Source organism: Stenotrophomonas sp. 116085_Sma (assembly GCF_056479585.1).
In genome coordinates, this window is the sequence record NZ_CM151057.1 from 455,001 (window position 1) to 567,822 (window position 112,822).

General features: G+C 64.8%; 103 protein-coding genes, 3 rRNA genes and 1 pseudogene (2 of these 107 only partly in view). 55 read left to right on the plus strand and 52 right to left on the minus strand.

Features of this window, described 5'->3' with window-relative positions:
• The 3 genes from ACZK0Z_RS02045 to rrf (ACZK0Z_RS02055) form a co-directional block, all read left to right on the plus strand.
• Positions 1-901: ribosomal RNA gene (locus ACZK0Z_RS02045) — 23S ribosomal RNA — on the plus strand; it begins 1,979 nt to the left of the window's first position.
• A gap of 125 nt (positions 902-1,026) precedes the next feature.
• Positions 1,027-1,141: ribosomal RNA gene (rrf, locus tag ACZK0Z_RS02050) — 5S ribosomal RNA — on the plus strand.
• 133 nt (positions 1,142-1,274) lie between these two features.
• Positions 1,275-1,389 (plus strand): 5S ribosomal RNA (gene rrf / locus ACZK0Z_RS02055).
• Between the two features lie 315 nt (positions 1,390-1,704).
• Here rrf (ACZK0Z_RS02055) and ACZK0Z_RS02060 read toward each other — a convergent pair.
• Positions 1,705-3,420, minus strand: coding sequence for a M28 family metallopeptidase (locus tag ACZK0Z_RS02060; RefSeq protein WP_049426975.1), 1,716 nt, complete (start codon positions 3,418-3,420; stop codon positions 1,705-1,707).
• An 86-nt stretch (positions 3,421-3,506) separates the two neighbouring features.
• Entirely contained in the window at positions 3,507-4,169 is a 663-nt protein-coding gene (locus ACZK0Z_RS02065) for a DUF4097 family beta strand repeat-containing protein (RefSeq protein ID WP_049426973.1), read from the minus strand.
• A 95-nt stretch (positions 4,170-4,264) separates the two neighbouring features.
• Between ACZK0Z_RS02065 and ACZK0Z_RS02070 the strand changes: the two genes are divergently transcribed.
• Positions 4,265-5,566: a murein hydrolase activator EnvC family protein gene (locus ACZK0Z_RS02070; protein WP_049426970.1), complete on the plus strand. Its 1,302-nt coding sequence runs from the start codon at positions 4,265-4,267 to the stop codon at positions 5,564-5,566.
• Between the two features lie 108 nt (positions 5,567-5,674).
• Positions 5,675-7,117 (plus strand): S41 family peptidase, encoded by a 1,443-nt coding sequence (locus ACZK0Z_RS02075; protein WP_049426968.1) that lies wholly within the window; start codon positions 5,675-5,677, stop codon positions 7,115-7,117.
• An 84-nt stretch (positions 7,118-7,201) separates the two neighbouring features.
• Here ACZK0Z_RS02075 and ACZK0Z_RS02080 read toward each other — a convergent pair whose 3' ends face one another.
• The gene (locus ACZK0Z_RS02080; RefSeq protein ID WP_005407784.1) at positions 7,202-7,894 is read right to left on the minus strand and encodes a rhomboid family intramembrane serine protease; all 693 of its coding nucleotides are present in this window, start codon (positions 7,892-7,894) and stop codon (positions 7,202-7,204) included.
• 227 nt (positions 7,895-8,121) lie between these two features.
• On the opposite strand from ACZK0Z_RS02080, the gene ACZK0Z_RS02085 reads away from it, so the two are divergent.
• Together ACZK0Z_RS02085 and pnuC are read left to right on the plus strand one after the other, a co-directional pair.
• Positions 8,122-9,549, plus strand: coding sequence for an outer membrane protein transport protein (locus ACZK0Z_RS02085; RefSeq protein ID WP_459018425.1), 1,428 nt, complete (start codon positions 8,122-8,124; stop codon positions 9,547-9,549).
• 142 nt (positions 9,550-9,691) lie between these two features.
• The gene (pnuC, locus tag ACZK0Z_RS02090; protein ID WP_049426965.1) at positions 9,692-10,264 is read left to right on the plus strand and encodes a nicotinamide riboside transporter PnuC; all 573 of its coding nucleotides are present in this window, start codon (positions 9,692-9,694) and stop codon (positions 10,262-10,264) included.
• Positions 10,265-10,383: 119 nt separating this feature from the next.
• Here the strand turns inward: pnuC and putA are convergent, their stop codons facing one another.
• The gene (putA, locus tag ACZK0Z_RS02095; RefSeq protein ID WP_197633244.1) at positions 10,384-13,602 is read right to left on the minus strand and encodes a bifunctional proline dehydrogenase/L-glutamate gamma-semialdehyde dehydrogenase PutA; all 3,219 of its coding nucleotides are present in this window, start codon (positions 13,600-13,602) and stop codon (positions 10,384-10,386) included.
• A gap of 274 nt (positions 13,603-13,876) precedes the next feature.
• Between putA and ACZK0Z_RS02100 the strand changes: the two genes are divergently transcribed.
• The 6 genes from ACZK0Z_RS02100 (at position 13,877) to ACZK0Z_RS02125 (ending at position 18,694) form a co-directional block, all read left to right on the plus strand.
• Positions 13,877-14,353 (plus strand): DUF2244 domain-containing protein, encoded by a 477-nt coding sequence (locus ACZK0Z_RS02100; protein ID WP_014035721.1) that lies wholly within the window; start codon positions 13,877-13,879, stop codon positions 14,351-14,353.
• 11 nt (positions 14,354-14,364) lie between these two features.
• A complete protein-coding gene (coxB, locus tag ACZK0Z_RS02105; RefSeq protein ID WP_049426964.1) occupies positions 14,365-15,321 on the plus strand; it encodes a cytochrome c oxidase subunit II in 957 nt (318 codons plus the stop codon).
• A gap of 62 nt (positions 15,322-15,383) precedes the next feature.
• Entirely contained in the window at positions 15,384-16,991 is a 1,608-nt protein-coding gene (gene ctaD / locus ACZK0Z_RS02110) for a cytochrome c oxidase subunit I (protein WP_005407790.1), read from the plus strand.
• An 8-nt stretch (positions 16,992-16,999) separates the two neighbouring features.
• Entirely contained in the window at positions 17,000-17,218 is a 219-nt protein-coding gene (locus ACZK0Z_RS02115; RefSeq protein WP_197620466.1) for a hypothetical protein, read from the plus strand.
• Entirely contained in the window at positions 17,215-17,805 is a 591-nt protein-coding gene (locus ACZK0Z_RS02120) for a cytochrome c oxidase assembly protein (RefSeq protein ID WP_019336368.1), read from the plus strand. Before ACZK0Z_RS02115 ends, ACZK0Z_RS02120 begins: the two co-directional genes overlap by 4 nt.
• Before the next feature lie 13 nt (positions 17,806-17,818).
• Positions 17,819-18,694 carry a cytochrome c oxidase subunit 3 gene (locus ACZK0Z_RS02125; protein ID WP_049426961.1) on the plus strand — a complete coding sequence of 292 codons (876 nt, stop codon included), beginning with the start codon at positions 17,819-17,821 and terminating at the stop codon, positions 18,692-18,694.
• Positions 18,695-18,714: 20 nt separating this feature from the next.
• On the opposite strand, the gene ACZK0Z_RS02130 is transcribed toward ACZK0Z_RS02125, so the two are convergent.
• Positions 18,715-18,933, minus strand: coding sequence for a twin transmembrane helix small protein (locus ACZK0Z_RS02130; protein ID WP_005412025.1), 219 nt, complete (start codon positions 18,931-18,933; stop codon positions 18,715-18,717).
• A 57-nt stretch (positions 18,934-18,990) separates the two neighbouring features.
• Here ACZK0Z_RS02130 and ACZK0Z_RS02135 point away from each other — a divergent pair, with 57 nt between their 5' ends.
• The 5 genes from ACZK0Z_RS02135 to ACZK0Z_RS02155 all read left to right on the plus strand — a co-directional run bounded on the left by ACZK0Z_RS02135 (position 18,991) and on the right by ACZK0Z_RS02155 (position 23,346).
• Positions 18,991-19,728, plus strand: coding sequence for an SURF1 family protein (locus tag ACZK0Z_RS02135; RefSeq protein ID WP_049426958.1), 738 nt, complete (start codon positions 18,991-18,993; stop codon positions 19,726-19,728).
• A gap of 13 nt (positions 19,729-19,741) precedes the next feature.
• Complete coding sequence (locus ACZK0Z_RS02140; protein ID WP_033833636.1) at positions 19,742-20,311, plus strand: hypothetical protein; 570 nt, start codon at positions 19,742-19,744, stop codon at positions 20,309-20,311.
• 10 nt (positions 20,312-20,321) lie between these two features.
• Positions 20,322-21,485 (plus strand): COX15/CtaA family protein, encoded by a 1,164-nt coding sequence (locus ACZK0Z_RS02145; RefSeq protein ID WP_197633243.1) that lies wholly within the window; start codon positions 20,322-20,324, stop codon positions 21,483-21,485.
• A 4-nt stretch (positions 21,486-21,489) separates the two neighbouring features.
• A complete protein-coding gene (cyoE, locus tag ACZK0Z_RS02150) occupies positions 21,490-22,383 on the plus strand; it encodes a heme o synthase (protein ID WP_005407798.1) in 894 nt (297 codons plus the stop codon).
• Positions 22,384-22,524: 141 nt separating this feature from the next.
• Complete coding sequence (locus ACZK0Z_RS02155) at positions 22,525-23,346, plus strand: calcium-binding protein (protein ID WP_197633242.1); 822 nt, start codon at positions 22,525-22,527, stop codon at positions 23,344-23,346.
• Positions 23,347-23,452: 106 nt separating this feature from the next.
• Here the strand turns inward: ACZK0Z_RS02155 and ACZK0Z_RS02160 are convergent, their stop codons facing one another.
• The 6 genes from ACZK0Z_RS02160 to rpsU all read right to left on the minus strand — a co-directional run bounded on the left by ACZK0Z_RS02160 (position 23,453) and on the right by rpsU (position 28,628).
• Complete coding sequence (locus ACZK0Z_RS02160; RefSeq protein ID WP_197620458.1) at positions 23,453-24,424, minus strand: bile acid:sodium symporter family protein; 972 nt, start codon at positions 24,422-24,424, stop codon at positions 23,453-23,455.
• Between the two features lie 28 nt (positions 24,425-24,452).
• Positions 24,453-24,953 carry a protein tyrosine phosphatase family protein gene (locus tag ACZK0Z_RS02165; RefSeq protein ID WP_197633241.1) on the minus strand — a complete coding sequence of 167 codons (501 nt, stop codon included), beginning with the start codon at positions 24,951-24,953 and terminating at the stop codon, positions 24,453-24,455.
• 29 nt (positions 24,954-24,982) lie between these two features.
• On the minus strand, positions 24,983-26,725 hold the full coding sequence (gene dnaG / locus ACZK0Z_RS02170; RefSeq protein WP_197633240.1) for a DNA primase: 1,743 nt from the start codon (positions 26,723-26,725) through the stop codon (positions 24,983-24,985).
• 62 nt (positions 26,726-26,787) lie between these two features.
• Positions 26,788-27,732, minus strand: a complete 945-nt coding sequence (locus tag ACZK0Z_RS02175; RefSeq protein ID WP_197620454.1) for a YihY/virulence factor BrkB family protein — start codon at positions 27,730-27,732, stop codon at positions 26,788-26,790.
• A gap of 103 nt (positions 27,733-27,835) precedes the next feature.
• Positions 27,836-28,279, minus strand: a complete 444-nt coding sequence (locus tag ACZK0Z_RS02180) for a GatB/YqeY domain-containing protein (protein ID WP_049426948.1) — start codon at positions 28,277-28,279, stop codon at positions 27,836-27,838.
• A gap of 133 nt (positions 28,280-28,412) precedes the next feature.
• Entirely contained in the window at positions 28,413-28,628 is a 216-nt protein-coding gene (gene rpsU, locus ACZK0Z_RS02185) for a 30S ribosomal protein S21 (RefSeq protein ID WP_002808376.1), read from the minus strand.
• A gap of 166 nt (positions 28,629-28,794) precedes the next feature.
• On the opposite strand from rpsU, the gene tsaD reads away from it, so the two are divergent.
• Entirely contained in the window at positions 28,795-29,820 is a 1,026-nt protein-coding gene (gene tsaD, locus ACZK0Z_RS02190; RefSeq protein ID WP_049426946.1) for a tRNA (adenosine(37)-N6)-threonylcarbamoyltransferase complex transferase subunit TsaD, read from the plus strand.
• Between the two features lie 33 nt (positions 29,821-29,853).
• Here tsaD and ACZK0Z_RS02195 read toward each other — a convergent pair whose 3' ends face one another.
• Positions 29,854-30,513 carry a hypothetical protein gene (locus tag ACZK0Z_RS02195; protein WP_197633239.1) on the minus strand — a complete coding sequence of 220 codons (660 nt, stop codon included), beginning with the start codon at positions 30,511-30,513 and terminating at the stop codon, positions 29,854-29,856.
• Between the two features lie 365 nt (positions 30,514-30,878).
• Between ACZK0Z_RS02195 and folB the strand changes: the two genes are divergently transcribed.
• From folB to ACZK0Z_RS02215, 4 genes are all read left to right on the plus strand, one after another.
• Complete coding sequence (folB, locus tag ACZK0Z_RS02200) at positions 30,879-31,232, plus strand: dihydroneopterin aldolase (protein ID WP_049426942.1); 354 nt, start codon at positions 30,879-30,881, stop codon at positions 31,230-31,232.
• A 71-nt stretch (positions 31,233-31,303) separates the two neighbouring features.
• Positions 31,304-32,575: a mechanosensitive ion channel family protein gene (locus tag ACZK0Z_RS02205; RefSeq protein ID WP_049426941.1), complete on the plus strand. Its 1,272-nt coding sequence runs from the start codon at positions 31,304-31,306 to the stop codon at positions 32,573-32,575.
• A 128-nt stretch (positions 32,576-32,703) separates the two neighbouring features.
• Positions 32,704-34,878 (plus strand): glycoside hydrolase family 3 N-terminal domain-containing protein, encoded by a 2,175-nt coding sequence (locus ACZK0Z_RS02210; RefSeq protein WP_049426939.1) that lies wholly within the window; start codon positions 32,704-32,706, stop codon positions 34,876-34,878.
• Positions 34,879-34,991: 113 nt separating this feature from the next.
• Positions 34,992-35,537, plus strand: a complete 546-nt coding sequence (locus ACZK0Z_RS02215) for a hypothetical protein (protein ID WP_197633238.1) — start codon at positions 34,992-34,994, stop codon at positions 35,535-35,537.
• A 46-nt stretch (positions 35,538-35,583) separates the two neighbouring features.
• On the opposite strand, the gene ACZK0Z_RS02220 is transcribed toward ACZK0Z_RS02215, so the two are convergent.
• A complete protein-coding gene (locus ACZK0Z_RS02220) occupies positions 35,584-36,753 on the minus strand; it encodes a PQQ-dependent sugar dehydrogenase (RefSeq protein WP_197633237.1) in 1,170 nt (389 codons plus the stop codon).
• 168 nt (positions 36,754-36,921) lie between these two features.
• Here ACZK0Z_RS02220 and yiaA point away from each other — a divergent pair, with 168 nt between their 5' ends.
• Positions 36,922-37,377, plus strand: coding sequence for an inner membrane protein YiaA (gene yiaA, locus ACZK0Z_RS02225; RefSeq protein WP_049426932.1), 456 nt, complete (start codon positions 36,922-36,924; stop codon positions 37,375-37,377).
• 107 nt (positions 37,378-37,484) lie between these two features.
• Here the strand turns inward: yiaA and ACZK0Z_RS02230 are convergent, their stop codons facing one another.
• The 6 genes from ACZK0Z_RS02230 to ACZK0Z_RS02255 form a co-directional block, all read right to left on the minus strand.
• On the minus strand, positions 37,485-37,808 hold the full coding sequence (locus ACZK0Z_RS02230; RefSeq protein WP_197633236.1) for a hypothetical protein: 324 nt from the start codon (positions 37,806-37,808) through the stop codon (positions 37,485-37,487).
• Between the two features lie 110 nt (positions 37,809-37,918).
• Positions 37,919-39,220: an APC family permease gene (locus ACZK0Z_RS02235; protein WP_197633235.1), complete on the minus strand. Its 1,302-nt coding sequence runs from the start codon at positions 39,218-39,220 to the stop codon at positions 37,919-37,921.
• Positions 39,217-39,978, minus strand: coding sequence for a L,D-transpeptidase family protein (locus ACZK0Z_RS02240; protein WP_197633234.1), 762 nt, complete (start codon positions 39,976-39,978; stop codon positions 39,217-39,219). The genes ACZK0Z_RS02235 and ACZK0Z_RS02240 overlap by 4 nt, the downstream gene beginning before the upstream one ends.
• A 15-nt stretch (positions 39,979-39,993) precedes the next feature.
• Positions 39,994-40,842, minus strand: coding sequence for a MurR/RpiR family transcriptional regulator (locus ACZK0Z_RS02245; protein ID WP_049426924.1), 849 nt, complete (start codon positions 40,840-40,842; stop codon positions 39,994-39,996).
• Between the two features lie 520 nt (positions 40,843-41,362).
• On the minus strand, positions 41,363-42,457 hold the full coding sequence (locus ACZK0Z_RS02250) for a dipeptide epimerase (RefSeq protein ID WP_049432862.1): 1,095 nt from the start codon (positions 42,455-42,457) through the stop codon (positions 41,363-41,365).
• On the minus strand, positions 42,454-43,893 hold the full coding sequence (locus ACZK0Z_RS02255; protein ID WP_197633233.1) for an SH3 domain-containing protein: 1,440 nt from the start codon (positions 43,891-43,893) through the stop codon (positions 42,454-42,456). The genes ACZK0Z_RS02250 and ACZK0Z_RS02255 overlap by 4 nt, the downstream gene beginning before the upstream one ends.
• Before the next feature lie 132 nt (positions 43,894-44,025).
• Between ACZK0Z_RS02255 and ACZK0Z_RS02260 the strand changes: the two genes are divergently transcribed.
• The 10 genes from ACZK0Z_RS02260 to hglS all read left to right on the plus strand — a co-directional run bounded on the left by ACZK0Z_RS02260 (position 44,026) and on the right by hglS (position 56,751).
• Positions 44,026-45,498, plus strand: coding sequence for a transglutaminase domain-containing protein (locus tag ACZK0Z_RS02260; RefSeq protein ID WP_197633232.1), 1,473 nt, complete (start codon positions 44,026-44,028; stop codon positions 45,496-45,498).
• Between the two features lie 51 nt (positions 45,499-45,549).
• Positions 45,550-48,573: a TonB-dependent receptor domain-containing protein gene (locus ACZK0Z_RS02265; protein ID WP_197633231.1), complete on the plus strand. Its 3,024-nt coding sequence runs from the start codon at positions 45,550-45,552 to the stop codon at positions 48,571-48,573.
• 55 nt (positions 48,574-48,628) lie between these two features.
• A complete protein-coding gene (locus ACZK0Z_RS02270) occupies positions 48,629-50,182 on the plus strand; it encodes a serine hydrolase (RefSeq protein ID WP_197633230.1) in 1,554 nt (517 codons plus the stop codon).
• On the plus strand, positions 50,115-50,828 hold the full coding sequence (locus tag ACZK0Z_RS02275; protein WP_197633229.1) for a M15 family metallopeptidase: 714 nt from the start codon (positions 50,115-50,117) through the stop codon (positions 50,826-50,828). Before ACZK0Z_RS02270 ends, ACZK0Z_RS02275 begins: the two co-directional genes overlap by 68 nt.
• 431 nt (positions 50,829-51,259) lie before the next feature.
• Positions 51,260-52,611, plus strand: a protein-coding gene (locus ACZK0Z_RS02280; protein ID WP_197633811.1) for an IS3 family transposase whose coding sequence is annotated in 2 segments (ribosomal slippage) — positions 51,260-51,707 and positions 51,707-52,611 — 1,353 coding nt in all. Because the reading frame shifts where the segments join, the coding sequence is not laid out codon by codon here.
• 194 nt (positions 52,612-52,805) lie between these two features.
• Positions 52,806-53,177 carry a hypothetical protein gene (locus ACZK0Z_RS02285; RefSeq protein ID WP_049432879.1) on the plus strand — a complete coding sequence of 124 codons (372 nt, stop codon included), beginning with the start codon at positions 52,806-52,808 and terminating at the stop codon, positions 53,175-53,177.
• Positions 53,178-53,409: 232 nt separating this feature from the next.
• Positions 53,410-53,826 (plus strand): EF-hand domain-containing protein, encoded by a 417-nt coding sequence (locus ACZK0Z_RS02290; protein WP_106549734.1) that lies wholly within the window; start codon positions 53,410-53,412, stop codon positions 53,824-53,826.
• Positions 53,827-53,910: 84 nt separating this feature from the next.
• On the plus strand, positions 53,911-54,663 hold the full coding sequence (locus tag ACZK0Z_RS02295) for an HAD family hydrolase (RefSeq protein WP_111113189.1): 753 nt from the start codon (positions 53,911-53,913) through the stop codon (positions 54,661-54,663).
• A 31-nt stretch (positions 54,664-54,694) separates the two neighbouring features.
• Positions 54,695-55,183 (plus strand): hypothetical protein, encoded by a 489-nt coding sequence (locus tag ACZK0Z_RS02300; RefSeq protein ID WP_197633703.1) that lies wholly within the window; start codon positions 54,695-54,697, stop codon positions 55,181-55,183.
• 206 nt (positions 55,184-55,389) lie between these two features.
• The gene (gene hglS / locus ACZK0Z_RS02305; protein ID WP_049432890.1) at positions 55,390-56,751 is read left to right on the plus strand and encodes a 2-oxoadipate dioxygenase/decarboxylase HglS; all 1,362 of its coding nucleotides are present in this window, start codon (positions 55,390-55,392) and stop codon (positions 56,749-56,751) included.
• 133 nt (positions 56,752-56,884) lie between these two features.
• Here hglS and ACZK0Z_RS02310 read toward each other — a convergent pair whose 3' ends face one another.
• Complete coding sequence (locus ACZK0Z_RS02310) at positions 56,885-58,399, minus strand: acetyl-CoA hydrolase/transferase family protein (protein ID WP_019662193.1); 1,515 nt, start codon at positions 58,397-58,399, stop codon at positions 56,885-56,887.
• Between the two features lie 387 nt (positions 58,400-58,786).
• On the opposite strand from ACZK0Z_RS02310, the gene glnE reads away from it, so the two are divergent.
• Positions 58,787-61,582, plus strand: a complete 2,796-nt coding sequence (gene glnE, locus ACZK0Z_RS02315) for a bifunctional [glutamate--ammonia ligase]-adenylyl-L-tyrosine phosphorylase/[glutamate--ammonia-ligase] adenylyltransferase (RefSeq protein ID WP_197633702.1) — start codon at positions 58,787-58,789, stop codon at positions 61,580-61,582.
• A 122-nt stretch (positions 61,583-61,704) separates the two neighbouring features.
• On the opposite strand, the gene ACZK0Z_RS02320 is transcribed toward glnE, so the two are convergent.
• The 6 genes from ACZK0Z_RS02320 to ACZK0Z_RS02345 form a co-directional block, all read right to left on the minus strand.
• Positions 61,705-62,265, minus strand: coding sequence for a queuosine precursor transporter (locus ACZK0Z_RS02320; RefSeq protein ID WP_049480270.1), 561 nt, complete (start codon positions 62,263-62,265; stop codon positions 61,705-61,707).
• A gap of 75 nt (positions 62,266-62,340) precedes the next feature.
• A complete protein-coding gene (locus ACZK0Z_RS02325; protein ID WP_049432897.1) occupies positions 62,341-62,853 on the minus strand; it encodes a hypothetical protein in 513 nt (170 codons plus the stop codon).
• 32 nt (positions 62,854-62,885) lie between these two features.
• Positions 62,886-63,380: a hypothetical protein gene (locus ACZK0Z_RS02330; RefSeq protein WP_049432914.1), complete on the minus strand. Its 495-nt coding sequence runs from the start codon at positions 63,378-63,380 to the stop codon at positions 62,886-62,888.
• 19 nt (positions 63,381-63,399) lie between these two features.
• A complete protein-coding gene (locus tag ACZK0Z_RS02335; RefSeq protein WP_100443752.1) occupies positions 63,400-64,251 on the minus strand; it encodes a DUF2145 domain-containing protein in 852 nt (283 codons plus the stop codon).
• 48 nt (positions 64,252-64,299) lie between these two features.
• The gene (locus ACZK0Z_RS02340) at positions 64,300-64,530 is read right to left on the minus strand and encodes a hypothetical protein (protein WP_197620028.1); all 231 of its coding nucleotides are present in this window, start codon (positions 64,528-64,530) and stop codon (positions 64,300-64,302) included.
• A 269-nt stretch (positions 64,531-64,799) separates the two neighbouring features.
• On the minus strand, positions 64,800-65,762 hold the full coding sequence (locus ACZK0Z_RS02345; protein WP_049432901.1) for a mitochondrial fission ELM1 family protein: 963 nt from the start codon (positions 65,760-65,762) through the stop codon (positions 64,800-64,802).
• Between the two features lie 126 nt (positions 65,763-65,888).
• On the opposite strand from ACZK0Z_RS02345, the gene ACZK0Z_RS02350 reads away from it, so the two are divergent.
• Positions 65,889-66,479 (plus strand): malonic semialdehyde reductase, encoded by a 591-nt coding sequence (locus ACZK0Z_RS02350; protein ID WP_049432905.1) that lies wholly within the window; start codon positions 65,889-65,891, stop codon positions 66,477-66,479.
• Positions 66,480-66,565: 86 nt separating this feature from the next.
• A complete protein-coding gene (locus tag ACZK0Z_RS02355) occupies positions 66,566-67,273 on the plus strand; it encodes a YceI family protein (RefSeq protein WP_005407837.1) in 708 nt (235 codons plus the stop codon).
• Positions 67,274-67,554: 281 nt separating this feature from the next.
• Here the strand turns inward: ACZK0Z_RS02355 and ACZK0Z_RS02360 are convergent, their stop codons facing one another.
• On the minus strand, positions 67,555-67,956 hold the full coding sequence (locus ACZK0Z_RS02360) for a hypothetical protein (RefSeq protein ID WP_197633701.1): 402 nt from the start codon (positions 67,954-67,956) through the stop codon (positions 67,555-67,557).
• A gap of 210 nt (positions 67,957-68,166) precedes the next feature.
• Between ACZK0Z_RS02360 and ACZK0Z_RS02365 the strand changes: the two genes are divergently transcribed.
• Positions 68,167-68,988 (plus strand): hypothetical protein, encoded by an 822-nt coding sequence (locus tag ACZK0Z_RS02365; RefSeq protein WP_197633700.1) that lies wholly within the window; start codon positions 68,167-68,169, stop codon positions 68,986-68,988.
• A 390-nt stretch (positions 68,989-69,378) separates the two neighbouring features.
• Here ACZK0Z_RS02365 and ACZK0Z_RS02370 read toward each other — a convergent pair whose 3' ends face one another.
• Positions 69,379-70,176 carry a siderophore-interacting protein gene (locus ACZK0Z_RS02370; protein WP_049428600.1) on the minus strand — a complete coding sequence of 266 codons (798 nt, stop codon included), beginning with the start codon at positions 70,174-70,176 and terminating at the stop codon, positions 69,379-69,381.
• 60 nt (positions 70,177-70,236) lie between these two features.
• Complete coding sequence (locus ACZK0Z_RS02375; protein WP_049428602.1) at positions 70,237-70,797, minus strand: PadR family transcriptional regulator; 561 nt, start codon at positions 70,795-70,797, stop codon at positions 70,237-70,239.
• Between the two features lie 545 nt (positions 70,798-71,342).
• Here ACZK0Z_RS02375 and aceE point away from each other — a divergent pair.
• Positions 71,343-74,030, plus strand: coding sequence for a pyruvate dehydrogenase (acetyl-transferring), homodimeric type (gene aceE, locus ACZK0Z_RS02380; RefSeq protein WP_159359708.1), 2,688 nt, complete (start codon positions 71,343-71,345; stop codon positions 74,028-74,030).
• Positions 74,031-75,053: 1,023 nt separating this feature from the next.
• On the opposite strand, the gene ACZK0Z_RS02385 is transcribed toward aceE, so the two are convergent.
• From ACZK0Z_RS02385 to dcm, 8 genes are all read right to left on the minus strand, one after another.
• Positions 75,054-76,685: an AAA family ATPase gene (locus tag ACZK0Z_RS02385; RefSeq protein WP_197633194.1), complete on the minus strand. Its 1,632-nt coding sequence runs from the start codon at positions 76,683-76,685 to the stop codon at positions 75,054-75,056.
• A 211-nt stretch (positions 76,686-76,896) separates the two neighbouring features.
• Positions 76,897-78,999, minus strand: a complete 2,103-nt coding sequence (locus tag ACZK0Z_RS02390; RefSeq protein WP_197633193.1) for an AIPR family protein — start codon at positions 78,997-78,999, stop codon at positions 76,897-76,899.
• A complete protein-coding gene (locus tag ACZK0Z_RS02395) occupies positions 78,992-79,966 on the minus strand; it encodes a PD-(D/E)XK motif protein (protein WP_197633192.1) in 975 nt (324 codons plus the stop codon). The genes ACZK0Z_RS02390 and ACZK0Z_RS02395 overlap by 8 nt, the downstream gene beginning before the upstream one ends.
• Positions 79,959-82,661, minus strand: a complete 2,703-nt coding sequence (locus tag ACZK0Z_RS02400; protein WP_197633191.1) for a Z1 domain-containing protein — start codon at positions 82,659-82,661, stop codon at positions 79,959-79,961. The genes ACZK0Z_RS02395 and ACZK0Z_RS02400 overlap by 8 nt, the downstream gene beginning before the upstream one ends.
• Complete coding sequence (locus ACZK0Z_RS02405; RefSeq protein ID WP_106550519.1) at positions 82,654-84,111, minus strand: ATP-binding protein; 1,458 nt, start codon at positions 84,109-84,111, stop codon at positions 82,654-82,656. The genes ACZK0Z_RS02400 and ACZK0Z_RS02405 overlap by 8 nt, the downstream gene beginning before the upstream one ends.
• Positions 84,112-84,168: 57 nt before the next feature.
• Positions 84,169-85,413, minus strand: a complete 1,245-nt coding sequence (locus tag ACZK0Z_RS02410; protein ID WP_197633190.1) for a type II restriction endonuclease — start codon at positions 85,411-85,413, stop codon at positions 84,169-84,171.
• 22 nt (positions 85,414-85,435) lie between these two features.
• Positions 85,436-85,867, minus strand: coding sequence for a DNA mismatch endonuclease Vsr (locus ACZK0Z_RS02415; RefSeq protein ID WP_197633189.1), 432 nt, complete (start codon positions 85,865-85,867; stop codon positions 85,436-85,438).
• A gap of 2 nt (positions 85,868-85,869) precedes the next feature.
• Complete coding sequence (dcm, locus tag ACZK0Z_RS02420) at positions 85,870-87,120, minus strand: DNA (cytosine-5-)-methyltransferase (protein WP_197633188.1); 1,251 nt, start codon at positions 87,118-87,120, stop codon at positions 85,870-85,872.
• 404 nt (positions 87,121-87,524) lie between these two features.
• Between dcm and ACZK0Z_RS02425 the strand changes: the two genes are divergently transcribed.
• Positions 87,525-88,028 (plus strand): hypothetical protein, encoded by a 504-nt coding sequence (locus tag ACZK0Z_RS02425; protein ID WP_197633187.1) that lies wholly within the window; start codon positions 87,525-87,527, stop codon positions 88,026-88,028.
• Positions 88,029-88,182: 154 nt separating this feature from the next.
• On the opposite strand, the gene ACZK0Z_RS02430 is transcribed toward ACZK0Z_RS02425, so the two are convergent.
• The 4 genes from ACZK0Z_RS02430 to ACZK0Z_RS02445 all read right to left on the minus strand — a co-directional run bounded on the left by ACZK0Z_RS02430 (position 88,183) and on the right by ACZK0Z_RS02445 (position 90,162).
• A complete protein-coding gene (locus ACZK0Z_RS02430) occupies positions 88,183-88,536 on the minus strand; it encodes a hypothetical protein (protein WP_197633186.1) in 354 nt (117 codons plus the stop codon).
• Between the two features lie 100 nt (positions 88,537-88,636).
• Positions 88,637-89,005, minus strand: coding sequence for a hypothetical protein (locus ACZK0Z_RS02435; protein ID WP_336339881.1), 369 nt, complete (start codon positions 89,003-89,005; stop codon positions 88,637-88,639).
• A 457-nt stretch (positions 89,006-89,462) separates the two neighbouring features.
• Positions 89,463-89,888: a TonB family protein gene (locus ACZK0Z_RS02440; protein ID WP_197633184.1), complete on the minus strand. Its 426-nt coding sequence runs from the start codon at positions 89,886-89,888 to the stop codon at positions 89,463-89,465.
• A 91-nt stretch (positions 89,889-89,979) separates the two neighbouring features.
• Entirely contained in the window at positions 89,980-90,162 is a 183-nt protein-coding gene (locus tag ACZK0Z_RS02445) for a hypothetical protein (protein ID WP_197633195.1), read from the minus strand.
• Between the two features lie 167 nt (positions 90,163-90,329).
• On the opposite strand from ACZK0Z_RS02445, the gene ACZK0Z_RS02450 reads away from it, so the two are divergent.
• On the plus strand, positions 90,330-90,968 hold the full coding sequence (locus ACZK0Z_RS02450) for a DUF1629 domain-containing protein (RefSeq protein WP_197633183.1): 639 nt from the start codon (positions 90,330-90,332) through the stop codon (positions 90,966-90,968).
• Between the two features lie 37 nt (positions 90,969-91,005).
• A complete protein-coding gene (locus ACZK0Z_RS02455) occupies positions 91,006-94,350 on the plus strand; it encodes an XVIPCD domain-containing protein (RefSeq protein WP_336339882.1) in 3,345 nt (1,114 codons plus the stop codon).
• An 87-nt stretch (positions 94,351-94,437) separates the two neighbouring features.
• On the opposite strand, the gene ACZK0Z_RS02460 is transcribed toward ACZK0Z_RS02455, so the two are convergent.
• Positions 94,438-94,935: a hypothetical protein gene (locus ACZK0Z_RS02460; RefSeq protein WP_111111252.1), complete on the minus strand. Its 498-nt coding sequence runs from the start codon at positions 94,933-94,935 to the stop codon at positions 94,438-94,440.
• Between the two features lie 427 nt (positions 94,936-95,362).
• On the opposite strand from ACZK0Z_RS02460, the gene ACZK0Z_RS02465 reads away from it, so the two are divergent.
• The 4 genes from ACZK0Z_RS02465 to ACZK0Z_RS02480 all read left to right on the plus strand — a co-directional run bounded on the left by ACZK0Z_RS02465 (position 95,363) and on the right by ACZK0Z_RS02480 (position 99,353).
• The gene (locus ACZK0Z_RS02465; RefSeq protein WP_197633182.1) at positions 95,363-96,289 is read left to right on the plus strand and encodes an XVIPCD domain-containing protein; all 927 of its coding nucleotides are present in this window, start codon (positions 95,363-95,365) and stop codon (positions 96,287-96,289) included.
• A 165-nt stretch (positions 96,290-96,454) separates the two neighbouring features.
• Positions 96,455-97,600: a YncE family protein gene (locus ACZK0Z_RS02470; protein WP_197633181.1), complete on the plus strand. Its 1,146-nt coding sequence runs from the start codon at positions 96,455-96,457 to the stop codon at positions 97,598-97,600.
• Between the two features lie 163 nt (positions 97,601-97,763).
• Complete coding sequence (locus ACZK0Z_RS02475) at positions 97,764-98,399, plus strand: hypothetical protein (RefSeq protein WP_197633180.1); 636 nt, start codon at positions 97,764-97,766, stop codon at positions 98,397-98,399.
• Between the two features lie 9 nt (positions 98,400-98,408).
• Positions 98,409-99,353, plus strand: coding sequence for an XVIPCD domain-containing protein (locus tag ACZK0Z_RS02480; RefSeq protein ID WP_197633179.1), 945 nt, complete (start codon positions 98,409-98,411; stop codon positions 99,351-99,353).
• 27 nt (positions 99,354-99,380) lie between these two features.
• On the opposite strand, the pseudogene ACZK0Z_RS02485 reads toward ACZK0Z_RS02480, so the two are convergent.
• Positions 99,381-99,455 (minus strand): annotated as a pseudogene (locus tag ACZK0Z_RS02485) (XVIPCD domain-containing protein); the annotation flags it as partial.
• A gap of 108 nt (positions 99,456-99,563) precedes the next feature.
• Here ACZK0Z_RS02485 and ACZK0Z_RS02490 point away from each other — a divergent pair.
• Positions 99,564-100,139 (plus strand): hypothetical protein, encoded by a 576-nt coding sequence (locus ACZK0Z_RS02490; protein ID WP_197633178.1) that lies wholly within the window; start codon positions 99,564-99,566, stop codon positions 100,137-100,139.
• 37 nt (positions 100,140-100,176) lie between these two features.
• Positions 100,177-101,247, plus strand: coding sequence for an XVIPCD domain-containing protein (locus tag ACZK0Z_RS02495; protein ID WP_197633177.1), 1,071 nt, complete (start codon positions 100,177-100,179; stop codon positions 101,245-101,247).
• A 62-nt stretch (positions 101,248-101,309) separates the two neighbouring features.
• Here ACZK0Z_RS02495 and ACZK0Z_RS02500 read toward each other — a convergent pair whose 3' ends face one another.
• A complete protein-coding gene (locus tag ACZK0Z_RS02500; protein WP_049428654.1) occupies positions 101,310-101,726 on the minus strand; it encodes an XVIPCD domain-containing protein in 417 nt (138 codons plus the stop codon).
• Between the two features lie 76 nt (positions 101,727-101,802).
• Positions 101,803-102,282, minus strand: a complete 480-nt coding sequence (locus tag ACZK0Z_RS02505; protein WP_197633176.1) for a DUF4440 domain-containing protein — start codon at positions 102,280-102,282, stop codon at positions 101,803-101,805.
• Between the two features lie 221 nt (positions 102,283-102,503).
• Between ACZK0Z_RS02505 and ACZK0Z_RS02510 the strand changes: the two genes are divergently transcribed.
• Both ACZK0Z_RS02510 and ACZK0Z_RS02515 read left to right on the plus strand, forming a co-directional pair.
• Entirely contained in the window at positions 102,504-103,316 is an 813-nt protein-coding gene (locus tag ACZK0Z_RS02510; RefSeq protein WP_197633175.1) for an alpha/beta fold hydrolase, read from the plus strand.
• Between the two features lie 9 nt (positions 103,317-103,325).
• Positions 103,326-103,499, plus strand: coding sequence for a hypothetical protein (locus tag ACZK0Z_RS02515; RefSeq protein ID WP_180848820.1), 174 nt, complete (start codon positions 103,326-103,328; stop codon positions 103,497-103,499).
• Between the two features lie 85 nt (positions 103,500-103,584).
• Here ACZK0Z_RS02515 and ACZK0Z_RS02520 read toward each other — a convergent pair whose 3' ends face one another.
• Positions 103,585-104,265 (minus strand): hypothetical protein, encoded by a 681-nt coding sequence (locus tag ACZK0Z_RS02520; protein ID WP_197633174.1) that lies wholly within the window; start codon positions 104,263-104,265, stop codon positions 103,585-103,587.
• Positions 104,266-104,398: 133 nt separating this feature from the next.
• Between ACZK0Z_RS02520 and ACZK0Z_RS02525 the strand changes: the two genes are divergently transcribed.
• Both ACZK0Z_RS02525 and ACZK0Z_RS02530 read left to right on the plus strand, forming a co-directional pair.
• Complete coding sequence (locus ACZK0Z_RS02525) at positions 104,399-105,058, plus strand: hypothetical protein (RefSeq protein WP_197633173.1); 660 nt, start codon at positions 104,399-104,401, stop codon at positions 105,056-105,058.
• Between the two features lie 70 nt (positions 105,059-105,128).
• Positions 105,129-106,097: a polysaccharide deacetylase family protein gene (locus tag ACZK0Z_RS02530; protein WP_197633172.1), complete on the plus strand. Its 969-nt coding sequence runs from the start codon at positions 105,129-105,131 to the stop codon at positions 106,095-106,097.
• Between the two features lie 3 nt (positions 106,098-106,100).
• Here ACZK0Z_RS02530 and ACZK0Z_RS02535 read toward each other — a convergent pair whose 3' ends face one another.
• From ACZK0Z_RS02535 to ACZK0Z_RS02545, 3 genes are all read right to left on the minus strand, one after another.
• Complete coding sequence (locus ACZK0Z_RS02535; protein WP_414489348.1) at positions 106,101-106,985, minus strand: class I SAM-dependent methyltransferase; 885 nt, start codon at positions 106,983-106,985, stop codon at positions 106,101-106,103.
• 89 nt (positions 106,986-107,074) lie between these two features.
• Entirely contained in the window at positions 107,075-107,398 is a 324-nt protein-coding gene (locus ACZK0Z_RS02540) for a hypothetical protein (RefSeq protein WP_197633170.1), read from the minus strand.
• A gap of 69 nt (positions 107,399-107,467) precedes the next feature.
• Complete coding sequence (locus ACZK0Z_RS02545; protein WP_049428668.1) at positions 107,468-107,884, minus strand: hypothetical protein; 417 nt, start codon at positions 107,882-107,884, stop codon at positions 107,468-107,470.
• Positions 107,885-107,974: 90 nt separating this feature from the next.
• Here ACZK0Z_RS02545 and ACZK0Z_RS02550 point away from each other — a divergent pair, with 90 nt between their 5' ends.
• Positions 107,975-108,259 (plus strand): hypothetical protein, encoded by a 285-nt coding sequence (locus ACZK0Z_RS02550; RefSeq protein ID WP_197633169.1) that lies wholly within the window; start codon positions 107,975-107,977, stop codon positions 108,257-108,259.
• 123 nt (positions 108,260-108,382) lie between these two features.
• Here ACZK0Z_RS02550 and dmeF read toward each other — a convergent pair whose 3' ends face one another.
• Positions 108,383-109,348, minus strand: coding sequence for a CDF family Co(II)/Ni(II) efflux transporter DmeF (dmeF, locus tag ACZK0Z_RS02555; RefSeq protein ID WP_197620052.1), 966 nt, complete (start codon positions 109,346-109,348; stop codon positions 108,383-108,385).
• A gap of 49 nt (positions 109,349-109,397) precedes the next feature.
• Between dmeF and ACZK0Z_RS02560 the strand changes: the two genes are divergently transcribed.
• Positions 109,398-109,682 (plus strand): metal-sensing transcriptional repressor, encoded by a 285-nt coding sequence (locus tag ACZK0Z_RS02560; RefSeq protein WP_021204443.1) that lies wholly within the window; start codon positions 109,398-109,400, stop codon positions 109,680-109,682.
• A gap of 94 nt (positions 109,683-109,776) precedes the next feature.
• On the opposite strand, the gene ACZK0Z_RS02565 is transcribed toward ACZK0Z_RS02560, so the two are convergent.
• The gene (locus tag ACZK0Z_RS02565; protein WP_197633168.1) at positions 109,777-110,151 is read right to left on the minus strand and encodes a MerC family mercury resistance protein; all 375 of its coding nucleotides are present in this window, start codon (positions 110,149-110,151) and stop codon (positions 109,777-109,779) included.
• Between the two features lie 69 nt (positions 110,152-110,220).
• Between ACZK0Z_RS02565 and ACZK0Z_RS02570 the strand changes: the two genes are divergently transcribed.
• Positions 110,221-111,546 (plus strand): GTP-binding protein, encoded by a 1,326-nt coding sequence (locus ACZK0Z_RS02570; protein ID WP_197633167.1) that lies wholly within the window; start codon positions 110,221-110,223, stop codon positions 111,544-111,546.
• A gap of 130 nt (positions 111,547-111,676) precedes the next feature.
• Here ACZK0Z_RS02570 and ACZK0Z_RS02575 read toward each other — a convergent pair whose 3' ends face one another.
• Positions 111,677-112,822, minus strand: the 3' portion of a protein-coding gene (locus ACZK0Z_RS02575) for an ATP-binding cassette domain-containing protein (RefSeq protein WP_197633166.1). 462 nt of this gene lie beyond the right edge of the window; the window shows 1,146 of its 1,608 coding nt (coding positions 463-1,608); its start codon lies off the right edge, out of view — the gene reads right to left on this strand; its stop codon occupies positions 111,677-111,679.

Below are 112,822 nucleotides of genomic sequence, written 5' to 3' on the forward strand. Positions count from 1 at the left end.
GAGACTCAGTGAAATTGAAATCGCTGTGAAGATGCAGCGTTCCCGTGGCAAGACGGAAAGACCCCGTGAACCTTTACTATAGCTTTACACTGAACGTTGAGTTCGTCTGTGTAGGATAGGTGGGAGGCTATGAAACTGTGGCGCTAGCTGCAGTGGAGCCATCCTTGAAATACCACCCTGTCGTGCTTGACGTTCTAACCTGGGCCCATTATCTGGGTCGGGGACCGTGTATGGTGGGTAGTTTGACTGGGGCGGTCTCCTCCTAAAGAGTAACGGAGGAGCTCGAAGGTACGCTCAGCGCGGTCGGACATCGCGCACTGTGTGCAAAGGCATAAGCGTGCTTGACTGCAAGATCGACGGATCAAGCAGGTAGGAAACTAGGACTTAGTGATCCGGTGGTTCTGTATGGAAGGGCCATCGCTCAACGGATAAAAGGTACTCCGGGGATAACAGGCTGATACCGCCCAAGAGTTCATATCGACGGCGGTGTTTGGCACCTCGATGTCGGCTCATCACATCCTGGGGCTGTAGTCGGTCCCAAGGGTATGGCTGTTCGCCATTTAAAGTGGTACGCGAGCTGGGTTCAGAACGTCGTGAGACAGTTCGGTCCCTATCTGCCATGGGCGTTGGAGATTTGAGAGGGGCTGCTCCTAGTACGAGAGGACCGGAGTGGACGAACCTCTGGTGTTCCGGTTGTCACGCCAGTGGCATTGCCGGGTAGCTATGTTCGGAAGCGATAACCGCTGAAAGCATCTAAGCGGGAAGCGCGCCTCAAGATGAGATCTCCCGGGGCACAAGCCCCCTGAAGGAACCATGTAGACTACGTGGTTGATAGGTCAGGTGTGTAAGTACAGCAATGTATTGAGCTAACTGATACTAATGATCCGTGCGGCTTGACCATATAACCTCAAGTTGCCTTGGCTTTACGACAGCGTCGTAAGAGCATCCAAGTGCACGCTACGTCACAAGAACTATGCGAGGCTGGCGCCTTGTCCCACGGGACGAGTGCGACGCTCCAAAAGCCTCCCTGGTGAAATTAGCGCTGTGGAACCACCCGATCCCATCCCGAACTCGGAAGTGAAACGCAGCTGCGCCGATGGTAGTGTGGCTCAAGCCATGCGAGAGTAGGTCATCGCCAGGGTTTACACCCAAAACCCCGCTGCTCACGCAGCGGGGTTTTTCTTATTAAGTGAAGGCACTGCATTTTCCGGGTGGCTTCCGCCCCAAGGGCAAGATCGCGAAGCTGGCGCTGCAAGCGCTGCTGCAACCGTCTCCCTGGTGAAATTAGCGCTGTGGAACCACCCGATCCCATCCCGAACTCGGAAGTGAAACGCAGCTGCGCCGATGGTAGTGTGGCTCAAGCCATGCGAGAGTAGGTCATCGCCAGGGTTTACACCCAAAACCCCGCTGCCGCCGCAGCGGGGTTTTTCTTTGTGCGCGGGAAACGCCGGTAGTGCCGGCCGCTGGCCGGCAAGCCGATGGCGGCACATCGCCCGGTAGATCCACGCCATGCGTGGATACCCTGCGCGAGGAAGCATGGCGCCAACCAAGGTTGGCCGCTACCAATCGATGCCGGCCAGCGGCCGGCACTACCGGTAGATCCACACCCGCCGTGGATGAGCCGCCGACAGCACGCAAAAAAAAGCGGCGCCCCGTGGGGCGCCGCTTGAACCTCAACGATGTTCAGTCGAGCAGGGCTCGCCCTTACTTGGCCGAAGCCTTGTCCTTCATCATCGCGTCGCGGGCCGCCTTGAACGGGTTGCCTGCATACCAGTTCGGCCAACGATCACCACCGGCCAGCTCCTTGCCGACGCCGTACATCAACTGCAGGTCTTCGACCGTACCGTCCAGCTTCCAGGTGGACGCATCGAACTCGTCCTTCGGGCCGTGGTAACGGTTGGCACCATAGTCGGCCGCGGCCTTGCGGCCGGCGTCCACGCCGCCCTCGCGCAGGTCCTCGCCACCATCGGCGTACAGTGCCGGCACGCCGGCCTTGGCGAAGTTGAAATGGTCCGAACGGAAGTAGAAGCCGCTCTGCACCGAAGTCTCACCGTGCAGGGTACGGCCCTGGGCCGCAGCCAGCGGCTTGAGGATGTCTTCCAGTTCCGAGCTGCCGAAGCCAGTGACGGTCACGTCCTTGGCACGGCCGGCCACCGACATCGCATCAATGTTGATCACACCGGCGATCTTGTCCAGCGGGAAGGTCGGGTGGGAGACGTAGTACTTCGAACCCAGCAGGCCGGACTCTTCCAGGGTCACTGCCAGGAACACCACCGAACGTTCCGGCTTCGGATCCTGGTGGGCCATTGCTTCGGCCACCTCAAGGATGCCCGCCACGCCGGTCGCGTTGTCGACCGCACCGTTGTAGATGTTGTCGCCGGTTTCACCCTCGTGCTTGCCCAGGTGGTCCCAGTGCGCCATGTACAGCACGGCCTCGTCGGCACGCTTGCTGCCCGGCAGCACGCCCACCACGTTGCGCGACTGCTTCTGCGCGATCTGGCTCTTCAGGTCGACCGCGGCGGTGGCCTTCAGCGGCACCGGCTTGAAGCCGCGCTTGCTCGCATCCTTGTAAGCCTGCGCCAGGTCCAGGCCGGCACCGGCAAACAGCGCCTTGGCGGCGTCGGCACTCAGCCAGCCCTGTACCGGAATACGGGCTTCCGGGTCATCCTTGGCCGGCAGGTCGTACTGCGGTCCGGCCCAGGAGTTCTTCACCACATCCCAGCCGTAGGACGCGCCGGCGGTGTCGTGCACGATCAGCGCGGCAGCGGCGCCCTTGCGGGCGGCTTCCTCGAACTTGTACGTCCAGCGGCCGTAGTAGGTCATGCGCTTGCCGTCGAACAGCTTCGCGTCGTTGACGTGGAAGCCCGGATCGTTGACGAACATCACGACCGTCTTGCCCTTCCAGTCCTGGCCGGCATAGTCGTTCCACTTCTGTTCCGGCGCATCGACGCCGTAGCCGACGAACACCAGATCGCTGGCATCAACCTTCACCTCGGCCTGGCCGGTACGGGTGCCGACCACCATGTCGGTGCCGAACTTCAGCTCGGTGGTCTTGCCACCCTGGGTGATCTTCAGCACAGTCGATGCGTCGGCCGTGGTTTCGGTCATCGGCACGTCCTGGAACCAGCTGTCGCCGTTGCCCGGCTGCAGACCGATGCGCTGCATCTGGTCGCGGATGTAGTTGACCGTCAGTTCCTCGCCCTTGCTGCCCGGGGCGCGGCCTTCGAATTCATCCGACGCCAGCGTCTTGACCATCTCGGCGAAGTCGCCGGCGTTGATCTCCGGGGAGAACTGGTGAGCGGCCGGCTTCGGGGCAGCGGCAGCGGTATCGGCGGCCGGCGCGGTGGCCGGCGTGGTTTCGCCTTTGCAGGCACTGAGCGCGGCCGCGGCGGCCAGGCACAGGAGGAGTTTGCGGGGCATCGTCGATTCCTGGAGAACAAAGGGCGGCCGCACGTCGCGTACGGCCGGTGTCAGCGAGTATCACCGAACCGGGCGGTCCGGTGCGCTCAGTCCGCCGGAGCGGTTTCGGTGTCGAACGGGATCGGCTCGGCGCCGGTAACCGGCCCGATACGGGCAGTGCGATGCACGTACAGCACCACCTCGCGTTCGAACTGGAGGGGGCCGCTGACAACGGCATTCGGGCCGACGATCACACGCGGCTTGCGGCTGGCGGTGAGCGAGACGCTGAAGTTCGGCTTGCGCACGTGCACACCGCCGTTGACCTGGGAACCGATGCCGACGGTGATGTCACCGTTGACGGTCTCCACATCCTTGCCGACGCGGCTTTCGACCAGGCCGATGCCACCGTTCACGGTCTCGACACCGCCTTCGATCTGGCTGCCGCGATCGGTGAAGATGCTGCCGTTGACGGTGCTGACGCTGCCGTGTGCGATCACCTCGCGGCCCAGGCGTACGCCGCCGTTGACCGTTTCAATCTTGCCGGTACGTGCACGGTCGGCAACCTTGACCCCGCCGTTGACGGTGTCGATGCTGCCGGTCTCGACGCCTTCGCCGACGCGGATGCCGCCGTTGACGGTATCCAGCTTGCCGTAGCGTTGGCCGGCGTCGGCGCTGATGCTGCCGTTGACCTTGCTGATGTTCTCCTGCGCACAGACCGGCCCGGTGGCCAGTAGTACGCCCAACAGCAGCGGAATGGAAAGAGTTTTCATGGCGACCTCGATGGATGTGCGGCTGGCAGGCCGCGTGCGGAGATGTCACCATTCCCCGGTACCCCCTGCAACTGCCTGAAGTCACTGGAAAGCCCTTGCGCGACAACGTCTTCCCATCACGCCGACATCACATCGCCGCTGCCCGCGGCGGGCGCTGGCTGCTGCTGGGGCTGGCGTTGGCGCTGGCCCTGCCGCTGCCCAGCGGTGCGCAGACCACCCGCGAGACCGAGCGCAAGCTGCAGAAACTGCGTACCGAACTGAAGGGCGTGGCGCAGGAGCGACGGCAGATCGAGGGCCAGCGCGGCCAGGCCTCGCAACAACTGCGCGAGGCCGACGAGAAGGTAGCCCGCACCGGCCGTGCCCTTGCGCAGACGGAAGCCGCGCTGCGCGAGCAGGGCCGCGCCCTGGCCGAAGCCGAACAGCGCCGCAACACCCTGCAGACCAACCTGGCCCAGCAGCACCGCGAACTGGCCGGGCTGTTGCGCGCGGCGTATCAGCTGGGCAACCACGCACCGCTGAAGCTGCTGCTGTCGCAGGACACGGTGGCCGATGCCAACCGTGCCCTGGCCTACCACCGCTACCTGCAGCGCGAGCGCGCACAGCGCATCACCACGCTGACCGCCGACCTGAAGGAACTGGAAGCGGTGCAGGCGCAGATCGCCGAGCGCAAGCAGAAGCTGCAGGGGGCGCAGCAGGACCAGAAGCAGCAGGCAGCCGCCCTGGAAGCCGATCGCCGCGATCGCGCAAAGACGGTGGCCTCGCTGGACGAACGCTTCAAGGACCAGCGCGAGAAGGAACAGGCGCTGGGCCAGGATGCCAAGGCACTGGAAACGCTGCTGGCGAACCTGCGTGCCGCCGCGGCCCGGGCCGAAGCCGAGCGCCGCGCCGCCGCGCGTCGAGCAGCCGCTGAAAAGGCTGCTGCCGAGCGTGCCGCACGCCAGGCCGCCGCGCAGGGCCGTCCGCCACCGCCGCCCACCAAGGTCCCGCCTGCCGTGGCCTCTGCGCCGGCGCCGAAGGTCGGTGGCCTGGGCTGGCCGTTGTCGGGCAACCTGCTGGCCCGCTACGGCGGAAAGCTGCCCGACGGCCGCACCAGCAGCGGTGTGCTGATCGGCGCGCCCGCCGGCAGCACCGTCACTGCCGTGGCCGACGGCACCGTGGTGTTTTCCGACTGGATGACCGGCTACGGCATGATCCTGATTGTCGATCACGGCAACGGCTACATGAGCCTGTACGCACACAACGACACCCTGCTGAAGGATGCCGGCGCGCGGGTCAGCCGTGGCGATGCGGTGGCCAAGGTCGGCAATTCCGGCGGCCAGGGCGTCACCGCGCTGTACTTCGAGCTGCGCCGTGGCGGGCAGCCGGTGAACCCCGACAGCTGGCTGCAGCGGCGCTGAATCCAGCGCCTCCGCGTGCAGGGCGGATTCAACGGGAATTTAGCTGTGCTTCGCGCATAATCGACGCATGTGCCTTGGGCACGATGCCAACGTCGACAGGAGTGATCCATGCGCGCAGCCCGTACCGCCACCCTCTTGCTGGCCCTGTTGCCGGCGCTGTCCTGGGCGCAGCAGACCGCGCCCGCCCCCAGCCAGGAAACCAGCGGGCAGGCAGCGAACAGCGAGGAGGCGGTGACCTCGAAGGTGCCGCTGGAGGACATCCGCCGCTTCGTGGCCGTGTACAACGCGGTGCGTGCCGCCTATGTCGACCCGGTCGATGACAAGAAGCTGATGCAGTCGGCCGTGCGTGGCCTGCTGCTCGACCTTGATCCGCACAGCACCTACTTCAACAAGGAAGACGCGCAGGCCTTCGACGAACAGGCCAACGGCGCCTACGAGGGCATCGGCGTGGAGCTGCAGCAGCAGCCGGACAACGCCAGCATGAAGGTGATTTCGCCGATCGACGACACGCCGGCGGCCAAGGCCGGCATCCTCGCCGGCGACCTGATCATTGCCATCGACGGCAAGCCGATCAGCGCGATCGATGCCAGCGAACCGCTGCGTGGCCCGGCCGGCAGCAAGGTGGTGCTGACCATCGTGCGCGACGGCAAGCCGAAGCCGTTCGATGTCAGCCTCACCCGCCAGACCATCCGCGTGACCAGCGTGCGCAGCCGTCTGCTGGAGCCGGGCTATGGCTACATCCGCCTCAGCACCTTCCAGGCCGATACCGGTTCGGACTTCCAGAAGCACGTGCAGCAGCTGCAGAAGCAGTCCGGTGGCCAGCTCAAGGGCCTGGTGCTGGACCTGCGCAGCAACCCGGGTGGCCTGCTGACGGCCGCCGTGCAGGTGGCCGACGATCTGCTCGACAAGGGCAACATCGTCAGTACCCGTGGCCGCATCAGCATCAGCGATGCCCGATTCGACGCGACCCCGGGCGACCTGCTGAAGGGCGCACCGGTGGTGGTACTGGCCGATGCCGGCTCGGCCAGTGCCTCGGAAGTGCTGGCCGGCGCGCTGCGCGACAACAAGCGCGCACGCGTGGTCGGCAGCCGCACCTTCGGCAAGGGCTCGGTGCAGACCGTGCTGCCGCTGGACAACGGGGATTCGGTGAAGCTGACCACGGCGCGCTATTACACGCCCAGCGGCAAGTCGATCCAGGCCACCGGCATCGTGCCGGACGTTGAGTTGAAACCCGCCCCGACGCCGGCCGACGATGCGCTGCCGGCCAGCCTGAGCGATTACAGCGAAGCGACCCTCCCGGGCCACCTGCGCGGCGACGACGAAGGCACCGAGGGCTACCACGCCGGCGCGGTGCTGCCGGGCGACGGCCCGATCAACGATGCGCTGGCCGAACTGAAGAATCCCGGTTCGGTAGCTGCACGGTTGAAGGCCGAAGCGGCCAAGGCAGATGCGGCCAAGGCCGCGAAGGCCGCTGCGGCGAAGCCGGAAACGAAGGCCGAGCCAAAGCCGGAAGCAAAGCCCGCACCGGCCCCGGCGCCGGCCAAGCCCTGACGGTAGCGCCGGGCCATGCCCGGCGCCGGCCCAAGGGCGGAAGAAGAAAACAAATGCCGGGCAGCGGCCGGCACTACCGGGCGGTCAGAACCCGTGCCGCTTGCGCAGCCGGCGCGCGATCGCAGCGCGCACGTACACGCCATACACCAGGCCAAACACGAAGCCGCCGATGTGGGCCCACCAGGCCACCATGCCGAAGCTCGGGCCGATATGGGCGAACACCACCTGCAGCGCGGCCCACACGCCGATCAGCAGGTAGGCCGGGGCACGCACGAACTCCAGGAACAGGCCAAGCGGGATCACCACGCCCAGCCGCGCACCCGGGAACAGGGCCAGGTAGGCGCCGATCAGCGCCGACACCGCGCCGCTGGCGCCGATGATGATCTGGTCCGGGCTGCCCATGGTGTAGATCGCCACCAGGTTCGATACCGCGCCGCCGACCAGGAACAGCAGCAGCAGCCGCCACGGGCCCAGCACCCGCTCGGCCGGCAGGCCGAAGATCAGCAGGAACACCAGATTGCCCAGCAGGTGCGACCAGTCCGCGTGCAGGAACAGGGCGGTGAACAGGCGAAGCACGCTGCCGTCCTGCAGCGTCGCCCACCAGTCGAGCGGGTGGGTCAGGCCGGTGGACAGGGCGCCCCAGTCCAGCCAGAGGCTGCCGCGGGCATCGTCCGGGCGCGAGATCGACCACAGGAACGCCAGCCACAGTGCCGCAAACAGCACGGGTGTGGCCCAGCGCAGGGCCGCCTTCTTGCGCGACGGGAGGGAGACGAACATGGCACTAGCCTAGCGTGCGGGCGCTTGCGACGGGGATTGTCCTGTTCAGCTTTTGAGACGAAAAAACCGCCTGCGCCGTTATTGTTTCATTAACGGCTCTGGGTAATACTCGCATACGGCGTCGTATGTCGGGAGGGGAATCCGGCGCGCTTCGACGGGCCTCCGGGCCTGCCGGGCGCAGGCGCACTCAGAGCACCATCACCGCTTACCGGAGAGAGAGAACTACGATGCAAACCGCTTCCACCATTGCCCGACTGACCCTGCTGGCCGTCGGCGTTGCCGGTGCGCTGGCCGCCGCCGATGCCAATGCTGCCGCCTTCCAGCTGAAGGAAAACAGCGCCAAGGGCCTGGGCCGCGCGTTCGCCGGCTCCACCTCGACCGAAGGTGACGCCTCGGTCATCGCCACCAACCCGGCCTCCATGCGCCTGCTCGACGGCACCCTGGTCCAGGGCGACGTCAGCGCCATCAGCTTCGGCGCCAAGTTCCGCGGCCAGGGCCAGTACGGCAACGGCGCGCCGATTTCCGGTGGCAACGGCGGCGACGCCGGCATGATCGCCCCGGTTCCGGCCGCCTACTTCCACCTGCCGTTCGGCGAGAAGGAGAACATGCACTTCGGCGCCTCGCTGACCGTGCCGTTCGGCTTCAAGACCGAATACGACCGTGACTGGGTCGGCCGCTACAACGGCGTCAAGACCGAGCTGCAGGCGATCGACCTGGGCGTGGCGTTCTCCTACGACGTCAACCCGTACCTGTCGTTCGGTGCGTCGGTGTTCGCCGAGCGCCTGAACGTCGACCTGACCAGCGCCGTCGATACCGGCACCGCGATCAACGCCAGCGCCCAGCAGAAGGCAGCCGCTGCCGTGCTGGCCGCCGGTGGTACCCCGGCTCAGGCCCTGGCCGCCTCGAGGCAGGCCGCTGCGGCCTTGGCCCAGCAGGGCTTCGCCCCGGGCACCGCCGATGGCTTCCTGCGCATCAAGGGCGATGAAGTGTCGGTCGGCTACACCCTGGGCATGACGGTCACCCCGGTGGAAGGCACCAACATCGCCTTCAGCTACCGCTCGAAGGTCGAGCACAAGATCACCGACGGCAAGGCCGACTTCACCATCCCGCAGAACGCTGCCGCCTTCCTGGCCGCGGCCGCCCCGGGTACCTTCATCGACAGCAACGGCCGCGCCACCATCACCCTGCCGGCCAGCGCCACCGTGGGCTTCACCCACCGCGTGAACGACCAGTGGCAGATCATGGCCGAAGTCACGCGCACGGCGTGGAGCAAGTTCGACCAGCTCACCGTCGACTATGATTCCAACCAGCCGGACAGCGTGCTGCCGTTCCACTACCGCGACACCACCTTCGCGTCGATCGGTACTGATTTCCGCGTGAACGACAAGCTGACCCTGCGTGGCGGCCTGGCCTATGACCAGACCCCGACCACCGACGCCCACCGCGACGTGCGCGTGCCGGACACCACCCGTAAGTGGCTGTCGCTGGGCCTGACCTACGCCGCTTCGGACAAGATGGAATACAGCGTGGGCTACACCCACCTGTTCACCAAGGATCCGAACATCACCTCGACCTCGGTCACCGGCAACACCGTGACCGGCAAGTACAAGGTCAGCGGCGACGTGCTGGCAGCTTCGATGCAGTACAAGTTCTGATGCAGGCCCTGGCCTGAAGCAGCACACGGAAGGCCCCGCGTAAGCGGGGCTTTCTTTTTGGTGGGTTTCGGGCCATCCACGCATGGCGAGGATCTTCTGGGCAGAGCAGCCATCCACGTCGTGGATCCACGACAATGGCGCCATGAACCTGTCCGACCCGAACTTCCAGTTGGAGCTGGCTGCCAACATCGCCGTCGCCGGCTCGATCCTGCTGGCGGGCCGCAACAACGTGCACACCTGGTGGCTGGGCATCGTAGGCTGCGCACTGTTCGCCGCGGTGTTCGAGCGTTCGCACCTGTATGCGGACATGGTGCTGCAGTTCTTCTTCATCGCCATCAGCGTGCTGGGCTGGTGGCAGTGGCTGCGTGGTGACCATGGTGCACCTCTGCCGATTACTTCATTGCGGCCGCGCGCCTGGGCCTGGCTGGCGCCGCTGGCGGTAGTGGCCACCTTCGGCTACGGCTGGATGCTGACCCGCCTGACCAGCGCCTACGCGCCGTACATCGATTCGGCGGTGCTGGTACTGAGCGTGATCGCGCAGATCCTGATGATGCGCCGCAAGCTGGAATCGTGGTGGGTGTGGCTGCTGGTGAACACCGTGGCGGTGCCGCTGTACTACAGCCGAGGCCTGCACCTGACCTCTATCCTTTACATCGGTTTCTGGATAAACGCGCTGGTCGCCCTGCGCCACTGGCGCAAGCTGATGCGGGTGTAGAGCCGAGCCCATGCTCGGCTACGCCAGGAAAGCCGAGCATGGGTTCGGCTGTACAGGACGAAAAACCACAAAAAACCCCGCTTTCGCGGGGTTTTTCGTTTACCGCATCAACCGGGCGATCAGTCGCCCAGGGTCAGCAGCGAGGCGTTGCCGCCGGCGGCAGTGGTGTTCACCGTCACCGTCTTTTCGGTGGCGAAGCGCAGCAGGTAGTGCGGGCCACCGGCCTTCGGACCGGTGCCGGACAGGCCCTGGCCGCCGAACGGCTGCACGCCGACCACCGCACCGATCTGGTTGCGGTTGACGTAGACGTTGCCGACGTGGACGCCGTTGCTGATGCGGTCGACGGTCTCGTCGATGCGCGAATGCACGCCCAGGGTCAGGCCGTAGCCGGTGGCGTTGATCTGGTCGATCACTGCATCGAGCTGGTCACCCTTCCAGCGGATCACGTGCAGGACCGGCCCGAAGATTTCCTTGTGCAGCTGGCCCAGGTCCTTCAGTTCATACGCACGCGGTGCGAAGAAGGTGCCATTGGCGGCTTCGGCGGACAGCTCGGCGGCAGCGATCAGGCGCGCTTCGCGGTCCATGCGTTCGGCGTGGTCCTGCAGGATCTTCAGTGCATCGGCGTCGATCACCGGGCCGACGTCGGTGGACAGCAGGCCGGGGTTGCCGACCTTCAGCTCCTTCATCGCACCGGCCAGCATGGTCATCACCTTGTCGGCGATGTCGTCCTGCACGAACAGCACGCGCGCGGCCGAGCAGCGCTGGCCGGCCGAGGTGAAGGCCGAACCGATGGCGTCCTTGACCAGCTGCTCCGGCAGCGCCGAGGAGTCGGCGATGAAGGCATTCTGGCCGCCGGTCTCGGCGATCAGCACGCCAATGGCGGCATCACGTGCGGCCATCGCGCGGTTGATCGCACGGGCGGTGTCGGTGGAACCGGTGAAGGCCACGCCAGCGACGCGCGGATCGGCGGTGAGCGCGGCACCGACGGTGGCGCCGTCGCCGGGCAGGAACTGCACCACCTCGGCCGGCACGCCGGCGTCGTGCAGCAGCTTCACCGCGTAGTAGCCGATCAGGTTGGTCTGCTCGGCGGGCTTGGCGATGACGCTGTTGCCGGCGGCGAGTGCAGCGGCCACCTGGCCCAGGAAGATCGCCAGCGGGAAGTTCCACGGGCTGATGCAGACGAACACGCCGCGGCCGTGCAGCTGCAGCTCGTTGGATTCACCGGTCGGGCTCGGCAGCTTTTCGGCGTGGCTGAACTGCTCGCGCGCCTGCTTGGCGTAGTAGCGCAGGAAGTCCACCGCTTCGCGCACTTCGGCGATGCTGTCGGGCAGGCTCTTGCCGGCTTCCTTCACGCACAGCGCCATGAACTCCGGCATGCGCGCTTCCAGCTGGTCGGCGGCGTGCTCGAGGATGGCGGCGCGGCTGGCGGCCGGGGTGCGGTTCCAGGCCGGCTGCGCGGCCACGGCATTGGCCAGGGCCTTCTGCACGGTGGCGGCGTCGGCGGCCAGCCACTGGCCGACCACTTCGCGGGTGTCGGCCGGGTTGGTCACCGGCAGCGCAGCGCCGGCCGGGTTGGCACCGGGCACCAGCGGGGCGGCCTGCCAAGGCTTCACAGCCGCGTTGATCTGCTCGGCCAGGGCGCGCAGTTCGTTGTCGTTGGCGAGGTTGGCGCCCATGGAGTTCTTCCTGTCGTGGTTCTGGCTGCGCAGCAGGTCAACCGGCAGCGGGATCTTGGGATGCGGAATCGAAGCGAACGAGGACACCATCTCGACCGGATCGCGGATCAGGTCGGCGATCGGCACGCGCTCGTCGGTGATGCGGTTGACGAAGCTGGAGTTGGCGCCGTTTTCCAGCAGGCGACGCACCAGGTACGGCAGCAGGTCTTCATGCGAACCGACCGGCGCATACACGCGGCAGGGCAGGCCCAGGCGGTCGGCCGGCACCACTTCGGCGTACAGGTCGTCACCCATGCCGTGCAGCTTCTGGTGCTCGTACACGCCGCCGTTGGCGATGCTGCGCACCGCGGCAATGGTGTGCGCGTTGTGCGTGGCGAACATCGGGTAGATCGCATCGGCATGCGTGAACAGGCGCTTGGCGCAGGCCAGGTAGGAGACGTCGGTGTTCTGCTTGCGGGTGAACACCGGGTAGCCCGGATAGCCTTCGATCTGCGCGCGCTTGATCTCGGCATCCCAGTAGGCGCCCTTGACCAGGCGCACCTGCAGGCGGCGACCGGCGCGGCGCGCCATGTCGGCCAGGTGGTCGATCGTGTACGGGGTGCGCTTCTGGTAGGCCTGCACGACCACGCCGAAGCCATCCCAGCCGGCCAGCGAGGCGTCGGAGAACACCTGCTCGATGATGTCCAGCGACAGTTCCAGGCGGTCGGATTCTTCGGCGTCGACGGTGCAGCCGATGCCGTAGCTCTTGGCCAGCTGTGCCAGTTCCAGCACGCCCGGCACCAGGTCCTTCAGCACGCGCTCGCGCTTGGCGTGCTCGTAGCGCGGGTACAGCGCCGACAGCTTGATCGAGATGCCCGGGGCATTGTTGACGTCGCCGTCCGGACGGCCGCCGCGTGCCTTGTGATCGCCGCCGATCGCGTGGATCGCACGACGGTAGTCTTCCAGGTAGCGCAGCGCGTCCTTCATGGTCAGCGCGCCTTCGCCGAGCATGTCGAACGAGTAGCGGTAGCTGGCGTTGTCGCCCTTGTGCGAGCGCGACAGCGCTTCGCTGATGGTGCGGCCCATGACGAACTGGTGGCCCATGATCTTCATGGCCTGGCGCACGGCCAGGCGCACCACCGGCTCACCGACGCGGCCGACCAGGCGCTTGAACGCGCTGGGAGCATCGGCGCGGGTGGCGTCGTTCATCTGCACCAGCTTGCCGGTCAGCATCAGGCCCCAGGTGGAGGCGTTGACCAGCACCGAGTCGCTGCCGCCCAGGTGCTTTTCCCAGTCGGCATCGGCCAGCTTGTCGCGGATCAGCTTGTCGGCGGTGTCCTGGTCCGGAATGCGCAGCAGCGCCTCGGCCACGCACATCAGCAGCACGCCTTCCTCGCTGCCCAGGTCGTACTGGCGCATGAAGGCTTCGATGGCGCCCTGGTCCTTGGCACGCACGCGCACGCGGCCGACCAGGTCGGCGGCCAGCGCCTGCACCCTGGCCTGCTCTTCGGCCGGCAGGCGGGCCTGCGCCAGCAGCTCGCGCACATGGCTGGCCTCGTCCTTCAACCAGGCATCGGTGATGGCCTGGCGGAACGGGTTGGGGGGCGCCGGCAGTTCCGGCGACAGCAGCGCGCCGGGACGCGGGGCGTCGCTGGCGGCAGGGGAGGAGGAAGGTGCGTTCATGCCGGTCCGGCCAATGGAAAACTTGGCGATTTTAAACATTTTTGCGGCCTTCGGAAGTGCCGCGCAGACACCTTCATGAAGGGCTGATAGCCCCTAACGGTGGTGGATTCGGCGTGTTCATAAATCCTGCCAATATTTGTGCCGAATTCGTCATTCGCGCCGCCGACCTCATGCTGTGTTGCAGCATCTGAAAAAGTGTGAATGCACCCTTGCTACCGGCGAGAGGGCGGGGCTACCATCGAGACGTTTCCCGCGGCAGGAACGCGGTTGCGACATGATCGAGGTGCTTCCAGCTCCGGATGGGTCAGGTACGCAGCTGCGGCTGCGTCCCCCACGGGCGCTCGATGCCCGGCAGTTCGTCCTGTTGTTCACCGTGTTGTCGGGTGCGATGTGGCTGGTGTCCGCCTTCGGGTGGTTGGCCGGCAATGCGTTCGCCCCCCTGTTCGCGCTGCTGTACAGCCTGGTGCTGGCGGCGGCGCTGCGTGCCTTGTGGCGCAGTGGTGAACGGCAGGAGGAGATCCGGGTAGTACCGGCGTACGTGGAGGTCATCCCCGTACCCGGTGGATCGCCGGTGTTCCGGGCCCACCCCCACTGGGTGCGCCTGCTCACCGACGATGAGAGGGTCCGGCTGGCATCCAGCGGCCGGCAGGTGGAGGTGGGGAGTTTCCTCGCGCCGGCCGAACGTCAGACGCTCGCAGAGACACTTGAAAGCTTGCTCGCCGCCAGCGATGGCGGCAACCGACGACGCTAAGGGTCTAGGCAATGAAGCAAAGCAGCAGGTGGGGCACGAAGTGCGTGAACGCGGTTGCCGCAGTGCTGGCGACCGGGGGACTGATGCCGGCGTTGGCTTGGGCCCAGGCGGCCGATCCCAAGCCGTGGCAGCTGAACATGGGCAAGGGGGTGACCCAGACCTCGCGCCTGGCCTGGGAATCGAACAACCTGTCGTTGATCATCTGCACGGTGATCGGCGTCATCGTGTTCGGGGCGATGGCCTACGCCATCTTCAAGTTCCGCAAATCCAAGGGCGCGGTCGCGGCCACCTTCAGCCACAACACCAAGGCCGAGATCATCTGGACGGTGATCCCGGTGATCATCCTGATCGTGATGGCATGGCCGGCCACGGCCAACCTGATCAAGATGTACGACACCCGCGATGCCGAGATGACGGTGAAGGTCACCGGCTACCAGTGGATGTGGAAGTACGAATACCTCGGCGAGAACGTCACCTTCACCAGCCGCCTGGACCGCGAGTCCGACCGGGTGCGGCAGAGCGGCGTCGTGCCGACCCGCGAGAGCCATCCGCACTACCTGCTGGATGTCGACAACCGTCTGGTGCTGCCGGTCGATACCAAGGTGCGCTTCGTCATCACCTCCGACGACGTGATCCACGCCTGGTGGGTGCCGGCGCTGGGCTGGAAGCAGGACGCCATCCCCGGTTTCATCAACGAGGCCTGGACCAGCATCGAGCAGCCCGGCGTGTACCGCGGGCAGTGCGCCGAGCTGTGCGGCAAGGACCACGGCTTCATGCCGATCGTGGTCGAGGCGGTGTCCAAGGAAGACTTCAAGCAGTGGCTGGCGCAGCGCAAGCCTGCACCGCCGGCCGAGCCCGCTTCCCCTGCGGCACCTGCAGAACCGGCTGCACCTGCGAGCGAAGCACCGGCAGCACCTGCCGCTGCCGAAGCCGGCAGCGCACCTGCCACCGCAGCCAGCGGCGCGTGATGTAAAGCCCGCGGCCGCCTGCTGCGGCCGTGGTGACAACCGATTCTGAGAGGTGTTTTGCAATGGCGCACTCGGCAGTTGGGCACGACGATCACCATCACCACCAGAGCTTCTTCGAGCGTTGGTTCTTCTCGACCAACCACAAGGACATCGGCACGCTGTACCTGGGTTTCAGCTTCATCATGTTCATCATCGGTGCGGCGATGAGCGTGGTGATCCGCGCCGAGCTGGCGCAGCCGGGCCTGCAGTTCGTCAAGCCCGAGTTCTTCAACCAGATGACCACCGTGCATGCGCTGGTGATGATCTTCGGCGGTGTGATGCCGGCCTTCGTCGGCCTGGCCAACTGGATGATCCCGCTGCAGATCGGCGCGCCGGACATGGCGCTGCCGCGCATGAACAACTGGTCGTTCTGGCTGCTGCCGGTGGCCTTCAGCCTGCTGCTGCTGACCCTGTTCCTGCCCGGTGGTGCACCGGCCGGTGGCTGGACCCTGTACCCGCCGCTGTCGCTGCAGGGTGGCTACAACGTCGCCTTCAGCGTGTTCGCCATCCATGTGGCCGGCATCAGTTCGATCATGGGCGCGATCAACATCATCGCCACCGTGCTCAACATGCGCGCGCCGGGCATCGACCTGCTGAAGATGCCGATCTTCTGCTGGGCCTGGCTGATCACCGCGTTCCTGCTGATCGCGGTGATGCCGGTGCTGGCCGGCGCGGTGACCATGCTGCTGACCGACAAGTTCTTCGGCACCAGCTTCTTCAACGCCGCCGGTGGCGGTGACCCGGTGATGTACCAGCACATCTTCTGGTTCTTCGGGCATCCCGAGGTCTACATCATGATCCTGCCCGCGTTCGGCGTGGTCAGCGAGATCATCCCGACCTTCAGCCGCAAGCCGCTGTTCGGCTACCAGGCGATGGTGTATGCCACCGCCGCGATCGCGTTCCTGTCGTTCATCGTCTGGGCCCACCACATGTTCACCGTGGGCATGCCGCTGGGTGGTGAGATCTACTTCATGTTCGCCACCATGCTGATCTCGATCCCCACCGGCGTGAAGGTGTTCAACTGGGTCAGCACGATGTGGCGCGGTTCGCTCACGTTCGAAGCGCCGATGCTGTGGTCGGTGGCCTTCGTCATCCTGTTCACCATCGGTGGCTTCTCCGGCCTGATGCTGGCCATCGTCGCCGCCGACTTCCAGTACCACGACACCTACTTCGTGGTGGCCCACTTCCACTACGTGCTGGTGACCGGCGCAGTGTTCGCGCTGATCGCGGCGGTGTACTACTGGTGGCCGAAGTGGACCGGGCGCATGTACAGCGAGAAGTGGGCCAAGGTGCACTTCTGGTGGTCGATCGTGTTCGTCAACCTGCTGTTCTTCCCGCAGCACTTCCTCGGCCTGGCCGGCATGCCGCGCCGCATTCCCGATTACAGCGTGGCGTTTGCCGACTGGAACCTGATCAGCTCGATCGGTGCGTTCGGCATGTTCGTCACGCCGTTCATGATGGCCGCGATCCTGCTGTCGTCGCTGCGCAACGGCGAGAAGGCCGAAGCGCGGAGCTGGGAAGGCGCGCGTGGCCTGGAGTGGACGTTGCCGTCGCCGGCACCGGCACACACCTTCACCACGCCGCCGACCATCCGCCCAGGGGACCTGGCGCATGACGACATCACGCATTGAGGTGGGGCATGCATAACGAGAGCCCGCTGCAGACCTGTAGAGCCGAGCCATGCTCGGCTGACGTGGAGCAGCCGAGCATGGCCCGGCTCCACAACAGCCCGGGCGACGCCCCGGAAAACGACATCGAACTGCAACGCCAGCGCGCCAGGCGCACCGCAGCCTGGGTCGGCGCCATCGCCGTGCTGGTCTACGTCGGCTTCATCCTCAGTGGGGTGATCGGCCGATGAGCGACGCACCGGCCACCGCGACCTCACGCAGTGCCGGGCTGCCGCGCCTGATCGGCGTGGCGGTGGCGGTGTTCCTGCTGACGTTCTCGCTGGTGCCGCTGTATCGCATCGCCTGCGAGAAGGTGTTCGGCGTGCGCCTGGAGCGCGGCCCCGGCAGCGAAGCCAGTGCGGGTGCGGCGTCCGGCAAGCGCACCGTACGGGTGGAATTCGATGGCGGCGTCAACTCGCGCCTGCCGTGGTCGTTCCATCCCGAACAGCTGACCATGGACGTGGTGCCCGGTGAACTCAACGAGGCCCTGTACTTCGCCCGCAACGACAGCCAGCAGGCCGTGGTCGGCAGTGCGGTGCCTTCGGTGGCACCGGCGCGCGCGTCGGGTTTCTTCAGCAAGACCGAATGTTTCTGTTTCACCGCGCAGACGCTGCAGGCCGGCGAGAAGCGCGACATGCCGGTGCGCTTCATCGTCGATCCGGACCTGCCGCCGGAGATCAGGACGATCACCTTGTCCTACACCTTCTACCGCAACGACGCGTTGTCCGATCGGCTGGCTCCGGCCGCCACCTCGGAAGGCGCGCACGCCGCACCCTGACCCGGATACCGACATGGCCCAGACACCGACCGACGCCAACGTGTACTTCGTCCCGGCCCAGAGCAAATGGCCGTTCGTGGGTTCCATCGCGATGATGGTGACCATGGTGGGCGTGGCCAGCTGGCTCAACGATGCCAGCTGGGGACGCTGGACGTTCTACCTCGGCATCGCGATGCTGGTGCTGACCCTGTTCTGGTGGTTCAGTGACGTGGTGCGCGAATCGCAGGCCGGCAACTACAACCATCAGGTCGATGGCTCGTTCCGGATGGGGATGATCTGGTTCATCTTCTCCGAGGTGATGTTCTTCGGCGCCTTCTTCGGCGCGCTGTTCTACACCCGCAACCTGGGCCTGTCGTGGCTCAGCGGCGAAGGCCGCGGGGTGATGACCAACGAACTGCTCTGGCAGGGCTATTCCGCCGGTTGGCCGACCAACGGCCCGGCGGCGATCGGTGGCGCCTTCCAGACCATCCCGGCCTGGGGCCTGCCGCTGATCAACACGCTGATCCTGCTCACCTCCGGCGTGACCCTGACCATCGCCCATCACGCGCTGAAGGCGGGCAACCGCCGCCAGCTGCTGATCTGGCTGGGCCTGACCGTGGTGCTCGGCCTCGGCTTCCTCACCCTGCAGGCGGAGGAGTACATCCACGCCTACAAGGAACTGAACCTGACGCTCGGCTCGGGCATCTACGGTTCGACGTTCTTCATGCTGACCGGCTTCCACGGCGCGCATGTGCTGCTGGGCACGATCATGCTGATCGTGATGTGGCTGCGTTCGGCCAAGGGACACTTCACCCGCGACAACCATTTCGGCTTCGAAGCCGCCGCGTGGTACTGGCACTTCGTCGACGTGGTGTGGCTGATGCTGTTCCTGTTCGTCTACGTGCTTTGACCGCGCACGCATCGGTGGCCTCAGCCGCCGATGCCGTGCGGTTTGATCCAGCCCATGTAGATGCTCACGATCACCAGCAGGATCAACGCCACCGACACCGCGATGCGACGTGTCAGTGCGTTGACCGTGCGCTTGGTCTGGCCGCGGTCGACCAGCAGGTAATACAGGCCGGCGCCCAGATTCCAGACGATGACGATCAGAAACGCGATTACCAGCAGGGTCTTCAGCGAATCACTCATGCGCGGCTCGAGGGCAGGGTGGATGTGCCTATCTGACCGCGTTTGCGCGGACTTGTCATGATGCGCCAGCACACGCGCGTGCTCGGATGGCTGCTGGCGGTGCTGGCAATGGCCGGTTTCACCGCATTGGGGTTGTGGCAGCTGCAGCGCATGCATGCCAAACAGGCAATGTTGGATGCACAAGGTCCAGCCACAGCGCAGGTACTGTCGCTGGCACAGGCGCTCGCCGCACCCGGCGCGTTGCATGGCGTGGCCGATCACGGTCGCTTCCTTCCCGGCGTGGTGCTGCTGGACAACCAGACCCGGCACGGCCGCGCGGGCGTGAAGATCTACCGCCCATTCCGCAGCGACGAGGGCAGCGTGCTGCTGGTTGATCTGGGATGGCGCGCGCTGCCGCCGGATCGCGCCCTGCCGGAGCTGCCCGCACCGCCTTCGCCGGTGGCCGTGCGTGGCCTGCTGGCACCGCCGCCGTCGGCCGGATTGGCACTCGGTCCCGCATTCTCCGCCACGGGGGAAGCGGGCCGCTGGCTGGCCAGCCGGTTGCCGGCCGAAGGCCTGGCCCGCGCGCTGGGGGTGCAGTCACTTCCCGATCGTGTACTGCGCCTGGACCCTTCACTGCCCTTCGGTGACGAGCGCGATCTGGACCTGCTGCCGAACACGCTGCCACCGCAGCGCCACCTGGGCTACGCCGTGCAGTGGTTCGGGCTGGCCCTGACCGTGCTGGTGGTGGCGCTGGTGCTGGAATGGCGCAGGAGGCGCGCCGTGGCCCGACCGGCATCCCGTACCCAACCATGAGAAAATGCCCCGCATGAACACTGCTACGTCCCCGCAGGCGCGCGGCTCAGGCCGCCGGACCCTGGTGCTGCTGTTTGCCGTGTTCTTCGGCGCGATGGCGCTGGCCGCCGTGCTGCGCTTCTCCGGTTGGCAGCCGACCGGGCACCGTAATGCCGGCCAGTTGCTGAAGCCGCCGGTGGATCTACGCCAGCAGGCTCCGACGCTGGCCAACGGCCAGCCCTATCCGTGGAACCCCGAGGCCCGGACCTGGCGCCTGCTGGTGGCGCCGGCCGGTGCCTGCGACGCACAGTGCGTCACTTTGTCGCAGGGACTGGGCAAGGTGTGGCAGCTGTTCGGCCATAACGCCGATAATGTCGAGATCCTGTGGCTGGGTACGCCACCGGCGTCGATCGCCTCGCTGCCCGCGCTGCGGCCGCTGGCTCCGTCGCCAGCCCTGCGCGCGGCATTGCCGGGCGTTGATGATCCGGCGGGACTGCCGGTCTACGTGATCGATCCGAACGGCTTCGTGATCATGCGCCATGCCCCCGGCAGTGACCTGGGGGGCCTGCGCAAGGACATGGCCACGTTGCTGAAACTGAAGTGAGTCCCGTTTGATGAGCCTTTCCGCGCGTCCGGCGCTGCACCGCAATTTCCACCGCCTGGCGTGGTTCGCCATGATCATGACCGCGAGCACGATCATGTTCGGCGCCTTCGTGCGCCTGTCCGATGCCGGCCTGAGCTGCCCGGACTGGCCGACCTGCTATGGCCAGGCCACCTGGCCGCAGCACGTGGAAGAAACCATCGGCCACCCGGCGGCGGAAATCCGCCCGCTGGAAACGCACAAGGCCTGGCGTGAGCAGGTGCACCGCTTCCTGGCCGGCGCGCTGGGCATCGAGATCCTGACCCTGGCGCTGCTGGCCACGCGCAAGCGGCGATTCGGAAGCACGGCGGTGGTGACCGCCTGCGTGCTGGTGGCCGCCGGCATACCGCTGTACATGATGGGCTGGCATGGCACCGCCAGTGCATTGGCCCTGATCGGCGAGGCGATCCTGCTGATCGCCGCGCTGCGCTGGAGCAACATCGACCTGGCGCGTGCTGCCCTGCTGACCCTGGCGGTGGTGATCTTCCAGGCCCTGCTGGGCATGTGGACGGTGACCCTGCTACTCAAGCCCATCGTGGTGATGGGCCACCTGCTGGGCGGCATGCTGATGTTCGCGCTGCTGGTGTGGATGGCCTGGCGCGCCACGCACATGCCGATCACCCTGGCCGAAGCTCCGAAGCTGAAGTGGGTGCTGCGCATCGGCGTTGCGGTGCTGGTCACCCAGATCGCACTGGGCGGCTGGGTCAGCGCCAACTACGCTGCGCTGGCCTGCGGCGGTGGCAGCGCCTCGCTGGACAATTTCCCGCGCTGCGCCAACCAATGGTGGCCGCAGCACAACTTCGTCGAAGGCTTCACCCTGTGGCGCGGCATCGGCGTGGACTACGAAGGGGGCGTGCTGGATGGTGCCTCGCGTATCGCCATCCAGATGGCGCATCGCCTGTTCGCGGTGGTGGTGGCCGTCTACCTGCTGTGGCTGGGCGTGCGCCTGTTCCGCCTGCCGAGCATGCGTGGCTGGGCCAGTGCGCTGATCGTGCTGCTGGTGCTGCAGGTCACCCTCGGCATCCTCAATGTGAAGCTGGCGCTGCCGCTGGAAGTGGCGGTGGCCCACAACGGCGTGGCCGTTGCCCTGTTGTTCGTGCTGGTCAGCCTGCTGGCCCGCCTGCGTGCCCCGGACTGATTCCATGTTTTCCAATTACCGCCAGTACTGGGACCTGACCAAGCCCAAGGTCGTCGCCCTGATCGTCTTCACTGCCCTGGTCGGCATGGTCCTGGCCATTCCGGGCGTGCCCAGCTGGGAGCAGGTGCGCGCCGGCGTGCTCGGTTTCCTCGGCATCTGGCTGGCGGCCTCGGCCGCCGCCGCCATCAACCAATTGCTGGATGCGCACATCGATGCACAGATGGCGCGCACCTCGTGGCGTCCGCTGGTGGTGGGCAAGGTCAAGCCGTGGCAGGTGCTGGTGTTCGCCGGCGTGCTGATCGTGTTGTCGATGACCATCCTGGTGCTGTGGGTGAACCTGATCACCGCGGTGCTGACCTTCGCCTCGCTGATCGGCTATGCGGTGATCTACACCGTGTACCTGAAGCGCGCGACCTCGCAGAACATCGTCATCGGCGGCCTGGCCGGCGCGATGCCGCCGATGCTGGGCTGGGCCGCAGTGACCGGCATGCAGGGCTCGTCGGACTGGGCGTACTCGTCGCTGCTGGTGCTGATCATCTTCATCTGGACCCCGCCGCACTTCTGGGCGCTGGCGATCTTCCGCCGCGAGGACTACGCCAAGGCGGAAATTCCGATGCTGCCGGTGACCCACGGCGTGGTGCACACCCGCAAGCAGATCATGGTGTATTCGGTGGTGCTCGCACTGGTCTGCCTGCTGCCGTACTTGGTGGGCATGAGCGGCGCGTTCTACCTGGGCGGCGCGATCGTGCTCAACGCCGTGTTCCTCTGGTACGCCTGGCGCATGCTGAACCCGCCGGACGAACTGTTCTCGATGAAGATGTTCTACTACTCCATCGTGTACCTGATGGCGCTGTTCGCCTTCCTGCTGGTGGACCACTGGATCCTGCCCTGGTTGTAAAGCGCCACCTGTAGAGCCGAGCCCATGCTCGGCTGAGGGCTGGTTGGAAGAGCAGCCGAGCGTGGGCTCGGCTCTACACTTGATCTCTTCCAGCGGCGTCGCCATTGCTGTTCCTGACCCCAAGGAAAGGAGCGAGCAGGGATGCATTCGATTTTCCGCTGGACCAGCGCGCTGCTGCTGGCGCTCGGCATGGCCCTCAATGTGCATGCCGACGACACCGCCGCGCAGATCCGCCAACACGCCGGTGAGCACCGCCTGTTGATACTGGGCGAATTCCACGGTACCCGCGAGACACCGCTGCTGGTTCGGGAACTGATGGAGGCCTACGCAGCCGATGGCACTCCGGTGCGGTTGGCATTGGAGCTGCCGACTGACGAGAACGCCGCGCTGGCGACGTATCTGGTGTCTTCCGGCACGGCCAAGGCGCGCGCTGCATTGCGTGGCACGCCGTACTGGAGCGTCCGCAGCCGCATGCATGACGGCCGTCGCAGCAAGGACATGCTCGACCTGATCGAAGCGGCGCGCGCGCTGCGTACCCGGGGGCGCGACGTGCAGGTATTCGGTTTTGATCGCGTGCTACCTGCCGAAACGGCGGGTAGTGGGGCACGCGACCGGGCGATGGCCGAAGAGGTCCGCGTGCGCGCACAGGCATTGCCGAACAACGCACGGCTGCTGGTGCTGACCGGCAACGTACATGGCATGCGTACGCAGCCGAAGATGATTGCGTACCCCCCGATGACGGCATTGCTGAACGATCTGGAGCTCTACAACGTGCGTATCGAGGCGCGTGGCGGGGAGGGTTGGGGCTGTGCCGCCCCTGGACGTTGCGAAGTGCGCCAGCTGCCGGGTCATGCCGGGACATCGCCCAGGGTGGATACCGGTGCTGACCGCAGCTACGACCTGAGGGTATGGCTGCCGCGATTCAGCGTGGCGCGGCTGCTGGACAGCGATTCGGTCTGGTGATCATCCACGCGTGGCGTGGATCCAACTGCGCCGTTCAACCGCCAGCCGAGCGTGGGCTCGGCTCTACAGTAGATCCACACCGTGCGTGGATGTTCTCCACGTCGTGTCAGGACTTGCGCTTGGCGTAGCGCTGCGCGATCACACCGCAGACGATCAGCTGGATCTGGTGGTAGATCATCACCGGCAGCACGATGGCACCGAGGCTGCCACCAGCAAACAGCACCTTGGCGATCGGTACGCCCGTGGCCAGGCTCTTCTTCGAGCCGCAGAACACGATGGCGATCTCGTCCTCGCGGTTGAAGCGCAGGCGGCGGGCGATGAAGGTGATCAGCGGCATGGCGATACCCAGCAGCACCGCGGCCACCACTGCCACGGCCAGCAACGAGAGCAGCGGCGTCTTGCTCCACAGGCCTTCGGTCACTGCCTCGCCGAACGCCGAATACACCACCAGCAGGATGGTGGCCTGGTCGGTGTAGCGCAGCAGTGCGCGCTGCCGCTCCACCCAGCCGGCAATCCATGGCCGCAGCAGGTGGCCGGCCACGAACGGCACCAGCAGCTGCAGCATGATGCCGCCGATCGCATGCAGCGGGTCGTGCACGCCGCCGGAGGTACCGGCCAGTGCGGTCAGAAGCAGCGGGGTCAGGAACACACCGAGGATGCTCGACAACGAAGCACTGCACACCGCTGCCGGTACGTTGCCGCGCGCCATCGAGGTGAACGCGATGGACGACTGCACGGTGGACGGCAGGGTGCACAGGAACAGCACGCCCAGGTACAGCTCCGGGGTCAGCAGCCAGCCCGACAGTGGCTTGAACATCAGCCCCAGCAGCGGGAACAGGATGAAGGTGCAGGCGAGGATGGTCAGGTGCAGCCGCCAGTGCAGCATGCCGCCGATGATCGACTCGCGCGGCAGGCGTGCGCCATGCAGGAAGAACAACGCCGCGATGGCGACCGTGGTGACATCGTCGAGGACGATGGCGGCGGCGCCCTTCATCGGCAGCAGGGAAGCCAGGCCGACGGTGCACAGCAGGGCGAGGGTGAAGTTGTCCGGTCGCAGGCGCGACCACCAGCGGGTCATGGTGGGCAGAGTCCTTTGTGCGGAGGGTTCAGGGCGAGGTGACCGGTGTGGCCAGGCGCTGGCGGGTGGCGGCTTCCAGCGACTTCAGCCCAGCGCGCTGGCCCAGCTGAAGGGCCTGTTCCGGGCTGGCATGTTCGTAGCGTGCATTGACCAGGCCGAGCACGGCACCGGCGCGGTTGCCGGAGGCGCAGTGCAGCAGCACCGGCCCCTGGCTCTGCTGCAGGGCCTGGTGCACGGCGCGCACATTGGGCGCATCCAGCCCCTCGGCACCGGCCACCGGAATGCGCACATAGCGCAGGCCCAGCGATTCGGCCACGTGCGCTTCATCGAAACCGCGGTCCTCGTCGGGCTGGCGCAGGTCGATCACGGTGCGTACGCCTTGTGCGGCCAGTTCGCGCAGTTGTGCGGCACTGGGCTGGCCGCCGGCATACAGGCCGGGCCGGACTTCATTGAGCGGGGTATCCGCAGCCAGGGCCGCCAGCGGCAGGCAGAGCGACAACAACAGCAGGCAGGTCAGGCGCAGCAGCATGGTCCTCTCCGTGAAAGCGTTCTGCCCCTCTACAGGCGCAGCCCGGCGCGGGCCTTCAACAGCTCGCGCAGTTCGTATTTGTCAGTATCGTCCAGACCCTGCTGGCGCTGCTTTGCCAACAACTCCTCCAGACGTTGCACCAGCAGCTGTTTCTCCAGCTGGGCCACGGCGTCGTGCAGTTCCTGGGTCCAGCTGGCCTCGGTGCCGGGCAGCGTCTGTGCGGCCAGTGTATGCAGCGAGGCCTGTTCCTCGCGGCCGTCGAAGTGTTCCAGCAGGGCGCCGGTGCTGATGTCCGGGCGCTGTTCGACCAGCCCCAGCAGCTCCAGCAGCAGCTCCACGCCGGGCAGGCGCAGGCCCTGGAAGTGATGCTTGCCGCCCAGGGTCAGGGCCAGTGACGGTTGTTGCAGCAGCACGGCGATCGCGCCGCGCACCAGGCTGCGCTTGGCCACTGGCTGGATCGTGCGCGAGGGCTGGCGTTGTGGCTGTGGTGCGCGCGTGGCGGCAGCGTTGCCACCTCCCAGACCGGTCAGCTGCCCCAGCTGCTGCTTCATCAGATCGCCGAAGGCGCCGTCGGGAATCTGCGCCAGCATCGGCTTTGCCCGTTCGGCCAGGCGGGCCTTGCCGTCCAGCGTACCCAGGTTGATCTCGCGGGTCAGTTCGTCGAAGAAGAACTGCGACAGCGGCGTGGCCTGCTTCAGGCGTTCGTTGAAGGCCTCGGCGCCTTCCTTGCGCACGATGGTGTCCGGGTCCTCGCCATCGGGCAGGAACAGGAAGAAGGCCTGGCGGCCATCCTTCATGCGCGGCAGCACCGACTCCAGCGCCTTCCAGCCGGCACGGCGGCCGGCGGCGTCGCCGTCGAAGCAGAAGAACACGTCCGGCGCGTTGCGGAACAACAGCTCGGCATGGTCCGGCGTGGTCGCCGTGCCCAGCGTCGCCACCGCCTGGGTGACGCCGAACTGGAACAGCGAGACCACGTCCATGTAGCCCTCGACCACGATCAGCCGCTCGATCTTCTGGTTGGCCTGGCGCACCTGCCACAGGCCGTACAGTTCGCGGCCCTTGTGGAACAGCGCGGTCTCGGGCGAGTTGAGGTACTTGGGGCCGTCGTCCTTCTCGAACACGCGGCCGCCGAAGGCGATCACGCGGCCACGGCGGTCGAAGATCGGGAACATCACCCGGTCGCGGAACTTGTCGTAGACGTGGCCGCGATCGTTCTTGGAGAACAGGCCGGCGCGGTCGAGCAGCTTCATGCGCCGCTCGTCCTTGCCCAGCGCATCGCGCAGCCCGCTGTAGCCATCGGGCGCATAGCCGATCTGGAAGCGTGCGCGGTTCTCTTCGTCCACGCCGCGGCCGTCGAGGTAGCTGCGCGCCTTCTCGCTGCCTTCCAGGTTCTTCTGGAAGAACTTGGCAGCGGCGTCCAGAGCGGAGTAGAGCTCGCGGCTGTCGTCCTGCTGCTGCGGGCTGCGCGGGTTCTCGCTGCGCGGCACTTCCATGCCGGCGCGCTTGGCCAGTTCATCCACCGCGTCGAGGAACTCGAGGCGGTCGTAGTTCATCAGGAAGCTGATCGCGGTGCCGTGCGCGCCACAACCGAAGCAGTGATAGAACTGCTTGGTGGGCGAGACCGTGAACGAGGCCGAGCGTTCGTCATGGAACGGGCAGCGCGCTGCGTACTCCTTGCCCTGGCGCTTCAACGGCACGCGGCTGCCCACCACCTCGACAATGTCGGTGCGGGCGAGCAGGTCGTCGATGAAAGCGTCGGGGATACGGGCCATGGGCAACAGGGCAGGGCGCGGCCGCCAGGGCGCGCAGCAGGGGGCGGCGGATTCCCCCTAGTTTACTCGCTGGTGACCTCCGGGCCTGCCTGTTCCGCATCGACCCCGGCCTTGGCCAGCTGCGCCCGCGCATGCAGGCGTTCGTCGATCACCGCGGTCATCAACGCACCGACGAAGAACACGGCGGTGGCGTAGTAGATCCACACCAGCGCGATCACCAGCGCGCCCATCGAGCCGTAGGCGCTGCCCGGGGCCACGGTGGCGATGTAGACGCCGATGCCGTAGCGGCCCAGGGTGAACAGCACCGAGGTGATGGCACCGCCGATGAAGGCCTGGCGCCAGGCCACGCGGCGGTCCGGCAGGTAGTGGTAGAGGAAGGCGAAGGCCAGCGTGTACAGCAGCAGCGAGGTCAGGTAGCCGATCGCCGGTAGCACCGAGGGCAGCTGTGCGAACACCACTTGCAGCGCAGTGGTGGCAGTCATCGACAGGATCAGCAGGAAGCCCAGTGCCAGCACCACGCCGAAGGAGAACACGCGTTTGCGCAGCCAGGCCTTGATGCCTTCCAGACGCTGGCCGCTGGTGTGGAAGATCCGGTTCAGCGCGTTCTGCAGCTGGGCGAACACGGCGGTGGCACCCACGAACAGCAGCAGCGTGCTCCACAGCCCGGCCAGCGAACCCACGCTGGGCTGGCTGTTGGCGTTGTGCAGCACGGTGTCGGCGACGCTGGCCACGCTGCTGCCGGCCACTGAACCGATCTGGCTGATCAACGTCTGTTGTGCTGGCGGGTACAGCGAGGCAGTCAGCCACAGCAGCAGCACCAGCAGCGGTGCCATCGACAGCAGGGCGTAGAAGGAGACCGAGGCGGCCTGGGTCAGCACGTCGATTTCGACGAAGCGCTTGGCGACCGCCATCGGGAAGCTGTCCTGCAGGCGGTCAGCATAGTGGCGAAGCCGTGCGGGGATGCCGTGGGGACGCGTGTCGGTGGGGGCGTTGGATTGCTCGACCATGGGGGTGTTGTAACAGCCGGCGGTCGAAGGAGCGGTGAAGCGGGTGCATCAATGGGGTCAGAGCCCTTCCGCGATGCGAAAGGGATCCGACCCCGGCAATGGCTTACGCCAGCAGCTGCTTGACCAGCTTGGACACCAGGCCCATGTCCGCCTGGCCGGCGAGCTTGGGCTTCAGCGCACCCATCAGCTTGCCCATGTCAGCCGGGCCGGAAGCACCGGTCTCGGCGATGGCGGCCTGGATGGCGGCCACGATCTCGGCTTCGCCCATCTTGGCCGGCAGGTAGGCTTCGATGACCACGATCTCGGCGCGCTCGATCTCGGCCAGGTCTTCACGGTTGGCGGCTTCGAACTGGCTGACCGAGTCCTTGCGCTGCTTGACCATCTTGTCGAGCACGGCGATCACGGCGGTATCGTCCAGCTCGATGCGCTCGTCCACTTCGCGCTGCTTGATGGCGGCGTTGATCAGGCGGATCACGCCCAGCTTGTGCTTCTCGCCCGCCTTCATGGCGGCCTTCATGTCGTCGGTGAGCTGCTGCTTCATGCTCATGAGGAACCTCGTGGTGGTAGGTGGGGCGGGGCGGATGCCCGAACCCGGAAACGCAAAAAGCCGGCGACGCTCGCGCGTGCCGGCTTCGGCTCCATCGCGACAGGCAAGCCCGCCGCAATGAAGATGCGTCCGATCAGTACAGGCGCTGACGCTTGGTGACGTCGCGCGACGAGCGGCGCAGCTGACGCTTCACAGCAGCGGCGGCCTTGCGCTTGCGCTCCTGGGTCGGCTTTTCGTAGAACTCGCGCTTGCGGGTTTCGGCCAGCACACCGGCCTTTTCGCAAGTGCGCTTGAAGCGGCGAAGAGCAAACTCGAAGGGCTCGTTCTCGCGGACTTTGACGCTGGGCATGGAATCTCCGGGACACAGTAGAACCGGGTCACGCCCGGCGAGCCGCACATTATAGCGGCGAATAGACAAACTGCAAGCGGGCAACCCTGAATACGGGCCGGAAGTTCGAAAGCAGTGAGATCTGCACATCCCCCGAGGGGGCGGCAGGGGCGTCATAATAGCAGGCATGCGAGTCCTTGGCATCGAATCTTCCTGTGATGAGACCGGCGTGGCGGTGTATGACACCGACCTGGCCGGCAGCGCGGCCCTGCGCGCCCATGCGGTCTACAGCCAGATCGCCCTGCACGCCGAGTACGGCGGTGTGGTGCCCGAGCTGGCCAGCCGCGACCATGTCCGCAAGCTGCTGCCGCTGGTGCGGCAGACCCTGGCCGAGGCCGGGCTGGGCGTGGGCGACATCGACGGCGTGGCCTATACCGCGGGCCCCGGCCTGGTCGGCGCCCTGCTGGTGGGTGCGGGCGTGGCGCGCTCGCTGGCCTGGGCGCTGGAGGTGCCGGCGGTGGGCGTCCACCATATGGAAGGCCATCTGCTGGCCCCGCTGATGGAAGACGATCCGCCGGAAGCGCCGTTCGTGGCGCTGCTGGTGTCCGGCGGCCATACCCAGCTGGTGGCCGTGGATGCCATCGGCCAGTACCGCCTGCTGGGCGAGACCCTGGACGATGCGGCCGGCGAGGCCTTCGACAAGACCGCCAAGCTGATGGGCCTGCCGTACCCGGGCGGCCCCCAGCTGGCCAGGCTGGCCGAGCAGGGGACGCCGGGCGCGTACCGCTTCGCGCGGCCGATGACCGACCGCCCTGGGCTGGATTTCAGCTTCTCCGGCCTGAAGACCCAGGTCCTGATGGCCTGGCGCGACAGCGACCAGAGCGAGCAGACCCGCGCCGACATCGCCCGTGGCTTTGAAGATGCCGTGGTCGAGACCCTGTCGATCAAGTGTGAGCGCGCGCTGGAAGCGGCCGGCACCAACGTGATCGTGGTGGCCGGCGGCGTGGGCGCGAACAAGCGCCTGCGCGCCCGTCTGCAGCAGATGGCCGAGCGCCTGGGTGGCCGCGCCTGCTTCCCGCGGCCGGCACTGTGCACCGACAACGGCGCGATGATCGCCTTCGCCGGCGCCCTGCGCCTGCAGGCCGGCCAGCACAGCCCGCCGAAGGTGGACGTGACCCCGCGCTGGGACATGGCGACCCTGCCAGCGGTGTGAACCAGCGGCGCCGGGCCACGCCCGGCGGACGTATTACCGACGCCCTGCCAACGGCGACGCGGCCAGCACGGTCGTCGCCCGCTCATGGCGCTGCAGCCAGCCCAGGGTGTGCGGGCAGCGGGCGTGGATCAGCCGCCCGATCGCGGCCAGATCGGCGCCGATGTCGCGCTCGAGGATGGGCTCGTGATGGGCGATGCGGTTGCGCAGGTGGCGGATGCGGCCAATATCCGCGTGGATGGCTTTCCGGATGACACTGGGGTGGGCGCAAGGCGCATGGCGCAGGACTCCGCTGAGTGCCGGTATCCACAGCGTGGAATCGAAGCGACATGTGAACAGCTGCTGCCAGAACACCATGGGCAGGTTGGCGACCATTTCAGGTGTATCGCTTACGCGACTGGCAAGTTGTTCCAGTGCCGTGCGTGGAGAAGTACTGGACGAAGTTGGCAGCCTGCGTCTAAAGGCATCATTCCAGGGCCAACGTGGACCGTGCTGCCGAACAAGAACCATTGCCGCGGCGTTGCGGGTGACCACCTCGCACAGATGGACCGGCATCATCAGCGCACCGCACATCCGCATGTTCCAGAGATACAGGGAATCAGCAGTGACGTCAGGGCTGCAGGTCGATGCGATTCTCTCGTAAGTCGACAGGCGCTCCGCTGACAGCGCGCGCCGCAGTGCATCGTATGAAGCCATCGTGATGTGCGGTGGTGAAGAATGTATCGATGTTGGCCAGTCAGGCGGGCAACAACCATAAGGGAACGTCGTTGTCCGTGCGGCTGATTTCCTGCGTTTCGCCTCGGGCGAATACCTGACCTGCCCTGTCGGAATTGGCCTTGACCGGCGATCTGGTCCTTGCCTACTCTGCGTGCCTGCGCCACCGGGACTCGCGGCTGTTCAACAGCTCCCCCCGGGGACAAACGGTAGTACCAAAGGGCCCTGCTAGCGGGGCCCTTTGTTTTTTTCCGGGCCCGCCCCGTGCCGGCCACCCGTCGCCCGTTCCGGGCAGGGTCACTGCCGTGCCGTTACCATGGTCGCCTGTATTGGCGCTGGTAACCGCAATGGACAAGGTTTTCATCGAGGGGCTGACGATCGATGCCCTGATCGGCATCTACGATTGGGAGCGACGGATCCGCCAGGACCTGGTGTTCGACCTGGAAATGGGCTTCGACAACCGTCGCCCCGCGGCCACCGACGACATCGCCCACACCCTGAACTACAAGGCGGTGAGCAAGCGCCTGGAGCAGTTCGTGCGCGAGTCGGAGTTCGGCCTGGTCGAGACACTGGCCGAGCGCTGCGCGCAGATCGTGCTGACCGAATTCGACGTGAAGTGGCTGCGCCTGAAGCTGAGCAAGCCCGGTGCGGTGCGCGGCGCGCGCGCGGTGGGCGTGATCATCGAGCGTACGCGGGAATGACCCGGTAACCCCGGTAGTGCCGGCCGCTGGCTGGCAACCTTGGCAACAACGGAACAGACAGGAGACAACTGATGGTGGATGCGGTGGTGGCGGTACAGTGGCTGGAAAAGCTGCAGAACACACTGGAACCCTATCCCGGCGCCTACCTGGCGTTGATGATCTCGGCGCTGCTGATCGCCGCCGGCCTGGCCAACTGGGTGACCAAGCGCATCCTGCTGCGCGGGCTGCGACGCCTGCTCAGCCGCCTGCCGGGCGCTGACACCGGCCGTGGCAGCCACCTGATGCGGGTGATCTCGCGTCTGTCCAATGTGGTGCCCAGCCAGGTGATCGCCTCGGGCATCCGCATCGTGCCGGACCTGCCGCCAGGGCTGGTGGGCTTCATCATCGGCGCCTGCCAGGCGTGGGCGATCCTGACCGTGGTGCTGGCCATCTCGCATGCGCTGGATGCGGCCAACGACCTGTACGAACGTCGCCCCGAGGCACGCAACAAGCCGATCAAGGGCTATCTGCAGGTCGCCAAGATCGTCATCTTCGTGATCGCCGGCCTGTCGATCGTTGCCACCCTGGCCGGCGTCGACCTGCGCTATCTTGTCACCGGCCTTGGCGCGGCCACCGCAGTACTGATGCTGATCTTCCAGGACACCATCCTGTCGCTGGTGGCCAGCGTGCAGATCAGCGGCGATGGCCGCGTGCGCATCGGCGACTGGATCGAGATGCCCAGCCAGAACGCCGATGGCGATGTCATCGACATCGCGCTGCACACCGTCACCGTGCAGAACTTCGACAAGACCATCACCACCATCCCGACCAAGAAGCTTGTGACCGAGTCGTTCAAGAACTGGCGCGGCATGCAGGAAGCCGGTGGCCGCCGCATCAAGCGCGCGCTGTACCTGGACCAGCACAGCGTCGGCTTCCTGGATGAGGGCGACCTGGCCTTCCTCGGCCAGTTCGCGCTGCTGCGCGACTACCTGCGCGAGAAGGAACAGGAGCTGGGGCAGTGGAACGGGCGCCTGCGCGAGCAGGGCGTGGCCGAGGTCAACAGCCGCCGGGTGACCAACCTGGGCACCTTCCGTGCCTACGTCGAGCGCTACCTGCGCAGCCACCCGGGCATCCATACCGACATGACCCTGCTGGTGCGGCAGCTGCAGCCGACCACCGAGGGCCTGCCGCTGGAGCTGTACTGCTTCACCCGCAGCACCGCCTGGGGCGAGTACGAGGCGGTGCAGTCGGACATCTTCGACCACCTGCTGGCGATCCTGCCGGCCTTCGGCCTGCGCGTGTTCCAGGCCTCCAGCGACGCCATGTTGATGGCCGGGCAGCGCCAGCTGGCCGGCTCGGAGTAAGCTGCGATGCCTCCAGCCGGACCGTACGGATCCGGCTGGAGCCTGAAACTGAATGACGAAACCTCTCGCCAAATGGCTCGGGATCGCTAGAATGCCGGGCTTGTAAACGTTTTCATCAAGGACTGCTGGTGGCCTCCGATCGCATCGAATCCCTCATTGCCCAGATGACCGTCGAGGAAAAGGTCGGCCAGCTGGGTGTCTTCGCGGACATGGTCCGCCCGTTCGCCCCGGACGTGAACCCGGAAGCCAACGTGCGCAATGCCGACCAGGTGCTGCAGCAGGTGCGCGAGGGCAAGGTCGGCTCGCTGTTCAATGGTGTCGGCGCCGAGCTGGGCCGCCGCATCCAGCAGGTCGCCACCGAGGAAAGCCGCCTGGGCATCCCGGTGATCCTGGCCGCCGACGTCATCCACGGCATGCGCACCGTGTTCCCGATTCCGCTGGGCGAGGCCGCCAGCTTCGAGCCGGACCTGGCCGAGCGCACTGCGCGTGCCACTGCCATCGAGGCCACCGCCGCCGGCCTGCACTGGACCTACGCACCGGCCGTGGATATCGCCCGCGACCAGCGCTGGGGCCGTGGCGCCGAAGGTGCCGGTGAGGACGTGGTGCTGGGCTGTGCGTTCGCCGCCGCCCGCGTGCGCGGCTTCCAGGGCAGCGACCTGCGCGCGGCCGATTCGCTGCTGGCCACGCCCAAGCATTTCGCCGCCTATGGCGCGGTGATGGCCGGCATGGAATACAACATGGTGGACATCTCGCCGCAGACCCTGCGCGACGTGCACCTGCCGCCGTTCAAGGCCGCCTTCGACGCCGGCGCGATCACCGTGATGTCTTCGTTCAACGACATCAACGGCGTGCCGGCCAGCGCCAATGCCGAACTGCTGACCGACATCCTGCGCGGTGAGTGGAAGTTCCCGGGCGTGGTGATCTCCGACTACACCGCCGACATGGAACTGGTCGCCCACGGCTATGCCGCCGACGACCGCGATGCCACCGCCAAGGCGTTCACCGCCGGCCTCGACCTGAGCATGCAGAGCGGCTTCTACGCCGAGCACCTGCCGGGCCTGGTCGAGAGCGGCGAGGTGCCGATGGCGGTGCTGGATGAAGGCGTCCGCCGCATCCTGTGGCTGAAGGAAACCATCGGCCTGTTCGACGACCCGTACCGTTCGCTGGACCCGGCGCGCGAAGCCGATACCTCGCACATCGCCGCGCATGACGACCTGTCGCGTGATGCCGCGCGCCGCTCGATCGTGCTGCTGAACAACCGCGACAACGTGCTCCCGCTGCAGAAGACCGGGCAGAAGATCGCACTGATCGGCCCGTTCGTGCAGGACCGCGAGAACATCGAAGGCTGCTGGACGCTGTTCGGTGACAAGCAGCGCTATGTGGACCTGGAAACCGGCGTGCGCGCCGCCATCGGCGATGCCTCGCTGCTGGAGATCGTGCCCGGCTGTGATCTGGAAACCGCGATTCCGGGCGGCACCGAAGCGGCCGTTGCCGCCGCGCTGCGTGCCGACGTGGTGGTGCTGGCACTGGGCGAACCGCAGCGTTACAGCGGCGAAGCGCAGTCGCGCGTGGAGATCACTCTGCCGCCGGCACAGCAGGCGCTGGCCGAAGCGGTGGCGATGACCGGCAAACCGCTGGTGGTGCTGCTGCGCAATGGCCGCGCGCTGGCGCTGCAGGGCGCGGTGCGCAACGCGCATGCCGTGGCGGTCACCTGGTACCTGGGCACGCAGACCGGCCATGCCGTGGCCGATGTGCTGTTCGGTGATTACAGCCCGTCCGCGCGCCTGCCGGTCAGCTTCCCGCAGGTGTCCGGCCAGCAGCCGTATTTCTACAACCATCCGCGTACCGGCCGCCCGGAACTGCCGACCATGTCGGAGTTCAAGGCGCGCTGGCGCGAGATCCCGAACGAACCGCTGTACCCGTTCGGCCATGGCATCGGCTACACCACCTTCGCTTACGGCGTGCCGCAGCTGAGCACGGCACAGCTCGGCTGGGACGACACCCTGACCATCACCACCGTGCTGACCAATACCGGCCGCGTGGCCGGCGAGGAAGTGGTGCAGTTGTACATCCACGACCGCGTGGCCAGCCGCGTGCGCCCGGTGCGCGAACTGAAGGACTTCCGCAAGGTGGCACTGCAGCCGGGCGAGTCGGCCGAAGTGGTGTTCACCCTGACCCGTGAACAGCTGGCGTTCACCGGCCGCGACGGTGTGCTGCGCGCGGAACCGGGTCAGTTTGACCTGTGGGTCTGCGCCTCGTCGGCGGCCGGCGAAGCCGTGCAGTTCGAGCTGCTGAAGGGTTGATCGCGGAATGGCAGCGCCGGGCCATGCCCGGCGTTGCTGCGCTCACATTGCACGAACACGCCGGGCGTGCCCCGGCGCTACCATCGGGCTCCCTGTTTCGATGGAGTGCGCGCATGCGCTGGATGGCTTGTCTGATTCCCGCCCTGTTGCTGGCGGCCTGTTCGCAGCCGGCGGCACCACCGGCCGAGCCCGCCGCGGATGCACCGCCGCCGATGGAGGCCAGCGCCCCGGCAACGCCTGCGGCATCCACCGCTGAGCCCGCCGCCGCTGCACCGGCCGCACCCGAAGCGGATGCGCCCGCGGAAGACGCACGCGCACGCATCGAAACGCTGCTTGGTGATGCGGCGCAGTACGAAAAGGTGTTCAACGCGTTCAGGACCGCCGTGGTCGGTGGTGATCGTGCTGCCGTGGTGGAGGAAGTGCGCTTCCCGCTGAACATCGCGGATGGAAAGAAGATCACCGGCCCGGGCGAGTTCCAGCGCAACTACGAGAAGATCATCACACCGGCGGTGGTCAAGGCGGTGTCCGAACAGGACTTCGGCAAGGTCTTCGTCAACCAGCAGGGCGTGATGATCGGCGATGGACAGGTGTGGTTGAACGGGCAGTGCCTGGACCAGGCCTGCAAGAAGACCGAGGTGAAGGTCATCACCATCCAGTAAACGGAAGCGGCCCCGCATGCGGGGCCGTTCCGGGAAAATGTGCCGATCAGGCCTTCGGCGTCAGCTTCAACAGGCGTGCCTTGCTGCCGTCTTCCAGCAGCCACAATGCGCCATCCGGGCCCTGTTCCACTTCGCGGATGCGCTCGCCCATGTTGAAGCGTTCGGTCTCGCGCGCGCTGTCGCCGTCGAACGCTACGCGTACCAGCGAGGTCGACGACAGCCCACCGATGAAGCCGCTGCCCTTCCACTGTGGGAACAGGCTGCCGCTGTAGATCACGAAGCCGGCCGGCGAGATCACCGGCGTCCAGGTCACCTTGGGTGCAGCGAATTCCGGGCGGGTGTCGTGGTCGGGAATCGGGCGCCCGTCGTAGTGGTCGCCGTTGGAGACGATCGGGTAGCCGTAGTTGGCGCCGCGCACGATCAGGTTCAGTTCGTCGCCGCCAGCCGGGCCCATTTCATGCGCCCACAGCTTGCCGTTGGCGTCGAAGGCCATGCCGAGGATGTTGCGGTGGCCCAGCGACCAGATCTGCGCGGCCACCCCGCCATGGGAGGCGAACGGGTTGTCGGCGGGCAGGCTGCCATCGTCGTTGAGGCGGACGATCTTGCCGAGGTTGCTGCCCATGTCCTGCGCCGGGTCGAACTTCTGCCGCTCGCTGGAGCTGATCCACAGCTTGCCGTCCGGGCCGAAGGCGAGGCGGTGGCCGTAGTGGCCTTCACCGCTGACCTTGGGGCTCTGCCGCCAGATCACCTTCAGGTCCTTCAGTTGGCCACCACCGCTGGCGTCCAGCGCCAGCGTGGCGCGAGCCACGGCCGCACCGCGGGTGTCCAGCGTGCCTTCCTCGGCGTAACTGACGTAAACGACATGATTCCGGGCGAAATCGGGGTGCAGGATGATGTCGCCAAAGCCACCTTGGCCACCGTAGGCGACCTTCGGAACGCCGCTGATCTCATGCTTCCGGCCGCTGGCCAGATCCAGATGCTGCAGCTTGCCGCGCTTCTCGGTGACCAGCAGGCTGCCGTCGGGCAGGAAGGTCATCGCCCACGGTTGGTCGAAACGGCTGACCTCGGCAGCGGTGAACGGGCGCTGGTCGGCCGCGGTAGAGGCTGCGGGGGCGGCGGCCTGGGCGCCATTGGCGGCCGGGTCGGCGGCATTGCAGGCGGAGGTGGCGAGGATCGGCACCAGGCCGAAGGCGAGCAGCAGGGGCATGCGGGTCATGGGTATCTCCAGGGCGGGGATGCGGATGGCCGGGCTGTCCCTTGTATACCACTGGAGCGGTGACGGTCGTGGCCCGAAGGTCCTTTTTCCCCCTGTGCGCTGACGCGCGAATGGTCTAGGGTGTCCACGCCCGGGCAAAGCAAGCCCGCCTGACTGCAAGGATCTGCAATGAACACTGCCATGCCCCACAAGCCGTCCACCGCCTTCATCGCCGCCTCGTGGGTGGCCCTGCTGCTGGGCGCGGCGGCCTACCTGATCGGCCTGTTCAACGCCGCCACGATGGCGCTCAACGAAAAGGGCTACTACCTGACCCTGCTGCTGTTCGGCCTGTTCGCGGCGGTGTCGCTGCAGAAGAGTGTGCGTGACCGCGTCGAGGGTATTCCGGTGAGCGCGCTGTACTACGCGCTGTGCTGGTTTGCGCTGCTGTCGGCGCTGATGCTGCTGCTTGTTGGGCTGTGGAATGCCACCCTGGCATCAAGCGAGAAGGGCTTCTACGGCATGGCGTATGCGCTGTCGCTGTTCGGCGCTGTGGCGGTGCAGAAGAACACCCGCGACCTCATCGCTGCAGGTGGTGGTGAGAGCAAGCGCAGCGCGGTCGTGCCACCGCTGCCGGAACAGGAGTGATCGACCTGGTGTAGAGCCGAGCCATGCTCGGCTCAGTCGAGCATGGCTCGACTCTACAGACGTGGTGCGAGAGCCGAGCACGGGCTCGGCTCTACAGAAGCCTGGCGTTATCGCTTCAACCGCGGGTCCGCCAGCTGTGCATCTTCCCAGCCACGGCGCACAGCGCCGCGCGCCTGGGCCCATTCCAGCCGGCTGCGGCCACGTTCATTGGCCCAGCGTGATTCCAGCTCGGCTTCGACCTGTTCGTAGGCGCGGATCATGTCCTGTGCGCGGGCCGCATGGCCGATGCGGTAGGCCGGTTCGTAGTCCTCGAAGAACAGCTGGTCGTCGTAGTAGGGCTCGGACGTATAGCGTTCGCGCCAGTAGTTGCTGACCGCGTCGCGCGGCGTGCTGTCGTCCGGTACGCGGCCGGGGATCTGGTACTCGGTCATGGAAGGCTCCGTTGTGGACGAAGCCTGATCGTGCCTGCGTGGCGGTTAACGGCCCGGTCCGGCAGCGTGATCGCCAGATCAATCCGCCGGGCATGGCCCGGCGCTACCGGTCACGCGGCGTCGGCATCCTTGCGCGGCAGCTTGTAGATCACCGCGCCGATGGCAAACGCCACCAGTGCGGCGGCGATGTTCTGCCAGCTGGCACTGGCGAACAGTGCAAGGCACAGCAGCAGCGCCAGCACCGGAATCAGTGGGCCGCCGGGTAGTTTCAGTGCACCTGGCCGGTCCGCGAAGCGTTTGGCCAGCACCAGCACCGCAGCCGCCGTACCGATGTAGGCGAACAGGCGCGTGGTCATCGACAGCAGCGCCAGCTGCACGAACGAACCCGACAGGGCCAGGCCGAGCGCGATCAGGCCCTGGCACAGGATCGACGCGGCCGGGGTGTGGAAGCGTGGGTGCACCTGCGCCAGGATCTTCGGCCCGTAGCCATCGCGGGCCAGCGCAAACAGGAAGCGCGGGCCCATCATCATCGTGTTGCTGTTGGTGCCGAGGATGGAGATGGTGGCACCGACAGTCAGGATCAGCGCCAGTGCTTCGCCACCGAAGCCGGCGGCGGCATCTGCCAGCGGCGTGGCCGAGCTGGCCAGGCCGGCCAGCGTACCCTGTGCCACCACCTGTACCGCGCCGTAGATGACGGTGACGGTGATGATCATGGTGATCAGCGCGAACGGAATATCGCGGCGCGGGTTGCGGTATTCGCCGGCGGCCGCAGGGATGTTCTCGAAACCGGCGTAGGCGTACAGCAGCAGCAGCGCGGCCTCGCCCATGCGTTGCAGGTCATGCGGGTCCGGGCGCTGGCCGGAGAAGGCCAGCTGCGGGTCGATGTAGAACGCGCCGATGGCCACGAACAGCAGCAGCGGCAGCATCTTGCCGATCACCAGCACCACGCCGGTACGCGCGGCCGAACGCACGCCGATGATGTTGATGCCGGTGAGGAAGCCCAGCGACACCACGATCACCGCGACGCGGCCCAGGCCAGCACCGGCCCAGGGCCAGAAACGCGCAACTGCATCGGCCAGCGCGTTGCTGAGCGCAGCCGCCGAGCTGATGCGGGTCAGCCAGATCATCCAGCCGATCTCGAACCCGGCGAAGCGCCCGAACGCCTCGCGGGCATACAGGTAGCTGCCGCCGGGTTCATCGAAGTAGCTGGCGGCCTGCGCGTAGCACAGCACCAGCAGGGCCACGACGATGCCGGCGGCTACCACGCCCCACAGGCTGAAGGGGCCGAGCAGGGCGACGGTGGCGGCCGGCAGCAGGTAGATGCCGCTGCCGATCACATCGTTGATCGACAGGCCGACGATCTGCCAGCGGCTGACCGCGCGCTGCAGCTGCGGTTCGTCCTGCGTGCTCAACGGGTGTCTCCGGCCAGCGCGGGCAGCTGCCACTGCGCCTGCAGCCGCGCGTACTCGGCGCGCGGCAGCAGCACGAAGCGAGGCGCATCCTGCGGCCGCAGCCAGTCCAGCAGCGCCTGCATGCGCGCCTGCGGCATCGCGGTGCAGCCGGCGGTGGCCTCGCCGGGCTGCCGCCACAGGTGGGCGAAGATGCAGCTGCCCTTGCCAGGCTGGTTGTCCGGGTTGTGGGCGATGACGAAGCCTTCCTGGTAACGGACGTCGCCCTTGTTGTGCAGATCCAGCCGCATCGGCTCGGTGGAACCTGCCACGGCTGCCTTGCCGACCTTCTTCGCGTCGACGATGCGGTTGTAGAACGGTGAGGCAGGCACATCCATGCAGTAGCTGCTGTCGAGCATCGGCTGGTAGGCCATCGCGGTGCCGGGGCGGGTGACCGCATAGCCGAACGCGCTGCCGAGCGCGAACACGCCCGCCGGGCTGCGGCCATCGCCTTCCTGCTTCTGCGGGCCGTCGGCCTGCGCCGGGTGCAGGCCCAGGCCCCAGGCACTGCCGGTGCGGCCAAGCGCCACCGGGAACGCCCGTCCATGCGCATGCCAGCCCTTGCCATCGCGCACATAGGCCTGCAGCTGGCCCTGGGTGCTGTCCCAGCCATCGCTGGTGACCACGATCAGCTGGCGCGCACCCTCCAGCGGCGCGGCGTGGACGGACACCGTTGCGGCAAGCAGCAGCGCAGCGGTAGCGAGACGGACCAGCGATTTCATCAACAGGTGCTCCGGTCAGGAATCCAGCAGGTGGTCGATCCGCTCCAGATTCACCGCCAGCTGCTGCTGGCGGTCCGGATTGGCGTGGCAGAGCAGCACGAACAGGAAATCGAGCAGGGCATGCATGGCGCTACGGTACAGCAGCTGCGCGACCTGCGGCGTGCGATCATGCGCACACACCGCCAGTGCTGCGTCAGCATGCGCGCGCAGCGGGTTGGCGGTGTGGCGGGTAATGGAAATCACCTTGCCACCCATGTCCTGGAACTGGCGCGACAGCTGCGAAAGCTGCGGCAGGTTGCCGAATTCGGAGAACACCAGCAGCGCATCGCCGGGGCGCGCGGCCGACAGGTTGGCCAGCATCAGGATCGGGTCGGTATGCGGCACCACCAGCAGGCCGAGCAACGACAGCCGCATGGCGAACTCGCGGGCGAACAGGCCATCGTCACCCAGGCCATGGACGAACAGTTTGGGCGCGCCGTCGAGGAGCTGCACGATGCGCTCGATCTCTTCGCGCGGGTTCGCCTGGCGGGTTTCCTCTTCGGCCTGCGCCTTGCTGCGACGCAGGGCGTCGCCCAGGCGCAGGTAGTCATCGCTGCTGTCGGGTTCGGTGGGTGCCTGCTGCGGATCGGCGCCAGCACGGGCGACATCCTGGCCGATCGAGTACTTCAGGTCCGGGTAGCCCTTGAAGCCGAGCTTCTGGCTGAACTTCACCACGCTGGACTGGCTGATGCCGAGCGCACTGGCCAGCTGCTGGGACGAGTAGTCGCGCAGCAGGTGGGCGTTGTCGAGGATGAAGTCGGCAATGCGGCGTTCGATGGCCGACATCTGCCCGCGCTCGGAACGGATCTTCAGCAGGGGCGGCATGCGGGGTGTCCGGGCATGTGTAGGCGCGTTGCGGTTGGCAGCGTAGAGCGTGTCATGGAGTGGGTCGGGCGGGTGGGGTTTGCAGGGGACGCCGTGAATCCGTCCATGGAGGCTTGGCCGCGCCATCCATGGCGCGGACACCCCTGCAAACCCCACCCGCCCGACCCCGGACAGATCGCGCGCGTGCCAGCCGCGAAGGGGATACGGGGTAGAGCAGAAGCAAGCGCAAAAGCATCCACGCATGTAGTGGATCCACGGGATGCAGTTGTTGCCTTTGACGTTGAGTCCGCCTTCAAGCGAGCCGAGCACCGCAGGTCCGGCGAGGGCGAAGAGGGGCGGGTGTCTGAGCGCAGCGAGTTCCCGCGCCGTCCCTCGACGGGCCGAGGAGCGCAGGGAACCGGTGCGTAGCACCGGCTCGCGGCCGGCGGAGCGTTTCTTTTGGTTACTTTTCTTTCCGCGGAAAGAAAAGTAACGCCCGACCAAGAGTCAGTTGTACGCCAGGCCAGCCGCAAGGCAGAGATCAACCCAGCATCTCCAGCCCACGCACTTCGGTGATGCCCAACCCCGGCACGTCGCTGATGCTGATCTCCGATTCGTTGAAATGCACGCCCCCGCTGACCGGGTCGAACTGGCCCAGCGACGGGCCGTCCAGGTCGACCTTGGTGATCACATCGCTCTTGGCCACCGCCAGGTGCACGGCGGCGGCAACGCTGATGCTGGATTCGATCATGCAGCCGATCATGCACGGCACACCGTAGATGCCGGCGATGTCGGCGATGCGGATCGCGTTGGACAAGCCGCCGGTCTTCATCAGCTTGATGTTGATGATGTCGGCCGCGCGCTGCTGGATCAGGTCCATCACCTGGCTCGGGCTGAACACGCTCTCGTCGGCCATCACCGGCGTGTTGACGCGGTCGGTGACGTACTTCAGACCGCTGATGTCGGCCGCCTTTACCGGTTGCTCCAGCAGCTCCAGCACCACGCCGGCCTCTTCCAGCGTGCGCATCGCATGCACCGCCTGCTTGGCGGTCCAGCCCTGGTTGGCGTCCAGGCGCAGCAGGGCGCGGCCTTCCACCGCCGCATGGATCGCCTTGACCCGCTCGATGTCCAGGCCGATGTCCTTGCCGACCTTGATCTTCAGCGACTCGAAGCCGCGGTCGATCGCCGACAGTGAATCGGCCACCATCTTGTCGATGTAGTCCACGCTGATGGTGATGTCGGTGGTGATCACCGGGTCGCCGCCACCGAGCATCTGGTACAGCGGCGCACCGTGCAGCTGCGCCCACAGGTCGTACAGCGCGATCTCCACCGCGGCCTTGGCACTGGTGTTGCGCTCCATCGCGGTCTGCACCAGCCCGCACAGACGATTGAGGTTGACCACGTCCTGGCCGATCAGGCGCGGCGCGATGAAGTGGCGGATCGCTTCGATGATCGAGCCGTGCGTATCACCGGTGATCACTGCGGTGGCGGGGGCTTCGCCGTAGCCGGTGTGGCCGGTGTCGGTGCGGATCAGTACGACCACGTCTTCCACGGTCTCCACCGTGCGCAGGGCGGTCTTGAACGGCGTCTTCAGCGGCACGCGCAGCATGCCCAGTTCGATGGCAGTGATCTTCATTCAGGAGTCTTGGCGCGCAGGCGCTGGATGTTGGTGATGCGGTCGATGTAGCGGACGGTATCGCTGGCCATCATCGGCTCCAGCGGCGTGACCGAAACACCATTGAGGTGGGCCTGTACGCGCTTGCCGTCAGCACCGAACCAGCTGCCGCCCGCGGTATCGTGGATGACCCAGGTGCGGCCGTCGACGTGGCCGATGGCCATCATCACGTGCCCAGGGATATAGACCAGGTCGCCCACCTGCAGATCGGTGACCGCACGGTCGCGCGCGGCCTTGCCGACCTTGTCGGTGAAGGGCAGGCGGTCCAGCGCAGGGCTGATCGCCTGTGCGCTGGTATTGCGCGGCAGCAGCACGCCGAAGCTGCGGTAGATCTCGGAAACGAAACCGCTGCAGTCGCGTGTGTCGTAGTCGTGGCCCCAGCCATAGCGCTCGCCAAGGAACTTGAAGGCCTGCTGCAGCAACAGGCGCGGGGTCAGTGGCAGGTAGTCGGCGGCGGTGTCCTGCGAGCGCGGCAGCAGCGCCGGCACCAGCTTCAGGCGGCCATCGGTTTCGCGCACCGGCAGCTGCACGACCCACGAGGCATGCGCCTGCTGGCCGTTCACCGGTTCGGCGGCGGGCCAGTCGGCCAGCACAGGCAGGCGCACGCCCATGTCCAGCTGCAGGCGCGAGACGCGCGGTTCCTCCGGGCTGTAGGCGGTCTGTGCGGTGGCGCCGGTGACGATGCGGTACGGTCCCTTGGCGCCATAGCCGAGCACCATGGCCTTGTCACCACTGGCGACGGCGTCGGCTTCGATCCACGCGCTGTAGCGCTCGCTGTGCACGAACAGCCAATGGCCATCGGTACTGCGATGGACCACGGCAACCTTGTCACCGGGGAACAGTGCCGATTCCTGGAAGCGGTCGATGTCGGTGTCACCGGCAGTGCTGAAGACGCGCTCGCGGGTGGGGAAGGTGCGCAGCGCGGCACGCTTCACCACCAGCCCGTAGGCCGGTGTCACCTGCGCGGGAATCGCATCGAGGCCGAGGTTGGCCTGGATGCCGCTGCGTAGCGCCGGGGCGATGGCCTTGCCCTTCTCGTTGAACAGTGCACGCTCGGGCCAGCGTGACAATGCGCTGATGCTGGCGCGTACCTGCGCGGCATCGAGCTGTGCGGGCAGCGAAGCGATGTCCTGGATGTGGCTGTCCTGCGCCCGCATCCGCGCGTTCTGCGCGTCGATCTGCGCGCGGTCCAGGATCGGCGCATCGGCATTGTCCAGGCGTGCGGCCCAGTACTGCGGTGTCAGGTAGGCCTCGTGCAGGCCAACCACATAGGGCAGCGGCGCGCCGGGGTCAGGTGGCGGTGCAGCCTGTGCGAAGGCCGGTGCGGCCAGCAGGCACAGGGCCAGGGTCAACCGGCGCGACCACTGCCGGTCCGGTGCGCGGGAAGCCAGGATCATGCGCTGCATACCCTCCTCGAATGCCAGTTGGAATATTTATTCCTTTCTCTGGCGAAAGCAAGAATAAATTATTGACCGGTGTTCCGGCCCGTGTTACACAGCCATTACCACCCGCGCTGGGGAAGTGTCGCTGTGGATCCTGCCGTTCGCAAACCGCGTCTGCCTGCTGCTGCCGGCCTGTGTGCCGCGCTGCTGCTGTGGGCGTCGGCCGCGCAGGCGGCGGATGCGCGCAGCAGCCAGCAGCGGGCGCGCCAGACGCAGGTGATCGACCTGATCGACAGCGGTCGTTTCAGCGATGCCGAAGCGCTGCTGGCAACGGCAGGCAATACTGCCGAAGGCGCCTTCCAGCGCGAGCGCATGCGCCGTATCCGCCTGGATTTCAGCCTTGACCAGCAGGCCGCGAAGGCCGCCGTGCGCCGCTGGATCCCCGACCTGAGCGACGAGGAATTCGCGCGCTGGGACCAGCTCGGCCTGATCGAACACCTCGATATCGATGGCACGCGCCGGTACTTCAAGCGTGCACCGTCGAACCTGTTCCTGCTCAGCGACGAAGCGCGTGCACGTCGCCGCGCAGATGCGCCTATGCCGGCGCTAGGCCCGAACGAAGTGCTCAACGCACACCACGCGCGCGTGGTTGCCGCCGCCGAACAGAGCGGCCAGGCCTGGGTGCTGCCACAGCGCATCGAATTCACCCAGACGCTGACGGTGAAGGCCGATGCCGTGCCGGCCGGCGAAACCGTGCGCGCATGGATTCCCTATCCGCGCGAGATCCCGGGGCAGCAGGAACAGGTGCAGTGGCTGGGCAGCACGCCGGGCAAGGCGCGGGTGGCACCGGCCGGTACCCCGCAGCGCACCGCCTACCTGGAAGCCAAAGCCGTAGCCGGCAAGCCGACCCGGTTCGAGATCCGCTACGCGGCGACTATCTTCGCGCGGCATACCGCGATCGATCCCGCCAAGGTGCAGGCCACACCGAACGATCCCGCATTGAAGCCCTACCTGGCCGAACAGCTGCCGCATGTGCGCTTCACCCCGGCGCTGAAGCTGTTCTCCGACCAGGTGCTGCAGGGCGAAACACGCCCCCATGAAATGGTGCGCAGGCTGTTCGCTGCTGTTGATCGTATTCCGTGGGCCGGTGCACGCGAATACTCCACGCTCAGCAACATCAGCGATTACGCCTTGCGCGCTGGCCATGCCGACTGTGGGCAGCAGACCCTGCTGCTGATCGCGCTGCTGCGCATGAACGGCATTCCCGTGCGCTGGCAGTCGGGCATGGTGTTCTCCGGCGATGGCAGTGGTTACAACAATCTGCACGACTGGGGGCAGGTCTACCTGGCGCCGTACGGCTGGCTGCCAATGGACGTGACCACCGGCGCGCTGGCCAGCGATGTACCGGCATTGCGCGACTTCTACCTGGGTGGCCTCGATGGCTACCGCATCGCCTTCAACGACGATTTCGGCCAGCCCTTGGTGCCGGCCAAGCAGCACTTCCGCTCGGAAACGGTCGACTCGCAGCGCGGCGAGGCCGAGTGGGCAGGCGGCAACCTGTACTTCGACCAATGGAGCTACGACTTCCAGTGGCGGGTACTGCCAGCCGGGCAACGCTAGCGCGACACATCGCATTCCACACCATTCAATTCTTGCAGGAGAGAGCAGGGGATGAAGGCTTACAGCATCAAGCGGGCGGCATTGTGCGTCGCCCTAGGGGCGTGTCTGGGCGTAGTGCTGCCCGGCATCGCGATGGCACAGAACGTGAGCGGTGCAGTCGCCGGCCGTGCAACCGCTGGTGACCAGGTCACCGTGGTCAGCAGCAGCACCGGCCTGACCCGTGCCGTCACCGTTGGCGCCGATGGCAGCTACCGCCTCGGCCAGCTGCCGGTGGGTGACTACCAGCTGCAGCTCAGCCGCGATGGCCAGAAGCTGGGCGATCAGGTATCGGTCAGCGTTGCCGTCGGCGGTACCACCACGGTCAACCTGGCCAGCGGCGGCGGTGTCACCAACCTGGATGCACTGCAGGTGGTTGGCACCCGCGTGATCAACCGCGTGGATGTCTACTCCACCGAAACCTCGTTCAACATCAACCGCCAGGAGATCTCGCGGTTGCCGGTGGCGCAGGACCTGTCTGCGGTCGCGCTGATGGCGCCGGGCGTGGTCGGCGGCAACTCCTCATTCGGTGGCCTGTCGTTCGCCGGTTCATCGGTGGCCGAGAATGCGGTCTTCATCAACGGCCTGAATGTCACCGACATGTATACCCGTCGTGGCTTCAGCACCGCGCCGTTCGCGTTCTTCAACGAATTCCAGGTCAAGACCGGCGGTTACTCGGTGGAGTTCGGCCGCTCCACCGGTGGCGTGATCAATGCCGTGACCCGTTCGGGCAGCAACGAATTCGAGGGCGGTGTTGAAGTCACCGCCGAGCCGAGTGCGTGGCGCGCCAGTGGCGGCGATCATTTCCACCGCGACGGCACTCCGCATTCCTACGGCAGCCGCGACAACAATTCCTTCCTGAAGACCAACGTCTGGGGCTCGGGACCCATCATCAAGGACAAGCTGTTCCTGTTCGCGATGTACGAGGACCGCAGCGACAAGGGCCACAACACCTCGTCCGATGGCAGTACCTGGTTCAAGAACGATTCCGGCAACGGCTTCTGGGGCACCAAGCTGGACTGGAACATCAACGACAACCACAGCCTGGCGCTGCTGGCGTTCTCCGACGAGGGCGATGTCACCAATGCGTCGTACGGCTACAACTGGAAGGCCGACCAGCTCGGTGCGTGGGGTGGCGACTCGGTCACCGAGACCGGCGGCCGCAACTGGTCGGCCACCTACACCGGCCACTTCGGCCAGAACTTCACCGCGCGTGCCATGGTCGGCCAGAACAAGCAGCGCGCCTTCACCAACTCGTCGCTGGACCAGGCCTGCAGCCCCGTGTTCACCGACAGCACCTACGGCCCGCGGCTGGGCAAGCTGCAGGGGCTGCGCGCCGGTTGCCACCCGACCGGCGCGGCCGTGGCCGAGCGCGATGACACCCGCGATGTCGCGCGCCTGGACTTCGAATGGCAGCTCGGCGACCACCTGCTGCGCTTCGGTGTCGACCGCGAACTGATGACCACCAAGCAGTCCACCCGTTATCCAGGGCCGACCGAGCTGAGCTACACCGCCTACGTGGCGCGGCCCGGCGATGAAGTGTGGGATGGCGCCAACGCCTACGTACCGGCCGGCGTCACCGAGATGCTGCGTGCTCGCAACCGCCGCTCGGGCGGCACCTTCGAGACCGAGGCCAATGCCTTCTATCTGGAAGACATCTGGAACATCACCCCGAACCTGATGCTGAACCTTGGCGTGCGCTGGGACCGCTTCGAGAACCGCACCGCTGCAGGCAAGGCGTTCATCAAGATGGACGACCTGATCGCGCCACGCGTCGGCTTCTCCTGGGACATGCGCGGCGATGGCAGCACCAAGCTGTTCGGCAACGCCGGCCGCTACTACCTGCCGGTCACCAACAACATCAACGTGAACTTCGCCGGTGGCCTGACCGACGAATACAGCTATTACGTGCTGAACGGCTGGGAACGGAAAACCTCGCCGACCGGTTCGCCGTACATGGCACCCATCGTCGGCCAGCAGATCGGGCCGACCGACACCCGCATGAACACCGGCGGTGCCGACCTGCGCCAGAGCGTGGACCGTGACCTGAAGGCGGTCTACCAGGACGAGTACATCCTGGGCTTCCAGAACATGATCAACCAGGCCTGGTCGTGGGGCGTCAACGCCACCTACCGGCGCATGACCCGCGCGCTGGATGACATCCGCATCAACTACACCCCGTGCGGCCCGACCCCCAGCACGCTCTGGCCGATCGCCAACCCGGGCGAGAGCCTGACGATCTGGGGCGACAAGAGCATCGGTTGCGCCAACGAAGGCTGGATCACCATCGACACCGCCAACAGCGGCTATCGAAAGGGCGGCAGTGGCGAGGTGATCGGTTACTCCAAGCCCAAGCGTACCTACAAGGCGCTGGAGTTCCAGATCGACCGTGCCTGGGACGAGAAGTGGATGTTCAACGCGTCCTATCTGTGGTCCAAGAGCGAGGGCAACTTCGAAGGCCCGGTGAACTCCGATACCAACTACGGCGACACCGGCATGGTGCAGTTCTGGGACCACCCGGCCACCAACGAACGTTATGGCGTGCTGTTCAACGATTTCCGCCATCAGTTCAAGCTGCGTGCCGCGTATGCGCTGAACAAGCAGTGGTCGTTCGGCACCACGCTGCAGGTGCAGTCCGGTGGCCCGATCACCGCCTACGGCGTGATGTGGCCGAACGACTCCATCGCCGGTGGCAGCACCTCCAGCGAGGGCAGTGGCGGTGGCACCGGCTGGCTGTGCGTGGCCAACTGTTCGGGCCCGTACAACCAGCGCCAGTTCGAGTACAGCCCGCGCGGTGCGTTTGGTCGCCTGCCGTGGACCTGGACCATGGGCGCCAACGTGACCTGGCGGTTGCCGGTGGAGGGCATCGACCTCAGCGCCCGGTTGTCGGTGTACAACCTGTTCAACAACCAGAAGACCATCAACGTGCACCAGCGCTACGAGGCGCAGCCCGGCCAGTACCGCGAAGCGACGTTCGCCACCGGCACGCGCTGGCAGGCCCCGCGCTATACCCAGCTGGTGGTGACCTGGAACTTCTGAGGCCACGATCCGCGCCGTCCACCGTGACGGCGCAGGCAATGGAGGGACTGCCCGCATGCACCACCTGCTGATCCTCGCGGCGGCACTGGCTGCACCGTCCGCGTCGTCGGCCGACAGCGCCGCAATCGAGGCCGACATCGCGGCCGTGGTCCAGGCCGAGCATCTGCCCGGGCTGGCGCTGGCGGTGGTCGAGGAGGGGCGGGTGGTCCATCGCCATGCAGGGGGCGCGCGCGGCGATGGCGGCCGCATCGACGAGGACACGCTGTTCAAGATCGCGTCCAACAGCAAGGCGATGACCGCTGCGCTGCTGGCGCGGTTGGTGCAGCAGGGCAGGCTGCACTGGGATGATCCGGTGCAGCGGCATCTGCCGGGCTTCCGCATGCACGATGCGTGGGTGGGCCAGCAGATGCAGGTGCGCGACCTGTTGATCCACAACAGCGGCCTCGGCCTGGGCGCCGGTGATCTGATGCTGTGGCCGGAGCCGAACGCCTTCACCCGTGCCGACATCATCGCCGGGCTGGCGCACCTGAAGCCGGTCAGCAGCTTCCGCAGCCGCTATGCGTACGACAACCTGATGTACGTGGTGGCCGGCGAAGTGGCGGCGGCGGCGGGTGGCAAGCCGTACGACCAGTTGATGCGCGAGCAGGTGTTCGAACCACTGGGCATGACGCGCTGCCAGGTGGGGGCGTGGTCGGTGAAGCGCGTGGGCAACGTGGCACAGCCGCATGCCTGGCGTGGTGAACGCAACGAGGTGGTGAACGCCGATGCTGCGATCAGCCCGGACCTGCCCTCGATGGCGGCGGGTGGCATCCGTTGTTCGCTGCGCGACATGACACGCTGGATGCAGGTGCTGCTCGATCCCGCCCTGGTACCTGACTGGCTGGACAGCACGCAACGCCGCACGCTGTGGACCCTGCACATGCCGATGCCACTGGGCGAGCGCCAGCGGCGCTGGGACAACGCGCATTTCTACGGTTATGGGTATGGCTGGCGGGTGTCGGACATGGACGGGCAGTGGAAGGTGGCGCATACCGGCACGCTGTCAGGCATGTATTCATCGCTGGCGCTGCTGCCCGACCGCAGGGTGGGCGTGGTGATGCTGATCAACGGCGAAGGCGAGGACGCACGCACGGCGCTGATGCAGGCGATGCTGAAGCGCTTCACCGCACCAGACGATACGCGCCCGGCGATGGAGTACCTGGCCGAACTGAAGGCTGACCGAGCGGCGCAGGCAGCGTCTGGCCACCAACGGCCGGCGACCGCAGCCGCGCAGCCGGCACGCGGCGATGACCTGCCGCGCTGGCAGGGTCGCTACAGTGATCCCTGGCTGGGGCCCGCATCGTTGTGCCCGGACAGGGACGGCCTGCGCTTCAGCGTGGACAGATCGCCACGGCTGCAGGGTGCCGTGCTGCAACTGCAGGAGCGTTGGCTGCTGCGCTGGGATACGCTGGGCGACGACGCGCAGGCGTGGCTGCAGCCAGGCGAAGGCCCGGCACCGACACTGGACCTGCGTGCGATCGATCCGGACATCGACTTCAGCTATGACTTCCAGGACCTGCATTTCACTCGTACTGGTGACTGCCCTGGCGGCGACCGCCCACGCCGCTGAACCACCGCGTGTTTCACCCGCCACCGGCGCGGCCGACGCCGGGCTGGTGGAGATCCGTTCGCTGTCGCAGCGTATCGACATGGATATCCGCTACGCCGGTGCCAACAACTTCACCGGCGCGCGTGTTCCGGGCTACGAGGCTCCTTCCTGTTACCTGCTGGCCCCGGTGGCGAAAGCGCTGGCGCGGGTGGAACAGGATCTGCGTGCGCAGGGTTTTGGCCTGCGCCTCTACGACTGCTACCGGCCAGTACGCTCGGTGCAGGCCTTCATGGCCTGGGTGAACGACCCGGGCGAACTCTCGCGCAAGGCGCTGCAGTACCCGGACCTGGACAAGCCGCGGCTGCTGGCCGATGGCTACATCGCAGAGCGTTCTGGCCACAGCCGTGGCGCGACGGTGGATCTTGGGTTGCTGGATTGCCGCAGCGGTAGCTGCACGCCGTTGGACATGGGTACCGACTTCGACTTCTTCGGGCCACGTGCGCACACGCAGGCGAGCGGACTGAGCGAGGGGCAGCAGGCAAACCGCCAACAGTTGCTGCAGGCGATGGCGCGGCGTGGCTTCGTGAACTACCCGCAGGAGTGGTGGCACTACACCCTGCAACCCGAACCGGATCCCGGTACCGCGTACGACGTCCCAGTGCGGTAGGGGTATCGGCAGGGCTGCGCCCTGCACCCGCAGAATCTGGAGTAGCAACAGCAACAGCAACAGCATGCTCTCCTTGGGTTGGCGGGACGGTGCCGAAGTGCGGGGACGCCGTAAATCCGTCCATGGAGGCTTGGCAGCCGCATCCATGCGGCTGACACCCCGCACTCCGGCACCGCCCCGCCTCTGACAGTTTCCCGCGCGGTCCGTTGTAGAGCCGAGCCCATGCTCGGCTGCTCCTTGTTCAATCATCGAGATATTCGATTTCGATGGAGATTCATCCACGCATGGCGTGGATCTACTGGCCACCTGGATACTGTCGAAGGCGGGGCACTGTGAGTGTGCGGGGTGTGAGCCGCATGGATGCGGCGACCAAGCCCCCATGGTGAAGTGACCCCCGGGAGTTGGACGCCAGATCCAACCCCGAGGGATACATGAACAGATACGACGCGCGTTTCAAACTGCAGGTCGCCAAAGAGGCCTGCAAGACCTCCACATCGGTCAAAGCCGTTGCTCGTCGCCACAGCCTGGAGTTCTCCACGGTCAGACGCTGGGTGGCGACCTATCGGCTGCACGGTTGGCGCGGGTTTCACCGCCAGGCCCGGTCCTATGACCTCGCGTTCAAGCTGGCTGTCCTGGAGAAGATGAGCCAGGACGGCATGTCCGGGCGCGAGGCCACCACCTACTTTCAGATTGGTGATGCCGGCGCAGTGGGGCAGTGGCGGCGCCTGTATGCTCAGGGCGGTGCCCAAGCGTTGGCACCGCCCCTGCCGCCGCCCCGAAAGCCGATGAAAAAGACCCGTTCGTCCAAGCCACCTGAGGATATGAGCCGCGATGAGCTGCTCAAGGAAGTCGCCTATCTGCGCGCGGAGACCGACTACCTAAAAAAACTCGATGCCTTGATCCGGGAAGAGCAGGCGGCGCAAGACGCAAAGCGCAAGCCATCCAAGGATTGAGGCAGGTTCATACGCTGTCGCTTCTGCTCGAAGCGGCAGGGCTGTCGCGCAGTACGTTCTATTACCAGAACCATGTCCTGGCCCATCCGGATCAGGACGAGGCAGACCTGCGTGAGCGTATCCGTGCAATCTACGATCAGAGCCAAGGGCGCTATGGCTATCGCACGGTGACGCTGGAACTGGCCAATCAGGGCCATCGGACCAATCACAAGCGGGTACAGCGCCTGATGGGGGAGATGGGCCTGAAATCGCGCGTGCGCGTCAAGCGCTATCGGGCCTTCAAGGGGGCGGCCAATATTGTGGTTGGCAACGATCTCAATCGTGAGTTCCAGGCCGAGCGACCCAATCAGAAGTGGGTGACCGACGTCACCGAGTTCAAGGTGCAGGGCATGAAGCTGTACCTGTCGCCGATCATGGACCTCTACAACGGTGAAATCGTGGCTTATCAGATCAAGCGCCAGCCCGTGTTCGATCTGGTGGGTCAGATGCTGGAGGAGGCCATCAGCAAGCTTTCCCCGGATGAGCGCCCCATGATCCATTCTGACCAGGGCTGGCAGTACCAGCATGAAAACTACCGGCACATGCTGGAAAAGCACTCGTTGAAGCAAAGCATGTCCCGGCGTGGCAACTGTTTGGACAATGCGGCAATGGAGAGCTTTTTCGGAACGTTGAAGTCGGAGTTCTTCTATCTGAACAGCTTTGACAGCATCGAGAGTCTGGAGGCTGGGCTGGTGGAATACATCCAGTACTACAACGAAGAGCGCATCAAACTGAAACTGAAAGGTCTGAGCCCGGTAAAGTACCGGGAGCAGGCCCAATCGGCCGCCTGACCCCGTCCAAGTCTCGGGGGGCACTTCATGGATGGGTTCACGGCGGCCCCGCACACTCACAGTGCCCCGCCAACCCTCGGTATGCCGCTTTGGCCTTGGCTTTGGCTTTGGCCGTTGCCTGAAGCCTCTGCGGGTGCAGGGTGCAACCCTGCCGATACCCTTACACTGACCGCCTTCCCACCGTTGCCCACCCGATGAACCTTCCCCTGCACTTCGGCCTGCTCGGCACCCTGGAAGCCGGCGCCATCGCCCTGCTGGTCGGCCTGCTGGTGTACTTCCTGTGGTCGCGGTTGTGCCGGCTGCTGCACTGGTCGATGGGTCATGCCATCGGCTGGGCCTGTGTCATCTCGGTGGTGGCCTCCGCCGGCATCGATGCGTGGAAGCTGTTCTACATGGGCATCGTGCGGCTGGAGTCACCGCTGTACGCGCGCATCTTCCTGTCCACCATCCATGATCCGAACGAACTGGGCAGCCGCGTGGTGCTGGAAATCGCCGGCGCGCTCGCCGGTGTTGCGCTGGGATGGGTGATGTTCAGTTCGCGGTCATCGGCCCAGACCGCGAATTGACGCAGGTTTTTCGTTCGCTGCCGGTTAAATCCTGGCGCGCTGAATGCGCAGCTTATGAGCCACTCACTTCGCGCTAACCACCGTGCTAAAGCATGTGCGGTGGCGAGTGGTTAATCGCGTGTGTTGATGCCGGTCGCGGCGCAAAATCGATTCAGAAAGGCGGTGGCAGGGTAGGTGCCGTGCGGAGACAACACGCCGCGCAACATCACCCAATCGGTAGGAGACACCCCTGATGACTATTCGCAACCGCAAGCCCCTGATCGCCCTGATCGTCGCCGCTGGCAGCGTGCTGGCCATTCCGGCGATGGCGCAGTCGGCCAAGCAGCAGGCGGCGCATGCGCAGAACGAGGCCGCGCAGGCCCAGCAGGCGGCTGCACAGGCCGGCCAGGCCGCTGACCAGGCGACCAATGCGGCCGCAGCGGCATCGGCGCAGGCCAATGGCGGTGGCCAGACCTGGGCCAGCATCGATACCGATGGCAACGGCACCATCAGCAAGTCCGAGGCACAGGTGAACGCGGGCCTGGCCCAGGTGTTCGACCAGGCCGATACCAACAAGGACGGCGAGCTCAGTGCCGACGAGTACAAGGCCTACGTGGCCGCCCAGCAGGCCGGCGCCGGCGGCGCAGCCCAGGGTGCGCAGGGCAGGTAAGACCTGCATCGGGGCGTATGGGAACCCGGGCGGCTCCGGCCGCCCGGGTTTTTTTCGTCACCATGGCCCCTGTATCCTTGCGCGATGAACACCTCCACGCCTGCGCCGTCGCGCGCCATCGGCCTGGTCGGTTTTGACGGTGACGATACGCTGTGGAAGAGCGAGGACTACTACCGCAAGGCCGAGCAGGATTACCTTGACCTGCTGTCGCGCTACGTCGATGTGCATGACACCCAGACCGCACGCCACCTGCTGGAAGTGCAGCAGCGCCATCTGGGCACCTTCGGCTACGGCGTGAAGAGCATGACGCTGTCGATGATCGAAGCGGCCATCGACATCACCGGCCAGCGCATTGACGCGAAGGACATCCAGCGCATCCTGGACATCGGCCACGACACCCTGCGCCACCCGGTCGAACTGATCGACGGTGTGCGCGAAGCGGTGGCGGCCATCGCCGAGCACTACCCGGTGGTGCTGATCACCAAGGGCGACCTGTTCCACCAGGAAGCGAAGATCAAGGTCGCCAACCTGGCCGAGCTGTTCCCGCGCATCGAGATCGTCTCGGAGAAGGATCCGGAAACCTATGCCCGCGTGCTGGCCGAATTCGATCTGCCGATGCAGCGCTTCGTGATGGTCGGCAACTCGCTGCGTTCGGACATCGAGCCGGTGGTCACCCTCGGTGGCTGGGGCGTGCATACCCCGTATGCAGTGACCTGGGCACACGAGACCCAGCACGGTGTGGCCGACGACGAACCGCGCATGGTGACCGCCGACACCGCCCACGATTGGCCGGCTGCACTGGCGGCGATCGAGGCCAAGGCCGCCGCGGCGGCCTGACAGGGCCCGGCGGCTGCGGCAGAATCGGGCCATGAACCTCCGACTGCGCGTGTTGCTGTTGTCCCTGCTGCTGGCGCCGGCCACCGTGCTGGCCCAGCAGACCGCCGAGCGTTCGGCTGCGTATGAGGTGGGAACCGGCGACAGCTGGGTCGATGCCCAGCTGCAGGACATCAACCACTACGCCGAGCGCTACCCCGACGCCTTCCTCGACGAAGTGTCGCGCTATGCCGACGTGCCGCGCGGCTACATCAGCGCGCTGTTCACCACCCATGGATGGCAGGCCGGGGACATCTATTTCGCCTGCTTCTGGGCCAAGGCCAGCGGCCAGACCTGCCGCGACAGCGTGCGCGCCTTCAGCCAGGACCCGGAGGGCGGCTGGGAAGCCGTGGTGAAGCGGATGCCCGCCAAGCCCGACAACCTGCATTACCGCGCCGTGCGCCATGCCATCGTGGCCAGCTACCAGCACTGGGACCGGCCGATCACCCTGGATGCCACCCTCAAGCGCCAGTTGAAGCGGTAGCGCCGGCCGCTGGCTGATTCTGGTGGGTGCGAACCTTGGTTCGCACGCCTTTTGCTCCTTCCCCCGCCAGATCAGTGCGAACCAAGGTTCGCACCCACCAGACCTGCCCGGGCCCGGCGCCATGTTGCTCTGCATATCGCCGCCGCCACGCACTCCGGCGACAATACGGGTCCGAGCTGTTCCCCGTTCCCGTAATCGAGTGACTGATGAGCGCCTCTTTCGTTTCGCCTGATGTGATCCGCCGCCTGTTCGCGCAGGCCATGTCCCGCATGTACCGCACCGAAGTGCCGCTGTACGGCACGCTGGTGGAACTGGTGGAGCGGATCAACGCGCAGGTGCTTGCCCAGGATCCGGCGCTGGCCGCGCAGCTGCAGCGCAACGACGAGCGTGCACGCCTGGATGAAGAGCGCCATGGCGCGATCCGCGTCGGCACCGTGCAGGAGCTGGCCACGCTGCGCCGCCTGTTCGCGGTGATGGGCATGTACCCGGTGGGCTACTACGACCTGTCGGTGGCTGGCGTGCCGGTGCACTCCACCGCGTTCCGCCCGCTCACTGGCACCGCGCTGGCGCAGAACCCGTTCCGCGTGTTCACCTCGCTGCTGCGCCTGGAGCTGATCGAAGACGAAGCGCTGCGTGCCGAATCGGCGAAGATCCTTGCGCGACGCCGTATCTTCACCGACGGCGCGCTGGCGCTGATCGACCAGGCCGAGCGTGACGGCGGCCTGTCGCAGGCCGATGCAGAGCGCTTCGTCGACGAGGCGCTGGAAACCTTCCGCTGGCACGGCGATGCCACCGTCGACCTGCCGACTTACCACGCGCTGCACAACGCGCATCGCCTGGTGGCCGACGTGGTCAGCTTCCGTGGCCCGCACATCAACCACCTGACCCCACGCACGCTGGACATCGATGCCGCGCAGGCGGCGATGATCGAGCACGGCATGGCGGCCAAGGCGGTGATCGAAGGCCCGCCGCGCCGCGCCTGCCCGATCCTGCTGCGCCAGACCAGCTTCAAGGCACTGGAAGAGGCCGTGCATTTCCCGGGCGGCGAAGGCGGGGATGCCGGCACCCATACCGCGCGCTTCGGCGAGATCGAACAGCGCGGCCTTGCGCTCACCCCGAAGGGCCGCGCGCTGTACGACCAGCTGCTGTCGCAGGCACGCGATGCCGGTGGCGAAGGCAGCACTGGCGGCGACTACGGCCAGCGCCTGCAGGCGGTGTTCGCCAGCTTCCCGGATGACCATGACACGCTGCGCCAGGAAGGCCTGGGCTATTACCGCTACCAGCTGACCGACGCCGGCCGCGCTGCGCCCGAGCGCGTGGCCGATCTGCCGGCTGAAGTGCTGGTGGCCGCCGGACTGGCCACGGCCGATCCGATTGTCTACGAGGATTTCCTGCCGGTCAGTGCCGCAGGCATCTTCCAGTCGAACCTGGGCGGTGAAGAACAGCGCGCCTATGCAGCACACGCCAACCGCGAGGCCTTCGAGCAGGCGCTGGGCGTGGCGGTGAATGACGAGTTCGAGATCTACGAGCGGCTGCAGGCCGAATCGTTGGCGGCGCTGCGCGGGTAAACGACTTGCCGTGGAGCCGAGCGTGGGCTCGGCTCTACAGGGATTCTGTGGAGCGGGCCCTTGTAGAGCCGAGCCATGCTCGGCTGCACAGGGAAGGAGAGTCGAGCATGGCTCGACTCTACAGCCGCGGGCGTCAGCCCTTCATCGTGCCGGTATCCAGCCAGCGCTGGTGCCACGACAGCGCTTCCGGCAGCAGGTGCGGGGTGTGCTTGCCGTAGCTTTCGCGGCTGGCACGGTCGAAGTAATCCTGCAGCTGCGGGCGGAAATCCGGGTGCGCGCAGTTGTCGATCAGCACCTGCGCGCGCTTGCGCGGGGTCAGGCCACGCAGGTCGGCCAGACCCTGTTCGGTCACGATCACCGACACGTCGTGCTCGGTGTGGTCCACATGGCTGGCCATCGGCACGATCGCCGAGATGGTGCCGTTCTTGGCGGTGGACGGGCTCAGGAACGCCGACAGGAAACCGTTGCGGGCAAAGTCACCCGAACCGCCGATGCCGTTCATGATCCGCGTGCCCATCACGTGCGTCGAATTGACGTTGCCGTAGATGTCCACCTCGATCATGCCGTTCATGCCGATGCAGCCCAGGCGGCGCACCAGTTCCGGGTGGTTGGAGATTTCCTGCGTGCGCATGATGATGCGCTCGCGGTAGAAATCGATGTTCTCCTTGAACGTCTCGTTGGCCTGCGGGCTCAGTGCAAAGCCCGTGCACGAGGCATAGCTCAGCACGCCGTCGCGCAGCAGGTCGAGCATGCCGTCCTGGATCACCTCGGTGAACGCGGCCAGATCGCGGAAACCGCTCTTGGCCAGGCCGGCCAGCACGGCGTTCGGAATGTTGCCCACGCCCGACTGCAGCGGCAGCAGGTTCGGCGGCAGGCGGCCCTTCTTCACTTCGTGCTGCAGAAACTCGATCAGGTGCGAAGCGATCTGCTCGCTGGTGGCATCGATCGGGCTGAACGGGCTGTTGCGGTCCGGGCCGTTGGTACGCACCACCGCCACGATCTTGTCCGGGTCGCAGCGCAGTGCGGTGTCGCCGATGCGGTCGTTGGCGTTCACCAGCGGAATCGGCTTGCGGTGCGGCGGCAGCGCGGTGCCGTAGTAGATGTCATGCATGCCGTCGACGCCGGCCGGCTGCCACTCGTTGACCTCGACGATCACCTTCTTGGCCAGGTCCAGCCAGGTCTTGTTGTTGCCGACCGAGGTGGAGGGCACCAGCGAACCGTCCTCGCGGATGGCCGAGACTTCGATCACGGCGGTATCGATCTCGCCGTAGAAACCGAACCACACGTGCTGGGCCACGTGGCTGAGGTGGATGTCGATGTAGTCCAGCTTGCCCTCGTTGATGCGGTTGCGCGCATCCGGGTCGCTCTGGAACGGCATGCGCATGGCGATGCCATCGGCCTTGGCCAGCGCACCATCAAGCTCCGGCGCGGTCGAGGCACCGGTCATCAGCTTGATCTGGAAGGGGTTGCCCTGGGCATGCACCGCTTCGATGCGGCGGGCCAGTTCGACGGGAACGGCCTTGGGATACCCGGAGCCGGTAAAGCCGCTCATGGCCACGGTTTCACCGGGCTGGATCAGCGCGGCTGCGGCCTCGGCGGAGACCACGCGGTCACGGAGACGCGCGTTGGCGATGCGATCAACAGACATGACGACACGTGTTGCTGGGGGGAATCCCGATTATCGGCCATCCTCATCCGTACGGGGGGTTCTACCTTCGTGGAATGGCTTTTCCCCGGAGGGCTCACCCATACCCGCCGGTTTTGTTTTGCAGTGCAGCGTGCAAAGTGCTTTCGCAGCCCGCACGATGGCCCTGCATCCCGACGTGGGGGAGGGAGCAGAGCCCGCTGGCAGTTCGCTGCAAGCGGGCTTTTTTATTGCCTGCCGTCCAGTATGAATACGCGGCACCCCATCGGGGTCGGATTCCTTTGCCAAGGGCAAAAGGCTCTGACCCCACCAGCGGCATCAACCGGCGGCATCTCGGGGTCAGGGCCCTTCGCCGTTGGCAAAGGGATCCGACCCCGCGAGAATCGGGGCATGACCCTCGCCCCCGCTGAACTGTCCGACGCCCTCCAGCCCGTTGTCGACCGCGCCTTGTCGCGATTGGCCCAGGCGCTGCCCGAGCCCTCCCCGGCCGACCTGCTGCCGCTGCTGACCCGGCTGGCGGTGGCCAGCGACTTCGCTCTGGATACCCTGGTGCGGCAACCGGCGCTGCTGGCGCAGCTGGCCGCCCCGGGTTGCCCGCCGATCCCGGCGCCGGTGCTTGACCCGCTGCAGCCCAGTGATTGGCCGGCACAGCTGCGGCGCTGGCGTGCGGCGATGTCCACGCGGCTGATCTGGCGCGACCTGGCTGGGCTGGACGACGTGGCGCAGACCCTGGCCGGCGCCACCACCCTGGCCGAGGACTGCCTGCGGCTGGCGCTGGACGCGCTGCAGCAGGAGTTCGCCCAGCGCCACGGTGTGGTTCGCGATGGCGAAGGCGCCCCGCAGCAGCTGGTGGTGTTCGGCCTCGGCAAGCTCGGTGGCGGCGAGCTCAACTTCAGTTCCGATATCGACCTGGTCTACGCCTACCCGCACGGCGGCGAATCCGATGGCCCGCGCGCGCTGGCCGCCGAAGAGTATTTCGCCCGCCTCGGCCAGCGCCTGGCCAAGCTGCTGGACGAAACCACCGTCGATGGCTTCAGCCACCGCGTCGACCTGCGCCTGCGCCCGTTCGGCAGCGCCGGCCGCGTCGCACTGTCATTCGCGGCAATGGACCAGTACTTCCAGCGCGAGGGCCGCGATTGGGAACGCTATGCATGGTTGAAGGCGCGCGCGGTGGCCGGCGATATCGAGGCCGGTGAAGCGTGGCTGCAGACCCTGCGCCCGTTCGTGTACCGCCGCTACCTGGATTTCACCGCACTTGATGGCCTGCGCGAGATGAAGGCGGCGATCACCGCCGAAGTCGCGCGCCGCGAGCTGCACGAAGACATCAAGCGCGGCGCCGGTGGCATCCGCGAGATCGAGTTCCTGTGCCAGGCGCTGCAGCTGATCCGCGGTGGTCGCGAACCGGCCCTGCGCGAACGCCGACTGCTGGTGGCACTGGATGCGCTGGTCGCCGCCGGTCAGATCGCGCCGGAGGATGGCGCGGCGCTGCGCGAGGCCTACCTGTTCCTGCGCCGGCTGGAAAACCGCCTGCAGATGCTGCGCGACGCACAGACCCACGTGCTGCCCAGCGATGCATTGGACCGTGAGCGCATCGCCGTTGGCCTCGGCTATCCGGACTGGGACGTACTGCGCGCGGCACTGGCCGTGCAGCAGGCGCGGGTCAGTACCGAATTCGCCGCGCTGCTGGCGCCGCGCAAAGGCCAGGCCGCACCCGACGCACTGGCCAACTACTGGCGCAGCTTGCCCGACGGCAGCAACGCACCGCTGCTGGCCGAAGCCGGCTTCCTCGATGCCAACGGCGCCGACCAGTCATTGCGTGATTTCGCCCAGGGCACCGGCGTGAAGTCCTTGTCCGATGCCGCGCGCGCACGCCTGGACCGTGTGCTGCCGGCGCTGCTGCATGCCGCCACGCGTTCACCGCAACCGGATGCCGCGCTCAAGCGCGTGCTTGGCCTGCTGCAGGCGGTGCTGCGCCGGACCAGTTATCTCGCGCTGCTGGACGAACAACCGAGTGCATTGGCGCGCCTGGTCGATGTGCTGGCGCGCAGTGCGCTGCTTGCCGAACGCTTGGCCGCGTATCCATTGCTGTTGGACGAACTGCTGGACGTGCGCGTGTCCGGGCCGATGCCGGATGCCGCCGGCATGCTGGCCGAGTGCCAGCAGGTGCTGGCGGTGGAGGATCCCGAAGCCGCACTGCGCTGGCTCAACGAGACGCGGTTGGCGCTGAGCTTCCGCATGGCGATGGCCACATTGGACGGGCGCCAGGGGGCGGTGGACAGCACGCGGCAACTGGCCGAGCTGGCACAGGCGGTGGTGGTCACCGTGCTGGCGATGGCCGAAGCGGACATGCGTGCCGCACACGGCGAGATTCCCGGTGGCCGCTTCGCGATCATCGGCTACGGCAGCCTGGGTGGGCTGGAGCTGGGTTTCGGTTCCGACTTGGACCTGGTGTTCCTGCACGACAACCCGGCCGGCGTGGACGCCAGCGATGGTGCGCGGCCGTTGGAGCCGGGTCGCTGGTATGCGCGCCTGGCGCAGAAGGTGATGGCGCTACTCGGTGCGGTCACTGCTGCGGGCCGCCTGTACGACATCGACGTGCGCCTGCGCCCGGACGGTGGCAAGGGTTCGCTGGTGTCTTCGTTGGCCAGCTACACCGAATACCAGCGCGAACGCGCATGGACCTGGGAACACCAGGCCTTGGTGCGCGCACGCGGCGTGGCCGGTGATGCCAGCCTGCTGGCCGACTTCGAACAGGTGCGTGCGCAGACGCTGGGTCGTGAGCGCGATCCGGCGACGCTGTATGCCGATGTGCTGAAGATGCGCGGCCGCATGCGCACCGAACTGGACCGCAGCGATGCCGCGCGGCTGGACCTGAAGCAGGGTGCCGGCGGCGTAGTGGACCTCGAGTTCCTGCTGCAGACCGGCGTGCTGGCGCGCAGCGCGCAGCATGCGGCGCTGTTGGAACCGCGCGATACACCGTCGTTGATCGATGCGCTGGCGGTTGCCGGCTTCCTGCCCGATGCCACCGCGCAGGGGCTGCATGGCGCGCATGCCACGCTGCTGGACGTAGGCCTGGCCTGCACGCTGGATCGGCGCCCGCGATTGGCACCGACCACGCCTGCGATTGAAGACGCGTGCGCGGCGATCGCTTCGGCGTGCGTTGAAGCGAAGTTGCCGTTCGGGTGATGCGTGGTTGTGCGGGAATGCGCACTTGGTAGGTGCCAACCTTGGTTGGCACAACCCGTCAGCGTTCATGACCCCGGCAACAGCGTGCCAACCAAGGTTGGCACCTACCAGGGCAATGGCGGTCAGCTGGTCGCGCGCAGCGGTGCCATCTTCCACAGCAGCGCGCGGAACGGCGCCAGCAGGCACACGCCGATGGCCAGCTTCACGGCCAGGTCACCCGCCGCCCAGCTCACCCACGGCAACGCCGAACCGGCAAATGCAATCGACCAGAAAATGGTGGTGTCCACCGTCGCACTGCAGGTGGTGGCCACCATCGGTGCGCGCCACCAGCTGCCACGGCGCAGGCGGTCGAACACGGTGATATCCAGCAGCTGCGCCACGATGAAGGCCGAGCACGAGGCAATGGCGATACGCGGCGTGGCCACCCAGATCGACAGCAGCACCGCCACCAGGAAGCCGATCCACGCCACGCGGCGCGCCGGGCCCGGGCCGAAGCGGCGGTTGATCAGGTTGCTGACCAGGAACGCCACCGGATAGCTGAAGGCACCCCAGGTCAGCCAATCGTTGATCGGGTACTGCACCAGTACGTTGGACAGCAGCACCACCGCGCCCATCGCCAGTACCGCCAGCACCAGGGCGCGCGGGGTCAGCGGGGCAAACAGAGGGGCAGGACGCACGGACATGGCGAGCCAGGGGGACAAAGGGAATCACCCATTATCCGCCCGGCCCGCGCCAAATCCAAAAACGCTCGTTCAGCTTTACAGCGCTTCGCTCATCACATCGCCCGCCGCGTAGGCGGTGGGCACGTAGGCCAGTGCCTGGCCCTGCGCGCTCTTCACGGTCCAGCCGGCACCGGCCTCGGTGGGGTCGAAATGCACCTGCTGGCCGACCACGAACGCTGCGGTCTGGTCTTCATGCATGCGCGCCGGCCAGCGCAGGGTCGCGGTCTGGTCCGCCTTGTCCGGCACCTGCAGCTGCACCTGGCGCTCGCCCTCCGGTGTGGTCTCCACCTTCTTCACCTCCATCGGCGGCAGCGGCACCGCCTTGGTGCGCTGGGCTTTCTCACGGCGTTCGCTGGCCTTGAACGGCGCCTTGGACAGTTCGGACAGGCCCGCCGATGCGGCAAGGGGCACCGAGACCACGATCACCGAAGTGATCAGCACGCTGGCCTCGCTGCTGTTCAACTGCGGTGCGGCGCCGGCATGGACGGTGGGCACCAGCAGTGCGGAGAGCAGCAGGACGGAAGCAGGAACGCGCAGGCAACGGAACATGGAGACCTCCTGGTCAGAGTGGAGACGGCGGCTCAGCGCCGGGTATCGAAAATGTCGCGCGGGCCGGTGGCCTCGGGCAGGTATTCCAGCGGGCGGCCCTGGTTGTCCTTCACCTGCCAGCCCTGGTCGGTCCCGGTCGGCTCGAAGTTCACGGTCTGGCCTACGGTGAACTGCACGGCGGGATCGCCGGGGCGCTTCGGCCACTGCATCGACGCGGTGTTCTGCGGGTTGTTGGCATCACGCAGCAGCACCTCGCGGCGGCCGTCGACGGTGGTGGCGATGGCGCTCACCTGCATCTGCGGCAGCTTCACCGATGCGCCATGGCCGGGCGGCAGCCCGGCATCCTGGGCTTCCCTGGCAGCGGCGGCGCGCGCTGAAGCAACCAGGGGGGCGGACATTTCCAGGCTCGGCCCCTGCGGACCCGGGTCCTGCAGGATGATGATGCGGCGTTCGGCATGGGCAGTGTTCGCGCCGAGCAGGCCGGCAACCATCACCATCGACATTAGGGAAACAAGCAGCGGACGCATGTCGTTCTCCTCGCGGGATTCAGGGCGTGGCGGCAGCAGCACCGGCCACCGGCACATGGGGGATCACCAGTTCCTGCTGCAGCTGGCTGCGCTGGTGCAGGAAGTCGAACACCGATTCCACCGTCACCACCGAATAGTTGCCGGAGATGCGTTCGCCGGCCGGATGGTCGGTGGTGGTGGCGTTGGCCACGAACAGGCGCGCACCCACGCGCTTGCCCAGGCCGATATGCAGCACGCTGGGCTGGTACTTCTGCTGGCGCAGCCACTGCTGTGCCTGCTCGCGTTTGACGATGGCCGGCGCGCCATCGGCCTGCGCCATCGCTGCAGCCAGCACTTCCAGCACCCACTGGTTGGAGTTCTGGTAGTCGGTGGCGAACGGGTAGGCGACCACGTTGTACCTGGTCTCGTGCAGCGCCTTGGGCTGGATCGACGGCGACACCAGCATCGCCTTCAATGCAGCACGCAACGGCGCCGAAGGCACACCAATGCGCAGGTCGGTATGCCCGCCGCTCTCGCCGACGAAGTTGCCGAGGCCTTCGTGGTACAGCTGCGAGCTGTCGGTCTTGCAGCGGTTGAGCAGGTGCATCGCACGCCAGCGGCCATCGTCTTCGCGCAGCAGGAAGGCCAGGTGGCTGTGGCGCAGGCCGTAGCGGCTCAGGTCCTGGCCACCGCGTGCGGCGACCACCACATCCACATCGGGCAGGGCGTCCAGGCGTTCGGCGGTGGTCCAGGCCACGTCCAGCATCGCCGCCTGCGAGGCGACGCTGGGGTAGCGTTCGCGGCATTCGGTGCTGTTGGCCCATGCGGGCGCGGTCGCCAGCAGGCTGGCGATCAGCAGGGCGGCGCGGGGCAGGCGGGAGAAACGATCCATGTTGGTACCTTCAACGGCGGGCAGGCCCGCGCGCCGATCATACGCCGCTCAGCGCAGCGGGCGGTCCACGCCCTTGCGCTTGAGCTCGCGGTCGCAGGCCTCGCTGATCGGCGCGATCGGCAGCGGCGGGCGCTCGCCATTCTTCGGATCGCGCAGCGCCGGCTGTTCGCGGTACGCGTCCAGCTGCTGCTGGCACTGATAGGAAATCGGGTCCAGCTCGGTGGGCGTGGTGGAGCAGGCAGCGAGCAGGGCCAGCGGCAGCAGGAGCAGGGTACGCATGAAGGCATTCGGTCCGATGGGGGACACCGGACTCTAACGGTATGGGCAGATTGAAATGTTCAGAAATCGCTGTGCATCCGGGTAACGGAGGGCTGGACCATGTCGGGGGGCTTGGGCCACGACGGGCGTTGGGCCACGGGGGGGGCCTGGGCTGCGGCGGGGTAGAGTCGACTGTTAGTCGACTACCGCGCGCAGCGCGGGGTTTCCAGCGGTATCGCAAACAGCAGTCGACTAACAGTCGACTCTACCCAGTCGACTTCCTGCCCGGGTCATCGCGCAAGCCCCAGCCGCGCTTTCACTTCCGCCGCCACGCGCGCGGTTTCGCGCAATGGCTCGATGCGGTCGTACTGCCAGTCCAGCCAGTGCGCCTGCAGCCGCCCGCGTTCGCGCAGCTGCTGCTGGAAGCGCGCCAGGCGGCCCTGCGCGGTATCGGCCAGCGCCACCATCACCGGCATGCGCGTGGCACAGGCTTCAGAGAGCAGGTTCACCGAATCGGGCGACACCACCACGCGGTTGGCCCAGCCGAGCAGGCCGCCATAAGGGTTCACCCCGTCGCCGCCGTCGCCCCAGATCACATGCGGCAGGTCTGCGAACGTCGCGCGCAGGATCTCGGCCAAGGCCGGCGGCGTGCGGCGCGAGGTGGTAGCCAGCAGGCTGCCACCCTCGCTGCGGATCTGGTCGGCCAGCGCACGGAAGACAGCGACCATCGCCGCCTCGTCCCACGGCGCCAGCGGGGTTGGCCCGCCCACCAGCAGCGCGGTGCGTGGGCCGGGCAGGGTGCTGAAGCCGGCGAACGCGGCGCGGCCCCACGCAAGCCAGTCATCGTCCACCGGGTTGAGGCTGCCGAGCAGCGTCAACACATTGCTGCCGCGCAGGGCGTCGTGTTCGGGCACCACCACCATATTCCAGTGGCGTGCGCCGATGCGCGGGTCGAGGATCTGCACCACCTGGCTGCCACGGGCGCGCAGCACGCGCAGGGCGCCGGCGGCCTGGCGGCCACAGCCGATCGCCAGCGCCGGGGCTTCGGCGGCCAGTGTCGCGAAGGCCTCGCCGTAGCCGTTCACATCGCCTGGCAGGCGCCGTGGTGAGACCCAGCGCCAGGGGGCGCGCGGCTGCAGCACCAGCGGCCGATGGGTGCCCTGGCGCAGCGCCGAGGCCAGCGCGACCGCCTGGCGGACATTGCCCGCGCGGCCGTCAGTGACCGTCCAGGGCGCACTCGATCGTTTCACCATTGGCATTAATTCGTTTCAGCCCTGCTGGGTGTTGCAACAGTCGCGACACTCTACACTGCGGCTCGTCGATTCGCCCCGCGCCGCCCGCGGGCACTGACTTCCCTTCGCCGCCCTGGAGATCCACCGATGTCCCACGCGCTCGACGCTGCTGCCCTCGATCAGCTGTTCCGTACTGCCCGCACCCAGAATGCTTTCCTGGACAAGCCGGTTCCTGAGAGCCTGTTGAAGGAACTGTACGACCTGGTGAAGTGGGGCCCGACCGCCGCCAACACCACGCCGGCCCGCTTCGTCTTCGTCACCTCGAAGGAAGCCAAGGAAAAGCTGGCCCCGGCCCTGTCCGAAGGCAACCTGGCCAAGACCATGGCCGCCCCGGTCACCGCCATCATCGGCTTCGACCTGGACTTCCACGAGAAGCTGCCCTACCTGTTCCCGCACACCGATGCCAAGGCCTGGTTCGACGGCCCGCAGGAGGGCCGCCACGAAGCCGCCATCCGCAACGGCAGCCTGCAGGGCGCCTACCTGATCCTGGCCGCACGCGCGCTGGGCCTGGATGCCGGCCCGATGTCGGGCTTCGATCCGGCCAAGGTGGACGAAGCGTTCTTCGCCGGTACCTCCATCAAGTCGAATTTCCTGGTCAACCTGGGTTACGGTGACCCGGCGGGCCTGTTCCCGCGTCTGCCGCGCCTGTCGTTCGACGAAGCGGCGCGCATCGCGTAAGTCGTTGTATCGGTTTCGGGCCCGCCGTCCCGCGGCGGGCTCTTGCTGCACCGTGTACCCACCCTACGATCCGGAGAGTTCCTGAGATGAGCGCCACCCGTAAACTGCTGCTGCCGCTGGCCCTGACCCTGGCCATCGCCGCCTGCTCCAAGCCGGCCGACACCGCTGCCCCGGCCGCCGATGCCGCCGCCCCGGCCACCACCGAGCAGGCCGCCACCCCGGCTGCCGATGCCGCTGCTGCCGCCCCGGCGGCCGAAGCGATCAAGATCGCCTCGGGCACCTACAAGCTGGACCCGACCCACACCGACGTGCTGGCCCAGTGGAGCCACTTCGGCTTCTCCAACCCCAGCGCGCACTTCGGCAATGTTGAAGGCACCCTGGTGTACAACGCCGAAGACGTGACCAAGTCCACTGTGGAAGTGAAGCTGCCGCTGAGCGGCTTGAACAGCTTCACCGCCAAGTTCGACGAGCACCTGAAGAGCGCCGACTTCTTCGACGCCGCCAAGTTCGCCGATGCCACCTTCAAGAGCACCAAGGTGGAAGCGGCCGGCACCAACAAGCTGACCGTCACCGGCGACCTGACCATCAAGGGCATCACCAAGCCGGTCACCCTGGACGTCACCGTCAACGGCGGCGGCGAGCACCCGATGGCCAAGGTTCCGGCCGCCGGCTTCGATGCCACCACCACCCTGAAGCGCAGCGATTTCGGCGTCGGCGCGTATGCCCCGAACGTCAGCGATGAAGTGAAGATCCGCATCACCACCGAAGCCACCGGCGAAAAGCCGGCTGCTTGATGCATCCAACTCACTCGTCGTGAGAAGGCAGAAGGCCCGCTGAAAAGCGGGCCTTCTTTTTGGGGGATGCGATCCGCGTCGATGACGCGTGGAAACTCCGCACTGCGTGGGAAACCTGCACTGCGCGGAAAACCTGCTTTGGTAGAGTCGACTGTTAGTCGACTGCTCTTCGCGGGATGCCAAAACCCCGCGCTGCGCGCGCGAGTCGACTAACAGTCGACTCTACCGCGGGTCGGTTGCATCACACGCTGGCCGGTTCCATCACATCGTGGGCGGCGCTGTCAGCGCAGCGCGCCCAACCATGCCACGCACGCTTCGCTCGGGCTCTGCTTGGCCTTCACCGTCATCCCGCTCACGCGCACGAAGGTCTGCGCCGCCTGCGCCACCACCTGGCGGGCGATCAACGCGGCCTGCTTGGTCGCGGCCTGCTGCTTGCGCAGCTGCACGATGTGCACCGACGGACGGCCCACCGGCGCGTACTTCTGGTCGCGACGTAGTACATCGGCCACCTGCGCCACTTCGAACTCGGCCTGCAGGAAGCGGTGCTGCGCCTCCACCAGCTCACGCAGCGGCGTGCGCAGGGCGGCGGTGTCGGCGAAGGCGGCCAGCGCCGCATCGCAGGCGGCGTCATCGGCGAAGCGGGCACGCAGCGCGTCCACGCTGGCCAGGGTCAGTTTGGCCATGTGGGCCTCGTTGCTGCAGGAAAGGAGCGCGATTGTCGCATTGGTTGGCGTGCTCCGGGCCGTGAGGCTTCCGCTTTGGTAGAGTCGACTGTTAGTCGACTGCTCTTGGCGCGATGCCGGAAACCCCCGCGCTGCGCGCGTTAGTCGACTAACAGTCGACTCTACCTGGCTGGCATTTCGGGCGCAGCCGCACCCACGGAAGGAAGACCCATGCAGGACGCGCAGTACTGGTTGAACGAATTCTGGTCGGGCCTGAGCCTGCTCGATCTGGTGGGCGGCAGCCTGCTTGGCACGCTGCTCGGCCTGGTGCTGGGCATCCTCGGCTGGCGCGGGCTGCACCGCCGCGGCTGGCTGCAGCGGCGCAAGCGCTGGCATCACTGGCTGCTGGCCAGCTATGTGGTGCTGTTGCCGCTGGCTACCGCCTTCTTCGGGCTGCAGCTGGGCTTCACCGCCGGTGCGCACCGCGCGCTGTTCAAGCAGCTCGATCATTTCCAGCCGCACCTGCAGACCCTGGTGGAAGGCTGGAGCGAAGGCTTCACCGACTCGCTGGACGACCCGCGCATGCGCGAGGCCCTGCATAGCCAGGGCACGGTGGGCGATGTGGCCGACGCCATTGCCTCGGCCTATCTGATCGAACACCCGCTGCCTGGCCTCGACCGTCTTGGCGATGGCCCGCTGGCGCGTGGTGCGGGATGGGTGATCGGCAAGGTGCGCGAAGGCCTGCTGCGCGGCATGGTGGAAGACACGCTGGTGGACAAGGCCGGCACCCTCGGCCTGGAGCCGAAGGTGGTGCGCGAGGCGCTGACCATGCACGTGGATGAGCTGCTGCACACCCGTGGCGTGCTGCGGCTGGTGAAGGCGCAGATCAACGGCATGATGCCGGGCGTGTACTTCGGGCTGCTGTTGCCATTGTTGATCATCGCGCTGCTGGTAGCGCTGGAGATCTGGGCCGCGCAGCGGTTCGGGTGGACGCGGCAGGGGGCGCCCCGTGCTCCTGTAGAGCCGAGCCCATGCTCGGCTCATCGCGCGTAGCGCGAGGGTGGATCGAAAAGCAGCCGAGCGTGGGCTCGGCTCTACAAGGTCAAAGGCGTGCGGACCAACGGTCCGCACCCACCAGGGAAGATGCATGGCCGCCGATGACCCCTGTAGAGTCGAGCCATGCTCGACTCATCGCGCGTAGCGCGAGGGCGGATCGAAAAGCAGCCGAGCGTGGGCTCGGCTCTACATAGTCAAAGGCGTGCGGACCAACGGTCCGCACCCACCAGGGAAGATGCATGGCCGCCGATGACCCCTGTAGAGCCGAGCCCATGCTCGGCTCATCGCGCGTAGCGCGGGGGCGGATCGAACAGCAGCCGAGCGTGGGCTCGGCTCTACATAGTCAAAGGCGTGCGGACCAACGGTCCGCACCCACCGGTTGCACGGTCAATCGCCGTCGGTTTCGTCGGGGTGGGCCTTCCAGTAGCCGGTCGAGCGGATCCAGTCGCGCGGCACGCCCAGGTGGCCTTCGATGAACTTGCGCATCATCCGCGCACGGCGTGATTCGGTGGCGATCCAGTAGAAGACATCACCTTCCGGCGCCTCGAAGTCGGTCAGCATGTCTTCCAGCAGCGTACTGCTGGCCGCAGGGAAGCCGTTGCGCTCCAGCCAGTGGATGCGCACGTTCTCGTACTGCGGCAGGTCCTGGCGCTCGGCCTCGTCGCGCACTTCGATGAAGGCCTGCACCTCGGCACCGTCCGGCAGCACGTCCAGCCAGCGGGCGATCGCTGGCAACGCAGTCTCATCGCCGATCAGCACATAGGCGTCGTAGCTGTCGGCTACGACGAACGAACCGCGCGGGCCGCCGATCACCAGCGTGTCGCCCGGCTGGGCGCGTTCGGCCCACGGCCCGGCAATACCCTGGTCGTGCAGCACGAAGTCGATGGCCAGCTCGCCGGTTTCGTGGTCCCACCAGCGCGGGGTGTAGTCGCGGGCCGGCGAATGCTCCTTGCCTTCCGGGTAGCGCGGGCCCTCGGCGGTCATGGTCGGCAGCACCATCTCGCCCGCAGCGTTGGGGAAGAACAGCTTGATGTGGTCGTCGGCGCCGGGCGAATCGAAGCCGGCCAGTTCGTCGCCGCCCAGCACGATGCGGCGCATGTGCGGGGTGACTTCTTCGGTGCGCAGCACGGTCAGTTCACGGAAGCGCACATCCAGGCGCAGGCGCGTGTTGTTGTGTTCGGTCATGGGGATACCTGTAAAGGTGTCGCGCGGGAGCGCGCGGCGTAGGGGAGGACCTGGCGGGCGTCAGTCTGGCTGGGTCGTTGAAATCGGTGGTTGCTCGCTACCGGCCGTACCGTTGAGCAGGGCCGAGGCCCGCGTCAGCAGTGCCGCCACTTCGTCCGCCTCACCCTCGGCCCAGCGGCCGTGGTGATGCACCAGCGCCCGCTTGAACTCGTGCAGGGCACCGGCCAGCGGCGCCGGCAGCGAGGCCTTGGTGATCTCGCGGGCACGGTCGAAGGCGCGTCGCTGCGCCAGCCGCACCTGGGTGCGCTGCACCTTCAGCTCGAACTCGCCGGCGGCGGTGATGCGGAAGATCCGCTTGCCGTCCACTTCCTCGGCCTCGATCCAGCCGGCCTGCTCGAAGCTGGCCAGCAGCGGGTACATGGTGCCGGCGCTGGGCGTGTAGGCCTGCATGAACTGGTTGCTGATCAGCTGCATCAGCTCGTAGCCATGGCGCGGCTGCTCGCCGATCAGGGCCAGCACCAGCAGGCGCAGGTCGCCGCGGCTGAGCACGCGCGGCTGGCCGTTGCGACGGGGTACCGCCGAATCGGTGGAACGGGCTCTGGGAGAGGGGCTTCGGCTCATTTCGATATATCGGTAAACGAGTGTTAAAACGATATATCGATACGTCGAAAGCGACAACACCCGATCCGGCCACAAGCAGGTGCAATTTGGGCCACGGCCAGCCCCACTCACAGCAAAAGGGGCGCCCCTTGCGAGGCGCCCCGGCGATGCTGTGGAAGGGAGCAGGGCCATCGGGCCCATCACTCGCGACCCACCCTGGGCCCGCGGCCGGCATCGATCCAGAGGCAGATGCGACACGTTGTCGCCGGTTCAGAACCGCCGCCCGGCGCCCACCTACGGCGGTGCCGGAGTTGCCCTACAACCGTCATCGGCAGCGGTAACACTGCGTCCTGCACATGGGCGCAGCAGCCCGCAAGCGACAGCCCGCGCAGCTGCCAAGGCCCGCCGCAGGGCCATCAGTGGGCCCGGCAAGCCCCTTGCGGACACTGGCCGGTTGCATCCATACGCCTGCGTAGCCAAGTGACGAAAGCCCTTGGTGCGCTACACTTTGCGGTCTAGAAATCTATACAACAGTCGCGCGCGTGCGTGCGGTTATGGGAGCGCTAATGAACTGGTTGAACGAGGTGCTGAACAACGACCCGAATCCTGTGGAAACCCAGGAGTGGATCGAGTCGTTGAAGGCCGTTATTGATGTCGAGGGCTCCGAGCGCGCGCATCAGCTGCTGGAAGGCATGGTGGAACTGACCCGTCGTTCGGGCGCCTACCTGCCGTTCTCTCCCACCACCGAGTACGTCAACACCATCGAGCCGCAGCTCGAGGCCAAGAGCCCGGGCAATGCCGAGCTGGAATGGCGCATCCGTTCGATCATCCGCTGGAACGCGATGGCCACCGTGGTGCGCGCCAACCGCAAGCCGGGTGACCTGGGCGGCCACATCGCCTCGTTCGCCTCCGGTGCGACCCTGTACGACGTGGGCTTCAACCACTTCTGGCGCGCCCCGAGCGAAAACCACCCGGGCGACCTGCTGTTCATCCAGGGCCACAGCGCCCCGGGCATCTACGCACGTTCCTTCCTGGAAGGCCGTATCAGCGAAGAGCAGCTGGACAAGTTCCGCATGGAAGTGGACGGCGGTGGCCTGTCCTCGTACCCGCACCCGTGGCTGATGCCGGACTACTGGCAGACCCCGACCGTGTCGATGGGCCTGGGCCCGCTGGCCGCCATCTACCAGGCGCAGTTCATGCGCTACCTGGAAAACCGTGGCCTGATCGAGAAGTCCGACCGCAAGGTGTGGTGCTTCATCGGCGACGGCGAGAGCGACGAGCCGGAAACCCTGGGTGCCATCGCCCTGGCCGGCCGTGAAGGCCTGGACAACCTGATCTTCGTGGTGAACTGCAACCTGCAGCGCCTGGACGGCCCGGTGCGCGGCAACGGCAAGATCATCCAGGAACTGGAAGGCGTGTTCCGTGGCGGCGGCTGGAACGTGATCAAGCTGCTGTGGGGCGGTTACTGGGATGCCCTGCTGGCCAAGGACACCAATGGCGTCCTGAAGAAGCTGATGATGGAAACCGTCGACGGCGAATACCAGAACTGCAAGGCCTTCGGTGGCGCGTATACCCGCGAGCATTTCTTCGGCAAGTACCCGGAGACCGCCGCGATGGTCGCCGGCCTTTCCGACGACGACATCTGGCGCCTGAACCGTGGTGGCCACGACCCGCACAAGGTGTACGCCGCCTACCACCAGGCCGTGAACACCAAGGGCATGCCGACCGTCATCCTGGCCAAGACCGTGAAGGGTTACGGCATGGGTAGCGCCGGTGAAGCGCTGAACCCGACCCACCAGACCAAGAAGCTGGACGACGAAGCGGTGCGCCACTTCCGCGACCGCTTCAACATTCCGGTGACCGACGCGCAGCTGGCCGACGGCCAGGTGCCGTTCTACCACCCGGGCCCGGATTCGCCGGAAGTGCAGTACCTGCAGGAACGCCGTGCCGCGCTGGGCGGTTACCTGCCGCAGCGCCGCCGCAAGGCCGACAAGACCTTCGTGGCGCCGAAGCTGGAAGCCTACGACCGCCTGCTGAAGAGCAGCGGCGAGCGCAGCTACTCCACCACCATGGCGTTCGTGCAGAGCCTGAACATCACCCTGCGCGACAAGGAACTGGGCCCGCACATCGTGCCGATCGTGGCCGACGAAGCCCGTACCTTCGGTATGGAGGGCCTGTTCCGCCAGATCGGCATCTACGCGCCGTTCGGCCAGAAGTACAAGCCGGTCGATGCCGACCAGTTGATGTTCTACCGCGAAGACCAGAGCGGCCAGGTGCTGCAGCAGGGCATCAGCGAGCCGGGTGCGATCAGCTCGTGGATGGCCGCCGGTACCAGCTACTCGGTCAGCAACGTGCCGATGCTGCCGTTCTACATCTACTACTCGATGTTCGGCTTCCAGCGCGTGGGCGACATCGCCTGGCAGGCCGCCGACATGCGTACCCGCGGCTTCCTGCTGGGTGGCACCGCCGGCCGCACCACGCTGAACGGTGAAGGCCTGCAGCACGAGGATGGCTTCAGCCATCTGGTGGCCGGTGGAATCCCGAACGTGCGCAGCTACGACCCGACCTTCGGCTTCGAAGTGACGGTGATCCTGCAGCACGGCACCAAGCGCATGATGGAAGACCAGGTGGACGAGTATTACTACGTCACCCTGATGAACGAGAACTACACCCACCCGGAGATGCCGGAAGGCGCGGCCGAAGGCATCGTCAAGGGCATGTACCTGCTGACCGATGCCGGCAAGCCGAAGAAGGGCGAGCTGCGCGTGCAGCTGCTGGGTTCGGGCACCATCCTGCGCGAAGCGATTGCTGCGGCCGAGCTGCTGGACAAGGACTTCGGCGTGACCGCCGACATCTGGAGCTGCCCGAGCTTCAACGAACTGCGTCGCGATGGCTTCGACGTGGAACGTGCCAACCGCCTGCATCCGGAAGGTGAGCAGCGCAAGGCCTACGTGACCGAGCTGCTGGAAGGCCGCCAGGGCCCGGCGATTGCCGCTACCGACTACGTGCGTGCGTATGCGGACCAGATCCGTGCGTTCGTGCCGATGTCGTACACCGTGCTGGGTACGGATGGTTTCGGCCGTTCGGATACGCGTGCGAACCTGCGCCGGTTCTTTGAGGTGGATCGTTACTACATCGCGCATGCCGCGATTGCGGCGCTGGCGAAGGAAGGGAAGATGACCGCGAAGGATGTGGCCCGGGCGATCAAGCAGTACAAGATTGATCCGGAGAAGGCTAATCCTGTTGGGGTTTGATTAGAAAATAGGCGCAACGACTAGGGCGACCCAAGGGTCGCCCTAGTCGTTTGGAACGAACTTTAAGTTGCTGAGGGAGCTGGCAAGTGCTTAAGGCGATGGCTTTTGATGCGACCGATGCTATCGCACTAATTGCAGGGCAATAGCAAGAGTCGGTGGGTCACTAAAGCAGAGGCCCGTCTTCCATTCGCCCAGGCTTGCTCAAATGCTCATATATCCACTGCAGCGTATGGGCCTGAAGCAATCCAGTTATGAAGATGGATGCCCAGTTGTTATAGCTTTCGTACGAATCATCCAAAATACTCAACTCGGTCTTCAGGATTTCCGTCAGCTGATTACGGTTGCGTGGCGTCCGGCGAAGTTCTCGTACGACCAAGCTAGGCTTGCGCAAGAGCTTGGCCCAGTCACGGCGCAAGGCACGCTTTATCTGTGTCTTAAGAAGAACATTCTCAATGTGAAACTGTACTGAGCTGTACTGCGGGTGCGTAACCTCAAGGAGGTTGACGATTTTCAGAGAGGGCGCTCTCCCGTGATCCTCGAAGTCGCAACCAACTAGCCTCTGTGATAGCACGGAGTCAAAGTAGGGGTGGAGAATTCGAGCCCCATCTCCGCCTTTATACTGAATGCCTCTCTTAGAATTGCACTGGCAAGCTGGTACAAGATTTCTAGAATAGAGACTGAATTCAGGGAAAATTTCCTTAGGTAGAACATGATCAAGCGTGCCGCAAGACGCTGAGCCACACATTGTACAAGTGTGAGCTCCCGTTTCTTCTCTAAACGAAGTAATGAATTTGTGGGATTTTGGTGGGTGTGAGTAGTGGGCGATCAGCCTCTTGCCAAGCTCGTGGCTTAGTGCGACCGGGGTTAAGCTGTTTGCGCAGCCACCCTTTATCATGTAGTTGTTGTAAGCAGCAGCAATGCTGGCATGCCAAGCCCTGAGTTCCGGATAACTTCCGGCCTTCGGACTCCTCGCCAACGCGCGCAGCATCATTCCATCTGGTCGGGCTGTGTGGCGGAAGTTTCTCACTCGCTAACTTCCTTGGATTCCATTTCATCGCGAATTGCTCCAAGCAATTCCATTGAGAGTTCGTCCTTGTACTTGGTATAAACCGTATCCCAGTCGGCCTCGTGAGACACAATCTGCCTCATGAGTTGATGGGCGAGGCGAGATTCGTCTTCCTCTCCGAAAACGAAGCGGGAGATGGCTCCAATGTCGGCACCGAAGGTTCTGAGTCGGGGTTTGACGATCTCTGTAAAATTTCCAGTTCGGTTTATAACCGTAACCTGTTCTCTAAAGACTTCTCTAACAAAATACGCAGAATGGGTGGCAATTACAGCTGAGGAGCCGGTTGCTCGGAGTGTCTTCTCGAGCAAGGAGCAGAAGGAGCTGATCAGGTTCGGGTGCAGATGAGTCTCGGGCTCATCGAGAAGAACCAAAGATCCATTCTCAATGCAGTCGCAAAGCTGAGCCGCGAATGTAACAAAAGAAGCCTCGCCACTACTTAGCGGGAGGGCTGCTCCATCAACCACTCTGACGGGAGCCTTACTGCGATCAATTCTCGCAATTGTTCTTAGACTCGCGATGGATGTGCTGCCGCGTAGATCCCTCAAGAGTATGGGAAGACCTGAAGTAACTGAAAGCCCAAGCTGCTCATAGCCAGTAATCGCTGTAAGTGAGCTCCGGAAGAGCTCAAGCCGAGTGGCTCCGGCAATGGTTGCTTGCGACCTTGCCAGCCTCACGATAACCTCGCTGGCGCGACGATCCTGCGGCTGACGGCTTGTCCTGCCAATCGGAAATTTCCGATACCAAGTGGCATACTTTTCCGACTCTGCTGGGAAGGACGCGGTTCCTTCGCCAGATGGAGAAAATGCAATAAGCCGGCTAACTCTTGGACGGCCGCCGTTGCTGTCGACCAAGCCGGGTGCTGCCTGGAGCAAGCTTTTGGCGATTGCACGAAGACTTTGGGACTTGCCAACACCATTTTTACCAATTATTACCGAGATACGCCTCGGTAGAAAGTCGCTATGGTCGAAGCGAAGTCGAATGGAATGCTCGTTCTCAGAGCTGGAAATCTTAAAATTAAGATCCCAGCATGTCGCAGGCCTGGCTGTCACCTCTTGATCCAGCCCGCGTAAAACATAGCCTGCATTATACAAGGCGAAATGAACCTCGGAGTCTCTCATGAACGATAGACTAAATGCTTCGTCTTGCATCGCAACTCGGATCCACGTCGAGCTTGGCTTGAAGTGATACCACGTCGCAAGATCACGTGCAGCCATTAATATGGACTTACTCTGCTTCGGGCCGATGGAACCAACGAGAATTCTGTAATGCTCCATTGCAGGAAGCATTAGGAAGAAATCGAATTCGTTTGCGGGAATGGCCCGGGAAGACTTTGAGGTGATCTCCTTAAGGCGAAGTCTTCCATTGGCGGACTTCGCGTCCTTCCCATAGAACCCAATTAGCGCGGGGGCGTGGACGAACTCTTTTCCAGACCAGACGTTTGCAACAGCCCTCAGCTGGGTTCCGTAGTCATTCCAGTCGTCTTCTGAGGGGGAAATATAGATGCAGAGCTCGCCGTCTCTGCCTCTGGATGGCCTTCTGCTGCAAAAATATACAGAAGTATGCTGATCCCGTATCGAATCAGTAGTCATTATCCTCGCCCTTTACTGGGTGGCAAAGATCTGTTCTGTTTTAGTAAATGAGCAGCCTGATTGGTCCGATGCTGTTTCATCTTCCGAGCGTTCCATGGTGTCCCTGGGGCGTAATTGGATTTGAGCGGCGAAGGGATGTGAAAAATGTATGGTAGTCAGTTTATCGCCGCGTCGTGTGAGATAAATTTGGACGCGCCAAAGATGCAATTTTCTATGGTTGTCTAAAGCCCTCGTGCTCGCATCTAAGCACTATGCTGCGAAGTCTTTTGAGATCTCTCTCACCTACGATTGATGCAGCGGAATGGGCGGAAACTGCTCTGCTTATTAAAATCAGGTCTTGTGCAGAGATGTGACGCCTGAGCAATGGCCAACTGTAGAGCGCCCTCCAGTATCCATTGGAAGCTCGTAGAACTACATCCTGCTGGAGCGTTATGCTGTCATCCACGTTCCCTTCGGCACGTGCCTGCCTCTTCCTATCGCGGTCATCCAAAGTGTCAATAGACCATTCAAGAACGGCTTCTCCCAGGGCAAATTTGGTCGAGGATAGTTTCGTCCAGCAGGCCTCCTTCTTCGCCCACTCGCCGACATTCGAAGAGCCCTCGGGGAGGTCCTTGATGGCAGACTGAGCCATCACCGCTGCACGAGTGAAGGCCTTCATGAGAGTTGGATCAGCCTCCTGTCTCTCCCACACATGAACAAGATTCGGTTCACGACCGGCACTTCTAATGCAATGGAAGATCATTGACCAAGCGTATGCCACGATCTGAGGTCTGTAGTCGCCTTCATACCACGTGCCTCGCCCACTTGAGACAGCGGCCTCCCCGGCCTTCCACAGAAGAGCCATAGCTGCCACGCGCTGGTAGTATCCGTCGCCGTAGTTTGGACTGATCTCATCCCAATACTGGGCATCGGTCTTGTCGCGCTTCGAGGAAAATTTGCCAGCAAACTTGATGAAGTTCTTCTGGGCACCCAGTGCGACCCAATGGGGCTTCTCATCTAGAACGCTATCGAACTTTGCCAGGTCAGTCTTGTTGACTACCTGCGAGGCAGGGTACTCCAGATCAAACTTTGTCTTGCCGGCACCGGTCAAGTACATGCGTTCGTTCTGATACTGGCCTCGTGCGCGCTCATAGAACCATTTGCTTTGAACGCGTGTGTCTGCTCGCGCTGGAACCATCATTCGGCGAGATATTTCCTCCATCCGCCTGTGTACCGGGTGATTTGCAAAGAAATCTGCGACTGCGATCTTATTCTGAGTATTCGCGTACTCGGCAATCTTGGGTACAAGTTCATTGGTTTCATTCGAGCCGATAATCGTCAGCTTCATGGGGACTGAAACCTGTGCAAGACTCAGTCGATCCTGTCGCCTCGCTCTAAGTATGCTGGCAGTAGTCTGGCCTCCATTCACGATCTGCAGATCGCTGATGGAGGTTACGCGTGTGCCAAGCGGCCCGACCTCCACCGTTGCCGAGGCCGCGGTGGCGGCGATCCCGTTGTTATAGGCGAAGAAGAGCTCGGGCGCGTCTTGAATAGTTCCCCTTATGCCCTTGTTGACGCCGCCCTTCATGCCAAGAAATGATCTGACGTTACCTTCGAGCAGTCTGCTACCGAAATACTCGAAGAGGTTCGCCAACACATCACCGTCGACTACACACAGGTAAGAGCTGAGGGATTCAGTCTTGGAGGCTTGTATGCAGGGAATGCCGTCGGTACCAAAGTCGGCAAGCTCTATCTGCACCATCTCGCGTTCACGCGATGAGAGATAGACCGCCTTGAGGCGGCTCAGGTCCCAGATATGCAATTCCGTCGGAACGCCAGACACGATGGATCTGGATTCACGCCGGTAGCCCTTGCTCAGAAGCTGGTTGGAGAGCACATGTAGGCGAATACAGGAGATGGAGTCACAATAGGAGCGCAACGTAGTCGCAAGTTCGTACGCCGGGCTGGACTCTGTAATTTCCTGATCCAGCCCATCGTTGAGCGACGCAGACACAAAGTTCTCAAGCCAGCCGCGCATCTGGTCAATCTCTGCGGTGGACAGGGAGCCTGCTTCCGGGTCGTCGTTCCACTTTCCTACGACCACCGAAATGGACCTGTCGGACTCATCGAGAGCGGAAAAGCCATGGATCTTGCTCTGACGCGACTTGGAGAGCTGTCGAGTATCGTCGGCAAGAATCATCTCGCCGAATGCGGGATCCTCCTGCAGCCTATCGGCAACTTCGGTCACGAATGCAAGTGTGTCGACAAGATGATCGGAAGCTGCGCGCCTTACCACCAGCTGTCGCAGCTCGATACCAAACTGTGAGTCATCCATGTGCTGAGCTCCGAGCCGTTCGAATTGAGTGGAGCGAGATGGAGTAACTCGCGGTGACGATGCCCGTAGGAACATCCGACTCGGTTATCCGGGGAAAGTCGCCTTCTACCTGAAACGTCTCCTCGCCAAGCGACTCATACGCGATTGAGTCGTACAGCGCGTGATGGACGTATCCCACCGACAGAAGACGATCTCGGAATGTGCCTAGGGCGGTGGTACTATCGGCCAGATAGCTTTCAGCCTTCAGTACCAGCGCGTTCAACGTCCATGCCTGGGGCTCAGTCGGAGCTGCCTGTCGGAGTGTCCAGATGCTGAGAGTTAGAGGGCGATCAGACTGCAGTTGTTGAAGTGAGCTGATGGAGACGAGCTCTGCACTTGGGCTAACCGCCTTGATCTCGAATGACTCCGTCGAGAATATGTAATCCTGATCGCTGCCCGTAGGTCCCAGCCAGGAAAGCACGATTTCATCAGACTGAAGTCGGCCTGCCTTAAATTGCTTCATTAGGAATAGAAGCTCTGCCGTAAGGCCCTTGACTTCGTGCGGGTCAAGAAGGCCATCAGGACGAAGATTGAAGAGCTTCTGCCAAAGGCGAATTCGCGACACTGTCTCTGCTATGACCGCCTTATCGTCAGGGCAATCTGATATGGACTCGATCAGATCACAGCACAGTCTGGAGAAGACACTTCTCAACTCAGCATCCTTCAGCCGAAGCAAAATAAGCCACGATCCGACTTCTGGCCGTTGCTGGCGGAAGTAGTCGATGGAATTTGAGCGGATATCGACTGCAGGTGGGGGGGAGGTGGTCTCGACTGCAAACAGGAGGTTTCCAGACGAGTCCACTCCTCCGAACGTCCCGACTCGGGAGCTGTCATCCGTACGGAAGATGACGTGAGCATGCGACGATGGATCTGCGGCTGCCTGACGAGTGACTGCAGAGTGCCACGCCTCCTCCAAGCTACTATTCATCGGCGTCATCCTCGTCCTCACTCAGGCCAATGTTGTCCAGATAGACCTTGTTCACTCTGTAGGTGACTGCAGTTGACTCGGTATCGGTGTAGGAAGGGAACGAAAGGCTGACTGCAACCTTGACGTCACCGCCCACGTCATCAACAGGAGCGGTCTTCTTCTTCGGGTCATCGCTCCCTGATTTCGCTTCGATCAGGTGGATGATGATTAGAGGCGAAGACCGGTAGAGACGATAGGCTCCGCCAGGAATGGACTTGGTGGAAGTCTCCTGCTGCTGTTTCCACGCTTGCTCGGCTTCAGCAACTACCTCGGCTTCAAGACCCGCTCGTTCATCTCCGGCCTCGCCAAGGCGATGCTTGTTGATGCGTGCGCTTGTTGCGGTCTTTGAGCGCAAACGTTCAAAAGACCTCTTGCGGGTGGTGGGTCGGGCGTACGATCCATCCTTGAGGGCGATGGAGACGCCATCGACAGTGTCGCCGCTCCCTTGGACTACGCATACATCCCATTTATCGAGTGCCGGTACCCTGCCATCCTTGATGAACGAGATCAAAGGTTGCTCGCCTGTCTTTGCGTCGGGCAGGAATCCTTGATTGATTGGGGAAACTGTAAGTGCAGACAAGTACAGCGCAACATCTGCGGAACTCACGTTTCTCCACACGAATCTGTTGTTCTCGTCTGACGCAATCCCCAATCGGCTGACGAAATCTGCAGTAGCTTCCAGGTTCCTCTGATTGGCAGTGGGATCCCGCAGAAGAGCGGTCGTCTCGATCAGTGTGCTGCTGAACGAGACGCTCAGGTCAACATCGGATGAGTTCCGCATTTTGTTCTTCGCAGTGACGAGCAAGAGCTTTGGATGGGAACGCACTCGTATTCCGAAGCGACTCGGTGGGAGGCGATTGACATACATGTGGCGGAGGTCAGCTCTGAGTTCGGAGACGGCCTCGGCGATATCTGCAAACCAGTCCTGCGCTTCCTCATGCATCCACACGCGGCAGAGGTCATCATACCCAGTCCGATAGCCAAACCAGCGCGCCATCTGGAGAAGGGTGTCATAGGCTTTGGAGTGTCTATAGAAGTAGCTGACACATAGCCCCTCCAATGTCAGGCCACGCGAAAGCGTCAGTCCGCCGACCGCGATGACTCTGCGGCCCTTCTCAGTGTTCTTGTACTTCCGGTAATTTAGCTTGCTCTCCAGCTCGGTCTTCTGATTGATGGTCAGCACCTTGATAGAGGCAATGGAGTCATGGAGCTGCCGCCTCACGACATCCCAGGAGAACTCAACTGAGGGGTACTGATCATCGAAGGCCCGTCGAAGATCCGCAAGAACAGGGTGCTTATGCCAGAGCTCATCCGCCGAAAGATACTGGCGCACGTCAGCCAGAACAGAGTAGAGATGCCCTTCAAGTGATTCCGCTATCCGACCCTGTACGTCTGTATATCGAGAGACATTGACGAGCATGGATCGATGTTTGAGTGACTCTTCCCTGAGGTCACGAATCGCGCAGGATAGGAGGAAAGTCGAGACCGCGTCCTTGAGTGACTGCGGGAGCGAGTCAACTGCCAGCTCCTTGGTATGCCGCGCAGGAAAATGATCTTCAGCATCATCCATCGTCACCAGCTGATGCTGCTGGCTGCCTTCGTCAGTGAAGATCGCGCTTGCGCCTACGTAGTTGGTAGGGGCCTTGAGGCTGTAAATGAAGTTGCTTGGGAACAGATCGTTCCGCTCTGAATCCGGGTTGATGAAGATGTTCGCAAACGGAGTCGCGGTATAGCCCACGTACGAAGAGCGCCTGAAGAGACCGATCAATTCCCTGATCAGAAGATTTATCTTGGCCGGGTCTTCGTCTTTCTTTGCATTGACGGAAGCATTGTCAGCTTCATCGTCGATCAGCAGCAAAGGGAGATCAAGCTGGCCACTGGCTTGGGCTCCCCGCTGAGACTTCATGAACTCAATGAGGCGCTTGAGCGGAGTCATGTTCTTCTTCATCACCAGAAGAACCGGCTGCGAAAGGTTCTGGAGCGGTATGCCCTTGAGCGATCTTTGATTCGCGGTCAGGAAATCGGAACTCACAGACGTGAGAACATTTGGCACGATGTTGTCGCGGAAGCGGCCGGCACCGAGGACCTTGGTGCGAACACCATCCATGACATCATTGCTGTCCTCTCCGACAAAACCCTCGTCCATTCGTTCCTGCGACTGTGAGCGGAGCTCCTCGATTGTTCCCGTGAGAAGCACGATGATCTTGTAACCTGCGTCCGCGGCTTTGTTGATCAAGCCGCAGTAGTTTCCAGTCTTGCCTGACTGGACATCGCCCATGACCAAGCCATACACCTTCCACGGTTCAGAGTTTGAGGGGTTTCCGCACTCGGTCAGGACATTTTCCGTATCTTCGTCGATGGCACGAAGAATTGAAGGTGTCAGACCTTGGCTTTTAAGCTGCTTCTGATAGGCGTCCCAGTAGGCCCACTTGATCGAAGCCTTGGCATCAGCAACCCATCGCTCCTGATCGCCACTGGTCAATCCCTCGCCAGGACTCATGGTCAGGCCGATCTTTGCCTCAAGAACTTTGCGTGTTGGGTCAAGGTCTATTCCGGGAAAGACCATGGAGAGCTTGACCATGATGTCGTTGAGGAGATCGTCCGTGAGATCGCGGTCCCCGAGAATGCCCATAGCGGTTACAGAAAAGTCAGACATTTTCAACTCTCTCCTTGAGAAGGCCGTGCAGATTCGGGTGCCGTGCCAGCGGGTCTATCTGTAGAACTGCATCAATTCCGCGGCCTGTGATGTCCATCAACGTAGTGGCAATCCGGGTGAGCTCATCCAGTTCCGAGGCCGGAAGCCCCTTCCTTTGGTCGCTGCACATGTCTGCATAGATGGCTTCGTAGGGCAGAGATACTGATAGAGACTTCAATAGTGTTAGAAGGGCGTTGCCGGTTGCGTGAGAGCTTGGATCCAGAGCTGCGTCAACAAGAGGGTGCTGGACATTGATTTGATACGTGAAGTTGCCATGGGACGGCTCGACGCGTTCCCAGAGAGGCACTATTCCAAGTCCTTGCTTCTTCCGGCCGGCATACTGGATCGCTTTTCTGCTCTTGTCGGCAAAATGCGGAATGAGCTGCCTCAGTCTCTCCCGGATGACATCCGGTGGGTAGGCTGCCGACTTCTTGATATCAAGAGACCATAGTTCGTCAAACGAATTTGGTATATCTACCTGGACTCTAGTCAGCTTGTAGAACTCTTGCTTGGGGACGAGTCCGAACCACGTACCCCAGATGACCAAACGACGTCCGCGATACACATAGAATCCTTGGGTTCCTCGTAGCCCCTCTGATCCACCTGCCATCTCCAACTCGTCCAGCGACAGACTTCCCACAGGAGGAAGGATGAACGGGGCCACCGACACGACTCCTTTGGCATGAGAGATCGTTTGGCCTTCGAGCTCCTGTCGGTGTGAATTGCCACCAAGAAATGGGTCGCGTTGCGGAAGACGAAGTCCGTTGACGGAAATGGACACCGCAGGCTGGCCTCGCTCTCCCTTTGTGAAGCGGTGGAAGACCAACGCGAGGTGCTCATAGAGCGGTGCCATTCGCGTTGTCATCTCTTTTCTTGCGTCGGCAGCACCCGAGGTGAGGCGGTCAAGCTCCTGCCACACGACGAGGGTGCCGGACGCTTGTTCCTGGAGATTTAGGTACAAGGGAAGAGTCAGAAGGTCATTTTCATCAGGGACGACCACCCTCCAGGCAGACAGGTCTCTCACTACGTCGAGATCCCACGCCCTCGCACTTGTCTGCCCGTCCTTCTTGCTGACGACAGTGAGTTTTCTCGCCTGCGACAAGGAGGCGGTCTTCAGGCCAAGTCCAAACCTTCCGAGGTCGGCTGACCTCCGACTATCCGTTGGATTGGTGCTGCCATGGCGCATCGCATCAGTCAGCTCCGACGCTTCCATCCCGTAGCCGTCATCAAGAATGGCGACGTATGGACTGCTGGATGCATCGTAGTGGATGCCGATGTTGAGTGCGCCTGCGGAGAGGCTGTTGTCAATGATGTCCGCGATCGCAGCTTCTACGGTGTACCCCACCGCTCGCATTGATTCCATCAGTGAAACCGGATCCGGGATCACTAGAAGTGTCTGAGGCTGTTTCATCTCATCATCCGTTGAAATGTCTGGACGCCTGTTCTGATCGGGGCAGTATTGTTGCTGTCAGCCTTGGGTCTGGCGCGCTCGTGCTAGTGCTATGAACTCGCGCACGGATATCAGCTCAACACGTTGTTCTGGCTTGAACGAGGTCTGCAAGGGCGTAGGAATGACCAAAGTCAGCGACTTCACGCGCATCTCATCCGTCTGGTGCTTGGAGATGGGGGCCTCCAATGTCAGCAGATGCTTCTCTGGAATCCGGTCAGCTTCGGCGAGAACCTGTCGCCATCTATCCTTGCAGGTTGATTTGACTCCAAGCATCAGAAGGCGGCTCGGATCAAATGCTGCGTCCTGGTAGCTGCTCTGGCTTGGGAAAAGGAAGTCCGGTTTTGAACGGTTCTCTGTTCTACCAGTCCTTGAGTAATGAATACTGTTCTGAAGGAATATCTGTTCGAGGTGATTCTCAAGGGTCAGCCCAACGCGGCTTTTACGTCGGTTCTGAACCGAAAGCGAGTAGGACACGAATGCATCCACGTCAGCCTCGCCGCGGGGAGTGACGAATCCGGCAGTGATCCGCTGCGAAACAATGTGCCGCTCCAAGGCCCTGAACAACTGCTCCTCTTTCTCCATCCACGTCAGGAGCGTGCTGTCTGGATCATGTCGGACATCGATCCCCGCGCACTTTGACCTGCTGAAAGCAGAGAATTGAAGTGTGGTAGGAAAGGCTCCCTTGAACACCGCCAGCATCTCGTCGAGATGGCTGTCATCCAGCCACCCGATATTAATGCCAAGGCTCTCAAGAATGAATCGGGACGCATAGCCTAACTGTTGACTATCAAAGTCACCCTCAGACTTGATGTCGTAATTGGATCCGTCTGCGTGGATGGCGAAAAGCCACTGAACCTGTTCGGCAATGCTTGATCCTGCCTTCGCAACGATCACAAGTAGCGACTTGTCTTGGCAGAGCGCGATGACGAGGAGGTCGCCTGCCGCGTAGCTCGCTGATACCGCTGTACTCGGGAAGTAGAGGCGGTACTCATCGCGCATTACGCCGCGCTCCTCTCTCGCCTTCTGTCGTGCGTCATACCAGGTGAGTACGGCATCTTCCACAACGGGCTCGTTCTGGCCGTCGGTGAGGTACATCATCTTCGCAGGGTAGGGCACCCGTTCGCTAGGCTCCCCGAGCATAGCGCGTAAAGCTTTGACGCCATTGAACTCGTGCTGATTGGAGCGGAGAACATTCGCCTCCACCTCAGTCAGCCTCTTTGCCGCTACGCCTTGAAAGTACTCCGACAAACGTCCCTGTTTCATGTCGCCCCCTGTTGGCGTCAATTCAAACATTTTCGCTGAGAATATCACCTGCGAGTTTGTCGAGCACTCGCTGCTGCGTTGCTTCAGACTGACCCCGTAGCGAGCACTCCCAGACTGTCAGAACGCGCCAACCCCTTGCTTCAAGCTCGGCGGTAACGCGCTGGTCTCGCGTTCTGTTCTTGCCAATCTTATCTGCCCAGAACTCCGGGCGCGTCTTCGGCAGCCGATAGAGCGGGCAATCATGCCCATGCCAGAAACATCCATGTACGAACACCACGGTCCGATACTTCGGCAGCACGATGTCCGGCCTGCCAGGCAGCTTCGCGCCACCAAGCCGATACCTCAGTCCCCGCGCATGAAGGCCCTTGCGGACAAGGACCTCCAGCTTGGTGTTCGAACCACGGATCCGCGACATCTGCGCGGACCGCTGCTCCGGGGTGAGGCTGTCGACCAAGGTCAGGCCTTGGCCTTCTTCTTAGCCGGCTTTGCCGGCTCCGAATCAGCCTTCCGGAGCAGGTGAGGAACCATGATGCGGGCGACTTCAGCGATCACCGGCACAACCACTGAGTTTCCGAACTGCTTGTAGGCACGGGTATCTGAAACTGGAATGCGGAAGTTGTCATCAAAGCCCATCAGACGGGCGCACTCGCGTGGCGTCAGTCGGCGCGGGTTCTTCTTCGGGCCTTGGGAAATGAGGATCTCCGAACCATCCTTGTAGTAGCGCGCGGAGAGCGTACGGCAGGTGCTTTCAGGGGTCACCAGGCCGAAGCCGAAACCGTTGCCCTTGTCCCGGTGCTTGGTCGCATAGTTCTGCAGGTACTCCCAGAGCTTGTCCGAGAGCGTGTACTTGTCCAGTACCTTGCCCTTTGCACCACCGATGTAGGGCTGATCCTCCCCCTCACTGCCATCCTGCTTGTGCAGAACGGAGGCCATGCGGGGCGAAATACCAAAGTCAGGCAGCTCGAGGTCGTCGAAAGTGAATGCGGTCTCTTCGCGGAAGCCTACGATGATGATTCGCTCGCGATGCTGAGGGCCGAAGTGCTTGCCGTTGATGACCTTGGCTTGCACGTGGTAGCCCAGCTCGTTCTTCAGCACGTCCATGATGGTCGAGAAAGTTCGACCCTTGTCGTGGCTCATCAGATTCTTCACGTTCTCCAATAGAAAAGCGCGAGGACGCTTGGCATCGATGATGCGTGCCACGTCAAAGAACAACGTGCCTTGGGTCTTGTCCGAGAAGCCATGCGGACGGCCGAGGGAGTTCTTCTTGGACACACCCGCGATCGAGAACGGCTGGCAGGGGAAGCCCGCCAGCAACACGTCGTGATCTGGCACGTCGTTCTCATGAACCTTGGTGATGTCCGACTCGAAGACGTGATCAGGACCGTCGTGGAAGTTCGCTTTGTAGGTCTTCACCGCGTAGGGGTCCCATTCGCTGGTGAATACGCAACGGCCACCAAGCTTCTCAAAGGCAGTGCGGATCCCGCCGATGCCGGCGAAAAGGTCGATGAAGCGGAACTTGCCATCGCCAGACGGCGGCTCGCCAAAGGGAAGCAGACGCTGTCGGATCGCGTCGGCGACGTAGGGCTTGGGTTCGGTTTCCCGCAATTGCCAGCGGCGGACCGTCTTCGGATCAACTCCCAATGCCTGGGCGACCTCCTTGGGGCTGAAGCGCTGGAGGGAGAGGTCGATCAGTTCGTACGCGTTCATGGGTGCTCCGGGAATTCTGGGGACAGTATGTCCAATTTCTTCCCGTGGGGAAAGCGATCCGTCCAGCGGGCTGGCTCTTGGCTACTCAGTGCCCCGTCCTGCTGGATCCGGTCACCAAGCCGCCGCGCGGGTGCGAGCGATCTCCGGCTCGTCGAGATCGGGCGAACGATAGCTGTTGCCGATCTCAAACGGTGCGACACCGCTGCGTGAGGATTGGTCCTGGAGCAGCCATCAGTGGCACACCGACCGGCCGGGAGGTCGGTCCTGTGGGCAGTAGAGGACGTGAGTGCTGGAGTTGTCACCGTACAACACAGTGCTAAAGGTCCCGCTGTTGCGGTCGTAACCACCAATACGGCAACTTGGATGTTGCCTGTCAATTCACTTTGAACTGAAGAAGGATGGACATGGCTGTTTTTTCATCGTTGGGCGAATTGGTCAAGCGCTTCAAGGCACTGGGTGCGAGGACAATCGTGTTCAAGCCGCTTGAGGAGAACGACAACAGGAAGCAGCAGATCTACGTCGGAGACTCTCTCGAAGCTGTCTATCATCTTCCTACGCAATGGAGATGCGAGAAGGGTACCGATGGAGACATTCAGAAATCGGATCTCAACCTGCGTTGGGTGGATGCAACGAAAGAGGAGCGGGCTCCCGAGGCGAAGCTGATCTTCTATCCGCAATATCCCGAAGTGAGGCTTTCCGGGATCCTGTCAGGCTGTCGCCTGGCGCCGCGGGAACACCTGCAGCCTGTGGCAAAGCTGGACCGGAAAGGGTACGACGAAAGGGTGCTGTTCCTGGGTATCAGCAGCGACGGCAGGGTAGTCGCTCACCTCGCTCCTGCCGGAAGTGCACTCTCGGCCGAAGCGCGCGGCATAGAGGACCAAGACTCACTGTTTACGCAGGTCATCTGACATCACAGCCTCCGCGCCTCACCTGCGAATCTGTCGAGGTGAGCCGGTCCCGTGAATGTAGAGATCTACCAGGGTGGTATCAGCCTGGTGGCACGCGCTGCTGCGTCACCCTGGATGCCAGTGGCGGTCTCGCCTCTGCACCAATTGATACGCACTACGGTTCCGGCACAACCCGCTTGCCCCAATGCGAGAGCACCGGCACTACGCAGGAAGCATCAATCTCCCTATCCGCATACAGCACGATCACAAGCTGCTCCAAAGAGTTGTCCACCAGCATCACGGGTGCACTGTGACAGCTGACCTCGAAGTACCTATCCCCCGCGTACCGCGCGTGCTGTACCCGGCCCTCGCGCACAAGTCGAACCGCTTCCTCGCGCATGACAGAAAATTCAGCGTCGGACACCTTTCGAAACGTCCGCAGTTCCAAGTCGGCCTTGGGTACATGCCGGCTGGCGATCGCCGCAGACAGCGCCGCCAGCAGCACAGCGCCATAGATCAGAAGCTTCATTCGACGCTCTGCAGATAGGGGATGGACTAGAAGGCGAACGGTCAGCCGATGGCACCCGGATGGCCAGCAGCCGCGCGACATACAGCCAGGTCCAACTGGGCTACTCCCGCACGTGCAACCGCTCAGCCACCTGCGCAGTCAGCGCGACACAAGCCATCTTCAACCCTTCCATCACCCGATCCCCCAGGTACTCCTCCGGCGCACCGTTCTGCCGGGCCCGCTCCGCAGCCAGCATCAGCTCCGCCACAACACGCAGACCCGCCAGCGCGCAATCCGCGTCCGCCAGCTGGAGACACCGCCCGGGCAGTTGATGCCGTTCCGGCCAAGGCTGGCCATCCGCAGCCGCACCGGTGCCGATGCGGTGCAGCGTGGCGACGAAAGAGTTTGGATCGGGGGAGGGCTCGCGCTCGGTCTTGGCGTTGTCCGGATCGTACTGCGCGTGCAGGGAACGGAAGTCCGATGTGTTCATGGCAATGCTCCGTACAGGACAGATAGCAGCGCCACCAAATAAAGGCGGCGGACGATGCGTGGTTCGAAAGCCGGACAGTAACCAAGCCGGTGGGTCCGAAGACCCCCACGCACCGCCCGCCATGGAACGCGAACGGATTGCCAGCCGGCGCCACACAAAAGGTGACGCCGGCTGACAAGCGCAAAACACAAGGTTACTGAACGGGCTTTCGAACCCCGCGCCACCCTTTTCCGGTGGCACGCCAAGAGATACCCGTGCAGTAACCAAATGCCAAGAAAACTGCAGAACCGACGATTGCCAGTCCTGACGCTTTCGGCATTGTCGCACACGGTGTTAAGCCAGCAAACGATTGCGCTGCAACGGTCTTGGAGGGCTTGGCGTTATTGGCCCCAAGCGCAGGAATGCCCGGAGCCAGGGCAATGGGCTAGGGCCAATCGCGACAGATTGGACCAGCGGTTCAGCCGGGCGGCGCCTCGGCCGAAGGCACGAAGCTCAAACGCACCCGAACCCGCGCATGCCGCGCGACGCCATCAACCACAACCGGTTCAAAGCGCCACTGGTCCACTGCGGTAAAGGCCGCACGATCAATCTCCCGCAGTCCGCTGGACCGCACCACCATCACGTTGGAAACCTGGCCCAGCTCATCCAGTTGAGCAACCAATAACACCGCCATGGGCATCTGCAGCAAGGTGTCGGGCGGCGTGGCAGGGGCAGTCGAGTACACAACGGCAGGCGCCTGCTGCAGCTCGAAGGTGGGGTTGTCACCGCGCTCTACGAACACTTCAGTGGAAACCTGTGGGTTTGCCGCCATGGCCATGGCAGGTGTAGCACCCAGCAGCATCAGAACGAAGTTCAGTGCCAGGGCGGTGTTGAAGCGGGGCATACGTGGTTTCCATTTCGGTGCGCTGCCAGCATAGCGGCCATCCCCTGGCATCGCTTGCCTTGAATGCCGGCGCGCCGGACGGCTGCACGGTTCACACAGGCACACCCGGCCGTGGCCACAGCGCATCGTCGCGTTCCAGGTCGTAGTCGCTGCCGAACGCCAGCGCCGCCTCGCGCGGTGGCAGGTCTGCGTAGCAGCCCAGCAGGTACTCATCCATGCCGGCATCGCTATGGTCGATGGCGACCAAGCGAAGGGCCCCTATTGGACGGGTGATCTACCTGTAATGGATTTCGTTGTAATCCGATTACCGGCTGCTGCTGACCGGGTTACAAGGGAGCATGCCCATTCAGTACGCATCTTTGGAGTGTGAGTGTTTGATCCGTGACCGGTGACCGGTAAGCTGTGCCCAGTGCAGGACTCAGAATGAGATGGAGATAGCGCATGGATTCGACCTCAGCTAATCACCCCCGGAAGGGGGAGTTCTTTCTCCTTGAGGCCGGTGCAATCAGCGGCCCTGCATGCGGGGTCGTCTTCGAGAATCTGGATCGTCTGCTGTCTCCTCCCCGCATGATCCTGCTACCAGAGGAGGGGGGCATTCCACCACTCCGCGAAGTTCCGCGATTGGCTTTCAATCCCAGCATGGGCGCACCGCCGCGGGATCTGGAGCCGGGATTCAGCGGATACTGGCTCGTCTCGAAACGACTACATGACGTGATGATTTCCGTTGATCCTCACGCCTTTGCCTTTGCGGAGATTGACTATCGGCTGGAAGATGGCAGCCAAGGCGACCGCCGCTACTTGTGCACTGTGATCCGGGTAGTTGATGCGTTGGACGAAGGTGCTTCCAAGCTCTTTATTGATACCTCCGAAGATTTCATCAACGGGAAGTTCTACGACCTGGGTGGTGGTGCAAGTGTGACGTTTGATCGTGGCGCGCTCGGCCAGGCGCACGTCTTCAAGACACCTTATACAGCCTCTGTCTTTTGCGACCACGTGTTCAAAGACGCAGTGGAAAGCGCTGGCGTGGCTACTGACAATGATGCCGATGGCATGTGGTTTATTGACGCTGCAGATATCTAGCCGCTTTGCAGCTGCTGAGCAGGAAGGAGCCTGATCGATGCCTCGCAACGGACCTCACTTTCAAGACCATCACGCCATCGAGCAGCGCACACTGGCGCGTAGCCCGCTGCTCAGGATGCTCGCCGACACCGGTCATTTTGATATCCACGCTCCGGAGAATCGGATCTTTCTCCCAGCTGATCCGGCGTTCGCTCAAACGCTGGGAATCACTCCGCACAGCGGTGGCCCTATCGCCGACTATCAGATCGGCCTTCTGCAACGTTTGCGTCGCCTGGAGCAGACGCCCGACGGAGTGGCTGCGTTCAACGGAGACGCTGCCGCACAGACGCGGATTTCCGGGCGGGTAGAGGCACTGCGGGACACGGTACGGGTTGGCTTGATCAATGGTGATCTCTACACCAACGCTCCCTATGGTCTGAAGCCTGACGATATTCGGCCACAAGTTCAGAGCTTCTTCTTCAACGAAGGGCGTTATGGCCAGTTAAACGCCCCCCAGCTTCAACAGCTTAGGAGCTTCACGCCGATCGATAGCGGCTGGGCGGGTGTTACTCATTCGGAGCATCGTGTAGTGGCCACGCTCCGGCACGTTCAGTCATCTCCCAATCCCCTAACACGTGGAGGTGGAGCGGAGTTGCAGCGTCAAGGCCTTTCGGAGGCAATCTCCAGCGCCTACCACGGTGGCAGGCTGAGCATATCCTCAGAGGGAGTCCTGATAGTTGAGAATGCTCTGGGTAAGGAAGCGGCAGACCCATTGCGCGTTCCGCAAGGTCAGCGAGGATTTGCAACTACCAGCATCCTGCTCGGCGAAGCCTCCACCAGCCAACTGATCCGATCCGGCGGCCTGCTCGCCTCGGGCGCCGACGCCGTCATTACCGCGCGCCGCACCTCGCAGCTGCTGGAAGAGGGCAACGGCACCGCCGCCCAGTCCGAGCTCACCCATGCCCTGGCGCGCAACGGCGGTGGCTGGATCGGTGGCATGGCCACGGCATCGGTGATCGGCACCTCCAGCTTCGTCCCAGCCGCCATCGTCGCGGGCGATGCGCTGCTGATGAGCAAGGCGTTCGACAGGGGCGCCGATCTACTCGACAACCGCGCCGTCTACCGGCAGACCGACAAGGCCGATGTCAGATGGCAGTTCGATGGCCGCAACTGGCAGCGCCAGGCGGTCATGGACAGCGCGGGCGACGGCCTGGGCAATCCGGCGGAGCGCAGTGTGGGTGCCAGTTACGAGAAGGCCCGCGAGCTGGGTGCGTACGCCCACGTAAAAGCGGTAGAGCTGGCGCTGGGCAAGGCGCCGCCGCCGCAGGATCCTTTCAGCATCCCGGCGAAGGATGGCGAGAGCCGTCTGGACAACCCCAACTGGCACCGCGATGCGCAGACCGAACAGTGGACGCGGCAGGTCAAGATTGGCGTGTCCGGTGCCAACGACCGGGGTGTGTATGAGACGCAGACCGCCAGCCCCGAACGCGCCAACGAGTTGAATCGTGAGGCGGTGCAGCGCATCGAGAACAACATCGCCAACGGCAAAGCCGCCATTGCCGCCAGCTACCTGGAGACCTACGCCGCTACCCGCGCCAGCGACTTCGTGCCGCTGGTGCCTGAAGCGGTGGAGCAGGCGCGTGCCAGGCCCGACGCCATCCAGGGCTCGGACAACCAGCTTTACCAGCGCGATGACGCAGGACAATGGCACCACGCTGGCCAGATCGCGCAGGGCAACATGGCGCTGGAGTTGGAGCTGACCCGCACCATCCAGCAGCCGTCGCTCGATCAGTTCAACCAGACTATTGCCGCATTGGAATCGCGGCCGCTGCCGTCTGCGGCGGAGGTGAACCAGAACGAGCTGCGCCACAGCTACTACGCTGCGGGCGTCGCGCTGACCCCAGCGTGGGAGCAAGCCATTGCGCTGGCCACGACGCGCACGCGCGAGCAGCACGGCATTACGGGTCCCACGCTGCAGGAACTGGGGCCTGTAGCCGAGGGCAACGCGGGCGCCTCTCGGCCCATCACCCATTACCAGGTAGGCCAGGATGGCGTGGCACGCGCCGTCGCAACGACCAGTACGCAGGAGCTGCAGGCCGCATGGAATGAGGTGCGCGCGCGTGCCAATGAGCAGGCGCCGGTGCCGGAATCACCCGAGCTGCGCATTGCCGCGCTGTCGGCGGGTGAGCAGGAGGCGTACCGGCAGGCACTGCAGGAGGCCAATCGGCTGGGTGCTGCGCAGGTGGATGCAGGGCAGGCTGCACGAGCAGCCGCGCAGGTGGCACATGGCGACAAGCCATCCGAGCAGGATGGGAACGTGGAAGTGCGGCCTGAAGAGCCGGCGACTGCGCAACCCATCGCGCCTGCGACGGTTGTGGCGGCGCCGCCCGCGGTAGCGGTCACGCCACCGCCTACGCCTGCGGCACAGGACAAGCCCGCGCCTCAGCGGCACGCCGAGCAGCGCGATCCGCCGCGGCGTGAGGCGGAGCCCCAACCTCAGCCCCATCCAAACAGCGAGGCGCCCACCGAAAACCGTACCGCCTCACAGACGCCGGAGCCCGCTGGGCCGATGCAGGCGCACCCGGTCGAATCCGAGCGTGCGACGCCACACTCTGCCGCGCCTCTGGCAGCGGCAACGCAGACGGTGCCCACGCAGCGCACAGAGCAGGCAGCGGAACCGGAGAAGATGGCCCCGATGCCTGCGGTTGCGCCCACTCCAAAGCAGGACATGGCAGTGCAGGAGGTGGAACCGGTGCCGTTCAAGGAGCCGCTGCCTGCTGAGCCTGCGCGCGATCCATGGCCTTTGGAGCAGGAAGCGGCACAACACGTGCCAGAGCCCGAACCGGCTCCATCGGATGACCTCCGGCCCGTCACTGCGGCTGTCACTGTTCCTGCCGCGCCCACGATAGTGCCAAGCCCCGAGCCAGCCGCGCCCGCACCGGATGAGGCATCGGGCTCGAACCGGGCGCTGCAGGACCCCACGCAGCCCGGCCACCCCGATCACGCGCTGTATCAGCAGATCCGCGAGGGCGTGGAAGCGCTGGACGCCAAGCACGGCCGCAGCTTCGACGAAGTCAGCGAACGCATGACGGCCAGCCTTCTGGTACTGGCCAAGGATAACGACCTGGAACGGGTGGACCATGTGCTGGTGAGCAACGCCACGCGTGAACACCCGGCTGGGCACACGCTGTTCGTGGTGCAGGGCGAGCCAAGCAATCCGGCGCATCAGCGCGCTGCGATGCCGACCGAGATGGCGGCGCAGACATCGGTGGAGGAATCACTGCAGCAGTTCGATGCGGTCAGCCGTGAAGCGCATCAGCGTGCGCTTGCCAATCAGATGGACCAGCAGCTGGAAGATCAGCGGGTGCAGCACGAGATACAGATTCGTGCGGCGAATATGTGATGAGCAAGGCACGCGCTGCACTGGCGACCTGCAGGAAGGACTGAAGATGACGCCACATGGCAATCTTCCGATAGCGGGGGATCGTATTCATCTGTCTCCCCCTCCGAACTGGACCGCGTAGACGCAGGTTCTCGCTGTATCACCTTCATCGGAACGATAGGTCAACAGGCTGGTATCCATACCCTGGTTACCACCGGTGATGGGGCGCCGGTACTGCCTGATGCCCCCTCTCTGGAATGGCGCTTCTCCTCCGGTCCTGTATCCGAGGGCTTCGAGCGCTCGTCCGGCACTTTCGGCTTCCCAGTAGCACACGCCATTCGGAGCATCTGTCACTGGCTGCTTGCCCAGCTGATAGAAGATCACCTCTTGGTTGGGGAACTCACGTGCCGACTCAACCGACAGATAAGACACCCCATAGTTGTAGCCGTCCGTCGTTGCCAGGTCCTTTGCGATGTGCCTGATGCTGACCTTTTCGTCTGGCACGAGTGAGACACCGATCGCCGTGCCGAACTTGTCCGGACTGATGTCCGCCCTTGACCTGAGCGAATCAGCGTAGGCGAGAATCCGCTTCTGCAGGTCGGTCATGGAGATGCGGGCAGGGTGCGCATCTGCGGCAGCGGCACGTTCATTGAGGGCAGACGTATCCGGCGATCGCGCACATGCAGACGTCAGAGTAAGCATGGCCGATAGTCCGGAAATTGCGCCAGCGCGAGCTAGATGCGACATCACATGACGCGGAAGCAGTAGAGGCCGCCAAGCCGAGATCGCGGGAAGCGAGGCTAGCGCCCCTTGGATTGCGGTGCCCATCGGCAAGTCCCTTGCAGTGGAGAGGTCACTATACGGGGCAGACCCCGAGTGACTCTACCGGCGGGGTATTGATCGCCCACGTTTGCTGGCTGGTTCACACATTCAGCATGTCAGCCGTGGCCCCAGCTTTGTCCTCCACCTGCCCCCCATCCCACCTATGCCATCATCCAGCCAGGACCGCAGCACCCATCAAGGCTGAACAGGCATGGAGCAGGCAACACGCTACACCGCAACCCTTTATCTGGCCGCACCCGGCACCCCACTGAAAAGTGGAGGCATCTCGCCGCGCGGCCACATGTACCTGCAGGTCGCCGCAGACGACGAGGCCCACAGCTACGGCTTCGCACCACCGCGCCACGCGCCGGGCGAAGCCCCCACCGGCGTGCAGTACGCGCAGGTGCGCCACGACGATGCCGATGAGCATCTGGACCCGTACTACAGCCGCACCCTGGAAATCACCGAAGAGCATTACGGCTGCCTGCGCGACTTCGCCGAAGAACCGGCCGAGTTCGAATTCGATGTGGATCGCCCGGCCACCATCAACCGCTGCAGCGATTTCGTCTGGGCAGCGCTGCACTACGCCGGCCTGCATCCGCTGCCGGCGCCGCTGGATGGCGGCAGCAATCTGGGCGAGTTCGCGGTGCTGTTCAACCTGCCGGAAATCCAGTGCATTGCGGCGCCGTTCCCGGGCAGCGATCTGAATGCTGAAGCCCACCATGCGATGCCCGAGCGCGAGGCCGAGCATCATCGCCAGGGCGACCGCGCCAGCGATGAGCCGCCACCGACCCCGATTGAAGTGGCCGGCACGCTGCTGGATCCCTCGCATCCAGACCATCGCCTGTTCTCGCAGCTGATCCAGAAGGTGGCCGAGCTGGATGCCGCGCACGGCCGCCCGTTCGATGCGGCCAGCCAGCGCATCAGCGCCAGCCTGCTGGTGCTGGCCAAGCAGAACAATCTCTCGCGCGTGGACCACGTGCTGCTCAGCCAGCCGACGAAGAGCAGCCATGCGGCGGAGAGCATCTTCATCGTGCAGGGCGACCGCAACGACCCGGGGCACCGCCGCGCCAGCATCGCCACTGAAGTGGCGGCCAAGACAGATGTGGCCGATTCGCTGCGGTTGAAGGAGCAGTAATCCGCGCGCCTGCCATACGCGCGCCGGCGCACGCCACGCCCCCCACCTGCTACCATTCCCCCGCAACCCCAGCCAGCCCACCCGCGCAGACAGATGCAGGTCGGGCCGTCGCAGTACGGCCCAGCGAGCCAGGACACCTTCCCGTGCCCATTCAAGGACGCTCGCATGTTCCGTAATCCTCTCTTCCGCTCGGCCGCCCTGGCCGTTGCCGTTTCGCTCAGCCTCGGCGCGCCCTCCGCGTTTGCCGACAACGCACCCGCCGCCAGTGTCACCGCCGCCGTACAGCGCCAGGCCGTGGCCAAGGGCCTGTACGAGCTGGCCTACAGCCCGAAGCAGAACGCCGTGTTCGTGGCCTCGTCCGGTGGCTTCGGCGATGACGCCGGCCCGGCCCAGGTGCTGCGCCTGAACCCGTCCACGCTGGCTGTGGAAACCCGCATTCCGCTGGAGCGCAAAGCCTTCGGCGTGGTGCTGGATGACGCCCACAACCGCCTGTACGTGGGCAACACCGTGGACCTGTCGGTGACCGTGGTCGACACCGCGCAGAACAAGGCCGTGGGCACCATCCAGTTGATGGAGAAGAAAACCGGCAAGGACGGCAAGGCCGCCTACACCCACGACCTGCGCGAGCTGGTGGTCGACAGCGCCGCCAACCGCCTGTACGTGACCGGCCACAGCAGCCAGCCGGACGTGAGCAGCGTGCTGTTCGTGATCGATACCACCACGCTGAAGGTGATCAACACCATCGACGGCCTGGGCAATGCAAAGGCGCCGGGCCTGGCGCTGGATGCGGCCAACAAGCGCGTCTACACCAGCAACCTGCTGGCCGACCTGGTGGTGGTGGGCACCGATTCGAACAAGGTGGTGGCGCAGCACAAGATCGCCGCCGAGCAGCCGATGAACATCGCGCTGGACCCGGCCGGCAAGCGCCTGTTCGTGACCGACCAGGGCTCGGAGTTCCTGCGTGGCTACCAGGCCAAGAGCAGCGGCTTGGTCAGCAAGCATCCGGGCCAGCGCGTGCTGGTGCTCGACCGCAGCACCGGCAAGGAACTGGCCAGCATCCCGACCGACGCCGGCCCGCTGGGCATCCTGCTGGACGCACCGCGCAAGCGCCTGTACGTGACCAACCGCGAAGCGGGCACGGTGACCGCCTACAACAGTGACAGCTACCAGAAGGTGGCCACCTACACCGTGCCGACCCACCCGAACAGCCTGGCGCTGGATGCGAAGAACAACGTGTTGTTCGTGAGCATCAAGAACGGCGAGAAGGATGACAAGGGCGCCGACGAGAGCGTGGCGCGCATCCAGCTGTAAAGGCATCCGGTAGCGCAAACAGGAAGGGCAGGGCGGTGCGTCCTGCCCTTCTTTGTGTGCGCCTGAGCGACGCAATTCGATGAACTGGAGGCCAACGCCAATCACATCGTGGCAGGCGTGCGTGATGTAGATTGCCTGCAGATGCTCTGATCGAGGTACATGGATGACACTTCGTAATCACCTGCTGAAGGTCGCCGCCGTGGCATGCGTGACCCTGCTGGCGGCCTGCCAACCGACCGACGCACCTGCGCCACAGGCTCCCGGCGCCTCGCAGAAGGAGAACGTCGTGCCGATCGTCCGATCGTTCCCGCTGACAGCCATGCATGAACCGATGGTGGTCGATTTCGAACTGCCACCGCCCGGCCCGAATGCGGCCCCCACCTTGCTGATCGGCCTGCGTGTGAAAGGCACCGATGAAGAGCAGGCTGCGCAGGCTGCAGAACGCCTCGTGCGCGACGGGCTGTCGGCTGAGGTGCGGCTTGAGCGCATCGATGCGGCTGGCAACCCGCCGGTGCCGCTGACGCGCCGCCAGTTCAGGGGCTTCGAGCCCTCGGAGATGGTGGCAGTTGGCCCGGATGGGCGTGTGCCCGGCGTAGTACCCGACAGTGCTGATGACGCGTCGCTGGTGGCGGCCGGCCTGTCTGGGCCGGGCGGGCACTATCGCACCGTGACCTTCGCCTGGGCCGAGCAGGTGACGCCCGGGCGCTACCGCCTGCGCATCCAGCTGCTGTCACCGCCAGCCGGATTGGAGGCTGTTCCATCTGAACTGCAGTTGGCTTACACACATCGCGCCAAGTAGGAGTACGTCATGGATGATCGCTACATCGTTTCCATTTATGTTGCCGCCCCCGGTACACCGCTTCGCGCGGGCGGCACGTCCATGGCCGGGCACGTGTATTACACGGTCTCTGATGGGAAAACGAGCCACAGCCTGGGATTCGCGCCGGAAGAGCATGGCGCCCGCAGTGGTCCGGGCAAGGTGTATACGAACGATGCGGATCAGTATCAGAAGCCGTTCTACCGGCGCGACATGGAGATCTCCAGGGAGCAGTACGACAAACTGCTGACGTTCGGCAATGCACCCGCGAAGCACGGCTTCGAGATGAATTACAACGGTGCGAGCAACAGCTGCATCGACTTCACCTGGGGTGCGTTGAATCACGCGGGCCTGCATCGTCAGAACATCCTGGGCATGGAGCGGAAGGGCTTCGAGGGCCACCTCAAACCGTTGGACAACGTGGATGCGATACGCAGTATCCGCGCGCCCTTTCCGGACAGTGAGCTGAACAGGGAAGTGCGCAACCCGATGCCGGAGCGCACGTTGATGCAATACCTGATCAGCGAGCAGCAGCTTCCGCAGAAGGACCGGGAGTTGCTGGAGTCCATTCGCGGCAAGGTGGCAGCGCTGGACCAGCAGCATGGCCGCACCCCTGACGACGCAAGCGAACGCATGTCTGCGAGCCTGTTTGCGTTGGCCAAGGAAAACGGCATCGAGCGGGTCGACCATGTGGCGCTGAGCCAGCCCACTGCAGATGCTGGTGCGGGGCAGCGGATCTTCCTTGTCGAGGGCGACCCGAACAATCCCGCGGCCACGCGGGTGTCGATGGACACCGCACTGGCGGCACAGTCGCCTGTCGAGCAGTCACTCGCGCGGGTGGAACAATTGGAGCAGGGGCAGCACGCGCAGGTGCGTGCGGCGGCGCTGGAACCTCAGCAGACCGTGCAGGAACCGAGCGGCATGCGCATGGGCTGACGTACAGCTTAATCGCGGTGCGGGATTCGCGCGCAGGTGCGCCGGGTTGGCCGGATCGCCCTGCACCACCCGGATGTTCTGGCCCGCCGGGTGATTCTCGGTGTGAAGAAGGCAGGGTGCAGACCCTGCCTTTTTCTTTGCATGGTTGCAGTGCCCAGCGCCGACCCGCTAGGGTTGAAGCCCATGGCAGGGAGCCAAAGGATCTGAATCATGCTGGGTATCCACCGCTGGCTGCGCGCCGGCCTGGTCTTCACGCTGGCGGGCGCACTCGGCGCCTGCAGCAGCCGCGTACCGGATGCGCCGGAGCCACTGGATCTGGTCAAGCCAATTATCGTTGCCGAGCCTGGCCAGGCGGTGCGGTTCGAGTTCGAGACGAATGCCCGCAACTTCAAGCCGGGTCGCACGTATGCGCTGGAGCTGGAGTTGCAGCGCCAAGGGACACGAAGGCCGGACGAGCCTGACGTGGGCACATCAAGGGTCCCGTTCGAGGTGACCCTGCAGCAATGGGGCACTGATGCCTGGAAGGATGTTCCCACCTACGACAGCTATCAGGCCGGGGTGCTCAATGCAGGTGAACAGCTTCCGGAATGGCATGCATCCAGCCAATGGCGGTATACGTCGCCGCACATGGGCAGTGACGGCCAATACACGCTGAGCCTGGTTGCTCTGCCACTGGAAACTGATACCCGCTATCGCGTACAGGTTCGCACTGTGCAGGCCTCGCCGGAACTGCAGCATTACTCGGCTCAGTTGCGGGTACACGCAGCCCGGCCGCCAGGCAAGTAATCAACCTCGCCACTGGAAGGAACGAAGGAGTCACCTTATGGACAAGCCGCGCTATACCGTAGAGATCGTTATTGCTGCACCTGGCACACCGCTGATCGACCCCAGGACGCACAAGCAGGCCGTCGACGCTGAGGGTGTTCCGCAGACGTCTGCCCCAGGACATATGTTCTACGTCCTGCATGCACCCGGCGTGCCTGCGAAGAGCTATGGATTTGCTCCCAAGGAGCACGGAAGCATGAATGGTCCTGGCGCCATCATGGAGGATGACGCAACGGTCTATAGAGACCCGCGCTACACCCGTACCCTCGAGATCAGCGAAGAGCAGTACAGGAAGCTCCAGCAGTTCGGCTCGGACCCGGAGAAATTCGGCTTCAGCAAGCACTATCAGGATGTTCGCCACAACTGCGTGGACTTCACCTGGGAAGCGCTGAATCACGCGGGCATCCAGCGGAAAAGCAGCATCGACGTGAACGCGCTGGGAGGTCCCGCCGGCCAGCTTCTTCCGGATGTTCGCATTCCTCTTGACATCAAGGGGGCAGGCAAGGATGCATTCCGACCGCTGCGCAACATCCACGGTGTGGACAGCATTGACCCGCCGTTTCCGGACAGCGAGCTCAATCAGAGGAAAACCAATCCCCTGCCGGAGCGCAGTTTCAAGCAACACATGCTGAGTGACGCTGAGGGCATGGGCGAACGAAGCGGTGACCATCTGGCCCGCCACAGCAATGACCCGCTGTTCTCGCAGATCCACCAAGGCGTGGCCCGGCTCGATGCAGAGCGTGGCCGTGCCTTCGATGCCACCAGCGAGAACATCAGTGCCAGCCTGTACGCGCTGGCCAAGGCCAACGGTCTGACCCAGGTCGACCATGTGCTGTTGAGCGATCGCACAGCGCAGGCGGATGTGGCGCAGAGCATCTTCATCGTCCAGGGGGAGCGCAACGACCCGGCACAGTTGCGGGCCAGCATGCCAACTGCGCTGGCCGCGCAGACACCGGCAGAAACCTCGTTCGAGCGCGCTGAGCAGCTGTCACAGTCGGGGCAGGCGCGCTCGCAGGATGAGCTGCAGCAGCGCCAGGTGCAGGAGCAGTCCGGGCCGCGCATGGCCTAGGGCGGCAAGCGCACGGCGAGTCGACCTTCCAGCGCTGGGTCGCCAGTAACGCTGGAGGCGGCTCAGCCCAGGCGGTGTGCCGGGTTCTGCTGTTGTTCCTGCTCACGGGCCTGCTGTTCGGGCAGCTGCCCCATGGCGGGCTGCTGCGGGGCAATGCCCAGCGTCTGCATCGATTGCTCGACCGGCGTCTGTGCGGCCACTGCGGTCGGCATCATCGCCCGCAGGTGCGCCGGATTGGCCGGGTCGCCCTGTACCACGAAGATGTTGTGTCCCGCCGGCTGGTTGGCCGTGGCATGGCTGACCAGCACGTGGTCGACCTGCTGCAGGCCCTGCTCGCGGGCCAGCACGGTCAGGCTGGCAGTCAGGCGTTCGCTGGTCTGGTCGAACGGACGGCCATGCTGGGCGTCCAGTGCGGCCACGCCCTGGCGGATCTGCTGGTTGAGGCCGTACTCGGGGTGGTTGGGGGTGATCTCTGCCATGGGGCGATCTGCAGCGGTAGGTCGTGATGGACCCGGGCAGTATAGAACCGGCCCGTGAACCACCGCTTCGCGGCGGTCAGTCCGCCGGCCGATGGTCGTAGCTGATCACCCGCTCGGCCAGCCAGCGCCCGTCCACGCGGCGCCAGACCTGGATGAAGCGCGCCTGGCCGGTCCAGTGCTCGACACCCTTTGCATCGCGCTCGTGGAAGCGGTGGTCGCCGATTTCCAGGGCGCGATCGTCGTGCAGCGGAAACACCTGCAGCGAGGTCTCCACCAGTTCGCGGCGCAGGTGGGTGTGGTTGGCGCGCGTGCTCTCGCACAGGGCGGCCACGCTGCGGCGGAAGTCGTCGCGCTTGCTGGCGGACTTGCCCGCCTTGTCATGGAAGAACTCCATGTCTTCAGTGGTCATGGTCGCGGCCTTGTCGGCATCGCAGTCGTCGAACGCGGCGGCGAACAGCTGCGCGTCGGCCTGGTGGATCTGCTCGCGCAGGGTTTCGGTAGCGTTCGGCGTGGCGGCCAGGCCGGCAGCAAGCAGGGGCAGGGTGAGCAGCAGCATGGCAAGGCTCCAGGACGGGATTCACGCAGGCTCGCACGCCGCTCTGGGGGCCGCAGCTGCCCTGCGACGAAACGGGATTTCCAGGGAGTGAATGCCCGCCTCGGTGGATCGGCCGGGTGGCGTGGCCTGTGCAGAGGGTGTCATGGCCACAGGCGATTCCATCACGACCGCGATAGGGCCCGGACTCTAGCCTGACATCCTCCCCTTCCACAGGAGCTCCCATGCCTGCCTCCCGCATCCGCCTGCACGTTGAAGACACCGGTGGCGATGGCCGCCCGGTCATTCTGATTCACGGTTGGCCGCTGTCCGCCGATGCCTGGAAGACGCAGGTGTCGATCCTGCGCGACGCGCAGCACCGGGTGATCAGCTACGACCGTCGTGGCTTCGGCCGTTCTGACAAGCCTGCCGATGGCTATGACTACGACACGCTGGCGGCGGACCTGGCCGGGTTGATCGAGGAACGTGATCTGCGCGATGTCACCCTGGTCGGCTTCTCGATGGGCGGTGGCGAGGTGGCGCGTTACGTGGCCAACCATGGCCAGGAGCGCCTGCACAGCGTGGTGTTCGCTGCGGCGGTGCCGCCGTTCCTGCTGCGCGGCGACGACAACCCGGACGGCCCGCTGACCCAGGACAAGGCTGACGAAATGCGCAGCGGTCTGGAAAAGGATCGCGAGGCGTTCTTCGATGGCTTCACCCGCGATTTCTTCAGCGCCAATGGCCAGCTGATGGTGACCGAAGAGACGCGTCAGGCGGCCATCGCGCTGTGCCATCAATCCGATCAGGCGGCGGCGCTGGGTTGCATGCACGCGTTCGCGACCACCGACTTTCGCGACGATCTGAAGAAGATCACCGTGCCAACACTGATTCTGCACGGTGACAGCGATGCCATCGTGCCGTTTGAAGGTTCTGGCCAGCGCACGCACCGGGCCATTGCGGGCAGCGAGGTGGTGATCCTGGAAGGCGCGCCGCACGGCTGCAACACAAGCCATGCCGACCACTTCAATCTGGCGCTGCTGAACTTCCTGAAGCGGTAAGCTGCGGCCATGCGCCAGACCAAGACACCCCCGTGGAAGAAGCCCAACCCGAAGGGCCAGACGTCGCAGCCGCTGTCAGCTGCGCAGAAAGAGGCGGCGCGGCAGCGTGCGGAAGAGAATGGGCGACGTTATCCGAATCTGGTGGACAACATGTGGGCCGCGAAGCTACCGCGGGGATCCTGATCTGTAGAGCCGAGCCATGCTCGGCTTACGCGCCCAGCGCGTGCCTTTGGTCGGCGGGCAACAGCAGCCGAGCGTGGGCTCGGCTCTACAGGTTGGCCAGCGGCTTCCAGCCGGGTTCCAGCCAGGGCGCGATCTTGTTCTGGCGGACGGTGATGGCCTCAACCGGCAGCCCCGCCAAGCGCGCAAGCTCTGCACGCAGCACATTGGTATCCACCGGCAAGGCCGCAGCCACCTGCAGCCGATCACCCTGATGCCTCACCTGTACCGGTAGCGTGGCGCGTGCCTCATGCTCGCCGCCGGTGCGCCCGATCGGGTAGCGCATCGCTACCGGCCGCGACAGCTGCGCCAGTGAGGGCTGCCACGCCTGCAGCACGAGAGGCTGCCCGGCAGCGGGAACATGTACTTCTGCAATCGTGGCCGGGTAGCCAGTGAGGCTCTCGACCATCACCTGGAAGCGCGCGCCATCCGGCATGACCAGCACGGTGGCGATCAACGCAGAGAACGAAACGAACACCGCCGCGAGGTTCCAGCTGCGCGGCGCGGTGGCCGGGCGCGTTGCGGTGCGCAGGCCCGGTCTGCGCCGCAGCTTGCGTGCGTAGATGCGCCGGTCCTTCCGGCGCGGGCTGCTGCTGTGCTCGGGCAGGTTCAAGGGAACGCGTGGAAGGCGCGCCACGCGGGTCTTGATCAGACGCGACAGCAGCATCCACGCGATCACGAACGCCAGCAGCGGGAGCAGCGTCCGCACCCATAGATACAGCGTGACCATCCACAACACCTCTACATACGGCCATCCATGCTCATCCACATCCTACCGGGACCACGCGACGGTTGTCGTATCCGCCAGCCGACAAGCACAGGGCGCTTGGTTAGGATGGTCCTTTGTTGTCATGGATGAACCGATGGCCTCTGCTGCTACCCGCTTCTGCCGTATCTGCGGCCCGGGCCCGATCCTGCTGGTACTGCAGGTGGTGGCATTGCTGGCGGTGGCGCTTGCCGCCGGCTTCTTCCACACCCGCGTGGGGTTGCTGCTGGAGCCGGTGGATGAAGCCTGTGGTGGCCCGGACTCTGCCGCACGCATGCAGGTGGCCGAGCAGCTGATGGCACGTTCCACCGCGTTGGCGCCGTGGCAACCGTTGCAGTGGGTTCCGACGGCCGGAGTGGTTCTGGCTCTGCTGGGTGCGATGTCGATCAGCATCTATCGGCTGGGTCGCTTGTCGGAACGGTTGCGATGGGCCAACTGGGGGTTGATGGCACTGCATGCCGTGATCCTGGTGCTGGCCACTCGCGTCCTGCATCTGTATGACATGGCGTGGACCAGCGTAGCCACGCTTTCGCCGGCAGCGTGCCTGGTGGAGCTGGGTGAGCAGGGGCGGTTGCCGCTGGCCCAGGCGCAGCAGGTGGTGTTCGAGATTCTTACCCGCGCGCATGCACCATTGCTGCGCAATCCCGATGACCTTGCCTTGGTGCTGGTCGCGTTGATACTGGTGGCAATGGCTGCAGGATTCATGCTGTGGCGGGCGATCGTGCGCGAACGTCAGGTGCAGTCGCCCAGCCCCTGACGGATGTGTGACCAACCACGCGCCCGCAATCGCGCTACAGTCTGCGCTTCGCTCCTGCAAGGAAGTGCTGATGCGTTGGTTGCTGCGTGCTGTGCCGTTGCTGCTGTGTTCGTTGGCGGTACACGCCGCTGAAGTGGATCGCCGGATCGCGGTGACCATCGACGACCTGCCCTGGGCGCGGGTGGACCAGATCGTTCCGCCGGATCTTCAGGCGCGGCACGAAGCGCTGATGGCGCAGCTTCACCAGGCGGACGTGCCGGTGGTCGGCTTCGTCAACGAGAACAAGCTTGAGATCGACGGCCAGGTGCACCCGGCGCGGGTGCAGATGCTGCGCGACTGGCTGGACGCCGGTTATGCGCTGGGCAACCACACCTACTCGCACATGGACCTGAATGCCAAGGGCGTGCCTGCGTTCCAGCAGGACTTCCTGCGTGGCGAGACGGTGCTGCGGCCGTTGCTGGCCGAGCGCGGACAGGCACCGCAGTGGATGCGCCATCCTTATCTTCGGGCTGGCCGCACACCGGAAGAGCGTGCGGAGATGGACGTGTTCTTCAAGAACCACGGCTATCGCGTAGCACCGGTCACCGTCGACAACGGCGAGTGGGTGTGGGCGTTCGCCTATGCCAACGTGATGAACGAGCAGCCCGATTCCCCGGCACGCGAGGCGACGTTGGCGCAGCTGCGCAAAGGCTATGTGCCCTACATGCTGAACAAGCTGGACTACTACGAGAAGCAGTCGCAGGCGCTGCTGGGCTATGCGCTGCCGCAGGTGTGGCTGATGCACGCCAACGAACTCAATGCGGCCACGTTCGCCGAACTGGTGGCGGCGACGAAGCGCCGCGGCTATCGCTTCATCTCACTGGATGAGGCGATGCGTGACCCGGCCTATACACGTGGTGCCGAAGGCTACAGCGGCCGTTACGGCCCGAGCTGGTTGCACCGCTGGGCGATGGCGGAGAAGAAACCGAAGGAGTTCTACGCCGGTGAACCCGAGGTGCCGGCGTGGGTGATGAAGCTGGCCAAGGTGGATTCGGAGTGAGGCTCAGCGCTTGACGGCCAGCACGCCGTCAAGCGCCAGCTCGGCCTTGAAACCGGCCTTTTCCAGGCGCTTGGCCACTTCACGCGGCACATCGCGGCCGCTGGTCAGCTTGTTCGGCGCACCGGTGTAGTGGAACAGGCGGCCACCCTTGCGGATGACGCGGGCGAGGTGGTCGTAGAACACCTGCGAGTACAGCTCGCCGGCGATGCCGAAGCGGGGCGGGTCGTGCAGGATCGCGTCGACACTGTTGCTGGCCACCTGCTCGATCTGCTGCGAGACATCGCCGTGGCTGAACTGCAGGCGGCCCCCGGCGGCCGCCGAGTCCGGATCCGGCGACCATGGGTTGAGCGTGCGCAGCCACATCACGTCGGCGTTCTTCTCGAACGAACGGATCTGGCCGACACCGGCTTCCAGCGCACAGGCGGCAAAGTAGCCCAGGCCGCCGCAGGTATCGAGGATGACCTTGCCGGCCGGGGCGACCAGCTCGACCTTGCGGCGTGCATCCTCGAACGGTGACAGCCTGGAGGTCGGCAGCATCTTGATGCCGTCGATCTCGAAGGTCGGTGCGCCCCATTCGGTGGGCACCAGCTTGATCAGTGAACCGCTGTAGCGCGAAATCGGCGCGAACTCCTCGCCATCCCAGTAGTACAGCGTGCGGTCCTTCAGCTTGCCGGGCCACGGGTAGGCCTGGCCACGGAAGTGGAAACCGCCGCCATCCAGCGCCACGCTGTCCTCGCTGCGGCCGAGGTCGAGCGAGCCCTGCCAGTCGGCAGCGCCCTTGTCATGGGCACGGCGCAGGGTATCGGTGCTGTCGCGGGTCAGCAGGGGGCCGGTGTAGTGGGGCACGGCAGGTACCGGGGCGGTTCGGGGGAGGGCATGGTACCGCAGCTGCTGCCGGGGCCACGCGTGGCTGCTGTTGCGGTAGATCCACGCCACGCGTGGATACCGGCATGGCGGAGCCGAGCGTGGGCTCGGCTCTACAGCTGGCTCGTGCAGCTGAAGCCGTGCGTGGCTCCTTCTCCTGAGATCATGCCGACGCCACGTGAGGGCTGCATGCCCTGCAGCGCGCACGACCGACGGTGGACCTCCTGGGTTTCCGGTGGCTGCCGATCGAAGTCGTAGCGCAGGCTGCCGTCTTCCTGCAGCAGCCAGTGAACGGTAACCCGCTGGTGGCGACCATCACCGAGATCCCAGTCCAGGATGCGCATGATCAGGGTCTGGCCATCGGACAGCTGCCGGACTTCGTCATAGGCCCCTTGGGTCTTCGGCGCGCTTACCGCAAGCAGCAGAAACAGCAGCATTGGCATCGCTCCTCAATGGAGACAGGATGTACCTATAGTGCCCTGCGCCGCCATCAGAATCATTGCGTCTTACGGGCACTTAACTGCATACACCGGCCCAGCACCGATCAGCATCAGCGCCATGTAGTCACTATCACTGGCCTTGCCCTTCAACGTCGCGCCCTTGTTGAAGTGGAAGATGCCGAAGCCGCCGGCCATGCGGATCAGCGCCTCGTCGATCTGTTCGGCGTCATCGCGGAAATAGCGGCTGATCTCGCTGCGGGAGGCCTTGTGCAGGGCATTGGGTTCGCGCTGCCACTGGTCGCCGCGGCTGAAGGAGACGAAGTACTGGCCACCTTCCCGCTCGATGCGGAAATCGGCCGGCTTGCGCGCGCTGGTGGCGAAGCAGCCCTGCAGGGGATCGGCGGAGAACGGGAGCCCGGCGTCACCCCCACAGGCGGTGAGCAGGAGGAGGGCACCGGGCAGCAGCAGGCGGAGCGTGCGCATGGGATGTCCCTACAGGGCAGGTGCGGCTAGTGTAGGCAGCAGGCGGGCACGGCCCGTACAGAAATTCGGCAAGAACACAGGGGTTTTCGGATGGCGCAGGGCAAGGCACCGTGGTGCGGCGTGGCCAGTTGGCTGGGCATTGCAGTGGGCTGGGGCGCGGGCACGTTGGCTGCGCAGGCGGCGGCGGCCGCAGGCGGCAATGGCATGGCTGCGGGATTGGGCGTGGGTGTGCTGGGCGCGGCGCTGGTCGGCGGCGGCCTGGCAGTGGCTTCGCGCGTGCGCGGCGAGCGCTGGCCGTGGATCGGCATTGCTGGCGCAGTGATCAGCGCGCTGCCGCTGCTGATGTACCTGCTGCGGATGATGCTGAAGCTCTGACTGTAGAGCCGAGCCCGTGCTCGGCTGATGGCCTGCGACAGCCGAGCATGGCTCGGCGCTACAAAGGCAACGGCAAGCCGAGCATGGGCTCGGCTCTACAGATTCGACCGCGGTCGCGCAGGATCAGCTGCGGTGGATCTCCACTGTCACGTGCACCAGCTCTTCGTGGATGGCCAGCGCGTTGCGCACGGTATCGGCATCCAGGCTGGCATCGCTGGTGACCACGCTGGCGCTGACCGCGTACTTGCCGCGGCCCACCTGCCAGACGTGCAGGTCGGCCAAGCGTGCCGGCCAGGGGCCCTGTTCGATCACTTCGCGCACTTCGGCCACCACCGGTGCGTCCATCTGCGCGTCCAGCAGGATGCGGCCGCTGTCGCGCAGCAGGCCCACTGCCCACACCGTGACCAGTACCGCGCCGACCAGGCCCATCACCGGGTCCAGCCAGGTCAGGCCCAGCAGCTTGCCGCCGAGCAGGGCAACGATGGCCAGCACCGACGTGGCGGCGTCGGCCAGAACGTGCACGTAGGCCGAGCGCAGATTCAGGTCGTGACCATGCGCGTGATCGTGGTGCGCGTGGTCATGCCCGTGGTGATCGCCATGGGCGTGCCCATGGTGGTGATGCGCATGCCCCGGGCTGTCGTGCAGCCACCAGGCGCACAGCAGGTTCACCGCCAGGCCGACGACCGCAATGGCAATGGCTTCGTCGTAATGGATCGGTGCCGGCACCCACAGCCGCTCCAGTGACTGCACGGCCATCAGTGCGGCGACGCCGAGCAGGGCGATGGCGCTCGTGTAGCCGGCCAGGATCTCGATCTTCCAAGTGCCGAAGGCGAAGCGCGGATCGTGCGCATAGCGGCGTGCGCAGCGGTATGCGAACACCGACAGGCCCAGTGCCAGCGCGTGCGAGCTCATGTGCCAGCCGTCGGCGAGCACGGCCATGGAGTTGAACCACCAGCCGCCAACGATCTCCACCAGCATCATGCTGACGGTGAGCCACATGGCGCGGCGGGTATTGCGTTCGGCCAGCGGGTTGCCGTCGTCGAAGCGGTGTTCGTGGCGGCGGGCGGCGGCGAGGGCGTCCAGATGCATGGGCAGACCAGGGGTGGAAGGATACCCCCATAGGGTATACGATATCGCCATGGCCCATGTACACAAGCATCGAAAGCAGCTGCTGACCCGCGTTCGCCGTATCGGCGGCCAGGTGGCGGCGTTGGAACAGGCGCTGGATAGGCCCGAGGGCGAGGCGGGTGACTGCGCGGATGTGCTGGTGCAGGTCGCCGCGGTACGCGGTGCTGCCCACAGCCTGCTGATGGAGCTGCTGCACGAGCACCTTCAGGAGCATGTGGTGGGCGCGGAAGACCCGCAACAGCGGGCCGCCGAAGCCGAAGTGCTGGTGGAGCTGCTGCGCCGCTACGGCAAATAGGCCGTGGGGGGTAGAGTCGACTGTTAGTCGACTGCTCTTTGCCCAGGCGGCATGAGATCCCGCGCTTCGCGCGATAGTCGACTAACAGTCGACTCTACCCTGCGTGCCGGTGCCGCGCGTTCCAGAGATGCGTCGCCGCCAGCAGCAGGCTGCCGGTAACGGTCATCGGCGTTTCCCAGTCATGCGAGGGCAGCGCCAGCGCGCCGGCCAGCAACAGCCCCAGACCGGCACCGGCGGTGGCCCAGGCCAGCACGGGCAGCGGATGACGGCGCTCGGCCCGCCACAGCGCGTAGCCGGTCAGCGGCAGGGCGATGGCCACGAACAGCAGGTGCACCCATTCCGCTTCGGCCCACGCGCCGAACAGCGGCAACACGGCGGCGAGCAGGGGCAGCGCCAGGCAGTGCAGCAGGCACAGGCTGGACAGGGCGACCGCGCCGGCATCGAGCAGGGCGGCAGAAGGTGACTTCATCGGGGGAGGTTCCTTGCGCAACAATTGTTATACAGTAACATTTCCGTTCCGCAGCCAACCCGCTCCGACATGAACACTGTTTCCCGCGCCGACCGCCGCCTTCCGGTCACCGTGCTGTCCGGCTTCCTCGGGGCCGGCAAGACCACCCTGCTCAACCAGATCCTGCGCAACCGTGAGGGCCTGCGCGTGGCGGTCATCGTCAACGACATGAGCGAAGTCAACATCGATGCACAACTGGTGCGCGAAGGTGGCGCCGAGCTGCGCCGCACCGAAGAGACGCTGGTGGAATTCAGCAACGGCTGCATCTGCTGCACGCTGCGCGATGACCTGCTGCAGGAAGTGCGGCGCCTGGCCGATGCAGGTCGGTATGACTACCTGCTGATCGAATCGACCGGGATCGGAGAGCCGATGCCGGTGGCCGCGACGTTCGCGGTGCGCGACGAGCACGGCTTCAGCCTGAGTGACATTGCGCGCCTGGACACGATGGTGACGGTGGTGGATGGCAGCGCCTTCCTTGCCGACTTCGGTTCCTCACAACGCCTGGCCGAGCGTGGCCAGCAGGCCGGCCCGGAGGATGACCGCGGGGTGGTTGACCTGCTGTGCGAGCAGGTCGAGTTCGCCGACGTGATCGTGGTCAGCAAGGTGGACCAGGTGGACGACGAGGTACTGCAGGACACGCTGGCGGTGCTGCGTGGGCTGAACCGGGACGCGAAGCTGCTGCTGTCCAGCTTCGGCGATGTGCCACTGGCCGAACTGCTGGATACCGGTCGCTTTGACATGGAGCGTGCACAACGTGCGCCGGGCTGGGTGAAGGAACTGCGTGGCGAGCACACGCCGGAAACCGAGGAGTACGGGATCGGCAGCTTTGTCTACCGCTCGCGACGTCCGTTCCACCCCGCGCGATTCGCCCGCGCGCTGCAGTCGGGGATGCCCGGCGTGATCCGCAGCAAGGGCTGGTTCTGGTTGGCCAACCGCATGGACTGGGTGGGCGAACTGAATATCGTGGGCGCAGCGACGCGCACGCAGGCGGCGGGATTCTGGTACGCCGCGCGCGATCGCGTGCGTGCGGGCATGGAGGACACCACACCGCTGTTGCCGCCGACACCGCTGCCTTACAGCGATCTTGGCTGGGCACGCCAGCAGGCCGACTGCTGGAGCGCACCGTTGCCGGGCCTGGAGGAATTCCCGGATTCGGCCGCGCACGCGGCGATGCAGCGGCTGTGGCATCCCTTGTGGGGCGATCGTCGCCAGGAACTGGTGGTGATTGGCGTGCACATGGATGAGCGCGCGGTGCGTGCGGAGCTGGATGCCTGCCTGCTCAATGACCAGGAACTGCGTGCGGGCCCGCTGCTGTGGCAGCAGTTGCCACAGGCGTTCCCGGTGTGGAAGCGTTGAGCTAACGGTTCCTGTAGAGCCGAGCCGACGCTCGGCTGGAGGACCATTCCATCCACGCATGGCGTGGATCTACTGCAGCCGAGCGTGGGCTCGGCTCTACAGAATCGAATCCACGCATGGCGTGGTGGATCTACAGCGCGTCGCGCCACTGCCAGGCGTCGGCGGTGACCTGCAGCACGTGCGTCGGTCGCAATGCTTGCAGCAGATGCCGGTCATGGCTGACCATCATCAGTGCCCCCGGCCACGCAGCAAGCAGCTCTTCCAATGCCTGCAACGCGCTCAGATCCAGCGCATTACCGGGTTCGTCCAGCAGCAACAGCTGGGGTGCGGTATCGGCATACAGCACGCTGGCCAGCGCCCCCTTCACCCGCTCGCCATCACTGAGGCTGCTGGCTGCCCGCTGGATGCGCTGTGCGTCCAGCCCGAGCAGGGCCAGCCGCGTGCGCAGTTCTCCCACATCGGTACCTGGGTTCGCCGCCTGCACCGTCTCCAGGATGCTGTGCCCGCCGGACAATCCCAACAGCTGCTGGTCCAGCAGTGCCAATGGCGCATGCCGTTGCACGGTGCCACTGCGTGCAGGCAGCTGCCCTGCCAGCACACGCAGCAGGGTGGATTTTCCAGCACCGTTGTCACCGATCACAGCGATGCGCTGCCCGCGTCGGATCTCGAGCTGCAATGGAGCGCTGCACCCATGCGGAAGCGCCAGCGACTCCGCTTGCAGCAGGCGTGAACTGCCGCGTTCGCCTTCACCGGCAAACAGCGCCAGTTCCGGCGCCGCGTGAACCGCTGATGCCGCTGCGCGCAGCTGGTCGGCGCTGGCCTGCAGGCGCTCGGCCTGGACCTGCTGAGCACGGCCATGGCTGGCCTCGGCGCGCTGCTTCTGCCGGCCCAGCAGGATCGGCGCCTGGTTGGCCTGCTTCGCATCGCGGTTGCCGCGTGCCTGGCGTTGCTGCTGCCGTTCGTGCTGTTCACGCGCGCTGCGCTGCTGCTGGCGGTGCTGGGCGCGCGCGTGGTCGAGCTGGGCGGCGGCAGCTTCGCGTTCGGCGGCACGCGCGTCGGCGTAGTGCTGCCACGGCCCGCCATAGCGGTGCAGTCCGCGCGCGTCCAGTTCGACGATCTGCTGCATGTGCCCAAGCAGCTCGCGATCGTGGCTGATCGCCAGCAGGCCGCCACGCCATTGCTGCAGCTGTTCGTACAGCTGCTGTCGATGCCGAACGTCGAGATGGTTGCTGGGTTCGTCCAGGATGAGCCAGTCGGCGTCGCTGGCCCAGGCACC

Bases quoted from the DNA above. Each gene is read 5' to 3' on its own strand.
- ACZK0Z_RS02430 (WP_197633186.1), bottom strand. From the start codon at position 88,536: ATGAAGCTTCTGATCTATGGCGCTGTGCTGCTGGCGGCGCTGTCTGCG.
- ACZK0Z_RS02515 (WP_180848820.1), top strand. From the start codon at position 103,326: ATGCGCCAGACCAAGACACCCCCGTGGAAGAAGCCCAACCCGAAGGGC.
- ACZK0Z_RS02495 (WP_197633177.1), top strand. From the start codon at position 100,177: ATGGACAAGCCGCGCTATACCGTAGAGATCGTTATTGCTGCACCTGGC.
- cyoE (WP_005407798.1), top strand. From the start codon at position 21,490: ATGTTTTCCAATTACCGCCAGTACTGGGACCTGACCAAGCCCAAGGTC.
- ACZK0Z_RS02570 (WP_197633167.1), top strand. From the start codon at position 110,221: ATGAACACTGTTTCCCGCGCCGACCGCCGCCTTCCGGTCACCGTGCTG.
- ACZK0Z_RS02450 (WP_197633183.1), top strand. From the start codon at position 90,330: ATGGATTCGACCTCAGCTAATCACCCCCGGAAGGGGGAGTTCTTTCTC.
- ACZK0Z_RS02550 (WP_197633169.1), top strand. From the start codon at position 107,975: ATGGCGCAGGGCAAGGCACCGTGGTGCGGCGTGGCCAGTTGGCTGGGC.
- ACZK0Z_RS02250 (WP_049432862.1), bottom strand. From the start codon at position 42,457: ATGAAGATCACTGCCATCGAACTGGGCATGCTGCGCGTGCCGCTGAAG.
- ACZK0Z_RS02085 (WP_459018425.1), top strand. From the start codon at position 8,122: ATGCAAACCGCTTCCACCATTGCCCGACTGACCCTGCTGGCCGTCGGC.
- tsaD (WP_049426946.1), top strand. From the start codon at position 28,795: ATGCGAGTCCTTGGCATCGAATCTTCCTGTGATGAGACCGGCGTGGCG.
- ACZK0Z_RS02140 (WP_033833636.1), top strand. From the start codon at position 19,742: ATGAACACTGCTACGTCCCCGCAGGCGCGCGGCTCAGGCCGCCGGACC.
- ACZK0Z_RS02335 (WP_100443752.1), bottom strand. From the start codon at position 64,251: ATGGATCGTTTCTCCCGCCTGCCCCGCGCCGCCCTGCTGATCGCCAGC.
- ACZK0Z_RS02060 (WP_049426975.1), bottom strand. From the start codon at position 3,420: ATGCCCCGCAAACTCCTCCTGTGCCTGGCCGCCGCGGCCGCGCTCAGT.
- ACZK0Z_RS02340 (WP_197620028.1), bottom strand. From the start codon at position 64,530: ATGCGTACCCTGCTCCTGCTGCCGCTGGCCCTGCTCGCTGCCTGCTCC.
- ACZK0Z_RS02440 (WP_197633184.1), bottom strand. From the start codon at position 89,888: ATGCCCCGCTTCAACACCGCCCTGGCACTGAACTTCGTTCTGATGCTG.
- ACZK0Z_RS02145 (WP_197633243.1), top strand. From the start codon at position 20,322: ATGAGCCTTTCCGCGCGTCCGGCGCTGCACCGCAATTTCCACCGCCTG.
- ACZK0Z_RS02320 (WP_049480270.1), bottom strand. From the start codon at position 62,265: ATGTCCGTGCGTCCTGCCCCTCTGTTTGCCCCGCTGACCCCGCGCGCC.
- ACZK0Z_RS02520 (WP_197633174.1), bottom strand. From the start codon at position 104,265: ATGGTCACGCTGTATCTATGGGTGCGGACGCTGCTCCCGCTGCTGGCG.
- ACZK0Z_RS02080 (WP_005407784.1), bottom strand. From the start codon at position 7,894: ATGTTCGTCTCCCTCCCGTCGCGCAAGAAGGCGGCCCTGCGCTGGGCC.
- ACZK0Z_RS02490 (WP_197633178.1), top strand. From the start codon at position 99,564: ATGCTGGGTATCCACCGCTGGCTGCGCGCCGGCCTGGTCTTCACGCTG.
- ACZK0Z_RS02345 (WP_049432901.1), bottom strand. From the start codon at position 65,762: ATGGTGAAACGATCGAGTGCGCCCTGGACGGTCACTGACGGCCGCGCG.
- ACZK0Z_RS02270 (WP_197633230.1), top strand. From the start codon at position 48,629: ATGCACCACCTGCTGATCCTCGCGGCGGCACTGGCTGCACCGTCCGCG.
- ACZK0Z_RS02470 (WP_197633181.1), top strand. From the start codon at position 96,455: ATGTTCCGTAATCCTCTCTTCCGCTCGGCCGCCCTGGCCGTTGCCGTT.
- ACZK0Z_RS02205 (WP_049426941.1), top strand. From the start codon at position 31,304: ATGGTGGATGCGGTGGTGGCGGTACAGTGGCTGGAAAAGCTGCAGAAC.
- ACZK0Z_RS02545 (WP_049428668.1), bottom strand. From the start codon at position 107,884: ATGCGCACGCTCCGCCTGCTGCTGCCCGGTGCCCTCCTCCTGCTCACC.
- folB (WP_049426942.1), top strand. From the start codon at position 30,879: ATGGACAAGGTTTTCATCGAGGGGCTGACGATCGATGCCCTGATCGGC.
- ACZK0Z_RS02290 (WP_106549734.1), top strand. From the start codon at position 53,410: ATGACTATTCGCAACCGCAAGCCCCTGATCGCCCTGATCGTCGCCGCT.
- ACZK0Z_RS02255 (WP_197633233.1), bottom strand. From the start codon at position 43,893: ATGATCCTGGCTTCCCGCGCACCGGACCGGCAGTGGTCGCGCCGGTTG.
- ACZK0Z_RS02395 (WP_197633192.1), bottom strand. From the start codon at position 79,966: ATGAATAGTAGCTTGGAGGAGGCGTGGCACTCTGCAGTCACTCGTCAG.
- ACZK0Z_RS02165 (WP_197633241.1), bottom strand. From the start codon at position 24,953: ATGCTGCTGCGCCTGACCTGCCTGCTGTTGTTGTCGCTCTGCCTGCCG.
- ACZK0Z_RS02455 (WP_336339882.1), top strand. From the start codon at position 91,006: ATGCCTCGCAACGGACCTCACTTTCAAGACCATCACGCCATCGAGCAG.
- ACZK0Z_RS02295 (WP_111113189.1), top strand. From the start codon at position 53,911: ATGAACACCTCCACGCCTGCGCCGTCGCGCGCCATCGGCCTGGTCGGT.
- ACZK0Z_RS02510 (WP_197633175.1), top strand. From the start codon at position 102,504: ATGCCTGCCTCCCGCATCCGCCTGCACGTTGAAGACACCGGTGGCGAT.
- yiaA (WP_049426932.1), top strand. From the start codon at position 36,922: ATGAACACTGCCATGCCCCACAAGCCGTCCACCGCCTTCATCGCCGCC.
- ACZK0Z_RS02220 (WP_197633237.1), bottom strand. From the start codon at position 36,753: ATGACCCGCATGCCCCTGCTGCTCGCCTTCGGCCTGGTGCCGATCCTC.
- ACZK0Z_RS02475 (WP_197633180.1), top strand. From the start codon at position 97,764: ATGACACTTCGTAATCACCTGCTGAAGGTCGCCGCCGTGGCATGCGTG.
- ACZK0Z_RS02505 (WP_197633176.1), bottom strand. From the start codon at position 102,282: ATGCTGCTGCTCACCCTGCCCCTGCTTGCTGCCGGCCTGGCCGCCACG.
- ACZK0Z_RS02425 (WP_197633187.1), top strand. From the start codon at position 87,525: ATGGCTGTTTTTTCATCGTTGGGCGAATTGGTCAAGCGCTTCAAGGCA.
- ACZK0Z_RS02480 (WP_197633179.1), top strand. From the start codon at position 98,409: ATGGATGATCGCTACATCGTTTCCATTTATGTTGCCGCCCCCGGTACA.
- ACZK0Z_RS02155 (WP_197633242.1), top strand. From the start codon at position 22,525: ATGCATTCGATTTTCCGCTGGACCAGCGCGCTGCTGCTGGCGCTCGGC.
- ACZK0Z_RS02130 (WP_005412025.1), bottom strand. From the start codon at position 18,933: ATGAGTGATTCGCTGAAGACCCTGCTGGTAATCGCGTTTCTGATCGTC.
- ACZK0Z_RS02350 (WP_049432905.1), top strand. From the start codon at position 65,889: ATGTCCCACGCGCTCGACGCTGCTGCCCTCGATCAGCTGTTCCGTACT.
- putA (WP_197633244.1), bottom strand. From the start codon at position 13,602: ATGAACGCACCTTCCTCCTCCCCTGCCGCCAGCGACGCCCCGCGTCCC.
- ACZK0Z_RS02370 (WP_049428600.1), bottom strand. From the start codon at position 70,176: ATGACCGAACACAACAACACGCGCCTGCGCCTGGATGTGCGCTTCCGT.
- ACZK0Z_RS02390 (WP_197633193.1), bottom strand. From the start codon at position 78,999: ATGGATGACTCACAGTTTGGTATCGAGCTGCGACAGCTGGTGGTAAGG.
- ACZK0Z_RS02385 (WP_197633194.1), bottom strand. From the start codon at position 76,685: ATGACTACTGATTCGATACGGGATCAGCATACTTCTGTATATTTTTGC.
- ACZK0Z_RS02175 (WP_197620454.1), bottom strand. From the start codon at position 27,732: ATGGTCGAGCAATCCAACGCCCCCACCGACACGCGTCCCCACGGCATC.
- ACZK0Z_RS02400 (WP_197633191.1), bottom strand. From the start codon at position 82,661: ATGTCTGACTTTTCTGTAACCGCTATGGGCATTCTCGGGGACCGCGAT.
- ACZK0Z_RS02540 (WP_197633170.1), bottom strand. From the start codon at position 107,398: ATGCTGCTGTTTCTGCTGCTTGCGGTAAGCGCGCCGAAGACCCAAGGG.
- rpsU (WP_002808376.1), bottom strand. From the start codon at position 28,628: ATGCCCAGCGTCAAAGTCCGCGAGAACGAGCCCTTCGAGTTTGCTCTT.
- ACZK0Z_RS02100 (WP_014035721.1), top strand. From the start codon at position 13,877: ATGATCGAGGTGCTTCCAGCTCCGGATGGGTCAGGTACGCAGCTGCGG.
- ACZK0Z_RS02500 (WP_049428654.1), bottom strand. From the start codon at position 101,726: ATGGCAGAGATCACCCCCAACCACCCCGAGTACGGCCTCAACCAGCAG.
- ACZK0Z_RS02275 (WP_197633229.1), top strand. From the start codon at position 50,115: ATGACTTCCAGGACCTGCATTTCACTCGTACTGGTGACTGCCCTGGCG.
- ACZK0Z_RS02375 (WP_049428602.1), bottom strand. From the start codon at position 70,797: ATGAGCCGAAGCCCCTCTCCCAGAGCCCGTTCCACCGATTCGGCGGTA.
- ACZK0Z_RS02240 (WP_197633234.1), bottom strand. From the start codon at position 39,978: ATGAAATCGCTGGTCCGTCTCGCTACCGCTGCGCTGCTGCTTGCCGCA.
- ACZK0Z_RS02115 (WP_197620466.1), top strand. From the start codon at position 17,000: ATGCATAACGAGAGCCCGCTGCAGACCTGTAGAGCCGAGCCATGCTCG.
- ACZK0Z_RS02330 (WP_049432914.1), bottom strand. From the start codon at position 63,380: ATGCGTCCGCTGCTTGTTTCCCTAATGTCGATGGTGATGGTTGCCGGC.
- ACZK0Z_RS02360 (WP_197633701.1), bottom strand. From the start codon at position 67,956: ATGGCCAAACTGACCCTGGCCAGCGTGGACGCGCTGCGTGCCCGCTTC.
- ACZK0Z_RS02325 (WP_049432897.1), bottom strand. From the start codon at position 62,853: ATGTTCCGTTGCCTGCGCGTTCCTGCTTCCGTCCTGCTGCTCTCCGCA.
- ACZK0Z_RS02135 (WP_049426958.1), top strand. From the start codon at position 18,991: ATGATGCGCCAGCACACGCGCGTGCTCGGATGGCTGCTGGCGGTGCTG.
- ACZK0Z_RS02245 (WP_049426924.1), bottom strand. From the start codon at position 40,842: ATGCCGCCCCTGCTGAAGATCCGTTCCGAGCGCGGGCAGATGTCGGCC.
- ACZK0Z_RS02215 (WP_197633238.1), top strand. From the start codon at position 34,992: ATGCGCTGGATGGCTTGTCTGATTCCCGCCCTGTTGCTGGCGGCCTGT.
- ACZK0Z_RS02465 (WP_197633182.1), top strand. From the start codon at position 95,363: ATGGAGCAGGCAACACGCTACACCGCAACCCTTTATCTGGCCGCACCC.
- ACZK0Z_RS02195 (WP_197633239.1), bottom strand. From the start codon at position 30,513: ATGGCTTCATACGATGCACTGCGGCGCGCGCTGTCAGCGGAGCGCCTG.
- ACZK0Z_RS02125 (WP_049426961.1), top strand. From the start codon at position 17,819: ATGGCCCAGACACCGACCGACGCCAACGTGTACTTCGTCCCGGCCCAG.
- ACZK0Z_RS02300 (WP_197633703.1), top strand. From the start codon at position 54,695: ATGAACCTCCGACTGCGCGTGTTGCTGTTGTCCCTGCTGCTGGCGCCG.
- ACZK0Z_RS02075 (WP_049426968.1), top strand. From the start codon at position 5,675: ATGCGCGCAGCCCGTACCGCCACCCTCTTGCTGGCCCTGTTGCCGGCG.
- dmeF (WP_197620052.1), bottom strand. From the start codon at position 109,348: ATGCATCTGGACGCCCTCGCCGCCGCCCGCCGCCACGAACACCGCTTC.
- ACZK0Z_RS02065 (WP_049426973.1), bottom strand. From the start codon at position 4,169: ATGAAAACTCTTTCCATTCCGCTGCTGTTGGGCGTACTACTGGCCACC.
- ACZK0Z_RS02285 (WP_049432879.1), top strand. From the start codon at position 52,806: ATGAACCTTCCCCTGCACTTCGGCCTGCTCGGCACCCTGGAAGCCGGC.
- ACZK0Z_RS02230 (WP_197633236.1), bottom strand. From the start codon at position 37,808: ATGACCGAGTACCAGATCCCCGGCCGCGTACCGGACGACAGCACGCCG.
- ACZK0Z_RS02410 (WP_197633190.1), bottom strand. From the start codon at position 85,413: ATGAAACAGGGACGTTTGTCGGAGTACTTTCAAGGCGTAGCGGCAAAG.
- aceE (WP_159359708.1), top strand. From the start codon at position 71,343: ATGAACTGGTTGAACGAGGTGCTGAACAACGACCCGAATCCTGTGGAA.
- ctaD (WP_005407790.1), top strand. From the start codon at position 15,384: ATGGCGCACTCGGCAGTTGGGCACGACGATCACCATCACCACCAGAGC.
- ACZK0Z_RS02310 (WP_019662193.1), bottom strand. From the start codon at position 58,399: ATGTCTGTTGATCGCATCGCCAACGCGCGTCTCCGTGACCGCGTGGTC.
- glnE (WP_197633702.1), top strand. From the start codon at position 58,787: ATGACCCTCGCCCCCGCTGAACTGTCCGACGCCCTCCAGCCCGTTGTC.
- ACZK0Z_RS02530 (WP_197633172.1), top strand. From the start codon at position 105,129: ATGCGTTGGTTGCTGCGTGCTGTGCCGTTGCTGCTGTGTTCGTTGGCG.
- ACZK0Z_RS02355 (WP_005407837.1), top strand. From the start codon at position 66,566: ATGAGCGCCACCCGTAAACTGCTGCTGCCGCTGGCCCTGACCCTGGCC.
- dcm (WP_197633188.1), bottom strand. From the start codon at position 87,120: ATGAACGCGTACGAACTGATCGACCTCTCCCTCCAGCGCTTCAGCCCC.
- ACZK0Z_RS02120 (WP_019336368.1), top strand. From the start codon at position 17,215: ATGAGCGACGCACCGGCCACCGCGACCTCACGCAGTGCCGGGCTGCCG.
- ACZK0Z_RS02565 (WP_197633168.1), bottom strand. From the start codon at position 110,151: ATGAAGTCACCTTCTGCCGCCCTGCTCGATGCCGGCGCGGTCGCCCTG.
- pnuC (WP_049426965.1), top strand. From the start codon at position 9,692: ATGAACCTGTCCGACCCGAACTTCCAGTTGGAGCTGGCTGCCAACATC.
- ACZK0Z_RS02365 (WP_197633700.1), top strand. From the start codon at position 68,167: ATGCAGGACGCGCAGTACTGGTTGAACGAATTCTGGTCGGGCCTGAGC.
- coxB (WP_049426964.1), top strand. From the start codon at position 14,365: ATGAAGCAAAGCAGCAGGTGGGGCACGAAGTGCGTGAACGCGGTTGCC.
- ACZK0Z_RS02180 (WP_049426948.1), bottom strand. From the start codon at position 28,279: ATGAGCATGAAGCAGCAGCTCACCGACGACATGAAGGCCGCCATGAAG.
- ACZK0Z_RS02405 (WP_106550519.1), bottom strand. From the start codon at position 84,111: ATGAAACAGCCTCAGACACTTCTAGTGATCCCGGATCCGGTTTCACTG.
- ACZK0Z_RS02460 (WP_111111252.1), bottom strand. From the start codon at position 94,935: ATGACCGACCTGCAGAAGCGGATTCTCGCCTACGCTGATTCGCTCAGG.
- ACZK0Z_RS02560 (WP_021204443.1), top strand. From the start codon at position 109,398: ATGGCCCATGTACACAAGCATCGAAAGCAGCTGCTGACCCGCGTTCGC.
- ACZK0Z_RS02525 (WP_197633173.1), top strand. From the start codon at position 104,399: ATGGCCTCTGCTGCTACCCGCTTCTGCCGTATCTGCGGCCCGGGCCCG.
- dnaG (WP_197633240.1), bottom strand. From the start codon at position 26,725: ATGGCCCGTATCCCCGACGCTTTCATCGACGACCTGCTCGCCCGCACC.
- ACZK0Z_RS02265 (WP_197633231.1), top strand. From the start codon at position 45,550: ATGAAGGCTTACAGCATCAAGCGGGCGGCATTGTGCGTCGCCCTAGGG.
- ACZK0Z_RS02160 (WP_197620458.1), bottom strand. From the start codon at position 24,424: ATGACCCGCTGGTGGTCGCGCCTGCGACCGGACAACTTCACCCTCGCC.
- hglS (WP_049432890.1), top strand. From the start codon at position 55,390: ATGAGCGCCTCTTTCGTTTCGCCTGATGTGATCCGCCGCCTGTTCGCG.
- ACZK0Z_RS02435 (WP_336339881.1), bottom strand. From the start codon at position 89,005: ATGAACACATCGGACTTCCGTTCCCTGCACGCGCAGTACGATCCGGAC.